Here is a 106177-nt window from a genome sequence, read left to right on the forward strand (position 1 = left end):
AGAAAAACGCCCTGAAGGCGTTTTTGGCTAGGTGCTACGCCCTATTCCCGCGCTTTCAAGATCCCCCGCCGGGAAGCCGGCGCACCTTTGAATCTACCAGGCCTCCCCTTTGGTGTCAAGATGGGGTCCCAGCAAGGCGGCCATCCCCTCCACGGCGCCCTGCCTCAGGGCCAGGTGGGCCAGGGGGGTGAGGGGGGTGGGCTCGGGGTTGACCTCCACCAGGTAGGCCCCGGAGGCGTAGGCGATGCGCCCCAGGGAGGCTGCGGGCTCCACCTCGGCGCTGGTGCCCACCACCAGGGCGAGGTCAGCCTCGAGGAAAGCCCTCTCCGCCCGTTCCCAGGCCCCTTCGGGCAGAAACTCCCCGAACCAGACCACGTCGGGCCGGGCCCTATGCCCACAAAGGGGACAGAAGGGTGGAGGGGTGAAAGGGTCGGGGAGCGAGAACCGATGCCCGCAGGCCTCGCACCGGGCCCGGAGGAGGTTCCCGTGGAGCTCCACCAGGTTCCGGCTTCCCGCCCGGGCGTGGAGGCCGTCCACGTTCTGGGTGACCAGGAGGAAGGCCCCTCCCCTCCCCAAAACCTCCTTCTCCAGGCGCGCCAGGGCCCGGTGGGCGGGGTTGGGCCGGGCCTCCCGCACCTTGGCGATGCGCCAGGCGTACCACTCCCAAACCCTTTGCGGGTCCCTGGCGTAGGCCTCGGGGGTGGCGTAGTCCAGGGGGTTGAAGTCCCGCCAAAGCCCCTCCACGTCCCGGAAGGTGGGGATGCCCGAGGGCTTGGAGATGCCCGCCCCCGTCAGGACCGCTACCCTTTGGGCAGCCTTCAGCCTTTCTCTCGCCTCCTCTAGGCGCTCCATACGGCCATGGTAATCCCGGGGGTATCCTGGAAGCCATGAGGCTCTTCACCCCCGAAGCCATGCGGGAGGCGGACCGCAAGGCGGCGGAGATGGGCTACCCCAGCCTCCTCCTCATGGAGTGGGCGGGGATGAAGGCGGCAAGGGTCTACCGGGAGCTTTTCGGCCACCGCCCCGCCGTGGTCCTGGCGGGCAAGGGGAATAACGGCGGAGACGGCCTGGTCCTGGCCCGGCACCTCCTCCTGGAAGGGGTGGCGGTGCGGGTCTACGCCGCGGAGGGGCAGGAGGGGGACGCCCTCCTGGCCCGAGGGGCCCTGGAGGCCCACGGCCTGGACCTGCGCCCCCTGGAGGAAGCCGCCTGGGGACCGGGGGAGGTGCTGGTGGACGCCCTCTTCGGCACCGGGCTAAGGGGGCCCCTGGAGGGCCTTTACGCCGGGCTCGTGGACCGGGTGAACGCCTCCGGCCTTCCGGTCCTCTCCCTGGACCTCCCCTCGGGCCTTCCCTTCTCCCCCCACGTGCGGGCCACGGCCACCGTGGCCTTCGCCGCCCTCAAAACCCCCCACCTCCTGGTGCGGGAGGCCTGCGGCCGGCTTTTCCTGGCGGAGATCGGCCTGCCCCGGCACCTCCTGGAGCGGGAGGACCTGCCCGAGGTGGCCACCCCAGAGGCCCTCCTCCCCCTCCTACCCAGGCGCCCCCTCACCGCCCACAAGGGGAGCGTGGGCCGGGTAGGGGTCCTGGGGGGGTTTAGGGGGGAGGGCCTCCGCTACGCCGGGGCCCCGGTCTTGGCCGCCCTGGGGGCCTACCGCATGGGGGCGGGCCTGGTGCACCTGGCGGTGCCGGAAGGCACCCCCTTGGAGCCCCTGGAGGCCGTCTTCCATCCCGTACCCGGACCCACCCTCCCCGCCATGCGGGTGGAGGCCCTGGCGGTGGGAATGGGCGGGGGGCCCTGGGGGCGGGAGTGGGCCCTGAAGGCCCTGGAAGCCCAGCTTCCCACGGTGCTGGATGCGGACGCCCTGCACCCCGAGGTCCTCGAGGCCTACCGCCGGGCCGGGGTGAGGGCCGTCCTCACCCCCCACGCGGGGGAGGCGGGAAGGCTTTTGGGGAAGAGCCCCGAGGAGATCGCCCAGGACCCCCTGGCCTCAGCCCGGGCCCTGGCGGAGGCCACGGGGCAGGCGGTGGTCCTCAAGGGAAACCCCACGGTGGTGGCGGAAGGAGGCCGCCTCTCCGTGAACCCCACAGGGAACCCCGCCCTGGCCACGGGGGGGACGGGGGATGTGCTCGCAGGGGCCATCGCCGCCCTCCTCGCCGCGGGGCTTGCCCCCTTTGAGGCCGCGAGGCTTGGGGTCTACCTCCACGGCCTGGCGGGGGACCTCCTGGCGGAGGAAAAGGGGGTTGGCCTCCTGGCCCGGGAGGTGGCGGAGGCCTTGCCCCGCGCAAGGGAAGCCCTGGCGCGGAACCAAGCCCCCCTGTCCCTTACCCGGATGTAGTCCCAGGGCGGGGCGCAGCCCGAGCGAAACAGCTACGAAGACCCTTGGTATGCTGGGGGCGGTGTAGGCCGTATGGAAGGCAAAGCCCGCCTCTATGTCCCCGCCACCCTGGCCAACCTGGGCTCGGGGTTTGACGCCCTGGGGGTGGCCTTGGACCTCTACCTGGAGGTGGAGGCCGAGCCCGCAGGGGAGGACGCCTTCCACTACGAGGGGGAGGGCCGGGTGGAGGGGACGGACAACCTGGTCCACCAGGGCTACCGGGCGGGGATGCGGGCCTTGGGCCTATGCCCTGAGCCCCTCCGCATCCGGACCTTCAACCCCATCCCCCTGGCCCGGGGCATGGGGAGCTCCTCGGCGGCCTTGGTGGCGGGGGTGGCCCTGGCGGACCGCTTTTCCAGGGGAAGGCTGGGGCGCGACGGGGTCTTCCGGGTGGCCGCGGGCCTCGAGGGCCACCCCGACAACGTGGCCCCCGCGGTCTACGGGGGGTTCGTGGCCGCCCTGGCCGACCCCCCCCTGGCCATTCCCCTGCCGAGGCCAGAGGGGGTGCGCTTCGTCCTGGCGGTGCCCCCCTACGAGGTGCCCACGCCCCTGGCCCGGGCGGCCTTGCCCGAGAGGGTTTCCTTAAAGGATGCCGTCTTCAACCTGGCCCGGAGCGCCCTCTGGCCCGCGGCCCTCTTTTCGGGGAGGCTTTCCGCCCTGAGGGAGGCCTGCCGGGACCGCCTGCACCAGCCCTACCGGGCCGGGCTGATGCCGGGGGCGTCAGAGGCCATCGACCGGGCCCTGGAAGCGGGCGCCCTGGCCGCCTTCGTGGGGGGAGCCGGGCCCGCGGTGGCCGCCTTGGTGGAAGAAGCCCATACCCTAGCCGTGGTCCAAGCCCTTGAAGCCTACCGGGGGGAGGGGCGTACCCTGGTCTTAGGCTTGGGGGAGGGATACTTCTGGAAGGAGACCTGAACACCATCCCGCTGACGCAGGTCTTAGAGCTGATCCACACCCATCGGCGCTCGGGGGGTCTAGAGCTTAGGGCAGGACGCCTTCCCCTCTCCCTGCGCCTTTCCGCAGGGGAAGTGGTGGGGGCAGCCATCCTAGACTGGGAGGGCCTCGAGGCCCTCCTGGCCTTTCCCCTCCATCCCCGGGAGGGCTCCTTTCGCTTCCAACCCGCCCCCCCCTCCCCGGAGCGGCCCTTCCTCCCCTTCCCCGCCCTCATGGGGGAATGGGCCCGGGTCAACGATGAGTGGGACCGCTTCCGCACCCTGGTGGACTCCCCTAGCCGGGTCCTGGAAGCCATCCGCCCCAAGGAACCCTACGGGGTCTTCCAAGGGGGAAAGAGCGTCCGGGCCGCGGCCAAGGCCTGGGGCGTACCCCTCCTCATCGCTATGGAAAGGGCCTACATGGGGGTCCGGGAAGGGGACCTCTACCCCTTGCGCCGCTACGCCTGGTACGCCCTCCGTATCCGGCACCAGGGACGGCGAAGCCGGACCCTGGAGGAGTTCGGCCACCTCCTTTCCCTTCTGGACGGGAGCCGCAACCTAGGGGAGGTCATCGCCGAGGGGGTGCCGGTGGGCCTGGTACGCCGCTACCTGGTCCAGGCCTTGGCCGCAGGGGAGGTTATGCCCCCGGGGCGGGGCTGGCTCCTGCGGGATCTAACCTGGGAGATGGAGCGGGAAGGGGAACCAACCCCACCCTGAGCGCCCTTGCCCGAGGGCGGCCCCGGCGGGGGGGCGCAAGACCTTCTTGCGTCGAGCCCTTCCCCGTCTCTCCGGATAGAGGCCACCCCCTCCCCCCAACAGGGGACGGCCTGAGCCCCCTCTAGCGACCCCGCCGGGGAAGGGGCGGGCTACCTTTTTTTGCGCAGGCGGTACTTGCCGTAAGTGCCCCGCCAGACCTTGCCCCGCCGGGTACGCCGGTCCCCCTTGCCCACACTCCCCTCCCTAAGCACCCACGCCGCTCTCCGCGGCGGCCCTGGAAGCCTGGAGGAAGCCTTGCACCTTGCGCATCAGCCGGGACTTCTTGCGGGCGGCAGCGTTCTTGTGGAGGGTGGACCCCTTGGCCGCTTTGTCGATGAGGCTTTCGGCCTTGCGCATGAGCTTCAGGGCCTCCTCGGCCTTGCCCTCCTGGGCCAGGAGCACCGCCTTCTTGCTCAGGGTCTTGATGGCCGACTTCTTGGCCTTGTTGCGCAGCCGGCGCTTCAGGGACTGCCGGTGCCGCTTCAGGGCGGAAAGGTTCCTCTTGGGCTTCTTTTGCGCCATCGCTCTCCCCTTGTGCCCCCTAGGGGCAGACCAGGCCTAAGTGTAGCACACCCCCCTCTAGGGGGCAAACCGGGTGGTGACCCAGTCGTAGCGCACCCGCCCCTTGGCCCCCTCCAGCCGGAAGCGCAGGGTGTACTCCCCGGGGGTCACGGCAAAGCGCAGCTCCTCCTGGAAAGCGCCGGAGAAGACGCGCTCCCCCTGGGAACGCCCCTCCCGCAGGAGGGCCACGGAGAGGCGTCCCGCCTCGAGGTTCCCCAAGACCATCACCTTCACCGCGTCGTAAAGGCCGGTAACCCGCAAGGGGTACTGGGCCTCTCCGCTGTAGTTCCAGTAGAAGACCGGGAGAAAGGGGGGGTAGCCCACCGCCAGGCCGTACCGCTCCGCGTACCAGTAGAGGCCGAGGGCCAGGAGGGCCAGGAGGAGAAGGCTCCGCATTGCCTCCAGTATACTTGGGCTCATGGCGGACGTCGGTACCAGGCTTTCCCCGGAAGCGGCCCTGGCCCTTCTCCGGCGGGGGGCCGAGGAGATCCTCCCCGAGGAGGAGCTCCTCGCCAAGCTGAGGGAGGGCCGCCCCCTCACGGTCAAGCTCGGGGCCGACCCCACGCGGCCGGATCTGCACCTGGGGCACGCGGTGGTCCTGAGGAAGATGCGCCAGTTCCAGGAGCTCGGGCACCGGGTAGTCCTCATCATCGGGGACTTCACCGGGATGATCGGGGATCCCTCCGGGCGGAGCAAGGCCCGCCCCCCCCTCACCCTGGAGGAGACCCGGGAGAACGCCAGGAGCTACGTGGAGCAGGCGGGGAAGATCCTGAGGCAGGAACCCCACCTCTTCCAGCTCCGCTACAACTCCGAGTGGCTGGAAGGGCTCGCCTTCAAGGAGGTGGTGCGCCTCACCTCCCTCATGACCGTGGCCCAGATGCTGGAACGGGAGGACTTCAAGCGGCGCTACGAGGAGGGGGTGCCCATCTCCCTGCACGAGTTCCTCTACCCCTTCGCCCAGGCCTACGATTCCGTGGCCATCCGGGCAGACGTGGAGATGGGGGGCCTGGACCAGCGCTTCAACCTCCTGGTGGGCCGGGAGGTGCAGCGGGCTTACGGCCAGGCCCCCCAGGTCTGCTTCCTCATGCCCCTCCTCCTGGGCCTGGACGGGCGGGAGAAGATGAGCAAGAGCCTGGACAACTACATCGGCCTTACCGAGCCCCCCGAGACCATGTTCAAGAAGCTGATGCGGGTGCCGGACGCCCTCCTCCCCAGTTACCTCCGCCTCCTCACCGACCTCGAGGAGGAAGAGGTGGCGGCCCTCCTCCGGGCGGGCCCCGTGCCCGCCCACCGGGTGCTGGCCCGCCTCCTCACCGCCGCCTACGCCCTTCCCACCATCCCCGCCCGTATCGACCGGGCCTTCTACGAGGGCCTGGGCTACGCCTGGGAGGCCTTGGGCCGGGACAAGGAAGCGGGACCGGAGGCCGTGCGCCAGGCGGAGGCCCGTTACGACCGGGTGGCCCGGGGGGGCATCCCCGAGAACCTCCCCGAGGTGGTCATCCCTCCCTCGGAGCTCAAGGAGGGGCGGATCGGGGTGGCCCGGCTCTTCACCCTGGCCGGCCTCACCCCCACCCACGCCGAGGCCAAGCGGCTCATCGGCAACCGGGGCCTGCGCATCGACGGGGAGCCCGTTGCAGACCCCCATCTGGAGGTAGCCCTCTCCCGGCCGCTGGTCTTGCAGCGGGGGCGGGACCGCTTCGTGCGGGTGCGCCTGGGGGAGGGCTAGGGGAGGAGCAGTGCTGGACCTTTTGGTGGTGGTGCCCCATCCCGACGACGAGAGCCTCGGGGCCGGGGGGGCCCTGCTTCTGGCCAAGGCCGCGGGCCTGCGGACGGGCATCCTCACCCTCACCCGGGGGGAGGCGGGCAGGACCCTGGGGCTTTGCCCCTCCGAGCGCCTGGGGGAGGTGCGCGAGGGGGAGCTCAGGCGGGCGGCGGAGATCCTGGGGGTGGACTTCCTGGAGGTCCTCTCCTTCCCCAACGCCCTGCCCCAGGAGGCGGAAGAGGGCCCGCGGGGGCCGACCACGGGCCGGGGCCTCCCCGACCACCCGGAGGCGGAGAGGGCCATCCGGAAGCGGCTCCTCACCCTCAGGCCCCGCTTCCTCCTCACCTTTCCCCCGGACGGGATCAACGGCCACCCCGACCACGTGGCGGCAAGCCGCTACGCCGCAAGGGCGGCGGAGGGCTTAGCCCAGGTGGTGTACTTCGTGCAGCCCGAGGGCCCCTGGCCCGTGACCCACCGTCTGCGCCTCCCCGAGTGGGCCCTGGCCCAGAAGCTCAAGGCCCTCGCCCAGCACCGGACCCAGGCCCTTTCGGTGCTGGCCTTTATGGAGAGGCACCCGGAGCGCCTCTGGACGGAAACCTTCCACCTCCCGGGCAGCCGGGGCCTGGAGGAGGGGCCGTGGTGGTAAGGCCTTTGGACCACACCGCCGACGTGGGCTTCGCCCTAGAGGCGGAAAGCCTGGAGGACCTCTTCCAAGCGGCCCTCCAGGGCCTCCTTTTGGCGATGTTCCAGTCGCCCCCTAAAGGGGGCAGCAGGCACAGGCGGATCGCCCTGGAGGCCGAGGACCTGGAAACCCTCCTGGTGCGCTACCTGAACGAGCTCATCTACCTGGTCCAGACCAAGGGCTTCGTACCGGGCCGGGCCCGGGTGAGGGTGGAGCCCAAGGAAGGGGGGTACCGCCTCGAGGCCGCCCTCCTCGGCGAACCCTTCCAGGAGGGCTTTGGGTTTCAGGGAGAGGTGAAAAGCGCCACCTTCCACGGCCTGCAGGTGGCGGAGGAGGGCGGGCGCTGGCGGGCGCGGGTGATCCTAGACGTGTAGGGCAGCGAGGCTTTGCCGCACCCGGTCCATGAGACCTCCTTCCACCAGGCGCTTGGCCCGGAGGAGGGCGTTCTTCACCGCCAGGGCATCCGCAGCGCCGTGGCCGACGAAGACCGCTCCCTCCACCCCCAGGAGGGGCATGGCCCCGTACTGGGCGGGGTCCACCCGCTCCTTCACCCGGCGCAAGGCCCCCCTGACCAGAAGGGCCCCGAGCCTGGCCAAGGGGCTGGAAGCCAGGGCCTCCTTGATCCAGCCGAGGAGCACCTTGGCCTCCCCTTCCGCCAGCTTCAGGACCACATTACCGGTGAAGCCGTCGGTGACCACCACCTCCACCGTGCCCAAGAAGACGTCCCGCCCCTCCACGTTGCCGTAGAAGCGTCCACCGAAAGCAGCCCGCAGAAGGGGGTACGTCTCCAACACCAGGGCGTTTCCCTTTCCCTCCTCCTCCCCGATGGAAAGGAGGCCCACCTTAGCCTCGGGAAGGCCCAGAGCCTCGGCGTAGGCCAGGCCCATGGCGGCGAACTGCACCAGGAAGCCCGGGCGGCAGTCGGCGTTGGCCCCCCCGTCCAGGAGGAGGGTGCGGCCCCGCTGGCTCGGAAACTCCACCAGGAGGGCCGGGCGCTCCACCCCCTTCACCCGCCCCAGGGCGAAGAGGGCCGCGGCCATGGTGGCCCCGGTGTGGCCCATGGAGACCACCGCCCCCACCTCGCCCCGCTTCAGGAGGTCGATGGCCACCATGATGGAGCTTTCCCGGCGCCGCCTCACCTCGGTGGCGTGCTCCGCCATGCGGATCCAGTCGGGGGCGTGGTGGATGGGGAGGGAGGCGCGGTGGCGGGCGAGCTCCTCCCGCAGGCGGGCCTCCTCCCCCACCAGGAGGACCTCCACCCCTTCATGGGCCGCCAGGAGGGCCCCCTGGACCGGAACCTGGGGGGCCCGGTCCCCCCCCATGGCGTCCAGGGCGATCCTCATGCGCTTGGGGGCAGATGCTTCTCTATTTTGGCCTGGAAGTTGCGCTTGGGCTGGGCCCCCACCAGCACCTCCACCGGCTGGCCGTTTTTAAAGAGGATCACGGTGGGGATGCTCATGACCCGAAAGCGCATGGCCGTCTTGGGGTTCTCGTCCACGTCCAGCTTGGCCACCAAGAGCTTCCCCTCGTACTCCCTGGCCAGCTCCTCGAGGATGGGGGCGATCATGCGGCAAGGGGCGCACCACTCCGCCCAGAAGTCCACCAGGACCAAGGGATGCCCGCCCAGGGCGTCGTCAAAACTGGCGTCGGTAACCTCTATGGGCTTCGCCATACCCCACCACTTTAAGGCAAAACCCCAGGGGCATACACCCCCGGGGGGAACCCTTTGGGGTTACCGCTTTTTCTTGCCGCCCTTCTTGCCCCCCTTGCCGCCGAAACCCCCGGTGCCCCGGAGGAAACTTTTGAGCTTGTTCTCAAACTCTGGGGACTGCTTGGGCAGGCGCCGGGGCCTAGGGGGTGGGGCCCCCTCGGGGGCGGGGGTCAGGTCCTTGATGGAGAGGTCCAGCCGCCCCTTGGCGTCCCGGCCCTTCACCATCACCTGGACGATGTCCCCCTCGTTGAGGAAGTCCCGGACGTTCCGCACGAACTCGTGGGCGATCTGGGAGATGTGCACCAGGCCCTGCTCGCCGCCCGGGAGCTCCACAAAGGCGCCAAAGTCCGTCACCCGCACCACGCGGCCCTCTACGATGCTTCCCGCTTGTATTTCCACAGTTCCTTCTCCTCGCGCGGTCCTGCCCGCGATGTTCCCACTATAGCACAAGGGGGTGCACCCCCCGCCGGTCCAGGGAAGCCAAAAGCTCGGCGAAGGTCTGGCCCAAAAGGGGGTGGCGCCCCTCGGGGACCAGGTCGCAAAGGGGCACCAGGATGAAGGCCCTTTCGTGGAGCCTGGGGTGGGGCACCTCGAGGCCTTCCTCCCTCAGGACCAGGTCCCCATAGAGCAGAAGGTCCAGGTCTATGGTCCTCGGCCCCCAGCGCTCCCGGCGCTTCCGCCCCAAGGCCCGCTCTATGCGGAGAAGGGCCTGGAGCAGGTCTTGGGGAGAAAGCCCCGTCTCCACCTCCGCCACCAGGTTCAGGTAGGGGGGCTGGGGCGGGCCCACGGGCTCGGTTTCGTAGACCGGAGAGAGGCGCACAAGACGGGTTTGCGGCAGGCGGGAGAGGAAGGAAAGGGCTTGAAGCAAGTACCCGCTCCGGTTCCCCAGGTTGGCACCCAGGGCCACGTAGGCCAGCATTCCTAAAGTCTATCGGTTGACACCTGCCCACGCCCCCCCTACCCTGAGGGGGAGATGGCCGCCTGGGGCAAAACCTGAAAGGGCCTGGGAAGCCTGGCTTCCCGGGCCCGCCCGGGGGCTTTTCTTTTGGAGGTTACACATGGTCAAGGAAGACTGGCGTGCCCTTTTGGAAGCGGAAAAGACCTTGGACTCCGGGGTCTTCACCAAGCACGACCTCCTCCTGGTCCGGGGCCAGGGGGCAAGGGTCTGGGACGCGGAGGGCCACGAGTACCTCGACTGCGTGGGGGGCTACGGGGTAGCCAACCTGGGGCACGGCAACCCCGAGGTGGTGGAGGCGGTCAAGCGGCAGGCGGAAACCCTCCTCGCCATGCCCCAGACCCTCCCCACCCCCACCCGGGGGGAGTTTTACCGCACCCTGGTTTCGGTGCTCCCACCGGAGCTGAACCGGGTCTTCCCCACCAACTCCGGCACCGAGGCCAACGAGGCGGCCATCAAGTTCGCCTGGGCCCACACGGGAAGGCGCAAGCTGGTGGCCGCCATGCGGGGCTTCTCTGGGCGCACCCTGGGCAGCCTCTCCCTCACCTGGGAGCCCAAGTACCGGGAGCCCTTCCTGCCCCTTTTGGGCCCGGTGGAGTTCATCCCCTACAACGACGTGGAGGCCCTGAGAAGGGCGGTGGATGAAGAAACGGCGGCAGTGCTCCTGGAGCCCGTCCAGGGGGAAGGGGGAGTGCGGCCCGCCACCCCCGAGTTCCTCCAGGCCGCCCGGGAGGTGACCCGGGAAAAGGGCGCCCTCCTCATCCTGGACGAGATCCAGACCGGCATGGGCCGCACGGGCAGGCGTTTCGCCCTGGAGCACTACGGGGTGGTGCCCGACATCCTCACCCTGGCCAAGGCTCTGGGGGGCGGGGTGCCCTTGGGCACGGCGGTGATGCGGGAGGAGGTGGCGAGGAGCATGCCCAAGGGGGGCCACGGCACCACCTTCGGGGGGAACCCCCTGGCCATGGCCGCGGGGGTGGCCGCCCTGCGCTACCTGGAGCGCACCCGGCTTTGGGAGCGGGCGGCGGAGCTCGGGCCCTGGTTCATGGAGAGGCTGCGGGAGATTTCCTCCCCCAGGATCCGCGAGGTGCGGGGGCTGGGGCTCATGGTGGGCCTCGAGCTCAAGGAGAAGGCCGCCCCCTACATCCAGCGCCTGGAGCGGGAGCACCGGGTGCTGGTCCTGCAGGCGGGCCCCACGGTGATCCGCTTCCTGCCCCCCTTGGTCATCGAAAAGGCCGACCTGGAGCGGGTGGTGGAGGCGGTGCGGGCGGTGCTAACCCAATGACATGAGCGCGAACGCCTTGGACCCCGTGGAGTTCCTCAAAGGGGCCCTGGAGATCCCCTCCCCTTCCGGGCAGGAGCGCCCCGTGGCGGAGTACCTGGCGGAGGGGATGGAAAGGCTTGGCCTCAAGGGCTTCGTGGACGAGGCGGACAACGCCCGGGGCCAGGTGGGCCATGGCCCCGTACAGGTGGTCCTCCTGGGGCACATCGACACCGTGCCCGGGGTGGTGCCCGTCAGGCTGGAGGGCGACAAGCTCTTCGGCCGGGGCGCGGTGGACGCCAAGGGGCCCTTCGTGGCCATGATCTTCGCCGCCGCCGGGCTTTCCCAGGAGGCCAGGAGGCGCCTCACCGTCCACCTGGTGGGGGCCACGGAGGAGGAGGCCCCGAGCTCCAAAGGGGCCCGCTTCGTGGCCCCCAGGCTCCGGCCGGATTACGTGGTCATCGGCGAGCCCTCGGGCTGGGAGGGGATCACCCTGGGCTACAAGGGGAGGCTCTTGGTGCGGGTGCGGCGGGAAAAGGATCATTTCCACTCCGCCCACCACGAGCCCAACGCGGCGGAGGAGCTCATCAGCTACTTTGTGGCCATCAAGGCCTGGACCGAGGCCATGAACGTGGGGCAGAGGCCCTTCGACCAGGTGCAGTACACCCTGCGGGACTTCCGGGTCCACCCGGCGGAGCTCAAGCAGGTGGCGGAGCTGTTCTTCGACCTGCGCCTCCCCCCCAGGCTCCCCCCGGAGGAGGCCATCCGCCACCTCAGCGCCTACGCCCCCCCCACCCTGGAGCTGGAGTTCTTCGGCCGGGAGGTGCCCTACCTGGGCCCCAAGGACACCCCCCTCACCCGGGCCCTGCGCCAAGGGATCCGCAAGGCTGGGGGCAAGCCCGTCTTCAAGCTGAAGACCGGGACCAGCGACATGAACGTCCTGGCCCCCCACTGGCAGGTGCCCATGGTGGCCTATGGCCCCGGGGACTCCACCTTGGACCACACCCCTTACGAGCATGTGGACGTGCGGGAGTTCCTGAGGGGGATAGGGGTCTTGCGGGAGGCCCTCGAGGCCCTGGCCAAAGCCCCTGCTCCCGCGACCACCCTGGGCTAGACTAGGGGTGTGGTCCCTTATGGGCTGGGCTTCCTGGTCCTCCTGCTATTCCTAGGGCTATCCCCCCTCACCGCCCCTTGGAGCCAGGGCTTCCTCGCACCCGCGGTGGCCTTGGGCGGGGGAGGGTTTCTCCTCTGGCGGGGGGAGCGGGCCTGGGGCCTGGGGCTCCTCCTCCTGGGCCTGGGGGAGCTGGCCCGGACCCTGGGGGAACTCCGGGGATGGCCCCGGGGGCTTTACCTGGACGGCCCTTACCTGGCGGGCTACGCGGCCCTGACCCTGGCCCTCCTGCGGCTACCGGGAAAGCGCCCCGGGCTCAGCCTCCTGCTCCTGCCCCTGGGGCTTTTGGGCCTGACCGCCGCCCTGAGGCCCGAGCTGGGCATGGACCGGGTGTATGGGGTCTGGGACGTCCTGCTCCTGGCGCTCCTCCTGCCCCGGCTAGAACCCCTCTTCCAGGAGCGCTTCCTCGGGGGAAGGGCCCTTTGGGGGGTAGGCCTCCTCCTCCTTCTGGTAGCGGACATGAGCCGCAGCCTTTTGCGGGCAGCAGAGGACCATCTCACGGGACACCCCGCCCATCTCCTCTGGAGCCTGGGCTACTTCCTCCTCGCCCTGGGGGTGGTGGAGGAGAAGGGAGAAAAAACCGCCTTCCCGGGGCAAGCCCTGGCCCTGGGAAGCCTCTTCCTCATGCCTGCCCTCCTCCTCCAAGGGCCTACCCCTTGGGGGGTGCAGGCCCTGGCCCTGTACGGGGGGCTCGCAGGGGCCTTGGGCCTCCTCTATGCCCAGCACCTGGGGTGGCGGCGCACGGAGGAAAAGGGGCGGCGCTGGACCCTTTTCCTGGAGGAGCTCGCCCGTCTCTCCCCCAGCGTCACCCAGACCTTAAGCCCGGAGGCCGTACTCCTTGGAGCCTTGGAGGCCGCCCGCCAACTCCTGCCCCAGGCGGTGGGGCTGGAGGTCCGGGGGAGGCGGGGGCTAGTAGGGGAGCGCACCCCTCATAGCCTCGTCCTCCCCCTAAACGGGGACAGCGCCTACCTCTACCTGCGCACACCCCCGGAAGAGCCCGTACCCCCGAGCTTCCTCTCCCTTTTGGGCGAAAGGGTAAGGCAGGTGCTGAAGCAGGTGGAGTGGGGCACCCTGGCCCTCACCGACCCCCTCACGGGGCTTTTGAACCGGCGAGGCCTGGAAGCGGAGCTCCCCAAGCTCCTGGCCCTGGCCCGCCGCTACGGGGCCCCGGTGAGCGTGGTCATGCTGGATATCGACCGCTTCAAGCGGGTGAACGACACCTACGGCCACCCCGTGGGGGACGAGGTGCTCAAGGTTCTGGGCCGCATCCTCGGCGCCAGCGTCCGCCGCGAGGACCTGGCGGTACGCTACGGGGGGGAAGAGTTCCTGCTCCTCCTTTACGGGGCCGACCGCGAGGCGGCCAAAGAGGTGGTGGAGCGCATCCGCTACCGCTTCCGCAGCCACCGGGTGGACCCCATCCCTTACCCCCTCACCCTCTCCGCCGGAATCGCCGGGGGCGAGGTGCCGGAAGGGGAACCCCAGCTGGAGGACTGGATCCTCAAGGCCGACTACGCCCTCCTCCGGGCCAAGGAGGCAGGCCGCGACCGGGTGACCCTGGCCTAACACCCCCTTGCGGCTTGCGCCGCAAGGGGGACCCCAAGGAGCCGACCGATGCCCGCTTTGCCCTTACTTCTTGGGCATCATCTTGGCCATGAGGGCCTCTATGGCCTTCATGTCCTCGTTAAGGTGACCGAAGGCCTTGCCCAGGGCCTTGAGGAGGAGGAAGAGCACCCCTAGGGCCCTTTGCACCTCGGGGTCGGCAAGCTGCTTCAGGATCCCGGTGAGGCCCACCCGGGGCGGGTCCCGCATGGCCTCGGGGGTGAAAGTTTCGGCAAGGCCCCGCTGCAGGGCCCCCGCCATCATGCCGATGGCTGCGGGCTCGATGCGGGAGAGGATGTCCAGGACGTTGGCCCCGTGGGAAAAGAGCCTGAGCACCTGGGGCTCCATGAGCATCCCCAGACCCTCGCCGAAGTTCTCGGAGAGGTAACCCAGGAAGGCCAAGGCCCCGGATTTTTCCAGCTTCTCCAGGGTTTCCGCCAGCCGCTCCAGGGCCTCCGCCTGGTCCAGGAAGCGGGCCAGGAGGGAGACTAGCTGCAGGTTCTTGGGGTCCAGGAGGAGGCCCAGGTTTTCGGAAAGGGTCTCCCCCGCCCCCATCTGGGCCAGGAGGCCTAGCCCGCTTTTCTCCAGGACCTCCTCTATGTGGGCCAGCCTTTCTTCCACGGTGAGCGTCTTCTCCATGGGCCCTCCTACTCGATCAAGGTGGCGAACCAGAAGCCCTCGAAGAGCATCTTGGTCACCCGCACCCACTTGCCCACGGCCATCACGCCGCAGGAGGGCATCCCCGTGCCCGCCAGGAGCTTCTCAAAGGAGCACTGGGGCAGGAGGGCGTTGTCCCCAAAGTCCATGATGCACATGGCCACGGGGTTGAAGGGCTCCCCGATGTAGGCCCCCTTGAGGTCGGAGGCGATGACCCCGGCCACGTACTCCCCCTGGAAGTGGGCCACCACCCCAGCCGGGGGGAGCATCAGGGAGGGGTTCACCGTGTCGCCGATGACGAAGACGTTGGGGAACCTGGGGGAACGGAAGGTGGACTTGTGCACCTCGGGGAAACCCTGGGGGCCCGCCAGGGGGGATTCCCGCACCACCCGGTTGGGGGCGAAGGGCGGGGTGAGGATGAGGAGGTCGTAAGCAAGCTCCCGCCCGTCCTTGGCCTTCACCTTACCCCCCTCGAAGGCCACGGGCTCGAACTCCCCGTGGAAGGCGATGCCCTTGGACTTCAGGATCTCCATCACCTTGCCGGAGATCACCGGGCCCATGCCCGCCAGGGGCAGGGGGTTTAGGTGGAAAACATCCACGCTGCTCTTTTCCCGCACCCCCTTGACCTTCAGGGCGAACTCCACCTGGCCCGCCACCTCGTAGGGGGCCGGGGGGCAGGGGTAGTAGGGAGAGGAAACCCCCACCACCACCTTCCCGCCCCGGAACCCCTTGAGGGCTTCCCGGAGCTTCAAGGCCCCCTCGAGGCTCCAGGGGGCGTAGCCATCCCCCGCCGGAGCGGGCTGGGCCTCAGCCCCCAGGGAGACGATCAGGTAGTCGTAGGCGAGCTCCCCGGCACTGGTCCTCACCTTGTTGTGGGCTGGGTCCAGGGCCTCCACCCTGGCCTGCAGGAAAGTAATGCCTCTTTTTTCCAGGTTAGCCAGGGGTCTGCGCACCTGCTCCGGCTCCCGCATGCCGAAGGCCACCCAAGGATAGGCGGGCATGAACTCGTGGTAGGCGTTCTTGTCCACCAGGGTGACCTCCGCCTCACGGCCCAGAAGCTTCTTCACCTTGTTGGCCGCCACCAAGCCGCCTGAGCCGCCTCCTAGAACCAGAACCCTCGTCGTCATCCGCAACCTCCCCGAGTACCTATACCGTGTACCCCTAAACCCAGTCTGGCCGGGCGCCTCCGGTGAGGGTAGGTGCAAATGCCCCGACCCAGGAGCCCAATGGGCTTCCCGAGCTTTTGCCCCGGTACAAGCCCGGCAGAATGCCCGGTGTCCCCACAGGACACCCCTTTCACCGAAGCCCCCATCCGCAGCTGGGGGGAGCCCTGCGGTAGGCCTTCATCGGGCCCCCGCCCTGGCTTACGCCAGGGCGGGGAGGTATCAGCCCTCCCCCAGGCGGAGGCGGTAGAGGAGGCCCAGGCCCAGGAACCCCAAAAGCTGCCCTACCCCCAAGCTCCCCTCCAGGGCAGGCAGGAGGTACCAGGCCAAGTGGAGGAGGTGGAAGACCAGGATCCAAGCCGCCACCGGCCAGAGGTAGCGGCTCTCCCGCTTGGGGAGGTTGGTGAGGAGGTACAGGAAAGGCAGGAAAAAGCCCCCCACCACCCAGAGGGCCGCTACCTCGTCCCAGGGGCCGGAGAGGCGCTTCAGGTAGAATTCCACTTTGTGCACCAGGTCCGCCCCCCAGACGATGACCAGGGTGGTGGCCTCCAGGTAGATCCAGATGATGGAAAGGGCCAGGAGGAGGTTGGTGTGGTTCTGGGCCTGGCCCAGGAGGGCCGCCGTGCCCTTGCGGGCGGCCAGGGCCACGGCCAGGGCCAGGGCCAGGATCACCGCGGAAAGGAGCAGAATGGCCCCGTAGGAGGCGGAGTAGAAGTGGGCCTCGAGGGCCTTAAAAAGGTCAAAGACCAGGAAGGTGCCGGCGATGAAGGCCAGGGGGAGCCCCCAGGCGCCCACCTCCGCCCGGTGCTCCCCGGGGCGGAGGCGGGCGAGGAGGAAGGCGAAGAGGGCGAAGTAAAGGAGGTAGCGCAGGAGCAAGAAGGGGGCGTTCAGGTACCCCGCGCGGTGGGCCAGAATGGGGTCCAGGCCGGCCCCGGGGCGGGCCCAGGGGAAGAGGTCGGGCAGGAAGAGGAAGAAGGGCAGACCTAAAAGCCCCACCGCGGGAAGGAGCTGGGCCAGGGGGTAGAGGTAGGGCTCCAAGGGCACCCCCCAGCGGCTTTGGAGGGCGTTGTGCAGGAGGAGAAGCAGAAGGGCCCCCAGGGAGAGGAGCAGAAATAAGGCAAAGGGAAAGTAGGCGGCCTCTGCGCCGAAGAGGAAGGCCAGGGCGTAGAGCAGAAGGCCCAGAACCCAGGGCCAGGCGCGGGCGGCTTCAATGGACCTCTGCACGGAACACCTCCTCCGGGCAAACCTCGTCCAAGAGGCAGCGGCGGATGTAGTGGGCGATGAGCCAGCGTTCCCTTTGGGGAATGCGGCCTTGGTAAGAGAACATGCGACCAAAGCCGTTGGTGGCGGCGAAGTAGAAGTAGCCTTCGGGCATCTCCGCTACCTCCGGGAAGGGACGGGGCCGGGGCATCCCCAGGGGGACCACCCGGCCATCCCCCTCGCCCCGCGCCCCGTGGCAGACGGCGCAGAAGCTCTCGTAGAGCACCCGGCCCCGGAGAAGCTCCTCTTCGGGGAAGACGTAGGGGCTTGCGGCGAAGCCCCCTTCGGGGGCGAGCCCCGTGCGCACCGCGGGGTCCAGGTTCTCCCCAAAGGCTACCCGGTCCTCGGGGAAGGCTAGGGAAACGGGGGTTTCCCGGAAAGCCTTCACCTTGGGTTGGTCCCACATCCAGCCGCACCCGGCCAGAAGGGGGAGGAGGAGCAAGAACCTAACCACCCCCCACCTCCTCCACCTGGGCGCCGAGGCTTTCCAGAAGGCTGCGGGTGGCCGTGGGGTGGAACCGGGGGTCGGTGACGTAGACGAAGATCCCATACCGGTCCACCAGCACCCCGGGATATCCCCGGGCGAGCACCGCGGGGTGCGCCGCCCGCGGGAGGCCGGTCATGTAGAGCAAAAGCAGGAAAATCCCCAGGGCGATGGTGAGGATGGTGATCTCAAAGGTCACGGGGATGAAGGCAGGCCAGCCCAAAAGAGGCTTACCCCCGGCGTTTATGGGGTAGTCCAAAGAGGTGTAGATCTGGAGAAAGAGACCCAGGCCTAGGCCCAAAACCCCGAAGGCGAAGGCTGCCCAGGGGATGGCCTCGTCCCGCCTCTGCCCCAGGGCCTCCTCCAGGCCCTCCAAGGGGCCTGGGGCCAGGGCCTCGAACTGGCGGTAGCCCTCTTCCCTTAGGACCCGCAAGGCGGAAAGCAGCCTCTCGGGAGCGTCAAAATAGGCCATGATCCCGTACAGCATGCCGCCCTCCTAGTGCTTCCGCAGCTTGTGGAACAGGTGGACCATCTCCGCCACGGCGATGGGCGGGAAGAGGCGGATGAACAGGGCCAAGCCCAGGAGGAAGAAGCCCAGGGTGCCGAGGAAGAGGGTCCAGTCCACCCAGGTGGGGAAGTAGAGGTTGAAGCTCCCGGGGACGAAGTCGTGGGAGAGGCTGATCACCACGATGACGAAGCGCTCCAGCCACATGCCCACGTTGGCCAGAATGGAGAAGATAAAGAGCCAGGCGATGTTCCGGCGGAAGCGGGGAAACCACAGGGTCTGGAGAAGCCCCACGTTGATGAGCATCATGGCCCAGTAGTAAGGGGCGTAGGGTCCCGTCATGCGCCAAAGCTGCTGGGCCCACTCGTGGGGCTCGGCGGAGTACCACATGACGAAGATCTCCAGGAGGTAGATGTAAGCCACCCCCAGGCCCGAGGCCAGGGTGATCTTGGCCATCCAGTCCAGGTGCCGTTCCGTGATCACCCCCTCCAGGCGGTACCACTTCCGCAGAGGGATGACCAGGGTGAGGGCCATGGCGAAACCCGAGTAGATGGCCCCGGCGGCGAAGAAGGGAGGGAAGATGGTCACGTGCCAGCCCGGCACCAAGGCGTAGGCGAAGTCCATGCTCACCACCGAGTGCACGGAGATGACCACCGGGGTGGCGAGGCCCGCCAGGAGCACATACACTGCCCGGTAGCGCTGCCAGTGGAGGGCGCTTCCCGTCCAGCCCAAGGAGAGCCAACCGTAGAACTTCCGGCGCCAGCCCCGGCTCCTTTCCCGCAGGAGCGCCAGGTCGGGGATCAAACCCAGGTAGAGGAAGAGGGTAGATATGGTGATGTAGGTCATAATGGCCAGCACGTCCCAGGAGAGGGGGCTCTTGTACTGGGGCCAGAGGGCCATATGGGTGGGGTAGGGCATGACCCAGTAGAAGTGCTGGGGTCGGCCCATGTGGATCAGGGGGAAGGTAGCCGCAGCCAGGATGGCGAAGAAGGTCATGGCCTCGGTGACCCGGTTCAGGGAGTCCCGCCAGTTCTGGCGCATGAGGACCAGGATGGCGCTGATCAGGGTCCCCGCGTGGCCGATGCCGATCCACCAGACGAAGTGGACGACGTCCAGCCCCCAGGCCACGGGCTGGTTGATGCCCCAGGTGCCGAGGCCCCGGACGAAGGTGACGAAGATGGCGTAGAGCCAGGCCAAGGTGAGGGCCGCCCCCACAGCCGCCACCAACCTCCAGGGCCGAGGCGGGGGCTTTTCCACAGGCTCCAGGAGCTTCTCCACCAAGGACTTTTCCGTCCAGTCCCCCTGGATGAGGTCGCGGTCGGGATGGGGCTCCTTATGCGCCATGGTCGTCCTCCTTCTTAGGCTCCTTAAGCCGGGGGTTGGGGTTCTTCAAGTGGGCCAGGTAGGTGGTGCGGGGCCAGGTGTTGGCCTCGGGCAGGAGGGTGTAGTGCCGCCCCTCCTGCCGGTGGGCCTGGATAGGGTCCTCGGGGTCCAGGAGGTCCCCGAAGTGGATGGCCTTGCCGGGGCAGACCTCCTGGCAGGCGGTCACCACCTCCCCGGTGCGGATCTTGCGCCCCTCCTGGGCGGCCTGGGCCCGGGTGAGCTCGATGCGCTGCACACAGTAGGTGCACTTCTCCATCACCCCCCGGCTCCTGACCGTCACCTCGGGGTTCATGAGGAGGGAGAGGGGGCTTTCCTTAGCCCTTCTGGGGTCCCCCTTGCCCACGAAGGCCTCCGCATAGGGAAAGAAGTTAAAGCGCCTCGCCTTGTAGGGGCAGTTGGCGGAGCAGTACTTGGTGCCCACGCAGCGGTTGTAGACCATGAGGTTCAACCCCTCGTCGGAGTGCCCCGTGGCTGCCACCGGGCATACCGCTTCGCAAGGGGCCTTCTCGCAGTGCTGGCACATCACCGGCTGGTGGAGCACCCCCTCCTCGGCGAAATAGCGGTCCACGCGGATCCAGTGCATCTCCCGGCCCTTCCTGACCTCCTCCTTGCCCACGGCGGGGATGTTGTTCTCCACCTGGCAGGCGAGGATGCAAAGGCCGCACCCCAGGCAGCGGCTCAGGTCCACGGTCATGGCCCAGGCGTGCTCCCCCACCGGCCAGGGAGGATAGAAGGAAAGGCGCTTTTCCTCCTTGGGCTCCTTTTCCGCCGCCTCGGCCTCGGTGAGGACCCGGACGGTCTCCACCGCTCCCAGGTAGCCGTGGTACTGGGTGGAGACCAAGGGGTAGTCCCGGCCCGTGGGGATGAGCTCCGCGGGGAAGGCTACCCCCTCGGGGTGGAAGAGGTGGGAGAGGGGGGCCACCAGGCTGCCCCGGGGAAGGCCGTGAAGGGGCCAGAGGGGGAGAAGGGCCTCCTTTCCCCCCGCCCGCACCCGGAGGAGGGGCCGCCTGGGGTCGGCCCGCCGCTCCCGGGCCCGGACCTCCCCCAGGTAGCCCAGGGCCTCCGCCTCCTCCTCCCCCAGGAGGAGGGCCCCGTCCCAGACCAAGCGGCTCAGGGGCCGGGGGAGCTCCTGTAGGTAGGGGTTTTCCCGGTAGCGGCCGTCGAAGAGGCTGGCGTCAGGGCGCAGGGTGAGCTCCAGGGGGGCCTCCTCCCGCAAGGGGGGGAGGCGGCCCTCCAGGCCAGGGAGGAGGGCCACCGGCGCTTCCCTGGCCTCCTCCAGGGGCCTGCCCTCGGCCAGGGCCTGCCGCTCCTCGGGGGAAAGAGCGGGGGGCTCCTCCCCCAAAAGCCCCGCGAGCACCTCCTCCAGGCCCTTACCTCCCCAGAGGGGCTTGAGGAGGGCCTGAGCGGGCCAAAGCCTTCCTCGGGCGTCCCGGTGTTGGCCGCCCGCCTCCAGGGGATGGGCCAGGGGCAAGCTCCAAGGAACCTCCCTGGGGTAGAGGGAGAGGAGGGCGGCGAAGGCCTTGCCCTGGAAGGAGGGCAGGGGGCCCTCCGCCGCCCAGACCAGCCGCTCCGCCCCCTCCGCCTCCAGGAAGGCCCGGGGAGTGGCGACCTGGGCCTCGAGGGGCTCGACGTAGCGCACCGGGGCGCCCAGGGCCAGGTTCACCGCCAGGGCCAGGGCCTGGGCCCCGGGGGAAAGGTGGAGGCCGGGGAGAACCAGACCGCCCCGGCGGAGGTCGTCCGCCAGGGCGGGGAGGAAGCCCCCGTAGTCAGAGGCCGGGGTCCCCGGGACCACCCCCAGGACCTGCGCCAGGGCCAGGAGAAAGGCCTCCAGTCCGCTCGGCTTCAGGGCCAGGCGATGGTCGGCCATAGCCCCAAGGAGGGTAGGGGCGCTCTCCACCGCGTAAATGCGGTTCATGGGGGGCAGGCGCTTGCTGCTCAAAGCAGCCCACCAAAGGTAGCCCGCCGGGTGCTCGTGGAGGTCCACATCCAGGAGGAGGACGGCCTCCGCCCGCTCCGGGGCGTACACGGGCCAGGCCCTCCGGCCGAAGGCCAGTTCAGCACCACGGTAAACGTTTTCCAGGCTCCAGGCCTCGAAGTGGGCCACCCGCAGGTTGGGGTAGCGTTCCTGAGCTCTCTCTAGGAGCCCCTCCAGGCGAGGTGAGGTGATGCGGGGTAGGACCAGGAGGGTCTCCCCCTCGGCCAAGGCCTGGTGCCAGGCGGCGTAAAACCCCCCCCAGTCCGGCTCCCTACCCCTGCGGGCCGGGTCGTAGAGGGTATAGAGGCCCGCCAAGGGATAAGGGGCCATGGCCCCCTCCAGAGGGGAGAGGAAAAGGGGGCGTTCCTGATAGGTCCTCACCCGCACCACCTCGGCCAAGCCCGCGTGGGGAATGGCGGTGACGAACTCCGCCCGACCCCCCTTCACCGCCCGCTCCGGCTGGCGCACGTAAGGCACCCCCTGGCGCCGCACCAGCGGGGTGCAGGCGGCGAGGGCCCAAAGGCCCATGGCCAAAATCCCCCTGCGGCTTACGGGGCCGAAGGGGAACTCCTCTCGGAAAAGCTCCTTTTCCAGGGCATCCTCAGGACCGCGTCGCATCTCCATCCTCCCCTCTAGCGGTGGCAGGTGTTGCAGCCGATCAGGGCCTCGGGCGCGCGCACCTGGTAGGCCTCCACCAGCCTTTGCCCCAGCTCGGGATCGGGGACGTAGGCCATGTTGAAGACCTGCTCCCGGGGCCTGAGGTAGGGTTCCGGGTTGCGGTGGCAGTCCAGGCAAAACTTCATGGTGAAGGCCTGGGGCTGGAAGGTGATGGACATCTGGTCCACCCGGCCGTGGCACTCCGCACACCCCACCCCCTTGGCCACGTGGGCCCCGTGGTGGAAATAGACGAAATCCGGCAGGTTGATGACCCGGTTCCAGCGCAAGGGCTCCCCCGTTTCCCAGCTCTCCCGCACCGGCGCCAGGTTGGGGCTGTCCGGGCGGATGAAGGCGTGGCAACTCATGCAGGTCTCCGTAGGGGGAAGGCCCGCGTAGGGGGCGTGCTCCGCGGCGGCGTGGCAGTAGCGACAGGAGATGCCCAAGCCCCCCGCGTGAAAGGCGTGGTTGAAGGGCACGGGCTGCGGGGGCGGGGGCAGGGTGCGCTGTTCAAAAGCCCCCACCGCCACCCCGGAGAAGACCACCAAAAGGAGAGCAAGTACCCCCAAGACGGCTCCCCAAAACAGGGATCGCACCCAACGGTTCCGCCTCCTCATGCCACCTCCTTGTCCCCGGGGGCCGAGGCTTGCGGACAGGGAACCGGTGGGTCGGCGGAGGTCTTAGGGGGGCTTCCCAAGCTAACCGGCCATGCCCGCGCCTACCCCTTAGCCAGGGCGTTTCATGGGTACACTACCGGAAGAGCCAAGGGACAAATGTCCCAAAGCGGGCGGCCTTGACAGGGAAGGGGGTTCTGCTAAACTAAGCTCTGCGCGCGGGGCGCGCCTGCCGGGATGGTGGAACTGGTAGACACGCCATCTTGAGGGGGTGGTGCCCGCAAGGGCGTGCGGGTTCAAGTCCCGCTCCCGGCACCAAAGGAGGCCCGTCTGGGCCTTCTTCCCTTTATGCGGCTGCTCTTAGCGCGCACCCTAGGGGATCTGGAAGACACCCGGGCCCTGGCCCGGGAGGTCCTGTCCCTTTTGCCCCTGGGGGCGAGGGTGGCCCTCCAGGGCCCCTTGGGGGCAGGCAAGACCACCTTCGTCCGCTTCCTGGCGGAGGCCCTGGGCTTCCGGGGGCGGGTGACGAGCCCCAGCTACACCCTGATCCACACCTACCCTACCCCGGAAGGTCCCCTGGTGCACGCCGACCTCTACCGCCTGCAGGACCCCAAAGCTCTCCTGCCCCAGCTCTTCGCCGCCCAGGAAGAGGCCCGGCTCCTCCTGGTGGAATGGGGGGACCCGGAGACCCTGGAGGCCAGCTTCCTCCTGCGCCTCATCCCCCAAGGGGAGGCGCGGCGGGCGGAGCTATGGCAGGTCGGCCCCGGCCAGGAGGAGGGCGTCTAGGAGAGCCTCCCGTCCGGCCCGGCCCGCGAAGAGGGCCACCACTTTGCCCTCGGCGTCCACCACGAAGGTCCAGGGGTGGCCTAGGACCCGGAAGCGGGCGGCCACCTGCTGGGGCCGGTCCCGGTCGGAAGCCAGGAGGGGCAGGAAGCGGGGGTAGGCGCGCATGTAGTCTAGGACCACCTCCCGCGTGTCCCGGGGCTCGGCGCTGATCACGTAAAAGGGGATCCCCGTTTCCTCGGCAATGCGGTGCAGCCCAGGAAACTCCTCCCGGCACACAGGGCACCAGCTGGCCCAGAAAACGATGACCGCGGGCTTGCGCATGGAGGCCGCGGTCACGGTGCGGCCCTGGGGGTCCAGGAGGGCGAAGTCGGGGATGGCCTGCCCGGGTTGGAGGGCAAAGGCCAGGCCCAACAGGAGGACCAGGGGCAGGAGGCTCCATTTGCCCATGGCTCCATTTTCTACCCTGCCGGGGAGGGGTATGTAAACCCCCTCACCTTGGCCGCTTAAGCCGCTTCAGATCGTGGTCGGGCCAGAGGCCGTCAGCCGCCAGGTGGAGCCACTGGGAGAGGTAGTAGCCCAGGAGGGCGAAGCCCCAGACCTCGGGGGGCCACGGGGGGAGGCGAAGGGAGAAGGGCATCCCCAGGTGGGCCGCCACCCCTTGGGCCAGGAAGAGGAGCCCCCCGAGGAGGACCGCCAGGTAGCCCAGCCGGGTGAGGGGACCCAGCACCCAGGTGTGGGAGAGCCCCCGGTGGCGGAAAAGCCAGCCGTAGGGCCGCCAGAGGAGGCCCAAAAGACCCCAGCGGCGCTGGGCCCGTACCCCCCTCTCCGAAAGGTCCAGGTCAGGGGAAAGGAGAAACGTCCCCCCCAGGTAGGCCAGGGCGAAGGCCAGGGCCCGGGGCTCCTCCGGCGAGCCCCCATAGGCCAGGTAGGCCGCCGCCGCCCCTCCCAAGGCCGTCAGGTTGATGGCCTCGTGTACCCGCCCCGAGGGCATACTCCCATGGTATGCCCTAAAGGGCCGGCAGGGGAAAGCGCTCTCCAGCCGAGAGAACGTCCACCTTGAGCCCCTTCACCCCCCGGCCGGTCAACTCGGCGCCGCCGGCGTCCACCAGGGTGACCTCCCCGGCCCACACCTCCCCCAGGCCCCGGAGGAGGCGGAGGGCGGTGTTCTCCAAAAGACCCAGGCCCACCAGGTCGGGGTTGTCCGCCACCAGGCGGGAGAGGGCCCAAAAGCGCCCCCGCTCCTCCACCCGGGGCAAAAGGGCCAGCCCCCGGAGGAGGGCGAGGCCCAAGGCGGCCCGCACCTCCCCCTCCAGGGAGTAGAAGGCGGCCTCCCCCAAAAGGCCCGCCGCCTCCCCCAAAGCCACCACCCCACCCCCCTGGCGGTGGACTTCCAGGAGGGCTTGGAGCACCAGGCTGCCCCGGATGAGGTCCAAAAACTCTCGCAGGCCCTCGGCAGCCAGAAGGACCAGGGGGCTTCCCACCACGGCCTGGGCCACCCCCGGGTCAAAGGCCTCCTCCCGCCGCCTGAGGTAGAGCACCCGGCCCCGCCTTAGGCCCAGGCTGCGGTAGGCCAGCCGCCAGGCTTCCGCCAGGTCCCTGAGGGGGTAGGGCACCAGAAAGAGGGCCTCTCCCCGCGCCTCCTCCAGGAGCCTGGCCTCCACCGGGCGCAAGGCCCCCCGCAGGGGGTCGGCGGTGAGCAAGGCGAAAAAGCCCTGGCGCATACCCTACCTCCTATGCCCTTAGGGTAGCGCGCTCCTCATGAAAGGAAAAGGGCGGTGTGGTAAAGTTAAAGGCGTGGCCGCGATGGTATCCCCCCCGGGGGCGCTCGCCAAGGACAAGAAAAGGGCCATCCTCGAGGCCACCCTGGCGATCCTTCGGGAGGAGGGGCTTTCCGGGCTCAAGATGGAGGAGGTGGCCCGGCGGGCAGAGGTGGGCAAGGGCACCATCTACCTGTACTTCCGCGACAAGAAGGACCTTCTGAAGTGCCTGGTGGAGGAAAGGACTTGGGCCTTCTACCGGGAGGTGGAGGGGATCGTGCGCCTGCGGGCGCCTTTTTTTACGCGCTTGGAAGCCCTCCTGCAAAAACGCCTGGCCTGGATCGCGGAATGGCGGGGCCTCTGGGCGGCCGTGGCCCGGGAAGCCGCGGACGACCCCCTGCCCTGGCTCCAGGGGCTGCACCAGCACTACCTGGACCTGTTGGAGGAACTCATCCAAAGCGGCCAGGCCGAAGGGGCCGTGCGTCCCGGGCTTCACCCCCGGGCCACGGCCCACGTGATCGCGGCTTTGGGCTGTACCCCCCAGCTGGAGGTGGAAGCCTACTTGGAGCACCTGATGGAGGTGCTCCGGAAAGGAGTCGCGCCGTGAAAGAGTTCCGTCCCGGCGACAAGGTGGTCTTGCCCCCCTACGGGGTCGGCGTGGTGGCGGGCATCGCCCAGCGCAGCGTGAGCGGCATTAGCCGGGCCTACTACCAGGTAGACTTCCCCGGCTCCCGCTCCAAGGCCTACGTCCCCGTGGAAGCTCCCCAGAGCGTGGGCATGCGCAAAGCCCTGGCCCCGGAGGAGGTGCCCGTCATCCTGGACCTCCTGAAGAATGGGCGCATGCCCCTCCCCAAGCAGTGGGCCGCCCGGCACCGCAAGACCAGCGAGATCCTGGCGGACGGAAACCCCTACCGTATCGCCCAGATGGCGGGACAGCTCAGGGCCTGGGAACTGGAGCGGGGCCTGCCCGACCTGGACCGGCAGGCCCTGAGGCGGGCCCTCTACCTCCTGGCCGAGGAGGTCTCCCAGACCCTGGAGATCACGGCGCAGGAGGCCAGGCGCCTCTTCGAGGAAGCCTGGGGGGAGGAACTGAACTGAGGGCTCTAGGAAGCCTTCCCCACCGCCAGGGATGCAAGGCCAGGGCAGGCCTTCCGGGGGAGCCGGGCCTGCCTGCCGGGAACCTCCCCCCGAGGCGGCCGGGATGGGGCGGCGTCGCTGGGGCCTCTGGCCTAAGTGCCCCACCGTGGCCTAGGCCACGGCGGGAGCCCCCACAAGGCCACGGGTACGCCTCTTCCCTCCTCCCCCGATCAGGGCAGCCTTCGTGCACGCCCACTTAGCCCGGGTCTAGACGGGAGGGGATCACAGGAGAAGGCTCCAGGTCCTTTTCTCCATCTCCAGGATACGGCCGAGGTAGTCCCGCAAAAGCCCCGGGTCCAGCCCCGAGGCCAGGCCCTGGGCCATCACCTCCAGGTCGAAGAGCACCGCCTGGAACTCCGGGGCCGACCAGTGCTCGGAAAGCTCTTGCCAGGGGCCTCCCTCGGCCACGTGGGCGCTCCAGGCCTCCAGGAAGAGCCGGTTCATGAAGTAGAAGAGGACCAGGCGGTAAGGGTAGGGCAATAGGGCCATCTCCTCCAGCAGGGCGATGTACTCCCGCCGCACCGGGTGGACCTCCCCCTGGGGGTCCGCCCCTTGCGCCAGGAGCCAGTCCAGCTCCTCCACCGTGGCCACGAGGGCGTGGAGCAAGGGGGCGCGGTGGGCCTGGGGAGCCTCCCGCAGCAGCTCCACCTGGTAGCGATAGAGGGCCTCCACAAAGGGGAGGTCCTGCCGGAGCCAAAAGGCGAACCGCTCCGGGTTCCAGCGCACGGGAAGGGCTAAGATTTCCTCCAGGGCTTCGGGCCAGTGGCCTAAGACCTCCTCAATGAAGGGCATGACCTCCCCCCAAGGTACCGTACCGGACGTATCCCTTTGGCCTGAGCGCCTCTGCGGCCCGCCGCGCATGGGCCTCGTCCTCGGCGAGGCCGAAAAAGGCGCTGCCCGAACCGGACATAAGCACCCCCCTTAGCCCCAAGGACCGCAGCTCCTCCTTGACCCTCCTGAGCTCGGGGTGGAGGCGGAAGGCAGGGCCCTCGAGGCTATTCCAGTAAGGAGGTTCCTCCCCCCGCCCTAGGGCCCGTAAGATGGCCTCCACCGGGAGCTCAGGACCGTAGTCGTGGGGCCTGGCCTCCCCGTAGACCTTGGGGGTGGGAAGGCGGGGTCCCTGGGCGAAGACCACGGCCCAGAGGGGGGAGAGGAGGAGGGGCCTGAGCCTCTCCCCCACCCCCCGGGCCTCGGCCACCCCCCCCAGGAGGAAAAAGGGCACATCCGCCCCCAGGGAAAGGGCCAGGGCAGGGAAGTCCACCGCCGCCGGGTAGAGCTCCTTGAGGGCCAGGAGCACCTGGGCGGCGTCCGAGCTCCCCCCGCCCAGGCCCGCCCCCTCGGGCAGGGCTTTCTCCAGGACGATCCGCACCCCCCCGGGCCAGCCCGCCGCCTCCAAATAGGCCCGGGCCGCCCGGTAAGCCAGGTTCTTCTGCCCGTAAGGGCCCCTGAACTCTATGCCCTCGGGAATGGGCTCCAAAAGGAGGCGGTCTCCGAAGGAGAGGGCGGCGAAAAGGGTGTGGAGCTCGTGGTAGCCGTCGGGCCGCCGCCCCAGGAGGGAGAGGCCGAGGTTGACCTTAGCCTGGGCTAGGCGTTCCATACCCGCGCCAAGGCCTCCGCCAGGAGGAGGTCCTCGGGATAGGTGATCTTGAAGGCCGTCCGCTCCCCCGCCACCAGGGCCACCGGGTAGCCCAGGGCCCGCACCAGCTGGGCGTCGTCGGTGGCGGTAAGCCCCCGCCGCTTGGCGTAGGCGTGGGCTTCTCGGAGGAGGGCGGTGAAGAAGCCCTGGGGGGTCTGGACCAAGCGCAGGGCCTCCCGGGGGACCACCTCCCCGTAGGCCTCCCCCTCGGGGCGCACCAGGGTGTCGGGGAGGGGCAGGACCGGGGCCGCCGCCCCCGTGGCCTGGGCAGCCCGGAGGACCCGCTCCACCAGCAGGGTGCTGGCAAAGGGCCGGGCCACGTCGTGCACCAGGACCAAGGGCAGGCTCGCTGCCTCCAGGAGGCGGGCCACCGACTCCTGCCGGGTCTTTCCCCCCTCCAGGAAGACCGCCCGCAAGCCCCTGGGGGCCTCGGCCCCCGGGGGCAGGGCCACCAGCACCTCGGCCGCCCCGGGGAAGGCGCGGAGGGCCCACTCCAAGAGGGTCCTCCCCCCCACCCGCAGGAAGGCCTTGGGGCCAAGGCCGAGGCGCTCGCCGTTCCCCGCGGCGGGGATGAGGAGGGAAACCTCCACGCCCCCATGGTAGCATGGGCCGCGTGAGCGTCTGGGAAGCCCTTCTCCTGGGAGTGGTCGAGGGCCTCACCGAGTTCGTGCCCGTCTCCTCCACCGGCCACCTCACCCTCCTCTTCCACCTCCTGGACCTCCCCGTCCAGGAGGAGGACTTCCTCAAAACCTTCCTCATCGCCATCCAGCTGGGGGCCATCCTGGCCATCCTCCTGCTTTACGGCCGGCGCTTCGCCGTGGACCGGGCCCTGTGGCTCAGGATCGGGTTGGCCTTCCTGCCCACGGGGGCCATGGGGTTTCTCCTCTACGGGTTCATCCGGGGGGAGATCCTGGGGAACGACGGCATCGTGGTCTTCTTCCTCTTCTCCGTAGGCCTCCTCCTTCTCCTAGCCGACCGCCTGGCGCAAAGGGCCCGCTACGGAGATGTGCTGGAACTCCCCCTTCACCGGGTCCTCCTCATCGGAGTCTTCCAGGGCCTGGCCGCCCTCTTCCCCGGCACCAGCCGCAGCGGGGCCACCATCCTGGGGGGGCTCCTCCTGGGGCTGAGGCGCCGGGCGGCGGCGGAGTTCAGCTTCCTGCTGGCCCTCCCCACCATGGCCGTGGCCGTGGGGTACGACCTCTATCGAAGCGCCCCGGCCATTCCCGAGGGGGGGTGGTTCCTCCTCGGCATCGGCTTCCTCTCGGCCATGGTCACCGCCTTCCTCACCGTGCGCTGGATGCTGGGCTTCGTGGAGCGCTTTGGCTTCCGGCCCTTCGCCTACTACCGCATGGCTCTGGCCGCGGTCTACGCTTACTTCTTCCTAGGCTAGGGCCAGGGCGCGGTCCAAGGCTTTCAGGAAGAAGCCGTAGGCCTCCTTCCTGGCCCCTTCCCCCATGAGGCCGAGCCGCAGGACCTGCCCCCGGGTGGGGCCGATCCCCCCGGCCACCGCCACCCCCTCGGCGTAGAGGGCCTTCACCAAGCGGTCCGCCTCCACCCCCTCGGGAGGACGCACCACCAGCACCGTGGGCAGGGGGCTGGCCTTGGGGTAGGGGCGGAAGCCCCGCACCAAAAGCTCCTCCAGAAGCCAGGCGTAGACCTCCCGGGCCCGCCTCTCCCGGGCCTCCACCCCCTCCTCCAGGGCCAGGTCCAGGGCCTCGAGGAGGGCGTAGTGGAGGAGCACGGGGGTGGTGTGGTGGTAACCGCCCCGCTCCCAGTGCTCCGCCACCCGCTCCAGGTCGGGGTACCAGCCCCGCCTGGCGGTGAAGGCCCTCCGCGCCTCGCGGCTTACGGCGATGGGAGCCAGGCCCGGGGGGGCGGAGAGGCACTTCTGGCTCCCGGTGAAGGCGTAGTCGGCGCCCATCTCCCGCATGGAGAAGGGAAGCATGCCCAAGGTGGTGACCGCGTCCAGGAAAAAAAGCGCCCCGGCCTCCTTGGCCAGGGCCCCGATCTCCCGGGCCGGGTTCAGCACCCCGGTGGAGGTCTCCCCGTGGACCAGGGCCACCAGGCGGTAGCGCCGGGCCTTCAGGGCCTGGGCCACGGCCCCCGGGTCCACGGGCTCCCCCGGGGGAAACTCCAGAACCGTGGGCTCCAGACCATGTAGCAAGGCCATCTCCGCTATCCGGTCCCCGAAGGCCCCGTTGGTGAGGATCAGGACCGGGCCCCGGTCCAAGGCGGCCAGCCCCGCCTCCATGCCTAGGCTCCCCGAGCCCGCCAAGGCCGCCACCAGGGCCCCCTCCCCGGGGTCGAAGAGGGCCAGGAGGCGCTCCTGGATGGCCCGGTTCACCCCCAGCACCTCGGGGTCCAGATGGCCCCGCATGGGACGCAGGAGGGCTTTCTGCACACGCTCGGGGATGGGGGTGGGTCCGGGGGTCAGAAGCAGCATCCTCGCCTCCTCTTACACAAAGGAGGCCCCCGCGGCCAAGCCGGGGGGGCCCTTCCCGCAGGAAGGGGCCCCCTACCGGATAGCTCGCAGGAGCCTCATTGGGGGACACTTTAGCCCAAGACCTTTCCCTTGTAAAGTGCTAGTGGATGAAGGACTACTACGCCATCCTGGGGGTAAGCCGGGAGGCCACCCAGGAGGAGATCAAAAGGGCCTACCGCCGGCTCGCCCTCCAGTACCATCCCGACCGCAACCCCGGGGACAAGGAGGCCGAGGAGCGTTTCAAGGAGATCAACGAGGCCTACGCGGTCCTCTCTGACCCGGAGCGGCGAGCCCAGTACGACCGGGGGCTTTTGGGAAGCCCGCCGTTCCACGCCGAGGACCTCTTCGACCTCTTCGCCCAGGTCTTTGGCTTCCAGAGCGAACGGGCCGTCCCCCGGGGAGAGGACCTGGAGGTCCAGGTGGAGGTGGAACTCCTGGACCTCCTCCACGGCAAGGAGGCGGAGGTGGACTACGCCCGCCTGGTGCCCTGCGAGGCCTGCGGGGGCCAGGGCGGCAGGCGGGTGGCCTGCCCCACCTGCGGGGGCCGGGGGGTGGCGGAGAGCTACCGCCAGGGCCTCTTTGGCGCCTTCGTGAGCCGCTCCGCCTGCCCCCACTGCAAGGGGCAGGGCCGCCTCCTGGCGGAGGCCTGCGCCGCCTGCGGGGGCCGGGGCCGGGTGGTCCGGCAGGAGCAGGTGCGGGTGAGGATCCCCCCGGGCATGGACGAACGCCACCTCCTGCGGGTACCGGGCTACGGCAACCTGGGCCTGGGCGGCCCCGGCGACCTTTACGTGCGCCTAAGGGTACGCCCCCACCCCCACCTGGAGCGGGAAGGAGCGGATCTGGTTTACCGCCTGCGGATCGGCCTAGCCCAGGCAGCCCTGGGAGCCCGGGTGCAGGTGCCAGGCCTGGAAGGCCCCGTCTCCCTGGACCTCCCCCCGGGCACCGGGCACGGGGAGGTGTTCGAGCTCCCCGGGGGGGGGCTCCCCCAGCCCGGGGGCCGGGGGGCCCTGAGGGTGGTGGTGGAGCTCGCGGTGCCAAAGCGGCTCTCCCAAAGAGCGAGGGAGCTCCTCCGGGCCTACGCGGAGGAGGTGGGGGAGGAGGTGGCCCCGGAGGGGTTTTGGGAGAAGCTCAAGGGGTTCTTCCGCAAGTAGCCATCCTGTGGTATAGTGAAGTATTCCGGGTCGCTTCAGGGTGGCCCTGGCGGGCCTAAAGCAGCCCCTAAAGCCCCGGATGCGGACCCCAGGGTCCGGAAGCGAAGGAGCGGTATGCAGAAGGGTCGGGTCAAGTGGTTCAACGCGGAGAAGGGCTACGGCTTCATCGAGCGCGAGGGGGACACGGACGTGTTCGTCCACTTCAGCGCCATCAACGCCAAGGGGTTCCGCACCCTGAACGAGGGGGACATCGTCACCTTCGAGGTGGAGCCGGGCAAAAACGGCAAGGGCCCACAGGCGGTGAACGTCACCGTGGTGGAGCCAGCCCGTAGGTAAAAAGGCGCCCTGGCCCGCCCCGGGAGTAGGCTCCCGGGGCGGGATGCTTCATCACCCGCTTCTCAGGGGAGAGAGGGTAGCATGGGGGCGATGCGGACCCTAAGCCTCGCCTTCCGCCCGGTGGTTCCCGAAGACGCCCCCCTCCTGCACCGCCTCTTCCTGCAAAGCCCCGGGTACTTTGCCCTCATCGGTATGGAGCCTCCCACCCTCGAGGACGTGGTCCGGGACCTGGCTACCCTGGAGAAGGACGAACGCCGCCGGGCCTTTTTGCTCCTCCGGGAGGGAGAGGCCGTGGGCTATATGGACTACAAGCTCCACTACCCCGAGCCCCAGGACGCCACCCTAAGCCTCCTCCTCATCCGCGAGGATCACCAGGGCCAGGGCCTGGGGCAGCGGGCCTTGGCCCACCTCATGGCCCACCTGGCGGGGGCCGAGCGGCTCTATGTGGTGGTGTACGGGGACAATCCCCGGGCCAAGGCCTTCTTCCAGGCCCAGGGATTTCGCCACGTCAAGGACGGCGGACCCGCCTTGAGCTGGTACGTGCGCGAGCTCTGAAGCCTACCTAGGAGGGCGGCCCATCCCCAAGGTCCGCGACAAACCCTACTCCAGACCCGACAGCTTGCGGTTTTTCTCTATGTAGGACTTCCACTGCTCGGGAACGTCCTCCTCCGGGAAAATGGCGTTCACCGGGCAGGCGGGTACACAGGCCCCGCAGTCGATGCACTCCTCGGGGTGGATGTAGAACTGGTCCCCCCCGTCGTAGATGCACTCCACCGGGCAGACCTCCACGCAGGACTGGTCCTTCACGCCGATGCAGGGCTCACAGATCACGTGCGGCATCCTTCACCTCCCGAGCCACCGCTCCCCCCCATTTTAGGCCAGGGGCGGCCGTGTCAAGGGGCTAAGCGCCGATGCCGGGGGTTGCCCCACCGGAGAGGGGACGCGCCCATGACCTTTGGGGCTGCCAACGGGGCGCCTAAACCCCCAGGTAGCGGAAAAAGGCCTCCCGGGGGATGGCCCCCACCACCTCCTCCCCCCGCACCACCAGGACGAGGGGCTGGCGCAGGAAGAGGGGGTAGAGCTCGCTCGCCGCCACCTCCGCCTCCACGCTGGGCACCTCCTCCAGGGGCAGGATGTGGTCGGAAAGGCCCAAAAGCCCCACCGGACGCCCTTCCTGCACCAGAAGGGCCACCCCCCGGCCCTCGTAGGCCTCGAGGGCCTCTACCCGGGGCAGGGTCTTGGCCAGGCGGCGGGCCGGGGTGGGCCACAGGAGGCCGGCGGTGAGGAGGGTGGTGCAGGGGACCCGCACCGCCTTCTTGGCCAGGTAGAGGACGAAGGTGAAAAAGAAGAGGAAGCCGAGACCTTCCAGGAGCCCGGGGAAGTTGAACCCGGCCCACCCGAGCCGCCCCCCACCCCCCAGGAGGACGTGGAGCAGGTAAGAGAAGAGAAGGCCCAAGGCTAGGGCGGCCAGGTAGGCGAAAAGCCCGGCCAGGCGGAGTTCCTTCACCGTGCGCATGGGCTTAGCTTACCAGTTCCTCTTCCCGGTCCACGTCCACCCCCACCTCGGGGTAGGGGGTGATGAGGGCCCTGGCCTCCACCCCCAGGATCCTCTGCGCCCGCGCCTCCAGCTCGGGGAGGGAAAGCCGCCCCAGAAGGAGCTTGAGGAGGACGTCCAGGCCGATGAGCCGGGCCAGGGCCAGGGGGTTTTTCCGAAGAGCCACCACCTTTTGCGCCAGGGGCAGGGCCTGGTAGAAAAGCCCCTTGTCCAGAAGCACCAGGTTCCCCCCGGTGAAAACGCCCTCCCGCAGGCGGGCGTAGGTGCGCCGGGTGTGGGGGAAGCGGGCCTCCACCCTTTCCTTGGGCACGATGGGGTAGACGAGGGCGGCCTCCGGGGCCTTTTCCAGCACAAAGCGCACCGCCTCCGGGGTGAGGTGGGGGAGGTCGGCGGTGGCCACCAGGACCCGGCCTTCCACGTGGGCCAAGGCGGCCTCCAGGTTCCCCAGCAGGCTTCCCGTGTCGGGGAGGGTGAGGCGGGGCGGGGGGGAAAGCCCGGGGTTTTCTCCCACGTAGATGGGAGAAAGCCCAGCCTCCACCAGGGCAGAGAGCACCCACTCCGCCAGGGGCCTTCCCCGGTAGGGGACCAGGGCCTTGCTCCGCACGCCGTACTTCCGCGCCCAAGCCTCCTCGCCGCCTCCCAGTACGATGGCCTCCACCCCCCCATGCTACCTTGAGGGCATGGGAAAGTGGCTTGCCCCTTTGGGCCTCCTCCTCACCTGGACCCTGACCCTCTGGGCCTATTCCCAGCTCCCCGAGAGGATCCCCGCCCACTGGAACGCCCAAGGAGAGGTAACCCGGTACGGGAGCCGCCTCGAGGTCTTCCTCCTCCCCCTCCTGCTCACCCTGCTCTACCCCCTCCTGGCCCTGGCCCCCCGGCTGGACCCCAAGCTCCGGGGCCAGGCCCCCCGGGTCTGGCCCTGGCTTCAGGCCGGGGTGGTCTGGACCTTCGCCCTCCTGCAGGGAGCCTTCCTCTTCGCCGCCTGGAGCCACGCCCAGGGAAGGCCCTTCCCCGTGGAGCAGGCCATCCTGGGGGCGGTGGGCCTGGTCTTTCTCGTCCTGGGCCTTCTCCTCCCCCGCCTGCCCCCCAACTACCTGGCCGGGGTGCGCACCCCCTGGACCCTGGAGAGCCCGAGGGTGTGGCAGGAGGTCCACCGCCGGGCGGGCCGGGCCTTTGTCCTCCTGGGCCTTCTGGCCTGGCTGGCGGCCCTTCTGGGGGGAGGCTGGCTTTGGGTCTGGTTGGCCGCCCTGCTGGCCGGGGGGCTTTACCTGGTGGTCTTCTCCTACCTGGCCTGGCGGAAGGCCCCGGGAGGATGAGGCCACCCCCAGGAAAGGCCCCCAGCGAACCAAGCCGCCCCGGCCCGGGCCGGGGCGGCGCCCTTTCACCCTAGAGGGGTCTTAGGGTAAGCCGCAGGACCTGGTTGCCCGCCAGGCGCACCCCCTGCACCAGGGTGCGGTAGCCAGGGGCCACCAGGGTGAGCTCGTGCTCGCCCAAGGGGGCCTCCAGGCGCAGGTAGCCTCCCCGGGCCAAGCCCACCTCCTCCCCGTTCAGGAAGACCCGGGCCTCGGCGTTCAGGTAGAGCTCCAGGACCGCCCGCGCCGGAACCAGCTCCACAAAGAGCCTGAGGCTCTCCCCGGGGCGCACCTCCACCTGGGCCCGGTACTCCGCAAACCCGGGGGCCAGGACCCGCACCTCCCGCAGGCCGGCCTCGAGGCTCACCCGCAAGGGAGCCCGGCCCACGAGGCGCCCGTCCACGTAGACCTCCGCCCCTGCGGGCCGGGCCTCCAGGAAGAGCTCCCCGGTGCGGAGGGGCCTGAGGCTGGCGGAAAGGCGGGTCTCCCGGCCCCCCTCCACCCGCACCGCGGCCCCGTAGGGCTCATGCCCGGGAGCCCGGAGCTCCACCCGGTAGGTCCCCTCCTCCAGGCTGAGGCGCAAGGGGGTGCGGCCCCGCAAGGCGCCGTCCAGGTAGACCTCGGCCCCCGAGGGGATGCTCTCCAGGAGGAGGGTGCCGGTGCGCAAGGGAACGAGGCGCACGTCCAGCCTGGTGGTCTCTCCCCTCCGCACCTGCACCTGCGCCCGGTAGGGCTCGTGGCCGGGAAGCCGGAGCTCCACCCCGTAGCGGCCCTCGGGCAGGCTCAGGGAGAGGGGGGTACGGCCCCGCAAGGCCCCATCCAGGTACACCTCGGCCCCGGCAGGGTTAGAGGCGAGGGAAAGCGTCCCTTGTCTGGGCTCGGGCACCAGCTGGGCGAAGACCTGCACCCGCTCCCCGGGCCTGGGGTTCACCGCCACCCGGTAAGGCTGATGGCCGGCGAGACGGAGCTCCACCTCCTGCCTTCCGGGATTCACCGGGAGGGTCAGGGGGGTGCGTCCCTGCAGGCGGCCATTGAGGTAGACCTCGGCCCCGCTGGGCCTCGAGTCCACCACCAACGTGGCCGTGGCGGGGGTGGGCGGTGGGGCAGAAGCCCGGCCCACGAAGTAGCGGGCCACGTCCGTGACCCAGTCCCTGGGGGGCAGGGGCTCCACCACGATGGCGAGGGCCCGGGCCAAACCTTCCGCCCCCTGGACCCGCACCTGGCCCCGCTCTATGTCCAGAAGCTCGCCCAAGGAGAGGGGTCTGCGGCTCGCCACCGCCAGGATGCGGTCCTCCCCCTCGGGCCCGGTCACGGTGTAGGTGTAGCCGGCCCTTTCCGGGGGAAAGCGCCGCGTCTCTCCGGCCCTAAGGAAGTTGCCCCGCTCAAAGGCATTGGGCAGGATGGGGTCGACGCGGCCGTCGGCGCTGAGGTTAAAGAGGTAGACGTAGACGTCCTGGTTCACGTTCACATAGACGAAGATGGGCTCCCCGATCTGGTAAACCGCGCCCCCCCGCCTGGCCGGGTCCTTGTCCACCCAGACCCGCACCACGAGGTCCGTGGGCACCGGGTTGACGAGGATCCCCTGGGGGCTCACCTGCTGGGCCAAAGCGGCCCCCAAGCCCAGGATGGACAGAAGCAGTTTCCACACAACCCTCACCTCCGCCCTCAGGCTAAAGGCTTTCTGTGAAAGCCCTGAGGGAAGAGGCCCAAGGCCCCTTAAGACTCGGCGTAGGCCCCAAGGGTGCGGAAGCGGCGGTAGCGGTCCCGGTAGAGCGCTTCCGGGGAAAGCCCTTTAAGCTCCTCCAGGGTCCTCAGGAGGGCTTCCTTGATGTTCCGGATGGCCTTAAGGGGGTCCTTGTGGGCCCCGCCCTCGGGCTCGGGGACGATGGCGTCCACCACCCCCTGGGCCAGGAGGTCCCTTGCGGTGAGCTTCAGGGCCTCCGCGGCCTTGGGAGCCTCCTTGGCGTCCCGCCAGAGGATGGCGGCGCAGGACTCGGGGCTGATCACCGAGTACCAGGCGTTTTCCAGGATGAGGACGCGGTTGGCCACCCCGATGGCCAAGGCCCCCCCGCTTCCCCCCTCCCCCAGGATGAGGGCGATGGCGGGTACCCTTAGGCGGCTCATCCGCTGGAGGCTTTGGGCGATGACCCAGGCCTGGCCCCGCTCCTCCGCGGAAACCCCGGGGTAGGCCCCGGGGGTGTCGATGAAGCTGAGGAAGGGATAGCCGAAGCGGTCCGCCAGGTCCATGAGGCGCATGGCCTTGCGGTAGCCCTCGGGATGGGGCATGCCGAAGTTGCGCCTTAGGTTCTCCTTGGTGTCCCGGCCCTTCTGGTGGCCCACCACCACCACCTTCTGGCCCTCCAAGTAGGCAAGCCCCCCCACGATGGCCGGGTCGTCGGCGAAGGCCCGGTCCCCGTGGAGCTCCAAAAAGTCCTGAAAAGCCTTCTCCAGGACGTCCAGGGTGGTGGGGCGGCCGGGGGCCCGGGCCAGCTGGACTCGCTGCCAGGGGGTGAGGTTCCCGTAGATCTCCCGCTTGAGACGGGCCAGGCGCTCCTCCAGGAGGCGGATTTCCGCCTCCAGGTCCACCCCCGTGGTGCGGGCGGTCTCCTTGAGCTCGGCGATGCGCTTTTCCAGCTCCAGGATGGGCCTTTCAAACTCCAGGGGCATAGGGGACTCCAGGGTGCAGGTGGCGGAGGGCCTGGACCAGCTCGGCCTTGAGCCTGCGGCGGTCCGTGACCCGGTCGACCATCCCGTGCTTCAGCAGAAACTCTGAGCGCTGGAAGCCCTCGGGAAGCTCCTGGCGGATGGTCTGCCGGATGACCCTAGGCCCGGCGAAGCCGATGAGGGCCCCGGGCTCGGCGAGGATCACGTCGGCTAAGGCGGCGAAGCTGGCCGTGACCCCTCCGGTGGTGGGGTCGGTGAGGACGGATACGTAGGGGAGGCGCTTTTCCCAGAGATGGTCCAGGCTCATCACCGTCTTGGCCATCTGCATGAGGGAAAGGGCTGCCTCCTGCATCCTGGCCCCCCCCGAGGCGGCCACGATCACCAGGGCCCGCCCCTCCTCCGCCGCCCTTTCCGCCCCCCGGGCGATCTCCTCCCCCACCACGCTCCCCATGGACCCCCCGGCGAAGGCGTAGTCCATGACCATGAGGACCGCGGGCACTCCCCCAATGGCGCAGATGCCCCCCAGGATGGCGTCCCGGCGGCCCGTTTCCTCCTGGTAGGCCCTGAGCCTTTCCGCGTAGGGCTTGGTGTCCACGAAGCCTAAAGGGTCCTGGGGCCTAAGCCCAGTGATCTCCCGGAAAGTGCCGGCATCGGCCAGCATCTCCACCCGCTCGGAGGCCGGCATCCGGTGGTGGTGGCCGCACTTGGGGCAGACGTAGAGGTTTTCCCGGAACTCCTTTTTGTAAAGCCCCGTACCGCAGGCCTCGCACTTGGTCCAAAGCTCGGGGACGTCGCGGTTCTCCCCGCTGGGCCGCTTTCTGCGGAAAAGCCTATCCAGGGCCACCCTAGACCTCCTTGGGCGCTTCCAACGCCCGGGTCTCCCCCGCCAAGCTCTGGCCGATGAAGACCGCCCCTGCCTCCACGTCCAGGGCCTGGGCCCGCACGGTGCCGGTGAAGCGGGCGGTCTTGGAGAGGGAAACCTTTCCCGCCACCAGGTCAGCCTTGACCTCCCCGTGGATCTGGACGCTTTGGGCCTCCACGCGCTCTCCCTCCACCCGGCCGGTGCGCCCCACCTCCAGTTCCCCTTCCACGTAGACCGAGCCCTTCACCAGGCCGTCGATGCGCACCTGGCCCTTGGCCTTGAGGTCCCCCAGGACCTCGGTATCCGGCCCCAGGTAGGTGAGGGCTCCCCCCTGCTTGCGGCCAAACATCCGCCCCATTCTACCGGGAGGCCCAGGAAGGAGAAAGGTAAGGCCGGGGGTCCACGGCCACGCCCCGACGGTAGACGCTGTAGTGCAGGTGGGGCCCTGTGGAGCGGCCCGTGGAGCCCACGTAGCCCAGGACCTGCCCCCGTTCCACCCGCTCCCCCGGGCGCACCGCCAGACGGGAGAGGTGGCCGTAGAGGGTCTGGTACCCCTCGGCGTGGTCCAGGAGGACGGCAAGGCCATAGGGTCCCATCCACCCCGCTTGGGCCACCACCCCCCTTCCCGTGGCGTAGACGGGGGTGCCGTGGGGGGCGGCGAAGTCCAGGCCATCGTGGAACTCGTAGCCCGGGCCGAAAGGGTTGCGGCGCACCCCGAAGCCCGAGGTGATCCCCCCGTGGGCCCTCAGGGGCAGGCCCCGGGGGCGGCTGGCCTCCAGCTCCAGGGTCCGCTCCAGGGCGGGGACCACCTCGGCGAGCTGCCTCTCCAGGTCCAGCAGCCCGGCCCGGACCTCGGCCCAGGCCTCGAGGGACCCCGGCCCGGCCCCACCCCCCTGGCCCCCGGGGGCGTGCCGCACGGGCCGGGCGCTAACCGGGGAGAGCCCGGCGCGGCGGCGGAGCTCCTCGATGGCCCGCTGGATCTCGGCCAGCTCCTCCCGGGTGCGCTCCGCCTCCTTCAGGAGGACCCGGTTCTTGGCCCGCTCCGCCTCCAAGGCCAGGGAAAGCTCACGGGCCTCCTGGGAGAGGGCCTGAAGCCTCCCCTCCAGGACCCGCACCTCCCGCCCCCGGTGCCAGAGGTAAACGTTGATGCCCGTCCACAAAAAAAGCAGCCCCAGGAGAAGGAGAAGGGTCCACCCGGGGAGCACCAGGGCCCGGCTTCCCCCGCCGCTTCGGGCCAGGAGGAGGGTGTAGCGCGTGGGCCGCCTTTTCATCCCCCGGGAGTATACCAGGCCCCGGGCCTAAGGTTCCACCCCCAGGACCAGGGGCTGGGGCCGGACCTCCTCCCCCAGGCGGAAGGCCGCCCTCAGATGGGCCAGGGCCTCCTCTAAGCCCCGCCCCCGGTGGTGGACCAGGGCCAGGGCCTCCCCCCGCGCCACCCGGTCCCCGGGCTTCTTCAGGAGGTAGACCCCCACCCCGTGGTCAACGGCCTCCCCCTTCTTCCGCCTGCCGCCCCCCAGGGCCAAAACCGCCAGGCCCACCCGGTAGGCGTCCACCCCCGCCACCACCCCCTCCCCTTCCGCCGGGAGGGGAAGCTCCTCCGCCAGGGGCAAGAGGGAGGGGTCCTCCACCACCCGCCCGTCCCCCCCTTGGGCCTCGAGGAAGGCCCGGAACCGCTCCAGGGCCTGCCCGCTCCTCAGGGCCTTCCGGGCCAGACCCGGGTCCAGCCCCTCAAGCCCTAGGGCCTCCTCGGCGAGGCGCAGGGCCACCTCCAGGAGGTCCTCTGGACCCTCCCCCTTCAGGGTGAGGATGGCCTCCCGCACCTCCAGGGCGTTCCCCACCGCCCGCCCCAGGGGGGCCTCCATGCGGGTGAGCACCGCCCGCACCCGCCTCCCCGCCCCTTCCCCGATGGCCACCATGGTGCGGGCCAGGAGGCGGGCCTCCTCCAGGGTCTTCATGAAGGCCCCCCGGCCCACCTTCACATCCAAGACGATGCTCCTGGCCCCAGCGGCCAGCTTCTTGCTCATGATGGAGCTGGCGATCAGGGGGATGCTCTCCACGGTGGCGGTTACGTCGCGGAGGGCGTAGAGCCTCCCGTCCAGGGGGGCGAGCTCGGGGCTTTGGGCGGCGATGACCAGGCCCACCCGCCGGGCCCGCTCCAGAAACTCCGCCTCCGTCATCTCCCCCCGCCAGCCCGGCACCGACTCCAGCTTGTCGATGGTGCCCCCCGTGTGGGCCAGGCCCCGGCCCGACATCTTGGCGAAGGTGCACCCGCTGGCCGCCAGGATAGGCCCCACCACCAGGCTCACCTTGTCCCCCACCCCCCCGGAGGAGTGTTTGTCCACGGGGTGGGGCAGCCCCGAGAGGTCCAGGACCTTGCCCGAGCGGGCCATGACCTGGGTGAGCCAAAGGGTCTCCTCCGGGTCCAGGCCCCGGAGGAAGGCCGCCATGAGCCAGGCGGCCACCTGGTAGTCCGGCACCTCTCCCCGCAGGTAGCCCAGGAGGAAGGCTTCCAAATCCTCCCGGCGGTGCTTGCCGCCTTCCCGCTTTTCCCGGATGAAGAGAACGGGGTTCATGGGCCCATGCTACGCTAAGGCCATGGCCCGGCGGTACCGCTTTGGCATCGAGGAGTTCGAGCGCCTCTTCCGGGGGATCGCGGGGGTGGAACTCCTGGAGGGGGAGGTGTACCAGATGAGCCCTATTGGTCCTAGGCATGCCGAGGTGGTGGCCCGTTTGGTGACCCGGTTCGCCCAGGCCCTGGGGGATCAAGCCCGCGTCTGGCCGCAAAATCCCGTGCGCCTGCCCCCGGGCTCCGAGCCGCAGCCCGATATCGCCCTTCTCAAGCCCAAGGACTACTGGGAGGCTCTCCCCAGTGCCGAGGACGTCCTGCTCCTGGTGGAGGTTGCCGAGTCCAGCCTGGACTACGACCGGAACACAAAGCTTCCCCTCTATGCCCGCTCGGCAATCCCCGAGGTGTGGGTTCTGGACCTCTCAGAAAACCGCCTCCACGTCTTCCGCGCCCCCAAGGAGGGCGTGTACACGGAGCACCGGGTGCTCCTCCCCGGGGAGGAAGCCGAGCCCCTCCTCTTCCCCGGGGTACGGGTGGCCTGGCCCTAACCCATAGCAGCCTTTACGCCTTGCCCACGGAGCCGAAGAGCTCCATCCGGCTCTTGACCACCTCCTTCACCGCCTCCCGGGCCGGACCCAGGTACTTCCGGGGGTCGAACTCCTTGGGGCTCTTCTGGAGGCCCTCCCGGAGGAGGGCGGTGAAGGCCAGGCGCAGGTCGGTGTCGGTGTTGATCTTGGCGATGCCCAGGGCGATGGCCTTCCTTATGTCCTCGGGGTGGATGCCCGCCGCCTCCCCGATCTCCCCCCCGGCGGCGCGGAAGCGCTCGATGAGCTCGGGGGGCACGGAACTCGCCCCATGCAGGACCAAAGGGGCCTCCACCAGGCCCGCGATCCGCTCCAGGCGGGGGAGGTCGATGAAGGGCCGCCCCTTCCCCTTGTAGGCCCCGTGGCTGGTGCCGATGGCCACCGCCAGGTAGTGGGCCCCGGTGCGCTCCATGAAGAGGCGGGCCTCCTCGGGGTTGGTGAGGAGGGCGTCCTTCTCGTCCACGGCCACGTGCTCCTCGATGCCCGCAAGCCGCCCGAGCTCCGCCTCCACCGTGACCCCCACCGCCTGGGCCGCCTCCACCACCCGCCGGGTCTCCTGAACGTTGGTCTCGAAGTCCTCGTGGGACTTGTCGATCATGACGCTGGTAAAGCCCTCCCGGAGGGCCTTTAGGACGCTCTCGTAACTGGAGCCGTGGTCCAGGTGGACGGCCACGGGCACCCGCGCCTCCTGGGCTAGGGCCACCACCATGCGGGTCAGGGCCCGGCCCCCGTACTTCATGGCCCCCTCGGAAAGGGCCAGGATCACCGGGCTCTTGAGCTCCTCCGCGGCCTCGAGGACGGCCTGGGTGAACTCCATGTTGTTGGTGTTGAACGCCCCTACCCCGTAGCCTTCCGCCCGCGCCTTCCTCAGGATCTCCAAACCGGTCACCAGCATACGCGCCTCCTTTCTTGTGGATTATACCCGCCCTTGGAAACGTGGAAAAACCGTGGCCGACTTCCGCCCCACGCCGCCACCCGGGGCCCCCGTCGTGGCGTGGGCCACGGCAGGGGACTTAGTAAGCCTGCCCCGTGGCCTTGGTGAGGAGGAGGCGGAACTCGTGGGAGCTGGTGGCAGCAGAAAGGGCGTCCTCCAGGGAGATGAGCCCCCCGGTGTAGAGCTCCACCAGGTGCTGGTCGAAGGTGCGCATGCCGTGGAGGCCGCCCTCCATCATGGCCTCCTTGATCTGGGGGGTCTTGTCCTCGTCCTTTATGAGCTCGCGCACGTAGGGGGTGGCGATGAGGACCTCCAGGGCCAGGACCCGCCCCGCCCCGTCCGCCCGGGGCAGGAGGCGCTGGGAGAGGATGCCCAGGAGGGACTCCGCCAGGAGGATGCGCACCTGCTGGTGCTCGTGCAGGGGAAAGAACTCGATGACGCGGTTGATGGTGCGCCAGGCGTCCAGGGTGTGCAGGGTGGACAGCACCAGGTGCCCGGTCTGGGCGGCCATGAGGGCGGCCTCCACCGTTTCCTTGTCCCGCATCTCCCCGATGAGGATCACGTCCGGGTCCTGGCGCATGGCGTACTTGACCCCGGAGTAGAAGCTATCCGTGTCCAGGCCCACCTCCCGCTGCACCACCAGGCTCCGCTTGTGCCGGTGCAGGAACTCGATGGGGTCCTCGATGGTGATGATGTTTTTGGCGTAGTGCAGGTTGATGTGGTCGATGAGGGCTGCCAAGGTGGTGCTCTTGCCCGACCCGGTGGGCCCTGTGACCAGGATGAGGCCCCGCTCCTTGGCGGCCAGGGCCTCCAGCACCTCCCGGGGAAGCCCCAAGGCCTCGAAGCTGGGGATGACCTCGGCCACCACCCGCATGACCAGGCCGAAGCTCCCCCGCTGCCTCAGGAGGTTGCAGCGGAAGCGGGCGATCCCGGGGATGGTGTAGGCGAAGTCCATCTCCTTGCGGAACTCCAGCTCCTCCAGCTGCTCCGGGGTGAGAAGGGCCTTGGCGATGGCCTCGGTGTCCTTAGGGGTGAGGGGGCGGTTGCCGAAGGGCTTCAGCTTTCCGTCCACCCGGATGACGGGCGGGGCCCCCGCCTGCAGGTGGATGTCCGAGGCCCGGGCCTGGACCATGGCCTTAAACATCTCCAAAAGGCTCTGCTTGCCCTCTGACGCGGACGCCTCGCTCACGGATGGACCTCCAGGTTGTCGATGAGCCGCACCCCGGGGAAGCGCCCGGCCACCAGGCCCCGGGCTCCCGGCACCCAGTCGGAGAGGGGCAGGAGGGTTTCCGGGTGGACCAGGGCCAGGTAGTCCTTCTGGAACTCGGGCACCTCCCAAAGCACCCCCTCCCCGGCCCGCAGGGCCTCGGCCACGCTCCCGCCCCCTAGGGCCGCCTCCCGCATGGCGGAAAGGGCCCGGTAGAGGACGTTGGCCTTGGCCCGGGTCTCCGGGGAGAGATAAACGTTGCGGCTGGAAAGGGCCAGGCCGTCCGCTTCGCGCACCGTGGGCACCCCCAGCACCTCCACCGGAAAGCCCAGGTCCCGCGCCATCTTGCGAATCACCAGAAGCTGCTGGTAGTCCTTCTCCCCGAAGTAGGCCCGGGTCGGAGCCACCAGGAGGAAGAGCCTGGCCACCACCGTGGCCACCCCCTGGAAGTGGCCGGGGCGCACCGCCCCCTCCCAGAGGGCGGCAAGGGGCCCCTCCACGCTAACCCGGGTGGAAAACCCTGCCGGGTACATCTCCTCCACGCTGGGGGCGAAGAGGAGGTCCACCCCCGCCTCCTCCAGAAGGGCCCGGTCCCGGTCCAGGTCCCGGGGGTAACGGTGGTAGTCCTCCCCGGGACCGAACTGCAAGGGGTTCACAAAGATGGAGACCGCCACGAAGGGGTTTTCCTGCCGGGCCCGCGCCACCAGGGCCAGGTGCCCCCGGTGGAGGTAGCCCATGGTGGGTACGAAGCCCACCCCCTTCTGGGGCAGGGCGGCCCGAAGGTCGGCCACAGTGCGGACCACGTCCACGGGGCCCAGTATACTTTCCCCGTGGGCAAGAAGCGGCGCGAGGAGAAACAGAAGAAAAAGGCCCTGAGGGAATGGGAGGAGCGGCGGCCCAAGACCTTCCGGGAGGCCCTGCGCTACTTCCCGGGGATCTTCCTGCGCACAACCTTGGTGGTAATGGCCGCCGTGGCCCTTATCCTCTTCCTGGGGGCCTTGGGGCTGGAGCTGGCCCAGAGCTTCTGGTTCCAGCTGGGCGTCTACCTGGTCTTCTACCTCCTTTTCCAGCGGTTCATCATGGGGCCCCTGGCCCCGCCCAGGCTAAAATAGCTCCCCTTGGCTGAAGCAGCGGAGACCCCCCTGGTCCCTGGGAAAGGGGCGGCAAGACCCTACCCGCGGCCAGCCGGTGCAGCCCGGGCGCGGCTGCCCTCCCCAGGGGCCCCGCCAGACCCCGGCAGGGCTCACGTGGCCTTGGTCTACACCCGTTCGGCGTCGGCCCAGAAGCCCTCGAGGTCGTAGTACTCCCGGGCCTCCGGGGTCATGAGGTGGACCACCACCTCCCCGTAGTCCAGGACCACCCAGCGGGGGCTTTGGCCCTCCGTGGGCCGGGGGCGAAGGCCTTCCTCCTCAAGCTTTTCCTGAACGTGCCGCTCCAGGGCCTGGAGGTGGGGGGTGCTGGTGGCGCTGGCCACCACGAAGTAGTCCAGGCTCTCGGAAACAGCCCTCAGGTCCAGGGCCACCACCTTTTCCGCCTTCTTTTCCCAGAGGAGATCCTTGATGCGTCCCAAAAGCTCTACCGCCTCCCGGGTCTTCACCATCTGCCCTCATTGTAACAGGTCCCTTCCCAGCTCCACCACCACCCCCGCCACCGGACGGTGGGGGGCCAGGAGGGGGAGGTGAAAGAGGTCGGCGTAGTAAGCGCCCGCCCGGGGGTCTTGCGCGTAGACCGCGCTCCGCACCACCTCCGCCTCCTCCAGGAGGGGCTCCACCCCCTCCTGGAGGAGAAAGGCCCGGGCCCAGAGGAGAAGCTCCCCCTCCCCCCGGAGACGGACGGGGACCTCCGGGGGGGAGAGGGGTGGGCTCAGGCCCAGGAAGGCGGCGAGAAAACGCCCCCGAGCCGCCTCGTCCGGGGAGAGGAGGCTGCCGGGCCCCTCCCGGGTGGGCAGGGTGGCGAGGGAAAGGCGCACCCCGCGCACGGCGGGAAGGTAGCCCAAGGCCTCCTCCAGGGAGAGGTCGGTGTCCAGCTCCTGCCAGGCGGCCCGCAGGGCCGAGGCCAGGGCCGGCCAGGTCCGGGGGTCCTGAGCCCTTTGGGCCACCTGGGCCAGCACCCCTTTGATGCGGTCCAGCCGGGCGTAGTCCCCGAGGAGGTCGTGGCGGAAGCGCATGTACTTGACGGCCTCCTCCCCGCTCAGGTGCAGGCGCCCCGCGGGAAAGTTGATGTAGAGGCCGGCCGCCCGGTCCGTGTACCGCATGGGGCGGTCCAGGTAGACCTCCACCCCCCCCACGGCGTCCACCACCCGGGCGGCGCTTTCCAGGGTGATGACGGCGTGCCGCTCCACCACGAGCCCCGTGGCCTCCTCCACCGCCCGCTTCAGGAGCTCCGCCCCCCCCCGGGCGTAGGCGGCGTTGATCCTCCCCCCCACCAAGGGGCTGTAGAGGTCCCGGGGGATGGCCAGGACCCTGGCTTCCTGTCCCCGGAGGCGGACGTAGAGGATGGTGTCCGTGCGGCTTCCCGGGCCACAAGGGGTGCGGGGGGCGCAGTAGTCGATGTCCCGGCCCGCCACCACCAGGGCCATCTCCGGCAAACCCCCTTCCCGCTGAAACCGCGGGCGGACCTCCTCCTCGCCCCGGGGAAGGGAGAGCACCCCTCCGAGGGCGAAGAGGCTTGCGGAAAGGAGGAGGAGGGAAGGGCGCAGGCGCATTACAGGCTATGGTACACGGCCAGGGTCCGGGGGTGGAGGGGGACGCCTTTACCCTGGAGGTAGGCCACCTTGTTGCGCACCGCCTGGGCGTAGGCCTCCCGGAGCCTCCCGGCCAGGGCCAGCCCGCGGATCTCCGCGTTCACCCCCCGGCCGGGCTCGGAGACGTCGGCCACATAGAGGGCCATCCCGATGGGATTGCTGGGGCTCACCCCGTAAACGTGGCCCTCCACCGCCTCCAGGACCTCGGGATCCTCCACCCCCCAGGCCTGGGCCAGGGCCCGGGCCGCCCGGCCGTGGAGGGAGAGGGGGTGGGCCGCCTCCACCTCGTTTTCCGGGGGGGCGAGCCGGAGGAGCTCCTCCTCCTCGAGGTCGCGGGCGGCGTCGTGCAGGAGGCCCGCCAGGTAGGCCCGGTCCCCCTCCAGGCCGTTCCTCTCCGCGATCTCCCGGGCCAAGGCCGCCACCCGCAGGATGTGCTCCAGGCGCTCGGGGCGGACCAGGGCCCGCACCTTCTCCAGGAGTTCAGCGGTAGAGACCATGCTTTTCAAGGTAAACCTCCACGGGACGCGGCACCCAGTGCCGCACGCTCCTCCCCTCCTTAAGCCTCCGCCGGATCTCCGTGCTGGAGATCCCCACCTCGGGCACGAAGAGGGGCACCACGGGGACGGGAACCCCGTCCAGGGGGTATCCGGGCCGGGCCACGGCCACCAAGGTGGCGAGCTCGGGGAGCCTCTCCCCCTCCTTCCAGGTGAGGACGTCCCGGTAGGCGTCGGCCCCGGTGACGAAGAAGAGCTCGTCCTCCGGGAAAAGCCTCCGGGCCTCCTCGAGGGTGTCCACGGTGTAGCTGGGCCCCGGGCGGTCCAGCTCCAGGCGGGAGGCGAAAAAGCGCCCCTCCTCCGCCGTGGCCAGGAGGACCATCTCGTACCGGGCCTCAGGGGGGGCCACCGGGGCCTTGTGGGGGGGACGGGCGGCCACCACGAAGAGCACCCGGTCCAGGCCCAAGGCGCTTGCGGCCTCGCTGGCGGCCAGGAGGTGCCCCAGGTGGATGGGGTCGAAGCTACCGCCAAAGAGACCGATGCGCATCACACCTCCGGGACGTACTCGAACTCCCGCTCCCCGATGCGCACGAGGTCGCCTGCCCGCACCCCCTTGGCCCTGAGGGCCGCCTCCACCCCGTGGCGCCGGAAGACCTCCTGTAGGTAGCCCGCAGCCTCCTGAAGGTCCCCCTTGAGGCGCCTGAGGTAGCGCTCCACCTCAGGGGCCCGCACCTCGTAGGCCCCTTCCGCCAGCGGCACCACCTCCACCCCGGCCCGGACCTCGGCCTTGGGGACGGGTTTGGGCAGCTCGGGGGCCGGGGTGGCCCGCACCAGGGTTAAGAGGGCCTCCTTCAGGACGGGGAGGCCTTCTCCGGTGAGGGCGCTCACGGGGAGGACGGGGAGGCCTTCCTGGGCCAGGGCCGCCACCTCGGCCTCCACCTCCTCCGGGGCGAGCAGGTCCACCTTGTTGAGGGCGATGAGGCTCGGGCGCTGGAGGAGGGCGGGGTCGTAGGCCCCCACCTCCTCCCGCAGGGTGCGGAGGGCTTTGAGGGGCTCCTCAGAGGCGTCCAGCACGTAGAGAAGGACCCGGGTGCGGGCGATGTGGCGCAGGAACTCCAGGCCCAGGCCCTTCCCCTGGCTGGCCCCCTCGATGATCCCGGGGATGTCCGCCAGGGTAAAGCGCTCCTCCCCCACCTCCACCACCCCCAGGTTGGGGCTCAGGGTGGTGAAGGGGTAGGGGGCGATCCTGGGGTGGGCCCGGGTGGTGGCGGCGAGGAGGCTGCTCTTCCCGGCGTTGGGGTAGCCCACGAGCCCCACGTCGGCGATGAGCATGAGCTCCAGCCGCAGGCGGCGTCTCTCCCCCTCCTCCCCCGCCTCGGCGAAGCGGGGGGCCCGGCGGGTGGGGGTGGCGAAGTGGGCGTTGCCCCGCCCCCCCTCCCCGCCCCGGGCCACCAGGAGGAGCTGGCCCTCCTCCGTGAGGTCTCCCAGGAGCTCCCCCGTGTCGGCGTCGAAAACCCGGGTGCCCCGGGGGACCTCCACGTAGAGGTCCCGCCCGCTACGGCCGTGCTGGCCGCTTCCCCGGCCGTGCTCCCCGTCCTCCGCCTTGTAGGTGCGCTTGGAAAGCCCCGAGAGGGAGTCTACATCCCCCCTGGCCCGCAGGTAGACGCTCCCCCCCCGCCCCCCGTCCCCCCCGTCCGGCCCCCCCTTGGGCACGAACTTCTCCCGGCGGAAGGAGACGGCGCCGTCGCCGCCCCTGCCAGCGGCGACGGTTATCTGGAGAACGTCTTGGAACACCGGAGCCTACGCCAGGGGACGCACGCTCACGAAACGGCCCAGCCGCCCCTTGTCCTGGAACTCCACCACCCCGTCCACCAGGGCGTAGAGGGTGAAGTCCCGGCCCATGCCCACGTTCTTCCCGGGCTTGAAGCGGGTGCCCCGCTGGCGGACCAGGATGTGCCCGGCCCGCACCACCTGGCCGCCGAAGCGCTTCACCCCGAGGCGCTTGGCCTGGGAGTCGCGGCCGTTCTTGGTGGAACCTAGACCCTTTTTATGCGCCATGGCTCACCCCCGGATCTCCCGGATGAGGATCTCGGTGTAGGGCTGGCGGTGCCCCCTCTTCCTGCGGTACTGCACCTTGGCCTTGAAACGGGAGACGGTGATCTTTTTGCCCTTGCCGTGGGCCAGGACCTCGGCCACCACCTTGGCCTCCGCCACCACCGGGGTGCCCACCGCCACCTCCTCCCCCCCGAGGAGGAGGACGGGGAACTCCACCTGGCTGCCCGGCTCCGCGGAAAGTTTCTCCACCCTGAGCCTCAGCCCGGGCTCCACCCGGTACTGTTTGCCGCCCGTCTGGATGATCGCGAACATGGCTTTCCCCTTCCCAAGGGCCCCGAAGGGCCTACCGGTCTTCCACTATACCCAAGGCCTGGGGTTCCTGCAAGCCAAAGCCCCCCTTGCGGGGGGCTTTCCTGGTGGAGCCGAGGGGATTCGAACCCCTGACCTCCTCAATGCCATTGAGGCGCGCTCCCAGCTGCGCCACGGCCCCAGGCAACGCCCATGGTACCGGGGGGTAGGCCTTTTGTCAACGGGGCCAGAGGCCGATGAGGAGGGCCAGGCCGGCGAAGACTACCCCCAGGAGCACCGTGAGCCGGTAAAGCCCCCCGGTGAAGCCCCGGGCGGAGAAGAGGTCGGCGGCCCCTCCCATGAGGTCGGCGGAGGAGGCCTGCTTGGGCTCCTGGATGAGGACCAGATAGACGAGGAAGCCGGAGACCCCCAGGAAGAGGAGGATGACCAGGGTGTAGAGGAAGTCCATACCTCTTCCCACTCTAGCGCCTCCTCCGCCCGGTGTCCATCCTGGGGCAAGATGGGGGCATGGACCTGGCCGAGATCCACGCCGCCTACCGGCGCATCCGCCCGTACATCCACCCTACGCCCCTCCTCACCTCGAGGCTCCTGGACAACCTCTTGGGGAAGCGCCTCCTCCTCAAGGCCGAGCACCTGCAAAAGACCGGGAGCTTCAAGGCCCGGGGAGCGCTGGCCAAGGCCCTCACCCTGGAAAACCCTAAGGGACTCCTAGCGGTCTCTAGCGGCAACCACGCCCAAGGAGTGGCCTACGCCGCCCAGGTCCTGGGGGTGAAAGCCCTCATCGTCATGCCCGAGGACGCGAGCCCCCTCAAGAAGCAGGCCGCCCGGGCTTACGGGGCGGAGGTGGTGGACCAGGGGGTCAGGGTGGAAAACCGGGAGGAGGTGGCAAAAGCCCTCCAGGAGGAAACCGGCTACGCCTTCCTCCACCCCTTTGACGACCCCCTGGTGGTGGCCGGGCAGGGCACCGCGGGGTTGGAGCTCATGGCCCAGGCCGCGGGGCTCGGGGTCTTCCCCGAAGCGGTCCTGGTCCCCGTGGGGGGAGGGGGGCTCCTCGCCGGGGTGGCCACCGCGGTGAAGGCCCTCTCCCCCACCACCCTCGTCTTGGGGGTGGAGCCCGAGGGCGCGGACGACGCCAAAAGGAGCCTGGAACGGGGGGAGATCGTGCGCCTGCCCGAGGCCCCCAGGACCCGGGCGGACGGGGTCAGGACCCTGGCCTTGGGACGGCACACCTTCCCCATCCTCCAGAGGCGGGTGGACGCCATCCTCGCGGTGAGCGAGGAGGCCATCCTCGAGGCCGAGCGCCTCCTCTTCACCCGCACCAAGCAGGTGGTGGAGCCCACCGGGGCCCTGCCCCTGGCGGCGGTGCTGGAGCACGGGGATAGGCTTCCCGGGACGCTGGCCCTCCTCCTTTCGGGGGGTAACCGCGGGTTTTGCCCCTCGCCGGGCGATTTTTAACCTTGAAAATCAGGCATCGTGATGCTAGATTTTCAAGCATGATTACCCGTCGCCTCCAACCTCTCCTGGAGGAGCGTTTACGCCAAGTGCCGGTAGTGGTGCTCACCGGGGCCAGGCAAGTGGGCAAAACCACCCTGGCCCTCGAGGTGGGGAAAAAGCTTGACGCTCACTACCTGGATCTGGAATCGGATAGGGATAGAGCCAAGCTTTCGGCGGCTGAGCTTTACCTGGAAGGCTATCTGGACCGCCTGGTCATCCTGGACGAGGTGCATCGGATGCCCGAGCTCTTCCCTCTGCTCCGAAGCTTGGTGGACCGGGCAAGGCGGGCGGGAAGGAAATCGGGCCTCTACCTTCTTTTGGGGTCCGTATCCCCCGAGGTATCCCGGCAGGCAGGGGAAAGTTTGGCGGGACGCGCCAGTTACCTGGAGCTTACCCCCCTAGACCCCCTGGAGGTGACAGAAGGGCTGGAGCGCCTTTGGCTCCGAGGAGGATTCCCCGAAAGCTTCCTGGCTCCCAACGACGGAGAGAGCCTTCGCTGGCGCCAAGACTTTCTCCGCACCTATTTGGAAAGGGAAATCCCCGCCTTAGGGGGAAGGCTGCCCGCGGAAACCCTGCGCCGTCTTCTCACCATGCTGGCCCATCTCCAGGGGGAAACCCTCAACCTCTCCCGCCTGGCGGGGAGCCTTGGGCTGGACGGCAGAACCGTAAGCCGCTATTTGGACTATCTGGTAGACCTTTACCTCCTAAGGCGGCTTCCCCCTTACGGGGCCAACGTGGGCAAGCGCCTGGTGAAAAGCCCCAAGCTCTACCTGCGGGATAGCGGCCTAGTCCACGCCCTCCTCGGTATCGGCAACTGGGAAACCCTTCTGGGGCATCCCGTGGTGGGCGCCAGCTGGGAGGGGTTTGTGGTGGAAAACCTGCTCCGAGTGGCCCCCGAGGGCGCGCTAGGGTTCTTCTACCGCACCCATGCAGGAGCGGAGATCGACCTTTTGTTGGTCTTTCCCTCAGGGAACCTTTGGGCTGTGGAGGTAAAACGCAGCCTAGAACCCAAACCCTCCCGGGGCTTCCATCAAGCCCTGGCGGATCTTAAGCCCCAAGCGGCTTTCGTGGTCTATCCGGGGGAGGAAACCTACCCCGTTACCCCTGAGGTCCAGGCCATCCCCCTGCCCCAGCTGATGCAAAGGCTTTGGCACCTGGGCCCCCAGGGCGGGACTTCTTTCCCTGGGAAGGAGGGGTAAGCTTACCCCGTGATCGTCAAGGAAGCGCTTCTACCCATCGAGGAAGTGGCGGCCAAGCTGGGATTGGGCAAGGATCGGCTCTACCCCTACGGCCCCCACATGGCCAAGGTGTTGGGGGAGCCCCCGAAGGCCAAGGGGCGGCTCATCCTGGTCACCGCCATCACCCCCACCCCGGCGGGAGAGGGCAAGACCACCACCGCCATCGGCCTGGTGGACGCCCTGTGGCGGCTGGGGAAGAAGGCGGCCTTGGCCCTACGGGAGCCCTCTCTGGGCCCGGTTTTCGGGGTGAAGGGCGGGGCCACGGGGGGCGGCCGGGCCCGGGTGGAGCCCCGGCACGAGATCAACCTCCACTTCACCGGGGACTTCCACGCGGTGACCAGCGCGGTGAACCTCCTGAACGCCCTTTTGGACAACCACATCCACCAGGGGAACGCCCTCGGGATTGACCCCCGGCGCATCGAGCTCAAGAGGGCCATCGACATGAACGACCGGGCCCTGCGGCACATCGTCCTGGGCCTAGGGGGGAAGGCCCACGGGGTGCCGCGGGAGGGAAGCTTTGAGCTCACCGTGGCCAGCGAGGTCATGGCCCTCATGGCCCTCTCCCGGGACTTCAAGGACCTGAAGCGCCGCCTGGGCAAGATGCGCGTGGGCTTCACCTACGAGGGCCGGCCCGTCTACGCCGAGGACCTGGGGGCGGTGGGGGCCATGGCCGCCCTCCTCAGGCAGGCCTTCCTCCCCAACCTGGTGCAGACCGCGGAGGGGAACCCGGCCTTCGTCCACATGGGGCCCTTCGGCAACATCGCCCACGGCACCAACTCCCTGGGGGCAAGCCTCTTTGCCTTAGGCCTCGCGGACTACGTGGTGCAGGAGGCGGGCTTCGCCACGGATCTGGGCCTGGAGAAGTTCATGAACGTGGTGGCCCGCACGGGGGGGCTAAAGCCGGAAGCGGTGGTCCTGGTGGCCACCCTGCGGGCCCTCCGCTACCACGGGGGGCAGGACGCCTACGAGATGCCGGACGTGGAGGCGGTGCGGCGGGGCCTGGCCAACCTGGAAAAGCACGTGGAGAACGTGGAGCTTTTCGGCTATAAGCCCGTGATCGCCCTAAACCGCTTCCCCACGGACGCCCTCGAGGAGATCGCTTTGGTGCGCGCCTTTGCCGAGGAGCGGGGCCTGCCCTTTGCCGTGAGCGAGGTCTACGCCAGGGGCGGGGAAGGGGGGTTGGAGCTGGCGGAACAGGTGCTGCGCGCCCTGGAGCTTCCCCACGCCTACCGCCCCCTTTACCCCCTGGAGATGCCCCTCGAGGCCAAGGTGGAAACCATCGCCACCCGCATCTACGGGGCGGAGGGGGTGGAGTGGAGCGAGGAGGCCAAAAGGGCCCTCAAGGCCGCCAAGAAGGAGGGGTGCGAGGCCCTCCCCGTGGTCATGGCCAAGGCCGCCACCTCCCTCTCCGACAACCCCAGGCTCCGGGGAAGGCCCCTAGGCTTCAGGGTGCGGGTCACGGACCTCCGCTGCCGCTTGGGGGCAGGGTTCGTGGTGGTCTACATGGGCGGGATCGAAACCCTCCCCGGCCTCCCCAGGGTGCCCCAGGCCCTGGGGATCGACGTGGACGAGGAGGGAAACATCCGGGGGATGGACTACTGAGGCCACCCCACCTTGGCTTGCGCCAAGGTGGGGGCCCCGGCCAACCCAGGGCTTCAGGGCCGCCGCCGTGGCTTGCGCCGCGGAGGGCGTCTAGATCCCGTGCCCGTCCGCCCTCTGCTTCTCCACCGGGAGCCCGGTAACCCCGTGGAAGGCCTCCACCTCCTCCAGGAAGCGGCGGAAGAGGTAGAGGGCGTCGTGGGGCCCGGGGGCAGCCTCCGGGTGGTACTGCACGGAGAAGACGGGGTAGCGGGCGTGGGCCATGCCCTCGAGGGTCCCGTCGTTGAGGTTGATGTGGGTGGGCTTGAACTCCCTCAGGGAGTCGATGTCCACCGCATAGCCGTGGTTTTGGCTGGTGATCTCCACCTTCCCCGTGAGGAGGTTCTTCACCGGGTGGTTGGCCCCCCGGTGGCCGAACTTCATCTTGTAGGTGCGCCCCCCCGCGGCCAGGGCCAGAAGCTGGTGCCCCAGGCAGATGCCGAAGGTGGGAAGTAGCCCCATGAGCTTCCAGATGGTCTCGTGGGCGTAGCGGGGCATGGAGGGGTCCCCGGGGCCGTTGCTGATGAGAAGGCCATGGGGCTCCAGGGCCATGATCTGGCTCGCGGGGGTCTTACCCGGCACCACCAGGATCTCAAACCCCTGGGCGGCCAGGTTCTCCACGATGGCGTGCTTGATGCCGAAGTCCATGACCACGATGCGCCGCCCCGAACGCAGGGTGGGCCAGGCGTAGGGCAGGGGGGTGGAGACCTCCGGGGTCATGTCCCGCCCGTCGATGTCCGTCCAGGCCTTGGCCTCCTGGCGTAGGGCCAAAAGCTCCTCGGGGGTGAAGGCGTGGTCCGGGCTCCCATAGAGGGAGGCGTGGGCGATGGCCCCCTTCAGCACCCCCCCCTCGCGGATCTTGCGCACCAGGGCCCGGGTGTCGATCCCCTCGATCCCCACCACCCCGTAGAACTCCATGAACTCCCCTAGGGTCTGCTGGGCCCTGGGGTTGGAGGCCACCCGGCTGAATTCTTTGGCCACGAAGCCCTTCACCCAGGGGCGGTTGGACTGCATGTCGTAGACGTTCACCCCGTAGTTGCCCTGGTGGGGGTAGGTCATGACCACGATCTGCCCGTGGTAGCTGGGGTCGGTCATGATCTCCTGGTAGCCGGTCTGGGCGGTGTTGAAGACCACCTCCCCCACCGTCTTCCCCCGGGCCCCGAAGGCGTAGCCCCGGTAGACGGTGCCGTCCTCCAGGACCAAAACCGCGCGCTCCTTCGCCATCCCACCCATCTTAGCTTCCAAAGGCCCCTGGGGAAAGCCCCTTGATGACGGCGATCTCCCGGCAGTTCTCGTAGAAGGGGCAGGCGTTGCACTCGCTCCACACCTTGGGGGGGAGGGCCTCCCGGGTGGTCACCTGGTAACCCAAGGAGCGGAAAAAGCCCACCTGCAGGGTCCAGGCGAAGACCCGGGGCAGGCCCAGGTCCCGGGCCTCCCGCTCCGCCCCCAAAACCAGCCAGCGCCCCAGGCCCTCCCCCTGCCTCCCGGGGTGCACCGCCAGGCCCCGGATCTCCGCCAGGTCCCGCCAGAGGACGTGCAGGGCCACGGTGCCCACGATGTGCCCGTCCTCGTCCTCGAGGACCTGGAAGTCGCGGATGTTCTCGTAGAGGTGGCTGTGGCTCCTGACCAGCATGAGCCCCTTCTCCGCCCAGTATCGGATGAGCCAGTAGATGGCGTCCACGTCGGAAAGCCTGGCCTTCCTGAGCTCCACCGCCGCCTGGGGGCGCACCTCCGGCAGGGCCACCGGGGAAAGCTCCAGTCCCTTCACCTCAGTCAAGGCCCACCTCCTTCTTGGCCTCCAGAAGCCTTTCCCGCACCGCCTCGGGGGCCGTGCCCCCAAAGGAATGGCGGCGGTGGATGGCGGTTTCCAGCCGGAGGAGGGGCAGGGCGTCCTCGGCGAAGAGGGGGTGGTGGGCCTTGAGCTCCTCCAGGGCCAGGTCCTTCAAGGCCCTTCCCTCCTCCGCCAGCCTCCGCACCAGGCGGCCCACCACGTGGTGGGCTTCCCGGAAGGGAAGCCCCTTCGCCGCCAGGTAGTCGGCGAGCTCCGTGGCCAGGGCATAGCCCTCCTCCGCCGCCCGCCCCATCCTCTCCCGCCGCCACCTGAGCCCGGGAAGAAGGGCGGCGAGGAGCTTAAGGCTATCCCGGTAGGTGGCGAGGGCATCCAAAAGGGGTTCCTTGTCCTCCTGCAGGTCCTTGTTGTAGGCGAGGGGCAGGCCCTTCACCACCGCTGAGAGCGCCACCAAGGCCCCCAGGACCCGCCCCGCCTTGGCCCGGATGAGCTCCAGGATGTCCGGGTTCTTCTTCTGGGGCATGATGGAGCTTCCGGTGGCGAAGGCGTCCGGCACCTCCACGAAGCCGAACTCCTCGGTGCTGTAGAGGATAAGCTCCTCCGCCATCCGGGAGAGGTGGAGCATGCCGATGTTGAGGGCGGAGAGGACCTCGAGGGCGAAGTCCCGGCTGGCCACCGCGTCCAGGGAGTTGCGCATGGGCCTGGTGAAGCCAAGCTCCCTGGCAGTGTGGTGGCGGTCTATGGGAAAGCCCGTTCCCGCCAGGGCCGCCGCCCCCAGGGGGCTTTCGTTGAGGCGCTCCCTGGCGTCCTCGAGCCTCCCCGCGTCCCGGGAAAGCATCTCGTAGTAGGCCAAAAACCAATGGGAAAGCAGGATGGGCTGGGCCCGCTGCAGGTGGGTGTAGCCGGGGAGGACATGGAGGGGCTCCAGGTGCCGCTCGGCCTCTCCCACCAGCACCCGGCGCAACGCCAGGAGGAGGGCCAGAAGCTCGTCGATAGCCCCCCGGAGGAAAAGCCTCAGGTCCGTGGCCACCTGGTCGTTGCGGCTACGGGCGGTGTGGAGCTTGCCCCCAGGAGGGCCGATGAGCTCCGTGAGGCGGGCCTCCAGGTTCATGTGCACGTCCTCAAGCGCCTCCCGCCAGGGGAAGGTGCCCGCCTGGATCTCCTCCTCAATCCGGTCCAGGCCCTCGAGGATGGCCCTTAGCTCCTCCTCTGTGAGGAGGCCCACCTCGTGGAGCATCCGGGCGTGGACCCGGTTCTGCCAGAGGTCCTCCCGCCAGAGGGCCTGGTCAAAGGAAAGGGAGGCGTTGAAGCGGGCCGCAAGCGCATCCGGCCCCTCGGCGAAGCGGCCCCCCCAGGTCCTATGGGCCATAGGGCTCCCCCTCCTTTGGGGTCCCCGAGAGGGCTTTGCCCTCTTGGGGCCTTTCCGCCATGGCCCGCACCCTAAGGCGCAGAGCGTGGATCCGGATGAAGCCCTCGGCGTCCTTCTGGTCGTAGCCCCCCAGCTCGTCAAAGGAGACCAGGTCCTTCTGGTAGAGGCTCTTGAAGGCTTTGCGCCCCACCACGTAGACGTTCCCCTTGTAGAGCTTGAGCCTTGCCACCCCGGTGACCGCCTGGGCCACGTGGTCAAAGTAGGCCTGGAGGGCCTCCCGCTCGGGGGCGTACCAGAAGCCGTAGTAGACGAGCTCCGCGTACTTGGGGGCGAGCTGGTCCCGCTGGTGGAGCACCTCCCGGTCCAGGGTGAGGCTTTCCACCGCCCGCCGGGCGTGGTAAAGGAGGGTCCCTCCCGGGGTCTCGTAGACCCCGCGGGACTTCATGCCCACAAAGCGGTTTTCCACCAGGTCCACCCGGCCCACCCCGTGCCGGCCCCCGATCCCGTTGAGCCTCTGCAGAAGGGCCGCCGGGGAAAGCCTCTCCCCGTTCACCGCCACCGGATCCCCCCCTTCAAACGCCACCTCCACGTACTCCGGGGCGTCGGGGGCCTCCTCGGGGTCCAGGGTCATGCGGAACATCCCCTTGGGGGGCTCGGCCCAGGGGTCTTCCAGCACCCCCCCTTCGTAGGAAATATGCAGGAGGTTGGCGTCCATGGAGTAGGGCTTCTCCTGGGTCACGGGCACGGGGATGCCGTGGGCCTCCGCGTAGGCGATCATCTCCTGCCGGCCCTTGAAGTGCCACTCCCGCCAGGGGGCGATGACCCGGATGTCCGGCTTCAGGGCGTAGGCGGTGAGCTCAAAGCGCACCTGGTCGTTGCCCTTGCCCGTGGCCCCGTGGGCGACGGCCTCGGCTCCCTCCTCCTCGGCGATCCGCACCAGGTACTTGGCGATGAGGGGCCGGGCGATGGCGGTGCCCAGGAGGTAGTACCCCTCGTACACCGCTCCCGCGCGGAACATGGGGAAGACAAAGTCCCGCACGAACTCTTCCTTCAGGTCCAGGGCGATGGCCTTGGAAGCCCCGGTCCTGAGGGCCTTTTCCCGGGCCTCCTCCACCTCCTCCCCCTGGCCGATGTCCGCGGTGAAGGCGATGACCTCGGCCCCGTAGGTTTCCTTGAGCCACTTGAGGATGATGCTGGTGTCCAGCCCGCCGGAGTATGCCAGGACGATCTTCATGCCAACCCCTAGTCTAGCCCCTCGAGGGGCATGCATAAGTTTACACGAAGGGCCCGCCAGCCTGCCGTAAGCTGGCCGGGTCTTCGCCAATTCCCAGGCCGCAGGAGCATAAAAGCCCGGTTGACAGGGAGCCGGGGCATCCCCTTAGACTGACCCTTAGGTCAGCCAGGAGAAAGGGGGTGGGAACAAGGCCCGGAAAACCCTGTTGTGAAACTTCCTTCTGGAGATAAGGACCCCAGGCACGCGGAATTTGGTTCCAAGGTTTCTTGCCCCAGGCAAGTGGAGGATTGCATGCGCATTTGGAAGGCTATTGGCCTACTTGGCCTCCTGGCCCTTTTGGCCTCCTGCGCCAACCTGCAACAAGGCCAGAAGCAAAGGGAACCGGTACAGACCCTCACCACCCAAGCAGGCGCTCTGGGCGGGGAGATGGTGGACGAGACCCCTGCCCTCTGGTTCGTAGAGCTTTCCGGGCCCCCGGTCATCGAAGGGGGCAATCCGGCGGCCATCGCCCAGGAGCGGGCCAACTTCCGGGCCCTGGCCCGGGCCAATGGGATACCCTTCCGGGAGAGGCTGGAGTTCGCTGAGCTTTGGAACGGCCTCTCCGTGGAGGCCACCCCTGCCCAAGCAGCCAAGCTCCGGGCCCTTCCCGGGGTGCGGGCCGTCTGGCCGGTGGTGGCAGTACCCATTCCCCAAGCGATGGAAGGAGGGACGGCCCCTGAGCTATTCACTGCCCTCACCCAGACCCAGGCGGACCTGGTGCAGAGCGAACTCGGCCTCACCGGCAGGGGGGTGCGGGTGGCGATTATCGACACGGGCATTGACCTGGACCACCCTGACCTGGCAGGGCGCATCGTGGCCGGGTGGGACTTCGTGGGGGATGACTTCAATGCGGGCAGCCCCGACCCCGAGCGGCGGATCCCTAGGCCTGACCCCATCCCCAACGATTGCAACGGCCACGGGACCCACGTGGCGGGCATCGTGGGGGCCAACGGCCGGGTGAAGGGGGTGGCCCCGGAGGTTCTCTTTGGGGCTTACAAGGTCTTCGGCTGCGAGGGCTCCACCACGGCGGACATCATCCTGGCCGCCTTGGAGATGGCCTGGAAGGACCGCATGGACGTGGTGAACATGAGCCTGGGAGCGGCCTTCCTCTGGCCCCAGTACCCCACGGCCGTGGCCTCGGACCGGCTGGTGACCCGCGGGGTGGTGGTAGTAGCCTCTGCGGGGAACAGTGGGGCAGCTGGTACCTTCTCCATGAGCGCTCCCGGGGTAGGGAGCAAGGTCATCGGGGTGGGCTCTTTTGACAACATCGCCGTCACTTTGAGCACTTTCACCCTCTCCCCCGACGGCCAACCCATCGGCTACTCCCCGGCCGCGGCCGCCCCACCCCCTCCCACCTCAGGGAGCCTCCCCATCCAGGCCACCGGAACCCCTACTGCTACCGCCGATGCGTGCAGCCCCCTGCCCGCGGGGAGCCTCGAGGGGCACGCGGCCCTCATCCGCCGGGGTGGGTGTACTTTTTACACCAAGGCCAAGAACGCTGAGGCTGCGGGCGCGGCGGCAGTTATCCTTTACAACAACGTTCCGGGCCGCTTCTCCGCCACCGTGGCCGGCACACCCCCGGTGAACATCCCCGTGGTGACCATCTCCGACGCCGATGGGGTTCTCATCTACAACCGCTTGCAGCAACTGGGGGCAGTCACCCTCACCTGGACCGACCAGGTGGGTTCCTTCCCCAACCCCACGGGGAACCTGGTGAGCAGCTTTAGCTCCTTTGGCCTCTCCCCGGACCTGGCCTTGAAGCCCGACCTGGGGGCCCCGGGCGGCCTCATCTACTCCACCTACCCGCGGCACCTGGGCGGGTACGCCACCCTAAGCGGTACCTCCATGGCCGCTCCCCATGTGGCCGGGACCGTGGCCCTTTACCTACAGGCCAACCCCCGGGCCCGGCCCGAAGAGGTACAGGCCGCCCTGATGAACAGCGCCAAGCCCCAGCGCCTCTCCGTAGCCCCCGCCACTGGCCTCCTCGAGGTCACCCACCGCCAAGGCGCGGGGATGGTCCAGATCCTGGATGCCCTCCAAAGCCCCTTGCGGGTAAGCCCTCCCAAGCTGAGCCTGGGGGAAGTGGAAAGGGGTTCAGCCTACGCGGCCATCACCCTTACCCATAAGGGCCCTGGCTTCGCCACCTACACCCTGAGCCACCAACCGGCCCCTGCTACCCGGGGCACCTTCACCGTAACGTACTTCAACGCGCCTTCCACCGTGGAGTTCGCCCCGGCCACCCTGACCCTGGCCCCCGGCCAATCGGCCACGGTGGGGGTCACCATCACCCCCAACCCTGGGTTGGCGGACGGGAGCGTCTTCGGAGGGTACCTCGTGATCACCGACGAGGAGGGCCGGGTGGTGGCCCGCGTGCCCTACGGGGGCTACAAAGGGGACTACCAAGCCATTAGGGTCTTGGAGCCCACGCCCTTCGGCTTCCCCTGGTTGGCCCGGCTGGAGGGCGGCACCTACGTTCGCCTCACCGACCCCGCCACCTTCAGCCTGCAGGAGGGGGACATCCCCTACTTCCTGGTCCACCTGGCCCACCAGGCCCAGAAGCTGGAGATGGAGATCCTGGAGGCCAGGACCCGCAGGCCCGTACACCCCGTCTTCAACAAGTTCGTGGACCTGGAGTACCTGCCCCGGAACTCCTCCTCCACCGGTTTCTTCGCCTTCGCCTGGGACGGGCGGCGTATTCACAGCAATATGGACCGGGGCCAGGGTCCTAATACCTTCCTCCGCGAAGTGCCTAACGGGGACTACATCGTGCGCATCCGGGTGCTGAAGGCCTTGGGGGATCCCAACAATCCCCGGCACTGGGAAACCTGGGAGTCCCCCGTAATCACCCTGGCTAGGCCCTAGACGGACCATTGGGAAAGGGCCCGCCCCAGGGGCGGGCCCTTTTGTGCTTGGGAAAGGCCTAAAGGTGGATGGGCCGCTCCCAGGCCCCCAGGGCCGCCTCCTTGAGGATCTCGGAGAGGGAGGGGTGGGCGTGGGGGGCCCGGCCTACGTCCTCGGCGCTGGCCTTGAAGAAGAGGGCCAGGGCGGCCTCGGCCAGGACGTCCCCCACCCGGGCCCCGATCCCGTGGACCCCCAGGATGCGGTCCGTCTGGGCGTGGGCCAGGACCTTAACGAAGCCCTCGGTCTCCCCCATGGCCCGGGCGCGGCCCGAAGCGGAGTAGGGGAACTTCCCCACTTTATAGGGGATGCCCTGCGCTTTTAGCTCCTCCTCGGTGTACCCCACCCCGGCCACCTCGGGGTGGGTGTAGACCACGCTGGGGATGGCCAAATAGTCCACGTGGCCATAGCCCCGCACCATGTGCTCCACCGCGGCGATGCCCTCCTCGCTAGCCTTGTGGGCCAGCATGGGGCCCCGCACCACGTCCCCGATGGCGTAGATGTGGGGCACCTGGGTGCGGAGGTGCTCGTCCACGGGGATGCGGCCCCGCTCGTCGGTGGCCAGCCCAGCGTTTTCCAGGGAAAGCCCCTCGGTGTAGGGCCTGCGACCCACGGCCAGGAGAACCCGGTCCGCCTCGAGGACCTCGCCCCCCTCCAGCTCCACCCGGGCCCCCTTCCCCTCGGGGCGCACCGCCTGTACCCTCACCCGGGTGCGGATCTCCAGCCCCTCCTTGCGGAAGACCCGCTCCGCCGCCCGGGAAAGCTCGGCGTCCATGGTGGGGAGGATGCGGTCCAGGTACTCCAGGACGACCACCTCCGCCCCCAGGCGGTGCCAGACCACCCCGAGCTCGAGGCCGATCACCCCGCCCCCCACCACGATGAGCCTTTCCGGCACCTCGGGGAAGCTCAGGGCCTCGGTGGAGGTCACCACCCGCTCCAAGTCCACCTCCGCCCAGGGGGGAAGGAGGGGGGCGCTTCCCGTGGCGATGAGGATGTAGCGGGCGGAAAGCTCCTCCCCGGTTTCCTCCACCCGCACCTTCCGCTCGGAGAGGAAGCGGGCCGTTCCCTGGTGGCGGGCGATGCCGTTTTTCCGGAAGAGGAACTCGATCCCTTGGGTGTTGGCCCCGACCACCCGGTCCTTGTGGGCCATGAGGGCGGGGAGGTCCAGGGTTAGGCCCTCCACCTTGGCCCCAATGAGGCCCTTCTGGACTTCGTAGATGCGCTCCGTGGTCTCCAGAAGGGCCTTGGAGGGGATGCACCCCACCCGCAGGCAGGTACCCCCTAAGGCCTTTTCCTTCTCCACCACCCCCACCCGCATCCCCAGCTGGGCGGCGCGGATGGCGGCCACGTACCCCCCGGGGCCCGCCCCGATCACCAAAAGGTCGTAGGCCTCCACGTTAGACCTCCAAGAGGAGACGCACCGGGTTTTCCACCAGCTCCTTCACCCGGCGCAGGAAGGTGACCGCCTCCCGGCCGTCCACGATGCGGTGGTCGTAGGAAAGGGCCAGGTACATCATGGGCCTTATCACCACCTGCCCCTCCCGGGCCACGGGCCTTTCCTGGATGGCGTGCATGCCCAGGATGCCCACCTGGGGCGGGTTGAGGAGGGGGGTGGAGTTCAAGGAGCCGTAGACCCCGCCGTTGGTGATGGTGAAGGTGCCCCCCATGAGCTCCTCGGGCTTGAGCTTTCGGCTGCGGGCCCTTTCGGCGAAGTCCGCGATCTGGCGCTCGATCTCGGCGAAGGAAAGCCGGTCGGCGTCCCGCAGGACCGGGACCACGAGGCCCTCCCCACCCCCCACGGCCACCCCGATGTCGTAGTAGCGGTGGTAGAGGATGGCGTTATCGCGGATCTCGGCGTTCAGCTCGGGGATCTCCTTCAGGGCCTGGACCACCGCCTTCACGAAGAAGCTCATGAAGCCAAGCCGTACCCCGTGCTTCTTCTGGAAGGCCTCGCCCAGCTCCTTCCTGAGGGCGATGACCGCGGACATGTCCGCCTCGTTGAAGGTGGTGAGCATGGCCGTGGTCTGCCGGGCCAAAAGGAGCCTTTCGGCGATGCGGCGGCGCAAAGGGGTCATGGGCACCGCCTCGCTCACCCGCCAGGGGCGGTCGGCGGGGGGCTGGGCCGCCGGGGCGGGTGCGGGGGCAGGGGCGGGAGGGGGGGCCGCCTGGGCCTCCAGGTGGCGGAGCACGTCCTCCTTGAGGATGCGCCCCCCCAGGCCCGTGCCCTGGACCGCCTCAGGGGCCACCCCCGCCTCCCGCAGGAGGCGCTCCGCAGCGGGCATGGCCATGGGCTCGGGGGCCTTGGCCGCCTCCGCCGGGGCCTGGGGGGCCGGGGCGGCCGCCTGCGCCCCCGCTTCCAGGAGGGCGATGGCCTCCCCCACCCGGGCCGTCTCCCCGGTGCGCTTCAGGATCTTGGCAAGGGTTCCCGCAAAGGGGGCGGGGAGCTCGAGGGTGGCCTTGTCGGTGATGAGCTCCACCAGGGGCTCGTCCTGGGCAAAGCCCTCCCCTTCCCGCTTCAGCCAAGCGCCCACTTCCACTTCCACGATGGACTCGCCCACGGAGGGCACTTTCAGCTCTTGCACCGCTTACCTCCTCACCGGAAGGCCTCTTCCAAAAGCCTTTCCTGTTCCAGCTTGTGCACCTTGGAGGAGCCCACCGCGGGGCTCGGGGACTCGGGGCGGGCCACCACGCCGAAGGGGTGGCCGTAGATCTCCCCGCAGGTCAGCGAAGCTACGTTGAAGCGGGCGGAGAGGTACCACCAGGCCCCCTGGTTCACCGGCTCCTCCTGGACGTAGACCACCGGGGTCTTCTTGGGGTAGAAGCCCAGGGCCTCCTTAAGCTCGGCCTCGGGGAAGGGGTAGAGGAGTTCCAGCCTTAGGATGGCCACGTCCTCCGCCCCCAGCTCCCGGCGCTTCTGCAGGAGGTCGTAGTAGACCTTGCCCGAGGTGAGGAGGACCTTCCTGGCCCCCTTGACCCTTTCCGGGATCACCTTCTGGAAGCCCCCTTGGGCGAGCTCCTCCAAGGAGGAAACCACCTCGGGGTGGCGGAGGAGGCTTTTGGGGGTCATGACCACCAGGGGCTTGCGCAGGGGGCGCTTCACCTGGCGGCGCAGGAGGTGGAAGAGCTGGGCGGGGGTGGTGGGGTAGGCCACCTGGAGGTTATCCTGGGCCCCCAGTTGCAGGAAGCGCTCCAGGCGGGCGGAGGAGTGCTCGGGGCCCTGGCCCTCGAGGCCGTGGGGCAGGAGGAGGACCAGGCCGGAAAGCCGGTTCCACTTGGCCTCGGCGCTGGCCAGGAACTGGTCGATGTAGACCTGGGCCACGTTGACGAAGTCCCCGAACTGGGCCTCCCAGAGGACGAGGCCCTCGGGGTAGTCCAGGCTGTACCCGTACTCGAAGCCCAGCACCCCGGCCTCGGAGAGGGGGGAGTTATGGATCTCCACCTCCGCCTGCCCCTCGGCCAGGTGCTGCAGGGGGATGTAGGGCCTGCCCGTCTGGTAATCGTAGAGGGCGGCGTGGCGCTGGGTGAAGGTGCCCCTGAGGGCGTCCTGCCCCGTGAGGCGCACCCGGTGCCCCTCCGCCGCCAGGGAGGCGAAGGCCAGGGCCTCCGCCGCCGCCCAGTCCAGGGGGCGCCTTTCCTCGGCCATCTCCAGGCGGGCTTCCAGGAAGCGCTTGAGCTTGGGGTGCACCCCGAAGCCCTCGGGGACGCTGGCCAGGCGCTGCAAGAGGCCCTTCAAGACCTCCTTGGGCACCGCGGTGTCCGCCTCGGGAACCAGGTGGTCCGGCCCCCCCACGTACCCCCGCCAGAGGCCGGAAAGGCCGTGGGGCACCACGGGCCCGGGCTCGGCCTTCACCTGGGCAAAGGCGCTCTCCAGGCGCTCCAGGTAGGCCTCCTGCCAGGCCTTGAGCTCCTCCTCCCCCACCACGCCCTCCCTTAGAAGCCTCTCGGCGTAGACCTTCCAGGGCTCGGGGCGCCTGGCGATGAGGGCGTACATGGGGGCCTGGGTGAAGGTAGGCTCGTCCGTCTCGTTGTGCCCCCGGCGGCGGTAGCCCACCAGGTCGATGACCGCGTCCTTGCCGTAGCGGCTCCTGTACTCCAGGGCCAGGCGCAGGACGAAGAGGAGCTCGTCCACCGCCTCGGCGTTCGCGTGGAAGACGGGGGCCCCCAGCATCTTGGCGATGTCCGTGGGGTAGCGGCAGGAGGTGTACTCCTCGGGGTTGGTGGTGAAGCCCAGCTGGTTGTTGGCCACCACGTGGAGGGTGCCCCCCACCCGGTAACCGGGGAGCCGGGAGAGGTTCAGGGTCTCCTGGACGATCCCCTCCCCGATGAAGGCCGCATCCCCGTGGACCAGGAGGGCCAGGCCCCTCTTCCGCTCCCGGTCGCCGAAGCGGTCCTGCTTGGCCCGAAGCCTCCCCAGGGCCACGGGGTTCACGAACTCCAGGTGGCTGGGGTTGAAGTTGAGAGAGACGTGCACCGGCCCATAGGGGGTGGCGAGGTCGTTGGAGAAGCCCAGGTGGTACTTCACGTCCCCGGCGTAGCCCTCGGGGAAGATCTCCTCGAACTCCAGGAAGATGCGCTCGAAGGGCTTGCCCACCACGTTGGCCAGGACGTTGAGCCGCCCCCGGTGGGCCATGCCGATCACCACCTCCCGCACCCCCAGCCGGGCGGCCTCCTCCACCGCGGAAAGGAGAAGGGGGATGAGGCTTTCCAGGCCCTCCACGCTGAAGGTCTTGGCCCCCAGGTACTTCCGCTGCAGGAAGCCTTCAAAGAGGCTCGCCTGCATGAGCCGCTCCAGCATGCGGCGGCGCACCTCCTTGGGGGGGCGTTCCCAAGGGGCCTCGATGCGGGAAAGGAGCCAGGCCCGCTCCTCGGGCTCCACGTGGGCCACCTCGAAGCCCACCGGCCCCAGGTAGGTCCGCTCCAGGACTTCCAGAAGCGCCCCCAGGGTGGGGGCCCCGAAGAGGGGGGGCAGGGGCCTTTCCCGGTCCTTGGGGCTAAGGCCGTGGGCCTCGAGGGTGAGCGCTTTGGGCCTGGGCCGCTCCCGCCCCAGGGGGTCGATGCGGGCCGCCAGGTGCCCGAGCTCCCGGTAGGCCTGGACCAGGCGCTCCACCTTGAGGAGGAAGCCCAGGTCCAGGGCCTCCGCGGGGGCCACCGGAGGGGGCTCTCGTCGGCCGTCCTCCAGCGCCAGGGCGGAGAAGTAGCGCCGCCACTCCTCGGGCAGGGCGAAGGGATCCTCCAGGTAGGCCCGGTAGAGGGCCTCCAGGTAGCCTTGGCTCTCCAGGGTGAGCTCCATTCCCGCCTCCTCAACCTCAGGAAAGGGGCGCATGCCCCTCCATCTACGCTACACCAAAAGCGGTGTAGGTGCTCCGGGCCCTTACAATGGGGCCATGGTGCTGAAGGAAAGACGGGAAGGCATCCTCCACCTCACCCTGAACCGGCCGGAACGGCTCAACGCCCTCACGGGAGCGCTCCTGGACGAGCTCCACGCCGCCCTAAAGGAGGCGAACGGGGACCCGGAGGTGCGGGCCCTCCTCCTCACCGGGGCGGGGCGGGCCTTTTGTGCGGGGCAGGACCTCGCGGAGTTTGGGGAGCAAAAGCCCGACTACGAGGCCCACCTGCGCCGCTACAACCGGGTGGTGGAGGCCATGGCCGGCCTGGAGAAGCCCCTGGTGGTGGCGGTGAACGGGGCAGCGGCGGGGGCGGGGATGAGCCTGGCCCTTTGGGGGGATTACCGGCTGGCGGCGGAGGAGGCCAGCTTCGCCACCGCCTTCACCCGCATCGGCCTGGTGCCGGACTCGGGGATGAGCTTCCTCCTCCCGCGCCTCGTGGGCCTGGCCAAGGCCCAGGAGCTCCTCCTCCTCTCCCCCAGGCTCTCCGCCAAGGAGGCCCTCTCCCTGGGCCTGGTGCACCGGGTGGTGCCGGGGGAAAGGCTTCTGGAGGAGGCCCTGGCGGTGGCCCGGGAGCTGGCCCAGGGGCCCACCCGGGCCTACGCCCTCACCCGGAAGCTCCTCCTGGAGACCTACCGGCTTTCCCTCACGGAGGCCCTTGCCCTCGAGGCCATCCTCCAGGGGGAGGCGGGCCGCACCCTGGACCACGAGGAGGGGGTAAGGGCCTTCCGGGAAAAACGCCCCCCCCGGTTCCAGGGCCGATGATCCGCTACCTCAGGGGCACCGTGGTGCGCAAGGGGGAGGACCGCTTCCTCCTCCTGGTGGGGGGGGTGGGCTTCCTCCTCCAGGCCCCCCAGCCCTTCCTGCAAGGGCTTCGCGAGGGGCAGGAGGCCGAGGCCTACACCCACCTTCAGCTCCGGGAGGAGGGGCCCCTCCTCTACGGCTTCCCCGACGAGGAGAGCCTCCTCCTCTTTGAGCTCCTCCTCTCCGTGAGCGGGGTGGGGCCCAAGGCGGCCCTCGCCCTCCTCTCCGCCCTGGGGCCCAGGCTCCTGGCCCGGGCCCTGGCGGAAGGGGACCTGAGGCTCCTCACCGCGGCGAGCGGCGTGGGAAAGCGGCTTGCCGAGCGCATCGCCCTGGAGCTCAAGGGCAAGGTGCCCCCCCACCTCCTCACCGGGCAAAAGGTGGAAAGCCAGGCGGCGGAGGAGGCCATCCTGGCCCTGGCCGCCCTGGGCTTCAAGGAGGGCCAGGCCCGGGGGGTGGTGCTGGACCTGCTGGCCAAAAACCCGGGGGCCAAGGCCCAGGAGCTCATCAAGGAGGCCCTGAAGCGGCTCCGGTAGGGCTACTCGTAGCGCAGGGCCTCCACCGGGTCCAGCCGCGCCGCCCGCCAGGCGGGGTAGAGGCCGAAGAAGACCCCCACGAGGACCGCGAAGAGGAAGGCCACGGCCACGCTCAAGGGGGAGAAGACGGGGACCACCCCGATGGCCTGGCCCACCAGGCGGGCCATGAGGAGGCCCAGGCCCACCCCCAGGACCGCACCCCCCACGGAGAGGACCACGGACTCCGCCAGGAACTGGGCCAGGACGTCCCTGGGCCTGGCCCCCAGGGCCTTGCGCACCCCGATCTCCCGGGTCCGCTCGGTGACGGAGACCAGCATGATGTTCATGATGCCGATCCCCCCCACCAGGAGGCTGATGGCCGCCACCCCCCCGAGGAAAAGGGTGAGGAGGAGGGTGGTCTGGTTGACGCTCTCCAGGACCTCCTGCTGGCTGACCACGTAGAAATCGTAAGCCTCGGGGTCGGCCAGGCCCCGCCGCTCGGCCAGCAGGGCCTCGAGGCGGGCCTGGAGGTCCCTGAGGCCCTGGCGGTCCGCCCCCTGGAGGTAGATGGCGTTCACCCGGGGCTCCCCCGGCTCCGGCCGGGCCAGGCGCTGGAAGTAGGTGGAGAGGGGGACCAGGACCTGGCGGTTGGGGTTCCCCGGGCCCTGGACCTCGGGGAGGACCCCGATCACGGTGAAGGGCACCCCCTGGATGCGCAGGCGCTGGCCCAGGGGGTCCTCCTCGGCGAAGAGCTCCTGGGCCAGGGTAGCCCCCAGGACCGCCACCCGCCCCCGCCCCTCCAGGTCCTCCCAGGTGAAGAAGGCCCCCCGCTCGGGGCTGGCGTTGCGCACCCGGGCGAAGTCGGGCCAGGTGCCCACCACCGTAACCCGCTGGTTCAGGGCCCCCTGGCGGACCTGGAAGCTGGCCTGCACCGTGGGGGCCACCCCCACCACCTCCTCGGGGAAGGCCTCCAGGATGGCCCAGGCGTCGGCCAGGGGGAGGTTGGCCGGGCCTCCCCCCCGCACCAGGCCCCCGGTGGAGCCCCGGGGGCCCTGGGCCGGGCCCACGGTGAGGAGGTTGGTGCCCAGCCCCTCCAGGAGGCCCACCACCTGCCGGGTGGTCCCCTGGCCCACCATGGTGAGGGCCACCACCGCCGCCACCCCGATAACCACCCCCAAGGCGGTGAGGGCGGAGCGCAGGGGGTTGGCGGCGATGGCCCGGAGGGCGATGCGCACCACCTCGGGGAAGGCAAGCCCCACCCTGGAGGGCCCCATCCCTACCCCCTCCCCTCGTCGGCCACGATGGCCCCGTCCCGCACCCGCACGATGCGGCGGGTCCTCTCCGCCACCCCGGCCTCGTGGGTGACCACGATCACCGTGGTCCCCTCCCGGTTGAGCTCCCCGAAGAGGTCCAGGATCTCCTCCCCCGTCCTGGTGTCCAGGGCCCCGGTGGGCTCGTCGGCGAGGAGGAGGGGCGGCCTCAGGGCCCGGGCCCGGGCGATGGCCACCCGCTGGCGCTGCCCCCCGGAGAGCTGGTTGGGGAGGCTTCCCGCCCTCTCCAGGAGGCCCACCCGCTCCAGGAGGGCCAGGGCCCGCCGCCTGCGCTCCCTCGGGGGCACCCCGGCGTAGGCCAAGGGGACCTCCACGTTCTCCACCGCGGTGAGCCGGGGCAGGAGGAAGAAGGCCTGGAAGACGAAGCCGATGAAGCGGTTGCGCAGGTAGGCCCGCTCCTCCTCGGAAAGCCCGGCGGTGGGCCGCCCCAGGAGGAGGTACTCCCCCTCCGTGGGCCGGTCCAGGAGGCCCAGGATCTGCAGCAGGGTGCTCTTGCCGCTGCCCGAAGGCCCCATGACCGCGAGCATCTCCCCCTCCGCCACCCGCAGGTCCACCCCCTTGAGGGCGGGGAAGGCCGCCTCGCCGTTGCGGTAGACCTTCTTCACCCCCTTGAGCTCCAGGAGCACGGCTACCTCCCCACCCCCGGGAGGGGGAGGCGGACCCCCCCGCCGGACCCGGCGGGACGGGAGCCGGCGGGGCGCTGGGGGAGGAGGACCTGGTCCCCCTCGGCAAGCCCCTCCAGCACCGCCACCTGGGTGGGGCCCTCCAGGCCCAGGCGGACCGGGACCCGCTCGGTGGAACCGTCGGGCCGCAGGACGGTGACGAAGGCCTGGCCGCGGGCCCGCTCCACCGCCCGCCGGGGCAGGACGAGGACATCCCGGGCCTCCTCCACCACGATCTCCCCGTCCCCCGTCATCCCCGGGCGCAGGCGGGGGTCGGGGGGCAGGCGGACGCTCACCCGGAAGACGGGGATGTTGCTCACCAGCTCCCCCCGGGGGCTCACCGCCGCCACCTCCCCCAGAAAGGCCTGGCCGGGAAAGGCTTCGAAGGTGGCCCGGACCCGCTGGCCGGGGCGCACCCGGGCCACCTCGGTCTCGTCCACCTCCAGGACCAGCCGGAAGGCCTCCCCCTCCCCCAGGGCCAGGAGAGGGGTGCCGGGGCCCACCTGGGCCCCGGGGCTGGCCGCCACCCGCAAGACGGTGCCCGGGAAGGGGGCCCGCAGGGTGGCGGCCTCCAGGGCCGCCCGGGCTTCCTCCAGGGCCAGGCGGGCCTGGGCCAAGGCCGCCTCCTGGCCCCGGAGCTCCTCCCGCAACTGGGCCTCCCGCTGGGCCAGGGCCTCCCGCTGGGCCCGGAGGTCCTCCTCGGCCCGGAGAAGGGCCCGCTCCGCCCGGCGGTGGGCCTCCTCCGCCTCCAGGAGGGCCTGGCGGCTCAGCCCCCCTGCCGCGTAGACGGTGCGGGCCCCCTCCAGGTGCCTCCGGGCGGCCTCCAGGGCCTCCTCCGCTTCCGCCCGGGCGAGCTCCGCCCCGCGGAGGGCGGCCCTCAGGGAGGCCAGGCCCCCCTCCCCCTGAACCCGGGCCAGGGCCAAGGAGGCCTCCGCCCGGGCCCAGGCGGCCTCGGCCTCCGCCACCCGACGCCGGAAGGGCTCGGGATCCAGCCGCGCCAGGGGCTCCCCCGCCGCCACCCCCTGCCCCTCCGCGGCGATCCAGGCCAGGGTGCCGGAGACCGCAGGGTACACCTCCTGCACCCGCCAGGCCTCGAGGGTCCCCGAGGCCAGGACGGTGGCCCGCACCTCCCCCCGGACCGCCCGCACCACCTGGGGGGGCTCCTCCCGAGGGGGCTCCGGCCGGGGGCGGAAGGCCCAAAAGGCCCCCGCGAGGAGGAGCGCCCCCAGCAGGACCCACCCGCGCCTCACCGCCCCACCTCCAGGAAGCCCGTGAGGTCCCGCCCTGCGGCCACCCCCAGGGCGGCCAGGGCCCGCCAGTAGGCGTTGTGGGCCTCCAGGAGGGCCTGCCGGGCCTGGAGGAGGGCCACCTCCTCCCGCTCCAGCTCCAGCCGGCTCACCGTGCCCGCGGCGAAGGCGGACCGGGCCACCGCCAGGGCCCGCTCCTGGTTGGCCAGGCCCTCCCGGGCGGTCTGCACCCCGTTCCAGGCCGCCTGGGCCTGGGCGTGGGCGGCCTCCAGGCCGGAGAGGGCCTGGGCCCGGAGGTTGGCCCAGCTCCCCCGGGCGGCCTCCAGCCCCGCCCGGGCCCGCTCCAGGGCCAGGCGGGGGGTGTAGTCGTTGTCCGCCAGGCGCACCTGGAGCTCGGCCAGCGCCACCGCCTGCCGGGCCTCCACCAGGGCGGGAAGCCGCTCCTCCAGGCCCAGGGCCAGCTCCTCCAGGGAAAGGCCCGGGGGGCCGGGCTCCGGCAGGGGGGCCAGGCGGACCCCGGGAGGGAGGCCTGCCCCCAGGGCCGCCTCCAGGGTCCGCTTGAGGGCCAGGCGCTGGGCGGCAAGCCCCTCCAGGGCCAGGGCCACCGCCCGCAGCTCGGCCTCCGCCCGGACCAGGTCCAGCTCGGTGGCGTTGCCCACCTCCTTCCTGGCCCGCACCACCGCCAGGTTCCGCTCCGCCAGGGCCCTTTGCGCCCGCAACACCCCCTCCCGCTCCTGGGCCTCCAAGAGGGCGGCGTAGGCAGCGAGCACCTCCTGCAGGAGGGAAAGGCGCCGCTGGGCCACGGCCACCTCCGCCAGGGCCAGGGCCTGCCGGGCCTGGGTAAGGGGGAGGACCAGGGTGCCGGGGTCGGCCTCCAGGGCCCTGAGCTCCGCCGCGGCGCTTTCCCGGGAGATCAGGGCGTTCCGGTAGCCGGGGTTCTGCCCCAGGGCCACCTCCCAGGCCCCCGGGAAGTCCAGGGCGGGCTGGGCCAGGGCGGGAAGGCCCAGGAGCAGAGGGATTGCCAGACGCTTCATAGCTCACCTCCCAAAAGGGGCTCCCCCATGGCCTCCAGGAGGGCGTAGTAGGCCTGGAGGAAAAGGGCCCGGGCCCCCTCCAGGGTGCGCCGGGCCTGGAGCAGGCCCACCTCCGCCTGGAGAACCTCCAGGGCGGTGCCCGTGCCCGCCTCCAGGCGCCTTTTGGCCACCTCCAGGGAATGCTCCGCCGCCGCCAGGCCCCTTTCCGCCACCCCCACCTGGGCCTGGGCCAGGAGGAGGGCCTGGTGCCGCGCCCGCAGGTCCAGGGCCGCGGCCTGCAAGGCGGCCTCCAGGGCCAGCCGGGCCCCATCCCGGACCCTCTCCCGGGCAGCCACCTCCCGGTCCTGCGCAGGGCTCAGGAGGGGGAGGCTGGCCTGGGCCTGGAAGGCCACCCCCTCCCGGGGGGCCCCCAGGGGCTGGTACTGGACGGCGTAGCCCAGGGTGCCCGCGGCCAGGTTGAGGCTGAGGGCCAGGCTGGCCCCGCCCCCGGTCCCGCTCAGGCTGAGGCTCACCTGGGGCTGGACCCGGTCCCGCCGGGCCTGGTGGAGGAGGGCCTCCGCCTCCTCCAGGGCCAGGCGGGCCCTGCCCACGTCGGGCCGCCCCGCCCCCGCGGCCAGGGCCTCCTCCAGGCTGGGAAGGCCCCGGGGCAGGGGCAGGGGAAGGACGGCCACCTGCCGCCCCAGGGTGGCCTCGAGGCGGGCCTGGGCCAGGCTCAGGGCCAGCTCCGCTTGGAGGGCCTCCGCCTGGGCCTGGGCCCAGGCGGCCTCCGCCTCCAGCAGGGCCAGGAAGGTGGCCTGCCCCTCCGCGTGCTGGGCCCGGAGGGCCCGGAGCTGGGCCTCGCGGAGGGCCAGGCGCCTTTGGGCGAGCTCCCGGTCCAGGCCCGCCAGGTGGACCTCCAGGTACTGGGCGAGGGCGGTCTGGAAGAGGGCGTTCCCCTGGGCTTTTAGGTCCAGAAGGGCCCTCTGGTAGGCCCTTTCCGCCGCCCTGAGGCCGTCTTGGGCCGGGCCCCAGGGGAGGAGGACCACGCCTCCCCCGAGCCCCAGGGCCAGGCTCTCCTGCCCCGCAGGGGTGCGGGCGTAGCTCCCCTGGGGGGCCAGGGTGGGGAGGAGGGCGGCCCGGGCCCCTTCCAGGGCCAAGCGGGCCTGGGCCTCCTGCAGGAGGAGGCCCTGGTAGGAGGGGCTTTCCCGCACCAGGGACTTGAGGTCCACCCCCTGGGCCCAGCCCGGGGCCAGGAGGAGGAGAAGCCAGAGGGCGCGCATCCTGCCCCTAGGCTAGGCCAGGGCCGTTAGGGGTGTGTTAGAGCGGGGGGCTGAGGGGTCCTGGAGGCAGGGGGGGAGCCGAGGCCAGGGGAAGGGAGCGCGGGGTTTTGCGGAGGGTCAGAGGTCGTCCAAGGCCTCCCGGGGAGGCCGCCTCGCCCCCAGGTAGCCCCCTTCCCGCAGGACCAGGGGGAAGAGGGCCTCCCAGGAGCCCTCCACCGCCAGGAGGCTCTCCCCGCGGAAGGCCCGCACCCCCGCGGGCAAGGCGGCCTCCAGCCCGTGGGGGAAGAGGGCCAAAAACCCCTCCCCGGGCTCCCCCTCCCCCCGGTCCAGGTGGAAGGCCTGGGGCGCCAGGTAGCCCATGAGCCGGGTGCGGTGGGCCTCCCGCCGGAAGGCCTGGAGGGCCCTGAGGTCCTCCGCCCCCTGCCAGAGGAGGAGGTCGGCCTCCGCGGAAAGCCCCACCAGGCTGTAGGCCGCCAGGAAGCCCTCCCGGGCCCCCCAGCGCCCCAAGAGGAGGGCGAACTCCTCCTTCAGGTGCTCCTGGGCCTCGGCCTCCAGGCGCCGGAACTCCGGCAGGAGGCGCAGGAAGCTGAAGGCCCAAAGCCTCACGCCACCCCCAGGAGGCGGGAGAGGTCCTCCTCCGCCAGGTACTTGCCCACGTAGAAGGGCCCGAACTCGCCAAAGCGGGCGGAGACCTCGTCGAAGCGCATCTCGTAGACGATCCTCTTGAACTGGAGGGGGTCCTCGCTGAAGAGGTCCACCCCCCACTCCCAGTCGTCCAGGCCCTGGGCCCCGCTGATCACCTGCAGGACCTTCCCCTGGTACTTCCTCCCCGTCTCCCCGTGGGCCTTCATGAGCTCCGCCCGCTCCCGGGCGGGGAGGAGGTACCAGTTGTCCCCCCCCAGGCGGCGCTTGTTCATGGGGTAGAAGCACACGTACCCCCCCTTGGGCACCCGGGGGGTGAGGCGGGGCTTCACGTAGGGGGCCTCGGGGTCCAAAGGCCCGGTCTGGCTCCCCAGCTCCACCACGGAGTAGAAGCCGTAGGCGGGCCGGAGGTAGCGGGCGAAAAGGCTCTTGTTGAGCCTCGCCTCCGCCTCCAGGAGGGCGTCCAGCCCCTCCCGGAGGTTCAGGAAGAGGAGGTCGGCCTTGGGGGTGATCACCTGAAAGACCCCGAAGGAGCCCCGCCCCTCGGCCTCCACCCGGGCCCATTCGGCGAGGATCTCCCGCAGCTCTCCCCAGGCGGCCTCCCGCTCCCCCTTGGGGGCGGCAAGCCAGGCGGGGAAGTCCAGGTGGCGGAAGTCGTGGAGGAGGTGCCAGCCCTCGAGGGTAAAGGTGGGCTCGGGAACGCGGCCTGCCATGCCCCCACTATACCCCGGAAGCCCCCCCTTCCCCGGGGAGGCCCAGGCGGCGCCGCCGCTCCTCCAGGCGCAGGGCCTCCGCCAGCGCCAGGGCCAGCTCCACGTCCTGGAGGAAACGCTGGAGCTTCCGCCGCCAGGCCTCCCGGTCCAAGGGCCGGAAGAGGGCCCAGGGGCTTAGGGGAAAGCGGTCCACCCCGGAAAGGGCCGCGTAGAGCCGCCTCTCCCGCAGGCGGAGGCGGGGGGCCACCCCCACCCGCTCCCGGTAGCGCAGGAGCCCCTCCATCACCGCCGGGGTGAGGAAGACCCGCCCCCCCACCTGGTCGCTGGCGAAGGCGGCAAAGCGGCGCCCAAACTCCGGGCTTTCCAGGCGCAGGGCCTCCAGCCCGGCGGAAGGGGCCCAGGCTGCCCCCCGGGGCAGAACCAGGACCTCCGCCGGGGCGGGAAAGGGGAGGTCCAAACGCAGGAAGACCCCCTGGAAGAGGGTGCGGTAGCGGACCTGGGTCCCCTCGCGGGTGCGCACCACCTCCCGGCGCAGGAGGTGGACGTCGGCGGAGTCCAACCCAAAGGCCCCCACCTGGCCGTGGAGGCGGTCTTCCGAGGCGTAGCGGTCGGGCACGGGGAGGAGGCCCGCCTCCAGAACCTCCCCCAGGGGCAGCCCGCGCCCCTCGTAGCGCAGGCCGAGCCCCTCCGCCAGGAGGCGGGCGGCCTCCCCCTTGAGGCGGGCGGCGTACCCCCAGGGCTCCCCCAGGGCCAGGAGCAGGAGGAGGAGGGCGGGAAAGAGGGGCCAGAGGGACTCCCCCCCGAGGGCCAGGAGGAGGAGGCCGAAGAGGGCCGCCCCCCCCAGGAGGAGGAGGAAGCGGCGCAAGCCCCGCTGCCTCTCCGCCTCCAGGGCCGACGCCCGGGGAGCGAGGGCCTGGAGGGCCGCTTCCAGGACCTTACCCTCTTCCCCGCGGACCTCCACCCGCCCTCACCCCCGGAAGAGGCGGCCCAGATCGGGGGGCAGGCGCTCCTCCTCGGGCAGGGTGAAGACCGGCTTGCGGCCCAAGCCCATGAGGCGGGCGTAGAGGAGGGTGGGCACCTGCTCCACCGCGTTGTTGTACTCCGTCACCGCCTGGTTGTAGAAGCGCCTCGCGGCGGCGATGGCGTCCTCGGCCTCGGCGAGGGCCGCCTGGAGCTGGAGGAAGTTCTGGCTGGCCTTGAGGTCGGGGTAGGCCTCGGCCCTAAGGCGCACCTCCCGGAGGAGGCGGGAGACCTCCTCCTCCAGGCGGAACTCCTCCTCCGGGGTCGCCGCCCCGGCGGCGGCCTCCCGGAGGCGGGTGAGGCGCTCCAGGAGCTCCCTTTCGTGGGCCATGTAGGCCTGGACCGCCGCCACCAGGCCCGGGATGAGGTCGCGGCGCTTCTTGAGCTGGGCCTCCACCGCCCCGAAAGCGTTCTCCACCTGGTTCTTGCGGGCGATGAGGGCGTTGTAGGGGAGGACGAGGAGGGCGAGGAGGCCGAGGGCCAGGACAACCCAGAGAAAGTCCATGGGGCCATTTTATACCCGCCCCCAGGGGGGCGCCCAAAGGGCTTCCCGCCCCGACGGGTCCCCTTTTCCCCCTCGAGGGGGTACGGGGTATACTCGGCAGCATGCTGGCCGCCATCCTGCAGACCGCGCTGGCCTTCTTGCTGGCAGGGCTTCTCGGCTACCACGGCAGCCGCCTCCTGGGCAGCCTCAAGGCCCTGGCCCCCGAGGGGGTGGACGGCCGTTTCTTCCGCCTCCTGGGCCTCCTCTGGTGGGGGGTGGTCCTCCTCGGGGCCCTGAGCTTCACCGCCCACGCCCTTGGGCTTCCCTACGAGCCCCTCGCCACCTGGGGCGGGGCCCTGGTGGCCTGGCTCGGGGCCAAGGGGGTGGCGGGGCTTTTCGTCCTGGGCCTCACCTGGCTGGGCTTCCGCCTGGTGCCCCTGGTCCTCAAGCGGCTCCCCGAGCCCCAGGGGGAGCTCTCCCGGGAGCTGGTCCGGGCCCGGACCCTGCGGAGCTTCGCCGAGTCCCTCCTGCGGGCGGTGGTCCTGGTGGTGGGGGGGCTTTTCTTCCTCTCCAACCTGGGCCTGAACGTCACCGCCCTCCTGGCGGGGGCGGGGGTGGCGGGCCTGGCCATCAGCTTCGCCGCCCAGAACCTGATCCGGGACTTCATCAACGGCTTCTTCATCCTCCTGGAGGACCAGTACGGGGTGGGGGACATCGTGCAGATCGGGGGCGTGGGGGGGGTGGTGGAGCGCTTCAACCTGCGCCTCACCGTGCTCCGGGACCTGGAGGGCCGGGTCCACTTCATCCCCAACTCCGAGGTGCGCCAGGTGACGGTGATGACCCAGGAGTGGGCCCGGGCGGTGGTGGACGTGGGGGTGGCCTACAAGGAGGACCTGGAGCGGGTCCTCCCCGTCTTCCAGGACGAGGTGGAGCGCTTCTACAGCGACCCCGAGTGGCAGGACAAGTTCACCGAGCCCCCCCAGGTCCTAGGGGTGCAGGAGCTGGCGGGCAGCGCCGTGGTCATCCGCGTCCTCTTCAACACCAAGCCCGCCCAGCAGTGGGCCGTGGCCCGGGAGTTCAGGAGGCGCATCAAAAACCGCCTGGACCGCGAGGGGATCGAGATCCCCTACCCCCACCAGAAGCTCTACTTCGGGGAGCCCCTAAGGCTGGAAAAGGGGGTGTAGGCTAGGGGGGATGCCGCAGGTCTACGGGGAGATCCTGGAGGCCCTCCGCCCCCACCTGGGGGCTCGGGCGGAAGCGGTGCTGGAGGAGGGACTCAAGCGCCTGGGCAAGCGGCCCGCGGAGCTCACCCCCGAGGACGGGGCCCTCCTCCTCAAGGGCCTGGCCTTCCGGGAGCTCCAGGCCCGCCTCGCCCCCGAGGAGGCCCGGCGGGTGGTGGAGGGGGTGCTCTCCCGCCTCGGGAGCGGGGGGGGCGGCCTGGAGGCCCTGGAGGAGGGGCTCAAGCGGTTCGGGCTCTACGTGGACTGGCCGGAGGTGGGCCGGCTGCGGGCCCTGGTGAACCGGCTGCGCCAGGGCCCCGATCCCCGGCTCCTGGCGGAGGGCCGGGAGCTTCTGGAGGCCCTGGAGGAGAGGCTGGAGGAGGCCCTCCTGCGCCAGACCCAGGACCTGGCCCACCTGGAGGAGGCCCTAGAGAGGGTGCGCCACCTGGGGGGGCCCAAGGTCAGGCGGCTGGAAAGCCTCCTGGACACCGTGCGCCGGGCCCACGCCGAGGGGATCCTGGCCCAGGCGGAGGTGGAGCGGGCCCGGGGGCTGGCCCTGGAGCTGCGGAAGCTCCTGGAGTCCAGTGCGGTCCAGGCCCCCACCCTGCCAGAGATCCTCTTTGAAACCGGGGAGGCTCTCCCCGAGGCCGGGCCGCGGGAGGCCCCGAACGACGTTTTCCTCACCGTGGAGGAGGCCTCGGAGCTGGAGGGGGAGCTGGTGGTGGACCTCGAGGCCCTCCCCGAGGAGGCCACCAAGCGCATCCAGGCCCTGGAGGTGGCGGAGGAAAGGCGGAGGCTGGAGGAGCTCCTGGCCCGGCACGCCCCCCTCCTGGAGCGGACCACGGTGAGCCCCCTCCTGGCCGAGGTGGAAGCCCTCCTGGAGGCAGGCACCCCGGCGGGGGACAGGCTTAGGGCCCTGGAGGAAGCCCTGAAGGAGGCGGAGGGGAACCTGCGGGCGGAAAGGCGGGCGCGGCTCATCCAGCTGGGGGAGGCCCTGAGGACCCTCCCCCTCCCCGAGGAGGCCAAGGCTCCCCTGGAGGGGGTCCTGCGCCTGGCGGAGGAAACCCTGGCCGAGGGGGGCTACCCCGACCTCTCCTCCCTGGAGGAGGAGCTCCGGCGGCTGGAGGCGGAGGCCAGGCGCAGGGCCCAGGAGGCAAAGCGCCTCCTGGAGGAGAAGGAGGCCCTCCTGCGGGAGCTTGCGGAGCGGGGGGAGGCCTTCTCCCCCCTTCTGGGGGAGCTCAGGGCCCTGGCGGAAGAAGCCCTCCCGGAGGGGCTTCCCCGGATCCGGGCCCGCTACGCCGAGCTCCTAAAGGCCCAGGGGGAGGAGGCCGCCCTCAAGGCCAAGCTGGCGGAGGCGGAAGGGGAGCTGGAGGCCCTCCTCCCGGAGGCCGAGGCCCTGGGCCTGGGGGAGGCGGTGGCCGAGGCCCGGGGCCTCCTGGGGGAGGGACGGCTTCCCGACCTGGGGGCCCTGAGGGCCCGCCTGGAGGAGGCCAAGGCGGAGGCCCGCCAGGGAGCCCTCCGGCAGCTCGCGGAGCTCCAGGTGCTGGCGGAACGCTTCCGGGGCTTCGGCGGGGAGGGGGTGCTGCGGGCCATCGAGGAGGAGAAGGGCAAGCCCCTCCCCGACCCCGCCCCCATCGCCCGGACCCTGCAGGCCCTGAGGCGGCGGCTGGAGGCTAAGCGGGAGGAGCTCTTCACGCGCCTCACCGCCTTTTTCCAGACCGAGGCCCGCCTGGAGGGCCTGGGAAGCGAGACCGCCCGGCGCCTCAAGCCCCTCCTGCCGGTGCTGCAGGCAGGGCGGGAGCGGCTTTCCCGGCTGGGGCCCAAGGGGCTTCTGCGGCTGGAGAAGGCCCTGGCGGAGGCCGAGGCCCTCCTGAAGGAGCTGGAGCGGGAACAGGAGGCGGCCAGGGCCGTGCTGCGGGAGATCCGGGGGGCAGACCTGGAGGCCCTCCTGGGGGTCTTCGACCAGGAGACGGCACCGGAGGACCTGGCCCCCCTGCGCCTGCCCGGGGTAGAGGTGCTGGGCTACCTGGAAGACCCCCTTCCCCTGCCCAAAGCCTCCCTCCTCGCCCTCCGGCAAGCCCTGGACCACCTGGACAGGGCCCTGGGCCAAAGCCGGGGCCCGGCCGTGGTCCTCCTGGGCCAGAAGGCCCTGGTCCTGGCCCCCAAGGGGCGGAGGGCCCTGGTGGCCCTCCTGGACAAGGCCAGCCTCTCGGCCTTCCTCCTGGAGCTTACCCCGTAGGGGTGCTACACTTAGGGGTAGTGGTAACCGCCTCGGCCCTTTGGGAAAGCCTCGCCCCCCACCTGGACTACCTCTCCCCCGAGGAGCGGGAGCGGGTGCGGGAGGCCTACCGCTTCGCCGAGGAGGCCCACCGGGGCCAGCTGCGCAAGAGCGGGGAGCCCTACATCACCCACCCCGTGGCGGTGGCGGAGATCCTGGCCTCCTTGCACCTGGATCCGGACACCGTGGCCGCGGGCCTCCTCCACGACACCCTGGAGGACTGCGGGGTAAGCGGGGAGGAGCTGGAACGGCGCTTCGGCCCCGCGGTGCGCCGGATCGTGGAGGGGGAGACCAAGGTCAGCAAGCTCTACAAGCTGGCCAACCTGGAGGGGGAAGAGAGGCGGGCCGAGGACCTCCGCCAGATGTTCATCGCCATGGCGGAGGACGTGCGCATCATCATCGTGAAGCTGGCCGACCGCCTGCACAACCTGCGCACCCTGGAGCACATGCCCCCCGAGAAGCAGCGGCGCACCGCCCAGGAGACCCTGGAGATCTACGCCCCCCTGGCCCACCGCCTGGGGATGGGGCAGCTCAAGTGGGAGCTGGAGGACCTCTCCTTCCGCTACCTCCACCCCGAGGCCTACCGCGCCCTCCTCTCCCGCATCCGGGAAACCCAAGAAGCCCGGGAGCGCCTGGTGCAAAAGGCCATGGCCGCCCTGGAGGAGGCCCTGCGCAAGGATGAGCTTCTCCAGGCCCAGCTGCAAGGCTTCGAGGTCACGGGCCGCCCCAAGCACCTCTACTCCATCTGGAAGAAGATGGAGCGGGAGGGGAAGGCCCTGGAGCAGATCTACGACCTCCTGGCGGTGCGGGTCATCCTGGACCCCAAGCCCGCCCCCACGGAGGAGGGAAGGGCGGTGAGGGAGAAACAGGTCTGCTACCACGTCCTGGGCCTGGTCCACGCCCTCTGGCAGCCCATCCCCGGACGGGTCAAGGACTACATCGCCGTGCCCAAGCCCAACGGCTACCAAAGCCTCCACACCACGGTGATCGCCCTGGAGGGCCTCCCCCTGGAGGTGCAGATCCGCACCCGGGAGATGCACCGCATCGCCGAGTACGGCATCGCCGCCCACTGGCTCTACAAGGAGGGGCTCACCGACCCCGAGGAGGTGCGGCGCCGGGTCTCCTGGCTCAAGAACATCCAGGAGTGGCAGCAGGAGTTTTCTAGCTCCCGGGAGTTCGTGGAGGCGGTGACCCGGGACCTCCTGGGGGGTAGGGTCTTCGTCTTCACCCCCAAGGGGCGGATCATCAACCTGCCCAAGGGGGCCACCCCCGTGGACTTCGCCTACCACATCCACACCGAGGTGGGGCACCACATGGTGGGGGCCAAGGTCAACGGGCGCATCGTCCCCCTCTCCTACGAGCTGCAAAACGGGGAGCTCGTGGAGATCCTCACCAGCAAAAACGCCCACCCCTCCAAGGGCTGGCTGGAGTTCGCCAAAAGCCGCACCGCCAAGAGCAAGATCCGCCAGTACTTCCGCGCCCAGGAGCGGCAGGAGACCCTGGAGAGGGGCCAAGGGCTCCTGGAGCGCTACCTGAAGCGCCGGGGCCTCCCCCGGCCCGCGGACAGCCAGCTGGAGGAGGCGGCCCGCCGCCTGGGCATCGCCCCCTCCCCCGAGGAGCTCTACCTGGCCCTGGCCCTGAACCGCCTCACCCCCCGCCAGGTGGTGGAAAAGCTCTACCCCACAAGCCTCCAACGGCGGGAAAAGCCCGCCCCTCCCCCCAAAAACCAGTGGGGCATCCGCCTGGAGCAGGACCTCCAGGCCCCCATCCGCCTGGCCTCCTGCTGCGAACCCATGAAGGGGGACAGCATCCTGGGCTTTGTCACCCGGGGAAGGGGGGTCACGGTCCACCGGGCGGACTGCCCCAACCTGCGCCGCCTCCTCCAGGGCCCGGAGGCGGACCGGATCCTGGGGGCCTACTGGGAGGGGGTGGGGGGGAAGGTGGCCACCCTCGAGGTCCTGGCCCAGGACCGGGCCGGGCTCCTAAGGGACGTGATGCAGGTGGTGGCCGAGGCGGGCAAAAGCGCCCTGGGCTCGGAAACCCGCGTCCTGGGCCCCCTGGCCCGCATCCGCCTGCGGCTTTCCGTGGGGGACGGGGAGCGGGAGAGCCTGGTCCAGGCCCTCAAGGGGGTGAAGAGCGTGGAGGAGGTGCGCTGGGTCTAGAGGAGGCGCACCCAGACCTCCCGCTCCCGGGGCCCGTCGAACTCCGCCAGGAAGACCTGCTGCCAGCGGCCAAGCCAAAGCCTCCCCCCCTCCGCGGGGAGGAGGAGGTGGACCCCGGTGAGGAGGCTCTTGAGGTGGGCGTGGGTGTTGCCCTCGGCGTGCCGGTCTTTGGGGTGATGGCGGGGGGCGAGCTCCTCCAGGCGGCGGAGGAGGTCTTGGGCCACATGGGGATCCGCCCCCTCCTGCACCAGGAGGCTGCAGGTGGTGTGGGGGACGAAGAGGTACACCAGGCCGGTGTGCCCCTCCAAAACCGCCTCCACCTGACCGGTGATGTTCACCAGCCCCTCGGGGGGGGTTCTGACGGCGAGGCGCCTCATGGCCCCAGGATAGCCGGGAGGCCTTAGCCCAGGCGGGAGATGCGCAGAAAGAAGCTCCGCTCCACGGGAAAGGTACGGTCCAGGCTCCCGAACTCCGCCTCGGCGAAGGCCAGGAGGTGGGGCATCGCCCTGCGGTGGACCTCCTCGGGCACCTCCTGGGTGAAGGAGTAAAGCCGCTCCTCCAGGGCCTCCAGGGCTTCCCTCAAGGAGCGCTCCTCCCGCCAGGCCACCACCAGGCGGGTCCGGGGCCGGAGGCCGAGGCGCCTCAGCGCCTCCGCCACCTCGGCGAGCCGCTTCTGGTGCCGGCCCCGCTCCACCCTTACCCCTTCCGCCGCCACCAGGGCCTGCCAGCGCTCCTGGAGGCGGGAGTCCACCTCCGAGGCCATCCGGTCCCAGCCCTCCAGGAGCACCCCTCCCGGCTTCAGGACCCGGAAGGCCTCCGCCAGGGCCCTCTGCCAGTCGGGGAGGAGGTGCCAGAGGTGGACGGCGATCACCCCGTGGACGCTCTCCCCGGGCAGGGGGATCTCCCGGGCGTCCGCCAGGAGGAGGTGCACCTTGCGCATGACCCCCGCGGCCTTCTGCCGGAAAACCTCCAGCATGGCCGGGTCCCGGTCCAAGGCGATGTAGCGGTAGCCCCGGGCGATGAGGGGCAGGGCGATCCGCCCCGTGCCCGCCCCGAGCTCCAGGAGGACGGGCTCCTCCCCCCGGGCCTGTAGGGCGTTCCCGATGGCGGTGGCGATACGGCCCGCCACCTCCGGCGGGTAGGCCCGCAGGCGGTCGTAGGCGTGGGCCACCCGGGTTCCGGCCTTGGGCATCCCCTCTCCCCATTCTAACGGGGTATGCTTGGGGGCATGAAGGGTCTGATCCTGGCCGCCGGGCGGGGGACCCGGCTCCGCCCCCTCACCCACACCCGGCCCAAGCCGGTGATCCGGGTGGCGGGGCGGCCCATCCTCCACTATGCGGTGGAGAACCTGCGGGAAGCGGGGGTAGAGGAGATCGGGGTGGTGGTCTCCCCGGAGACGGAGAAGGACATCCGGGAAGCCCTTGCCGGCTACCCGGTGCGCTACATCCTCCAGGAAGAGCCCCAGGGCCTGGCCCACGCGGTGGCGGTGGCCCAGGGCTTCCTGGGCCCAAGCCCCTTCGTCCTCTACCTGGGGGACAACCTCTTCCAGAGGGGCATCGGCCGCTTCCTCGGGGCCTTCCGCGAGGGGGTGAGCGCGGTGATCGCCCTGGTGCGGGTGGAAGACCCCCGGCAGTTCGGGGTGGCCCTCCTGGAGGGGGAACGGGTGGTGCGCCTCCTGGAGAAGCCCCAGGATCCCCCCTCGGACCTGGCGGTGGCCGGGGTCTACGTCTTCACCCCCGAGGTCTTCCCCGTGATCGGGGACCTCAAGCCCTCGGCCCGGGGGGAGTACGAGATCACCGACGCCATCCAGGGGCTCATCGACCGGGGGAAGCGGGTGGTGGGGGTGGAGGTGGAGGGCTGGTGGAAGGACACCGGCCGCCCCAAGGACCTCTTAGACGCCAACCGCCTCCTCCTGGAGGAGCTCTCCCCCCGGGTGGAGGGGGAGGTGGAGGGGAGCGAGCTCACGGGCCGGGTGGTGGTGGAGCGGGGGGCCCGGGTGGTGGGGAGCACGGTGATCGGCCCGGCCTTCATCGGGGAGGGGGCGGTGGTGGAGGGGGCCTATGTGGGCCCCTTCACCTCCATAGGGCCGGGGGCGCGGGTGGTGCGCTCGGAGGTGGAGTACTCCATCCTCGAGGACCAGGCGGTCCTAGAAGATGTGGCCCCGCGCCTCCAGGAGAGCATCCTAGGGGTGAGGGCCGAGGTGAAAAGCCGCAACGGCCTTCCCCGGGCCCACCGCCTCATCCTGGGGGACCTCTCCCAGGTGGAGCTGGCCTGAGGCCACCCCGGCCGGGCGCGGGCTCCGGTCGCAAACGGATGGAAAACCCCGCAGCATGGCCCGCCTTTTAGACCTCCTCACGGAAGGCTTCCAGAGCGGCGAGGCCCTGGCCCGGAGGCTGGGGGTGAGCCGCCAGGCGGTGTCCAAGGAGGCCAGAAGGCTCCAGGCCGAGGGCTTCCCGGTGGAGGTGGGCCCGCAGGGCTACCGCATCCTCCCCGGCACCCCCCTCCCCCACCTCTTCCAGCCCAGAGGCCGCCTGGGAAGGCCCTACCGCTACCTGGGCCGGGTGGAGAGCACCCAGGACGTGCTCAAGGCCTGGGCGGAGGCGGGGGCCCCCGAGGGGGCCCTGGTCCTGGCCGAGGTCCAGGAAAAGGGGCGGGGAAGGCGGGGAAGGCCCTGGGCGAGCCGCCCCGGAGGAAGCCTCACCTTCTCCCTGCTCCTCAGGCCCCTCCTCCCCCTTCCCGCCCTGGGACCCCTCCCCCTCCTCGCCGGCCTGGCCCTCTTCGAGGCCGCGGGGGTGGGGGGGCTCAAGTGGCCCAACGACCTCCTGGCCCCGGACGGCCGCAAGATGGCGGGGATCCTCCTCGAGGCCAAGGCCGAGGGGGAGGAGGTGGCCTACGTCCTCCTGGGGGTGGGGGTGAACGTGGCCTGGGCCCCGCAAGGGGCAGCCGCCCTCGGGGAGTTCTCCCCCCGCTCCCGCCGGGAGGTGCTGGAGGGGTTTTTGGAGCGGCTGGAAACCCTCCTGCCCCTCCTGGAACGGCCCGAAGCCCTCCTCCCCCGCTACCGCCAGGCCTCCTGCACCCTGGGGCGCTGGGTGCGGGTGCATACCCCCAAGGGGCCGGTGGAGGGGGTGGCGGAGGCGGTCCTCCCCGACGGGAGCCTCCAGGTGGGGGGGGTGCGGGTGGGGGCGGGGGAGGTGGAGCTGTGGGCTGCCCCGCCCTAGGGGGCCCCAAGCCTGAGTGTCTCAGGCTTAGATTTTCCTAAGCATCTGTGCTAGGATAGGGGCAGGTATGTTCGCCCGCATCTTCACCAAGGAGGAGGCCGACGCCCTCCTGCCCGAGCTGCGGCGGGTCCTGGCCCAGATGCGGCAGGCCCAGAGGGAGCTCCGGGAGGTCCAGGCCCAGCTTCCCGAGGCCCGGGGGCTCGCCAGGCGGGCCTTGGAGGAGGAGGCCCGCTTTCTCCTGGGCTCCCTGGAGGCCGATGCCCGCTACCTGGCCTCCTTAGGGGTCTTCCTCCAGGACCCGGAGCGGGGCCTGGTGGACTTCCCCGCCCGCATCGGGGGGGAGGTGGTCTTCCTCTGCTGGCAGGAGGGGGAGCCGGAGGTGGCCCACTACCACCCCCTCTCCGGGGGGTTCGCCCAGCGGCGGCCCCTAAAGGCGGCGGGGGAGGGAAAGGGGGCTAGCGGCCTCCCTCCCCGGGAGGGGCGCCCCGGCGAAAGGCGTCCAGGCGCCTGAGGTCCTCCTGGACGAGGTCGTCCCGGCCCGCCAGGGACTCCAGGTGGTGCCGGAGTTCGTGGAGGAGGGTTTCCCACACCTCCCCCTCCCAGTCGAAGCCCGGGCCCGCCACCTCCAGGAAGGAGCCGTAGTAGAGGGCGATGTGCCGCCCCAGGCCCTCGAAGCCCCCAAAACTGGTGGGGGGCCCCGGGTCCAGGTACTCCCCCAGGCGCCACACCCCGGGGACCCCCGGCTCGGGCTTGGCCTGGGGCAGGACATGCACCCCCTGAAGCCCCCGCTTGAAGGCCTCGGGGACCTCCCCCCAAAGCCGCTCCACCAGGTTCAAAAAGGCCTCGTAGGTCATGGCCGGTGGTAGGGGTGGCCCGCCCTCAGGGTGAGGAGGCGGTAGAGCTGCTCCAGGAGGACCAGGAGGGCCAGCTCGTGCTGCAGGGTGAGGGGGGAGAGGGCGAGGAGGAGGTCCGCCCGCTCCCGGACGGCCTGGGGGTGCCCCTCCGCTCCCCCCACCAGGAAGGCCACCCGCTCCCCCTCCCAGCCCCGGAAGACCCGGTAGAGCTCCGCCGTGGTGAAAAGACTCCCCCCCTCGTCCAGGACCACCTTGCGGTACCCCTCCGCCTTGGGAAGCAGCCCCCCCGGCTCGCGGACGAAGAGGATCTCCAGGGGAGCGTACCGCCCGATGCGCCCCGCGTACTCCTCCACCCCGAGCCGGGCGTAGGGGAGCCGGGGCCGGCCCACCGCCACCACCCGCAGGCGCATCCCCTCCCCTAGGCCAGCCCGCCCACCCGGCGGAGCTTGTAGCGCTCGTAGAGGAGGACGGGAGGGTCGGAAAGGCGCACCGCCACGGGCAGGGCCCGGTCCCCCAGGAGGGCCCGGAGGCGCACCTCCCCTTCCCCCAGGGCCTCCCAGGCCAGGAGGACGCTCTGGGGGGCCTCCCGGTCCTCCACCCGGAGCTCCACCCCCCCGGCCTGGGGCCGGAGGGTCACCCGCAGGGTGTCCCCGTAGGTGGCGTACAGGCCGAAGATCCGCTCCCCCAGGGCCTCCAGCCGGTAGAAGGGGAGGGCCTCCAGGGGCTCCCCCAGGAGGAGGGCCAAGGCGGCCTGGGCGATCTGGGCCAGGGGGTAGCCGGAGCCGTTGGCCAGCACCGCCACCCCAAGCCCCTCCTCGGGGAGGAAGGCCAGGTGGGCGGTGTAGACCAAAACGCTCCCCCCGTGCCCCACCAGGGTGCGGCCGAAGAAGGGCTGGACCATGAGGCCCAGGGCGTACTGGGCCGGGCCCAGGGGGCCGGGCCAAAGAGGCTCCCCGGGGACGGGAACCCGGGGGCGGAGGAGCTCCCGGTAGGCCTCCTCCCCCACCAGGGGAGCCCCTCGGCGGAGCCACATCCGCAGGTAAAGGGCCAGGTCCAAGGCGGTGCTCACCAGGGCCCCGTCGCTCCCCACCGCCATGGGAGCGGCCCGGCCCGGGCGGGGCCGTCCCTCCGGGGGGACCAGGTAGGGGGTGGCCAGCTCAGGGGCCTCCTCCCCCAAAAACCCCGTGGCCTCCATGCCCAGGGGCTTCAGGACCCGCTCCCGCAGGTACTCCCCGTAGGACAGGCCGGAAAGCTCCTGGATGATCCCCCCGAGGAGGACATACCCCTCGTTGAGGTAGAACCAGCGCTCCCCAGGGCGGGCCTCGGCCCAGCCCTCGGCCCCGTTCAGCCAGGCCACGAAGTCCGCCACCGCGGCCAGGGCCAGGGGCCTTCCCCCGGTGCCCTGGTCGTAGCGGATCTCCGCCTCGGCGTAGGCCAGGGCGGGGATCCCCGAGGTGTGGGCCAGGAGGTGCTCCACCCGGACGGGCTCCCCGAAGGGGCGCACCCTGAGGGGCAGGAAGCGCTCCACGGGGTCCTCCAGGGAGAGCTTTCCCTCCTCCACCAGCTGCATCAGGGCCAAGGCGGTGAAGGACTTGGTGACGCTGCCGATGCCGTAGCGGGTGGTGGGGGTGGCGGGGAGCTTTCGCTCCAGGTCGCGGAAGCCGAAGCCCCGGGCGTAGGCCACCTCCTCCCCCCGGACCACGGCCAGGCTCAGGCCGGGGAGCCGGCTCCGCCGGAGCCTCTCCCGGACGAAGGCCTCCAGGGTCTCCCAAGGTGCCACGGCCACCTCCTTCCGGGCCATCCTACCACGGCCCGGGGGCCTGGCCCGCCAGGGCCTTCCGCACCCGGGGGAGCACCTCCGCCCCCAGGAGCTCGAGGGCCCGGAGGACCTTGCGGTGGGGCAGGGCGCCCACGGTGGGCTGCAGGAGGAGCTTTTCCGGGCGGAAGAGCTCCTACCAGCACAGGGCCTTCTCCACCGCCCGCAGGGGGTCGCCGATGCAGTCCGCCCCCGCCAGGCCCCGGGGTCGGGCGAAGCACCTGGGTTCCAGGGGCCGCCGGCCCCGCCCCCGGCCGAGGCGGCGCATCGCCTCCAGGAAGGCGGGGGCGGCGAGGCACAGGGCCTCCCCGTCCTCCTCTGCCAGGAAGCCGTGGGCTGCCGGGGCCAGGCGGGGGGTGTGGCCCCGGGCCGCCTCCCGGTAGGGCTCGGCGATGGGCAGGAACCGCCGGGATCCCCCCGATGACGGCCAGGACCAGGGGCAGACCCAGCTCCCCCGCCCGTACCGCCGACCCCGGGGCGCCCCCGGCAGCCACCCAGAGGGGGTCCAGGGCGGTACCCGGACGGGGTCCTCGGAACCCAGCGCCACCGCGGCGCTGGCCAGGCGGATCCTCCGGGTGCGGGCGGCTAAGGCGGCGAGGACCACCGCCGGGGCCGAGACCGCGTACCCCTCCCGGTGGGGCTCCCCCACGGCAAAGACCGCGAGCCCCACCCCCACAGCTCCCCCAGCACCCCCTGCCAGGCCAGGGCCTTCTCCCCGGGGAAGAGCCAGTAGCCCAGCAGCCTTCTCTCCCCCTCATACCCTTTCCTGTAGTACCCCTCTTCCATGCCCCAGGTAGCCCGCCACCTGACCTTGAGGGAACTGGAGCGGAGGTACAAAAAGGCCAAGGACCTGGTGGAAAAGACCTGCTTGCAAGCGGTCTATCACGCAGCCAGGGGCCTCTCCGCCAAGGAGATCGCCCGCATTACCCTGCAGACCCCCGCTGGGTGCACGCCGCCCTGCGCCGGTAGGGCCTCCTGGGCCCCGAGGCCCTGCGGGATGGGCGGCACAGCAACCCCGGAGCCCGGCCCAAGCTCTGGCGGCGGGTGGCGGAGCATCTGGGGAAGCGGCTTTCCCTGGTCACGAGCGGAGCTCGTATCTTGACCCCCATCTACCGCCTACTCCACGAGGCGGGGTTTGCCCTGCGGGTACCGCGGCCGGTGCACCGGAAGGCGGAGAGGAAGGCACAGGAGGCGTTTAAAAGGGGCTCCGGCGGGAGGTGGAGGCGGCCCGGGCCGAGGGGCGCAGGGTGAGGGTGTTTGCCTACGATGAGCACCGGTTGGGGCTGAAGCCGGTGTACCGGCGGGTGTGGGCCCGGCGGGGGGAGAGGCCTAAGGCGGTGGTGGCGCACCGGTACCGGTGGTCTTACCTGTGCCCCTTGCAAGATAGCCCTGCGGGCTGACGTGGAGCCGGAGACGGGGGAAGCTTTGAGCCTTTTGGGGGACGGGGTGGCCCCTGTCCCCGAGGGTGGAGCGGGTGTGGCCTTTGGTGAACGAGGCGGTGGCGAACCGGTACTTTGTGGACCTGGAGGCCCTGATGGAGGCGGTGGAGAGGCGGTGGTTGGTGCTGCAGGGGGACTGGGAGCTCCTCAGGAGGCACACCCTCTTCCACTGGTGGCCCCGGGAGAAGGGTTCAGCGTAAAAGGGTATGAGAGGGATGGTCCCTACCTGCTCCTGAGGGGGCTGGTGCGGCTTCTCAACCACCTGGCCACCCGGGAGTTCCTGGAGGGGGAAGGAGGGGGAGGAAGTTATGGGTAAAGCCCTGCTACATACCCTTGACTTTCATAGGCTCAATGGTATATCATCCCCGGCAATCCCCGGAGAGGGGGAAAGGAGGCAGGATGGCAGGGCTGAGCGCTGAAGTGGAAGCCGAAATCCGGCATCTGGAGGCCATGATCGCCCGCCTCGAGGCGGGGGAGGAGGACCCCGAGGACTTCCGGGTCTTCCGGCTGAAAAACGGGATTTACGGCATCCGGGGCAGACCCGAACACCACATGATCCGGATCAAGCTTCCTGTGGGGCGGGTCAGCACCGAGGCCCTGAGGGTTCTGGCCGACGTGGCCGAGCGTTACACGGAAAACCGGTTGGCCCACGTGACCACCCGTCAGGCGGTCCAGCTCCACCACGTGCACCGCCAGGACGTACCCAAGGTCCTCCGTGCGGTCAACACCGTGGGCCTCACCACCCGGGAAGCTTGCGGTCACTCCATCCGGGCCATCACCTGCTGCCCCTTCGCCGGTGTCTCCCCGGAGGAACCCTTTGACGTAACCCCTTACGCAGAGGTCGCCTACCGCTACTTCCTCCGCCACCCGGTGGGCCAGAACCTGCCCCGCAAGTTCAAGATCGCCTTCGAAGGGTGCGCCACGGACCACGCCCGCACTTCCATCCACGACATCGGCGTGGTGGCGGCCAAGGAAGGGGAGCGGAGGGGCTTCCGCCTCTATGTGGGCGGTGGGCTCGGAGCTGCCCCCATGAGCGCGGAGCTCTTAGAGCCCTTCACCCCCGAGGAGGAGCTCCTCCCCACCATGCTGGCCATCCTCCGGCTCTTCGACCGCTACGGCAACCGTAAGGTGCTCACCCAGGCCCGGCTCAAATTCCTGGTGAAGCGGTGGGGCATCGCCGCCTTCCGGGAAGCGGTGCGAGAGGAAAGGCGGCTGGTTAAGCTCACCGCCAGCGGCGAGGACCTCAAGGCCTGGCAACCCCCCCAGGATCCCCCATCCCCCGCCCTTCCTTCCCTACCGCGGAAGCCCTTCTCCTTCGCCCCGGGGTTTGACGAGTGGCGCCGCACCAACCTTTTCCGCCAAAAGCAGGCGGGCTTTTATACGGTCCTTATGCGCCTACCCCTGGGGGACATCACCCCGGAGGGCCTAAGGGCCCTGGCCGAGATCGCCGAAACCTACGCGGCCGAGGTGCGAAGCGCTATCAGCCAGAACCTCCTCTTGCGCTTCGTGCCTGAGGAAGCCTTGGGGGGGTTATACGAGTCCCTTTTGCAGGCAGGCTTGGCCCACCCCCAGGCCCACACCCTCTTGGACATTACCCGATGCCCTGGAGCCGACACCTGTAACCTGGCCATCACCCACTCCCGAGGGTTAGCCCAGGCCCTGGAGGCGCACCTTTCCACCTTGCCCTTGGCCCGCGACCCTGCGGTGCGCCCCCTGAGCCTGAAGATCTCCGGCTGCCCCAACGCCTGCGGCCAGCACCACATCGCGGACATCGGCTTCTACGGGGCAAGCCGCAAAGTGGAGGAACGGGAGGTGCCCCACTACACCCTGCTCCTGGGCGGGGGGACACGGGAAGGGGAGGCGCGCTTCGGCCAGGTGGTGGCCCGCATCCCTGCCCGGCGCACTCCCGAGGCGGTGGAGAGGATCCTGAGGCGCTACCAGGAGGAGCGGCAGCAGGGGGAAAGCTTCCAGGCCTTTTTGGACCGGGTGGGAGTGGCCTCTTTCAAGCCTCTCCTTGAAGATCTCCAAAGCATCCCCTCCTACGAGGAAGCCCCGGAGTATTACCAGGACCTAGGGGCGGAAGGAGAGGCCTTCCGGGTGCGGCTGGGCCGTGGGGAGTGCGCGGTGTAAGGGAGGTTAGGCATGCGCATCGCCTATGCCGGGCTTAGGAGGAAGGAAGAGTTCAAAGCCCTAGCGGAAAAGCTGGGCCTCACCCCCCTTCTCTTCCCCGTACAGGCCACGGAGAGGGTGCCCGTCCCCGAGTACCAGGACCACCTCCGGCAGCTGAAAGGGGGGGTGGACCTCTTCGTGGCCACCACAGGGGTTGGGGTAAGAGAACTGATGGAAGGAGGGCGGATTCTAGGACTGGACTTAAAGGGAAGCCTGGAAAAAGCCCTACGCCTGGCCCGGGGGGCCAAGGCCGCTCGGGCGCTCAGGGACCTAGGGCTTCCCCCTCATGGGGTAGGGGACGGAACCACGCCAAGCCTCCTCCCCCTCCTGCCCCAAGGGCCAGGGGTAGCGGCCCTGCAGCTTTACGGCAAGCCCTTACCTGCTCTGGAGCAGGTCTTGGAGAAAAGGGGCTACCGGGTCCTCTCCCTCATGCCCTACCGCCACCTGCCCGATATCCAGGGAATCCGCCTCTTGGAAAAGGCTATCCTCTCCCACCAGGTGGATGCGGTGGCCTTTGTGGCCGCCATCCAGGTGGAGTTCCTCTTGGAGGAGGCGGAGGACCCGGGGGCGCTAAGGCAGACTTTAAACGGTGAGGTGAGGGCCTTGGCCGTGGGCCGGGTTACCGCCGACGCCCTGAGGGAATGGGGGGTAAGACCCTTTTACGTGGATGAAAAGGAACGCTTGGGAAGCACGCTTCAGGGGTTTTTGCGCTCAATACGAGGGGCGGCATGACCTACTTTCCCCTGATGCTGGACCTAAGGGATAGACCCGTTCTCCTCATCGCTGGGGGGCCGGAAACGGGGGCGAAGCTCACAAGCCTCCTCGAGGCCCAGGCCAAGGTAACGGTCCTAGCCGAAGCAAGGGACGCGGACCGCTGGAACCTGGCTGGCCTCGCCGAGGAGGGCAGGATCCGCTGGATTCCCCGGGGTTACCGGGAAGGGGATCTAGAGGGCTTTTACCTGGTGGTGAGCCACCCCAGGGACAAGGCCATCCACCCTCAGGTCAAGGTGGAGGCGGAGAGACGAAGGGTGTTTTTGGTAGCCGTGGACGACCCGGAAAACGCCACCGCCATCCTTCCCGCTGTGGTGCGCCGAGGAGAACTGGTGCTGGCCCTTTCCACCTCCGGCGCCGCCCCCGCCTTGGCGGTACGGCTTAAGGAGCGCCTGCAGAAGCTCTTGGGCCCGGAATACAAGGAGCTCGTGGCCTACCTGCGCACCCTAAGGCCCACGCTCGCGGCAATCCCCGACTTTGAAGAGCGCAGGCGGCTTTGGTATCGCATCGTGGACCTGGCCCTCCACCAGCTGGACCTAGACCCCATAGGAGGCCTCCGTAGGGCCCAGGCGGAGGCGGAGGAAGCCCTGAGGGAGGTTTGCGTATGGACAAGGTAGAAGGAGCAAAAACCATCATACGGGAGGCGCTGGTCACCTGCACCCGTCCCTGCTTCACCTGCAGCTTTCAGGCAGAGGACGTGGTGGTTCTCCACCTTCTCCTAAGGGAAAGGCCGGATATCCCTGTCCTCTTCCTGGACACCGGCTACCACTTCCCCGAGGTCTACGCTTACCGGGATGCGCTTAAGGAGCGGTTGGGTTTCTACGTCATAAACTTAACCCCAAGCCTTTCCAAGGAAGAGCAAGAACGCCTTTACGGGAAGCTCTACGAGACTGACCCCACCCGCTGCTGCCAGATCCGCAAGGTAGAGCCCCTCTTCCAGGCCCTGGAGGGCTACGACGCCTGGTTTACCGGTCTCCGGCGGGAGCAATCCCCTACCCGGGCCCACCTAAAGCCCGTGGAGGAGGCTATCCTGCAAAGCGGCCACCGGCTGCAAAAGGTGAGCCCCCTTTACGACTGGACCCTGAAGGAGGTCTTCGCCTACCTGGCCGTGGCCGATCTGCCCCACCTACCCCTTTACGACCAGGGTTACCTCTCCATCGGCTGCGCTCCCTGTACGGCCAAGCCGTTGGATCCCCAGGATGCCCGCTCCGGCCGCTGGGCGGGCAAGGGCAAGCTGGAGTGCGGCATCCACCTGCACGCTAAGGAGGGGTAGATGGCCTTTCTCCTGGGCTTCCTCATCGCCTTGGCCATCGGGGTCACAGGGGTGGGCCAGGGCACCCTCACCGCTCCCCTCCTCATCCTCCTCCTGGGCCTGCCCCCCGAAGTGGCCGTGGGCACCGCCCTCCTCTTCGGAGCCCTCATCAAGGTGCCCGCCTCGGGGGTCTACCTCCTCCGGGGAGGGGTGGACCGGCGGGCCCTCGGGCTGCTCCTCCTGGGGGGCGGGCCTGGAGCCCTGCTGGGGGCCTTGGCCCTGGCCGCCTTCCGGGAGGCGCGGGACCTGGTCCTTCTCCTGGTGGGGCTCACCGTGGCCCTCTCCGCGGGCCTGGGGCTTCTGGGAAGCCTTCGCGGGCGGAAGGTGCGGGAGCGCCTACACCTTCTCCCGCCCGCGGCCTTGGGGATCGGCCTTATCACGGGCTTCTCCTCCGGGGGGACCGGGTCCTTGGGCAACCTCCTCCTCCTTCACACCACCCGGCTTCCCCCCCGACAGGTGGTGGGCACGATCCTCCTCTTCGGCCAGCTCCTGGCCCTCCTGGGCGGCGGGATACACCTGGGCTTCGGCCACGTGCACTCAGAACTCCTCCTTCCCCTAGTTCTGGGCGGCCTACTGGGGGCCTCTCTGGGCGCTTTCCTCTCCGCCTGGCTCCCCCCAAAACCCCTCAGGGTGGCCCTCCTCCTCTGGCTTCTGCTGGTGGGGAGCCAGCTGGCCTACCGCGGAGGGAGCGTATGGCTAAGGTCTATCTGGTAGGCGCCGGCCCCGGGGACCCCGAGCTCCTCACCCTTAAGGCCCATCGGCTCCTGAGGGGAGCCCCCGTGGTCCTCCACGATCGGCTGGTGGATGAAAGGATCCTCTCCCTGATAAGGGGGAAGTGGGTGGACGTGGGCAAGGAAGAAGGGGAAAGCGGGGTGCAGGAGGCCATCCACCGCCTGCTGCTCCGCTATGCCCAGGCCTACCCCTTCGTGGTCCGGCTTAAGGGCGGGGACCCCTTGGTCTTTGGAAGAGGGGGCGAGGAGGCCCTCTTCCTGGCCGCCCACGGGATAGGGGTCGAGGTAGTCCCGGGGGTGAGCAGCGTCTTGGCCACGGGGCTTCCCCTCACCCACCGAGGCCTGAGTTCGGGTTTCGCCGTGGTCCCCGGTGTCCTGGCAGGCGGGGCCTACCCGGACCTCCGCCCCTTTGCCCAGGTGCCCACCCTGGTGGTCCTCATGGGGGTGAAAAGGCGGGCTTGGATCGCTCAGGAGCTCATGCGGCTTGGGAGGAGCCCCGAAGAACCCAGCGTGTTTGTGGAAAGGGCCACCTCCCCCAAGGAGCGCCGGTTAAAGGCTGACCTGCGGGAGGTAGCGGAGGGGAAGGTGAAGGTGGCCTCCCCCGCGGTTTGGGTCATTGGGAAGGTGGCGGAGGTTTTTGCCGAGGTGGGGAGCGCACGGGCTTTAGCCATCGAGGAGGTGTCGCCATGAGGGAAACCCTACCCCAGATCCCCATCGGTGAGGACGAGAGGCTAGACCTGGAGAACCTGGCCACGGGAGCCTTCCACCCCCTGCAGGGCTTTTTGACTCAGGAGGAAACCTTATCCGTAGCCTATGAGATGCGGCTTCCTTCAGGGGAAGTCTGGACCATTCCCATCCTCCTCCAGCTCCGGGAGAAGCCCCGGGTGGGCAAGGAGGACCGGGTGGTCTTGGTGCACGGAGGAAACGCGGTGGCCGTCCTCCAGGTGGAAGACGCCTACGAGCTGGACCTAAGGGGCCTAGCCCGCAGGGTCTTTGGCACGGAAAGCGATGCACACCCCGGGGTCAGGAGGCTCTACGCCAAGGGGGCCTATGCCGTAGGGGGCAGGGTAGAGGTCCTGAGGTGGAGGCCTCGAGGGGCCCTGGAAAAGACCCCGGAGGAGGTGCGGACCTTTTCCCGGAAAATGGGGTGGCGGCGGGTAGTGGCCTTCCAGACCCGCAACGCCCCTCACCGGGCCCACGAGTACCTGATCCGGCTAGGCCTGGAGCTAGCCGATGGGGTCCTGGTCCACCCCATCCTGGGGGCCAAAAAGGAGGACGACTTCCCCACGGAAATTATCGTGAAGGCTTACCAGGCCCTCGTTGAGGGATTCCTGCCCCGGGACCGGGTAGCCCTCTTCGGCCTCGCTACCCCTATGCGCTACGCCGGGCCCAAGGAGGCGGTCTTCCACGCCCTGGTGCGCAAGAACTTCGGGGCCACCCACTTCTTGGTGGGCCGCGACCATGCGGGCGTGGGGGAGTTCTACGACCCTTACGCCGCCCACCGCATCTTTGACCAGCTTCCCCCCCTGGGGATCGAGATCGTGAAGGTAGGGGCTGTCTTCCACTGCCCCCTCTGCGGCGGAATGGCTTCGGAAAAGACCTGCCCCGACCACCACCGGGGAAGGCGGACCTCCATCAGCATGACCAAGGTGCGGTCCCTGCTGAGAGAAGGCAAGGCCCCGCCCCCCGAGCTGGTGCGGCCAGAACTCCTTCCCCTCCTCCAGGAAGGGGTGTAGGCGCTCCTAAAGGGCCTAACCGCCCCGGGGACCTCGAGGGCCACCCGCCCAGGCAAGAAGTCTCCTGGCCCCTTTCGGCCTTGCGGGCAGGTAGAGGTGGACGAAGCTGGCCAGGACCCGGCCGTCCGCGTACCCCTCCACCTCCTCTCCCCCCACCCGCCGCCAGGCGGGGCGCGGGGAGGGGGGAAGCCGGGCGTAGTGGAACTCGTGGCCCCGGTAGACCTCCCCCTTCCGGGCCACGGGGCTATCCCCGAGGGCCGCCACCTCCCGGTAGCCCAGAACGGGCCTCTCCGCCATCCGCGCCTCCCCGGGAACCCGGCCCACCATGGGGTAAAACCTCTCCCCCACCCAAAGCCCCTGGGCCAGGTACATGTAGCCCCCGCACTCCGCCACCATGGGCCCGGGAAAGCGGCGGATGGCCTCCCTCAGGGCCCGGTTTTCCGCCAGCCTCTCCGCGTGGAGCTCCGGGTACCCGCCCCCCAGGAGGAGGGCCTGGGCCTGGGGCAGGGTCTCGTCCTCCAGGGGGCTGAAGGGCAGGAGCTCCGCCCCCAGGGCCTCCAGAAGCTCCAGGGCCTCCGGGTAGTAGAAGCGGAAGGCCGCATCCCAGGCGTAGGCCACCCGGACCCGGGGCGGGCGCCTTTCCGGCAGGAAGGGGGGAACCCCGGGGAGGGGCGGGGCAGCCTGGGCCAGGCGGAGGAGGGCCTCCAGGTCCACCCGCAAGGCGCGCCGGAGGGCCAAGAGGGGCGGGCGCACCTCCCCCGCCAGGACCAGGCCCAGGTGCCTCTCCGGCATCCCCAGGGCCGGGTCCTGGGGGAGCCAGCCCAGAAGGGGCAGGCCCAGGGGGGCCAGGGCCTCCCGCAGGAGGGCCGCGTGCCCCTCGGAGCCCACCCGGTTGGCGAAAACCCCCACCACCTGGACCCTCGGGTCGTATTCCCTGAACCCCTTGGCCAAGGGGGCGATGGAGCCCGCCATGGCGGAGGCGTCCACCACCAGGACCACGGGGGCCTTTAGGAGCCTGGCCACCTGGGCGGTGGAGCCCACCCGGCCCTGGGGGTCCTTCCCGTCGAAGAGGCCCATGACCCCCTCGAGGAGGGCCAGGTCCGCTCCCCGGGCTCCGTGCCCGAAGAGGGCGAGGAGGCCCGTCTCCTCCAGGAAGAAGCCGTCCAGGTTGTAGGGCCTCCTCCCCGCCGCAGCCTCCAGGTGGGTGGGGTCCAGGTAGTCCGGCCCCACTTTGAAGGGCTGCACCTTAAGGCCCCGCTCCCTCAGGGCCAGGAGGAGGGCCAGGGCCACCGTGGTCTTCCCCGCCCCCGAGTGGGGGGCGGCGAGGAGGAGCCTAGGGAGCTTCATCCCCTCCCAGGCTACGCCACCAGTCCCGGTAGGGGGTGGCCTCCACCCGCCGGCCCGTCCAGTCCGGGCCCTCGCCCCACCAGGGCGTCCCCCGCTCCCCCAGGGCCCGCTTGGCCCGGTCCACCGCCTCCCGGGCCGCCCGCAGGGCCTCCCCGTCCCCCCGGCGCCGGGCCTCCCGCACCGCCCGGCGGGCCCGCATGAGCTCCCGCACCCAAAAGGCCCGCTCCTCCGGGGAGAGCCTGGGGTCCGTGCACCGCCAAAGCCTCCCCTGGGCCACGAAGTAGCGCCCGTCGGGGGTCACGGGGTAGCGCATGGCCCCAGGATACCTGGAGGGCCCACTCCGCGCTGTAACCCCCCTCTCCCCGCCATGGGCAAGGGGGGCCTCAGTGCTCGATCCCCCGCTGGGCGGGCACCCCCTGGTCGAAGGCGTGCTTCACCTTGCGCATCTCGGTGACGGTGTCCGCCAGGGCCAAAAGCGCCTCCGGAGCCCCCCGGCCCGTGACCACCACGTGCACGTGCCGGGGGCGGCTTCCCAAGGCTTCCAAAAACTCCTCCAAGGGGATCCAGCCGTAGCGCAGGGGGTAGGTGGCCTCGTCCAGGACCACCAGATCCCAATCCCCGGAGAGGAGGGCCGCCTTGGCCCGTTCCCACCCCTCCCGGGCCAGGAGGGCGGAGGCCTCGAGGTCGCGGCTTTTCCAGGTGAAGCCATCCCCCAGGCCCTCGATGGGGATGCCCAAGGCCTCAAAGGCCCGGTGCTCCCCGAAGCGGGCCCCCTGGTGCTTGAGGAACTGGAAGACGCGCACCCTAAGCCCCCGCCCGTGGGCCCTCAGGGCCAGGCCGAAGGCGGCGGTGCTCTTCCCCTTCCCGTCCCCCGTGTAGACCAAAAGGAGGCCCCGCCTTTCCCCTTCCGGCTTGGCGTAGGGCTTCACCCGCCTGGGGCTTTCCATAGGGCATAGCCTAGCAGGCCGGCAAGCTCCGAAAGGGCGATCATGGCCCCCAGCACGTCCCCATTCAGCCCCCCAAGCCTCCGCGCCGCCAGGTGGGCCACCCCCCAGGCCGCGAGGAGGACCAGGAGGGCGGGCAAGGGGTAGAGGGCGGGAAAGGGCCAGGCGAAAAGGAGACCCCAGGCCCAGGGCCCCCCGCGGACAAGCCCCGCCATGCCCGGGCCCAGGAGGGGGTAGCGGTGGAGGAAGAGGAGGATGGCGAAGCGGGCGAACCCGGGCAGGAGGAGGAGGAAGAGAGGCTCCCGGGCCAGGGCCAGGGCCTGCCAGAGGAGGAGGAGGTAGAGCCCCCCTACCCCGAAGGCGAAGGCCCCCAGGTGGGGGTCCTTGAGGAGGCGGAGCCGCTCCTCCCTGGGCCTTGCCCCGAGAAGGGCATCGGCGACGTCCAGAAGGCCATCCAGGTGCAGGAAGCCCGTGAGGCCGAGGAGGAGGGCCAGGGCCAGGGCGGCGAAGAGCCCCTCGGGGAGGGGGAGGATGGCCAGGAGGGCGAGGGGAAGCCCCAGGGCGTAGCCCGCCAGGGGGAAGAAGGGGGTGGTTTGGCGGAACTCCTCGGGGCGGGCCTCCTTGGGAGCCAAGGGGAAGACGGTGAGGAGGGCCAGGGCCAGGCGCAGGGTCCGCCACATGGACTAGAGGCGGTCGGAAACCCCTGCCTCCTCGAAGGTGGCCATGTGCAGGATGCGGGCCGCGGCCCGGAGGAGGGGCATGGCCAGCACCGCCCCCGTCCCCTCCCCCAGGGCCAGGTCCAGGTCCAGAAGGGGCCGGAGGTCCAGGGCCTCCAGGATGGGGCGGTGCCCGGGCTCCCGGGAGAGGTGGCCGGCGAAGAGGTTTTCCTTTAGGCCAGGCTCCAGCCGCCAGGCCAAAAGGGCCCCGGCGGAGACGGGAAACCCGTCCAGGACCAGGGGAAGCCCCGCCCGGTACCCCTCCAGGTACACCCCGGCGATGGCCAAAAGCTCCAAGCCCCCCACCTCCGCGGCCACCTCCAAAGGCGCCATCCCCGGGCGCAGGCGGGCGAGGGCCTTCGCCACCGCCTCCCGCTTGCGCTTTAGGCCCTCCTCCCCCACCCCCGTGCCCCGGCCCACCACCCTCTCCGGGGGGAGGCCCAGGAGGGCGGCGGTGAGGGCGGCCGCGGCGGTGGTGTTCCCGATGCCCATGTCCCCGGCGGCCAAGAGGGTGGCCCCTTCCGCGATGGCCCGCCGGGCGGCTTCCCGGCCCGCCTGGAGGGCCCTTTCCGCCTCCTCAAGGGTCATGGCCGCCTCCCGGGCCAGGTTGCCCGTTCCCTCCCGTACTTTGGCCCCGAGGAGCCGGGGGTGGTGGGGCAGCTCCCCCTTCACCCCCACGTCCAGGACGTACACCCGGCAATCGGCCACCTCGGCGAAGCGGTTGATGGCCGCCCCGCCCCGGAGGAAGTTGAGCACCATCTGATAGGTGACCTCCTGGGGGTAGGCGGAGACCCCCTCCGCCGCCACCCCGTGGTCGGCGGCGGCCACCACCACCGCCCCGGGGCCCAGCTCCGGCTGGACCCTTCCCTGGAGGGCGGCAAGCCTCAGGGCCACCTCCTCCAGGTGGCCCAGGGAACGGGGGGGTTTGGTGAGCCTCCCCATCCGCTCCCGGGCCGCCCGCAAAGCCTCCTGGCGCTCCATATGGGAAGGAGTATACGCTCTTGGCATGGAGCTCTGGCTGGTGCGCCACGGGGAGACCCTCTGGAACCGGGAGGGGAGGCTTCTGGGCTGGACGGACCTCCCCCTCACCCCCCTGGGGGAGGCCCAGGCCCGGGCCCTCAAGGGCAACCTCCCCCCTCTACCCGCCTACAGTTCCGATCTGAAGCGGGCCCTGCAAACCGCGCTTCTGGCGGGCTTCCAGCCCGTACCCACCCAAGCCCTGAGGGAAATCCACTTCGGGGTTTTGGAGGGTGCCCTTTGGGAAGGGCTTGAACCCCAGCACAAGGAAGCCCTCCTCCGCTTCCAAGGCTTCCATCCCCCAGAAGGGGAGAGCCTCGAGGGTTTCCAGGGAAGGGTCTTGCGCTTCCTGGAAGGCCTCACAGGCCCGGCCCTCCTCTTCACCCACGGCGGCGTCATCCGGGCCGCCCTAAGGGCCCTGGGGGAGGACGGCCTCGTGGCCCCGGGAAGCGGGGTGGTGGTGGACTGGCCGAGGCGGGTTCTGGACCGGGTGGCCCCAAGCCCGTGAGCCTCCTCCTGGCCCTCCTCCTGGACGGCCTCCTGGGGGAGCCCCCGGCCCGGTTCCACCCCGTGGTCCTCATGGGGCGGTACCTCTCCTGGGCCTGGCCCCGGGTGCGGGGGTTCGGGTCCGGGGCCCTCTACTGGGCCCTGGGGGCCTTCCTCTTCGCCTTGCCCGCCCTCCTCCTGGACCTCCTCCTCAGGCCCCTGGCCTGGGGCTGGGTGGCTTTGGGCCTCCTCCTCAAGCCCCTCTTCAGCCTGCGGATGCTCCTGGAGGAGGTGGCCGCGGTGGAGAGGGCCCTGGGGGAGGACCTCGAGGCCGCCCGGAGGCGGCTTTCCCGCATCGTGAGCCGCCCCACGGAGGGCCTCTCCCCCGAGGAGGTGCGGGAGGCGGCCCTGGAAAGCCTTGCGGAAAACCTCTCGGATAGCCTCCTCGCCCCCCTCCTCTACTACGCCCTCTTCGGCCTGGCGGGGGCCGCCCTCTACCGCTACGCCAACACCGCGGACGCCATGTGGGGCTACCCGGAGCACGGGGCCCGGGGGGCCTTCGCCGCCCGGGCGGACGACCTCCTGAACCTCCTCCCCGCCAGGCTTACGGGCCTCCTCCTCTGCCCCGTGGGGCTTTGGCCCCGCCTCCTGCGGGAGGCCCGCAAGACCCCCTCCCCCAACGCCGGCTACCCCATGGCCGCCCTGGCCCTGAGGCTCGGGGTGCGCCTGCGCAAGCGGGGAGCCTACGCCCTGAACCCCCGCTTTCCCTCCCCCACGGGGGAGGCGCTGCGGCGGGGCCTGTGGGCCGCGGGAGGGGTGGGGTACGGCCTCGGCCTGCTCCTGGGCGTCCTCACGGCCCTGGCGGGGCGGGGGTAGGGCTCCATAGCCCAGGCCAAGGTTTTTCCCCCGCGGGGGCTTAGGATGGAGGATGTGATCGACGACGTGCTCAAGCCCATCCACGGGGGGCCGGATGGGGGCCCCGAACCCCTTTACGACTTCTCCACCAACGCCAACGCCCTGGGGCCCAACCCGGTGATCCTGGAATACCTGCGCCGGGCCGACCCCAGCCGCTACCCCGACCCCCTGTACCGCGGGCTCCGCCGGGCCCTGGCCGAGGCCCACGGGGTGCCGGAGGCCCAGGTGGCCGTGGGCACGGGGACCAGCGAGCTCATCCACCGCCTGGCCCGCTGGGGCTACCTGCGGGGCCCCCTCCTCCTCCTTCCCCCCACCTTCAGCGAGTACGCCCGGGCGGCCAGGGCCCTGGACCTGCCCCTCTGGGAGGCCCGAAGCCCCGAGGAGTTCCTGAGGCTCCTGCCCCGGAGTTCCCTGGCCTTTCTCTGCGTGCCCAACAACCCCACGGGGGAGGTCTACCCCTTCTTGCAGGAGGCGGCGGAACGGGCCGGGGGGGCCTTGGTCCTGGACCTGGCCTACTACGAGCTCCTGGAGGCCCCCCTTCCCCTGCCCCCGAGGGCCTGGCGGCTCTATAGCCCCAACAAGGCCCACGGCCTCACCGGGGTGCGGGCGGGCTACCTTCTCGCCCCCCTGGACCTGGATCGCTTCCAGAACCTGGCCCCCTCCTGGCCGGTCTCCGTCTACGGGGAGGCCCTCCTCCTGGGCCACCTGGACCCCGGGGCCCGGGCCTGGTTGGAGAGGGCGCGGGGGGAGCTCCACCGCCTCCGCCGGGAGCTGGCCCGGGGGCTGCGGGGGCTGGGCCTCGAGGTGCGGGAAAGCCCGGCCAACTTCCTCCTGGTGCGGGTGGGCAGGGCCACGGAGGTGGCCCGGGCCCTGCGGGCGCGGGGCATCCGGGTGCGGGACGCCACCAGCTTCGGCCTGCCCGAGTGGCTAAGGCTTTCCGCCCAGCGGGAAGAGGCCCAGGAGGCCCTCCTGGAGGCCCTGGCGGAGCTGGTCCCGGGGAGGGCCACCCGCTAGGGGGCGTAGAGGGCCAGGGCGCTCACCACGGGCCTGGGGGGGCCCTGGTAGGGGTTGCGGAGCTGGCCCCGAACCCAGAGCTGGGCCGAGCCTCCCCCGTCCATGCGGAGGGCGTTCCAGGCCCCCAGGGAGAGGAGGGCCCGGGCCAGCACCCCCGGGGTGGTGGGCTCGGAGACGAGGAGCCAGAGCCTCCCTTCCCGGGTCCAGGCCACCGCCGCCTGGGGGGCCACCGCCTGGAGGGGCCTGGGATCGCGGAAGTTCTCCCGTGCCGGGTCGAAGGCGTACTGGCCCTCCCGCACCAGGAGGGGCCCCCCCTCCAGGGCGTAGGCGAAGGGGGGGTCCAGGCGGCCGTAGAGGCCCAGGGGGTCCCCAGGCCGCAGGGGGAAGGGGGGGGCCCCCCGGGGGAAGGTGAGGGCCCAGGCCCCCGGGGGGAGGTCCTGGGGGGCGGGGAGGATGGCCTCCACCCGGTCCCCCCGCACCAGGGCCACCTCCTCCCCCTCCCGCCCCACGGGGCCCGGGACGGTGTGGGCGGTGTGGCGGGCCCTGGAGGCGTTCACCCCCACCCGCACCCGCTCCCCGCTCGGTCCCCGCACCACGGCCTCAAACTGGGGAAAGCCCAGGAAGAAGCGGAAGCCCTCCCACAGGAGGGCCACCCGGCCGAAGGGGTAGGCGACGGTGACCCCGTCCTGCACCCAAAGCCCGATGGGGGTGCCGCTCGCCGGGTCGAAGTACCCCCCGTTGAGGACCGCCAGGGCCCCCGGGGCCAGGTCCCGGGGAAGGGCCCTGGCCCCGGGCCTGCCCACGGGGAGGAGGCGGCCCCCTGCGGCCTCCACCAGGTAGAGCCTCAGGGGCTCGGGGGCGAAGGCCCAGACCTCCCGGTAGCGCACCCCGGGGGCCAGGGCCTCCTCCACCTCCGGGGCCAGGGGGTAGAGGTCCAGGACCAGCCTGGGGGGGTCCTGGAGGGGGAAGAGGCGGTAGCGGAGGAGCCGGCCCGGGGCCTCCAGCCGAAGTTCCGTCCCCTCGGGGAGGAAACGGGTCTGGACCTGCACCCCCTGGGGCCAGGAGGCCTGAAGGGCCCCGGGGGCCAGGTAGGGGAGGAGGAGGGAGAGGCGCTCCCTCCCCCCTCCCTCCTGGGCGGGGCCCCCGTGGAGGGCAGGGAGGTCCAGGACCAGGCGGAAGGCCCGGCCCTGGACCCCGAAACGTGTCCCCGCCTCAGGAACCTGGAAATATCCCAGGCGTTTCAGGGCCTCCAGGGGCACCCGCTCCCGGTCCGGGAGGGGAAGGGAGGGGTCTGGGGGCTCGGCCCAGCCCACCCCGGGCACATAGACCAGCCGCACCCCGGCCCCCTCGTACACCCAGGCCCCCCCTTCCTCGCGGAAGCTGAGGCCAAAGGCCCCAGCGGGCAAGAGGCTCTGGCCGAGGCCAAGGGAGAAGAGGACCCAAAGGCCGAGGAGGGAAGCGAGGCGCCTCATCTCCCCATGAAAGCAGAAGGGGGTGAGAGCACCCTGATACGGCCCTAAGCCCCCTAGCCCTTCACCACGATGAGGGGTCTCAGGCGGGCCACCTTCCTCCCGATCCCCGCCCCCTGCACCGCCTCCACCACCACGGAGACGTCCTTGTAGGCCTCGGGCATCTCCTCGTCCACCGTGGCCCGGGTGGCGGCCCGCACCAGGATGCCCCTTTCCGCAAGCTCCTTCACCAGGTTGCGCTCCCGGGCCACCCGCTTGGCCTGGTGACGGCTCATCTTGCGCCCGGCCCCATGGCAGCTACTGCCAAAGGAAAGGGCCATGGCCCCTTCCGTCCCCGCCAGCACGTAGGAGTAGCGGCCCATGTCCCCAGGTACCAGGACGGGCTGGCCCACCCTGCGGTACTCCGCGGGGACCTCCGGGTGGCCGGGGCCGAAGGCCCGGGTGGCCCCCTTGCGGTGGACCAGGACCCTCTTCCCCCCGTGCTCCTCGAACTTGGCGTTGTTGTGGGCCAGGTCGTAGAGCACCCTTAGGCCGTGGTCCTTGGGGGCGTAACCCACGGCCTCAAAGGCCTCCCGCACGAAGTGGGCGATGAGCTGGCGGTTGGCGAAGGCGAAGTTGGCGGCGGCGGCCATGGCCTGGAGGTAGTCCTCCCCCTCGGGGCTCCTTATGGGGGCCGCGGCCAGCTGCTTGTCCACAAGCTCAATCCCGTAGCGGGGGGCGGCCTTCAGGAAGCGCTCCACGTAGTCCTGGCAGACCTGGTGGCCCAGGCCCCGGCTTCCCGTGTGGATGAGGACGGTGATCTGGTTTGGGAAAAGCCCAAAGGCTTCCGCCACCTCGCCGTCGTAGATCTCGTCCACGTACTGCACCTCGAGGAAGTGGTTCCCGCTTCCCAGGGTGCCGATCTGGGGAGCCCCCCGCTCAAAGGCCCTGTCCGAAACCTTGTCGGGGTTGGCCCAGGGGAGGCGGCCCTCGGACTCGATGAAGCGCAGGTCCTCCGGGTAGCCGAAGCCCCGCCTCGTGAGCCAGCCCGCCCCTTCCTTGAGGATCTCCTTGAGCTCCTTTTTGCTGAAGCGCACGTCCTTGCGCTCACTCCCCACCCCCGAGGGGACCAGGCGAAAGAGGGCGTCGGCGAGTTCCTTCTGCCTGGGAAGGAGGTCCTCCAGGGTGAGGTGGGAGGCGAGGAGGCGTACCCCACAGTTAACGTCAAAACCCACCCCTCCCGGGCTCACCACCCCCCCCGCCTCGGGGTCGAAGGCCGCCACCCCGCCGATGGGGAAGCCGTAGCCCCAGTGGATGTCGGGCATGGCCAGGGCGGGCTCCACGATCCCCGGCAGGGTGGCCACGTTCATGAGCTGCTGCAAGGAGGCGTAGCCTTCCCCCTCGAGGTCCTGCAAAATCGCCTCCGAGGCGAAAAACACCGCATCCACCCGCATCTTCCCCTGGCGGGGGATGCGGTAGGTGTAGGGGGCGATTCGTTCGAAGCGCATGGCGCCCTCCCAAAACAAAACCGCCGGGCTTTTGGGCCCGGGCTTACCCTTAGGCTACCGCGGTATGCGCTATGCGTCAAGGCTATGCGGCGATCCCCCCCTTCCGCCGGGCCACACCGCGTACAGGGAGGCCGCACCCGCCCCCTCACCGGGGCCCCCACCCTGCCCGCGGCAGGGTAGGGTGGTATAAAATCCCCCCGTGCCCGGGCTGGTCTTCGCCCTGGAAACCCACCCCGGCCGCAAACGTCCCAAGAACGAGGACGCGGTGGGCTACGCCCTCACCCCCTGGGGCGGGGCCTTCGTGGTGGCGGACGGGATGGGGGGGCACCGCACGGGGGAGGTGGCGGCCCGGCTGGCAGTGGACACCGTCCTCGCCCACCTGCAGGGGACCGACCCCTCCCCCAAGGTCCTCCTGGAAGCCCTGGAGCGGGCCAACGAGGCCATCTACCTGGAGGCCCAGCGTCCCGAGAACCGGGGCATGGGCACCACCGCCACCTGCCTCCTTTTGGATTTGCCCTATGCCCTGATCGCCCACGTGGGAGACTCCCGGGCCTACCTCCTGCGCCGGGGGGAGCTTGCCCTCCTCACCGAGGACCACTCCTGGGTGGCGGAGAGGGTACGCCAGGGCCTCCTCTCCCCCGAGGAGGCCAAGACCCACCGCTGGCGCAACGTGATCACCAACGCCCTGGGCTCCTTCCCCCAGGCCCGGGTGGACCTCCTGGGCCTCAAGGCGGAGCCCGGGGACGCCTTCTTGCTCTGCACCGACGGGCTTTCCGGGGTGCTGGAGGACCGCACCCTCCTGGAGGTGCTGAAGAACTTCCCCCCGGAGGAGGCCGCCCGCCGCCTGGTGGCCCTGGCCAACGAGTGGGGGGGGCCCGACAACGTGAGCGCCCTGGTGGTGCGCCTGCCCGAGGAGCTGCCCAAAGGGGCCCGGCCCTACGCCCTCCCCCTGGAGGCGGCGGGGGGGCAGCCGGTGCGCCTGAAACTGGGGGAGGAGCCTGAGGAGCTGCCCACCCAGGTGCTGGAGCCCGAGGCGCGGCGTCCCCGGGTGGCCTGGCGGGACGCCCTCCTCATCCTCCTCTGGGTGGTGGTGGTGGCCTATATCCTCCTGGGCTACTTCCGGCCCTAGACCTGCTAGACTCCTAGGGGTATGGAGCGCACCTTCGTGATGGTGAAACCCGACGGGGTCAGGCGCGGCCTGGTGGGGGAGATCCTCGC

117 protein-coding genes and 2 tRNA genes (1 of these 119 cut by a window edge) are annotated in these 106177 nt (G+C 70.3%); 46 read left to right on the forward strand and 73 right to left on the reverse strand.

Features of this window, described 5'->3' with window-relative positions:
* Positions 1–93: 93 nt before the first annotated feature.
* On the reverse strand, positions 94–852 hold the full coding sequence (locus ETP66_RS04760; protein WP_130841133.1) for an SIR2 family NAD-dependent protein deacylase: 759 nt from the start codon (positions 850–852) through the stop codon (positions 94–96).
* Positions 853–887: 35 nt separating this feature from the next.
* Here ETP66_RS04760 and ETP66_RS04765 point away from each other — a divergent pair, with 35 nt between their 5' ends.
* The 3 genes from ETP66_RS04765 to ETP66_RS04775 all read left to right on the forward strand — a co-directional run bounded on the left by ETP66_RS04765 (position 888) and on the right by ETP66_RS04775 (position 4021).
* On the forward strand, positions 888–2336 hold the full coding sequence (locus tag ETP66_RS04765) for an NAD(P)H-hydrate dehydratase (protein WP_130841135.1): 1449 nt from the start codon (positions 888–890) through the stop codon (positions 2334–2336).
* Between the two features lie 72 nt (positions 2337–2408).
* Positions 2409–3287, forward strand: a complete 879-nt coding sequence (gene thrB, locus ETP66_RS04770) for a homoserine kinase (RefSeq protein ID WP_130841137.1) — start codon at positions 2409–2411, stop codon at positions 3285–3287.
* Positions 3272–4021, forward strand: coding sequence for a DUF4388 domain-containing protein (locus tag ETP66_RS04775; RefSeq protein ID WP_130841139.1), 750 nt, complete (start codon positions 3272–3274; stop codon positions 4019–4021). Before thrB ends, ETP66_RS04775 begins: the two co-directional genes overlap by 16 nt.
* A gap of 149 nt (positions 4022–4170) precedes the next feature.
* Here the strand turns inward: ETP66_RS04775 and ETP66_RS04780 are convergent, their stop codons facing one another.
* The 3 genes from ETP66_RS04780 to ETP66_RS04790 are packed head-to-tail and all read right to left on the reverse strand — an operon-like array spanning position 4171 to position 5017.
* Positions 4171–4254, reverse strand: coding sequence for a 30S ribosomal protein THX (locus ETP66_RS04780; protein ID WP_130841462.1), 84 nt, complete (start codon positions 4252–4254; stop codon positions 4171–4173).
* Between the two features lie 10 nt (positions 4255–4264).
* Entirely contained in the window at positions 4265–4582 is a 318-nt protein-coding gene (rpsT, locus tag ETP66_RS04785) for a 30S ribosomal protein S20 (protein WP_130841141.1), read from the reverse strand.
* 57 nt (positions 4583–4639) lie between these two features.
* Positions 4640–5017, reverse strand: a complete 378-nt coding sequence (locus tag ETP66_RS04790) for a hypothetical protein (protein WP_130841143.1) — start codon at positions 5015–5017, stop codon at positions 4640–4642.
* Between the two features lie 22 nt (positions 5018–5039).
* On the opposite strand from ETP66_RS04790, the gene tyrS reads away from it, so the two are divergent.
* The 3 genes from tyrS to ETP66_RS04805 are packed head-to-tail and all read left to right on the forward strand — an operon-like array spanning position 5040 to position 7439.
* On the forward strand, positions 5040–6347 hold the full coding sequence (gene tyrS, locus ETP66_RS04795; protein WP_130841145.1) for a tyrosine--tRNA ligase: 1308 nt from the start codon (positions 5040–5042) through the stop codon (positions 6345–6347).
* Between the two features lie 13 nt (positions 6348–6360).
* Positions 6361–7029, forward strand: a complete 669-nt coding sequence (locus tag ETP66_RS04800) for a PIG-L deacetylase family protein (protein WP_130841464.1) — start codon at positions 6361–6363, stop codon at positions 7027–7029.
* Positions 7020–7439: an archease gene (locus ETP66_RS04805; protein ID WP_130841147.1), complete on the forward strand. Its 420-nt coding sequence runs from the start codon at positions 7020–7022 to the stop codon at positions 7437–7439. The genes ETP66_RS04800 and ETP66_RS04805 overlap by 10 nt, the downstream gene beginning before the upstream one ends.
* Here ETP66_RS04805 and plsX read toward each other — a convergent pair.
* From plsX to folK, 4 genes are read right to left on the reverse strand one after another with little or no spacing between them, the layout of a single operon-like run.
* Positions 7428–8408, reverse strand: a complete 981-nt coding sequence (gene plsX, locus ETP66_RS04810) for a phosphate acyltransferase PlsX (protein WP_130841149.1) — start codon at positions 8406–8408, stop codon at positions 7428–7430. The two genes, ETP66_RS04805 and plsX, sit on opposite strands and share 12 nt — an antisense overlap.
* Positions 8405–8737: a thioredoxin gene (trxA, locus tag ETP66_RS04815; protein WP_130841151.1), complete on the reverse strand. Its 333-nt coding sequence runs from the start codon at positions 8735–8737 to the stop codon at positions 8405–8407. Before trxA ends, plsX begins: the two co-directional genes overlap by 4 nt.
* Positions 8738–8797: 60 nt before the next feature.
* Positions 8798–9175, reverse strand: a complete 378-nt coding sequence (locus tag ETP66_RS04820) for an RNA-binding protein S1 (protein WP_130841153.1) — start codon at positions 9173–9175, stop codon at positions 8798–8800.
* Positions 9176–9215: 40 nt separating this feature from the next.
* Positions 9216–9695, reverse strand: a complete 480-nt coding sequence (gene folK, locus ETP66_RS04825; protein ID WP_130841155.1) for a 2-amino-4-hydroxy-6-hydroxymethyldihydropteridine diphosphokinase — start codon at positions 9693–9695, stop codon at positions 9216–9218.
* A gap of 139 nt (positions 9696–9834) precedes the next feature.
* Here folK and lysJ point away from each other — a divergent pair, with 139 nt between their 5' ends.
* From lysJ to ETP66_RS04840, 3 genes are read left to right on the forward strand one after another with little or no spacing between them, the layout of a single operon-like run.
* On the forward strand, positions 9835–11016 hold the full coding sequence (gene lysJ / locus ETP66_RS04830; RefSeq protein WP_130841157.1) for a [LysW]-aminoadipate semialdehyde transaminase LysJ: 1182 nt from the start codon (positions 9835–9837) through the stop codon (positions 11014–11016).
* Position 11017: 1 nt separating this feature from the next.
* Entirely contained in the window at positions 11018–12106 is a 1089-nt protein-coding gene (locus tag ETP66_RS04835) for a [LysW]-lysine hydrolase (RefSeq protein WP_130841159.1), read from the forward strand.
* Positions 12107–12115: 9 nt separating this feature from the next.
* Positions 12116–13726, forward strand: a complete 1611-nt coding sequence (locus ETP66_RS04840; RefSeq protein ID WP_130841161.1) for a GGDEF domain-containing protein — start codon at positions 12116–12118, stop codon at positions 13724–13726.
* A gap of 63 nt (positions 13727–13789) precedes the next feature.
* On the opposite strand, the gene ETP66_RS11995 is transcribed toward ETP66_RS04840, so the two are convergent.
* The 8 genes from ETP66_RS11995 to ETP66_RS04880 all read right to left on the reverse strand — a co-directional run bounded on the left by ETP66_RS11995 (position 13790) and on the right by ETP66_RS04880 (position 22460).
* Complete coding sequence (locus tag ETP66_RS11995) at positions 13790–14401, reverse strand: helical membrane plugin domain-containing protein (RefSeq protein ID WP_201738471.1); 612 nt, start codon at positions 14399–14401, stop codon at positions 13790–13792.
* 8 nt (positions 14402–14409) lie between these two features.
* Positions 14410–15546 carry an NAD(P)/FAD-dependent oxidoreductase gene (locus ETP66_RS04850; RefSeq protein WP_130841163.1) on the reverse strand — a complete coding sequence of 379 codons (1137 nt, stop codon included), beginning with the start codon at positions 15544–15546 and terminating at the stop codon, positions 14410–14412.
* 258 nt (positions 15547–15804) lie between these two features.
* Complete coding sequence (locus tag ETP66_RS04855; RefSeq protein ID WP_130841165.1) at positions 15805–16806, reverse strand: hypothetical protein; 1002 nt, start codon at positions 16804–16806, stop codon at positions 15805–15807.
* A complete protein-coding gene (locus ETP66_RS04860; protein WP_130841467.1) occupies positions 16790–17248 on the reverse strand; it encodes a c-type cytochrome in 459 nt (152 codons plus the stop codon). The genes ETP66_RS04855 and ETP66_RS04860 overlap by 17 nt, the downstream gene beginning before the upstream one ends.
* A 40-nt stretch (positions 17249–17288) precedes the next feature.
* Entirely contained in the window at positions 17289–17813 is a 525-nt protein-coding gene (locus tag ETP66_RS04865; protein ID WP_130841166.1) for a DUF3341 domain-containing protein, read from the reverse strand.
* 9 nt (positions 17814–17822) lie between these two features.
* Positions 17823–19175, reverse strand: a complete 1353-nt coding sequence (gene nrfD, locus ETP66_RS04870; protein ID WP_130841168.1) for an NrfD/PsrC family molybdoenzyme membrane anchor subunit — start codon at positions 19173–19175, stop codon at positions 17823–17825.
* Positions 19165–21807, reverse strand: a complete 2643-nt coding sequence (locus ETP66_RS04875; RefSeq protein ID WP_130841170.1) for a 4Fe-4S dicluster domain-containing protein — start codon at positions 21805–21807, stop codon at positions 19165–19167. Before ETP66_RS04875 ends, nrfD begins: the two co-directional genes overlap by 11 nt.
* A gap of 14 nt (positions 21808–21821) precedes the next feature.
* Positions 21822–22460, reverse strand: coding sequence for a cytochrome c3 family protein (locus ETP66_RS04880; protein WP_130841172.1), 639 nt, complete (start codon positions 22458–22460; stop codon positions 21822–21824).
* Positions 22461–22688: 228 nt separating this feature from the next.
* On the opposite strand from ETP66_RS04880, the gene ETP66_RS04885 reads away from it, so the two are divergent.
* Together ETP66_RS04885 and tsaE are read left to right on the forward strand one after the other, a co-directional pair.
* Positions 22689–22775: transfer RNA gene (locus ETP66_RS04885), tRNA-Leu, on the forward strand.
* 30 nt (positions 22776–22805) lie between these two features.
* Positions 22806–23243: a tRNA (adenosine(37)-N6)-threonylcarbamoyltransferase complex ATPase subunit type 1 TsaE gene (gene tsaE / locus ETP66_RS04890; protein ID WP_130841174.1), complete on the forward strand. Its 438-nt coding sequence runs from the start codon at positions 22806–22808 to the stop codon at positions 23241–23243.
* On the opposite strand, the gene ETP66_RS04895 is transcribed toward tsaE, so the two are convergent.
* The 3 genes from ETP66_RS04895 to ETP66_RS04905 are packed head-to-tail and all read right to left on the reverse strand — an operon-like array spanning position 23205 to position 24964.
* The gene (locus tag ETP66_RS04895; protein WP_130841176.1) at positions 23205–23690 is read right to left on the reverse strand and encodes a TlpA family protein disulfide reductase; all 486 of its coding nucleotides are present in this window, start codon (positions 23688–23690) and stop codon (positions 23205–23207) included. The genes tsaE and ETP66_RS04895 overlap by 39 nt on opposite strands.
* A gap of 43 nt (positions 23691–23733) precedes the next feature.
* Positions 23734–24234, reverse strand: coding sequence for a metal-binding protein (locus ETP66_RS04900; RefSeq protein WP_130841178.1), 501 nt, complete (start codon positions 24232–24234; stop codon positions 23734–23736).
* Between the two features lie 16 nt (positions 24235–24250).
* On the reverse strand, positions 24251–24964 hold the full coding sequence (locus ETP66_RS04905) for a type 1 glutamine amidotransferase family protein (protein WP_130841180.1): 714 nt from the start codon (positions 24962–24964) through the stop codon (positions 24251–24253).
* 82 nt (positions 24965–25046) lie between these two features.
* Between ETP66_RS04905 and ETP66_RS04910 the strand changes: the two genes are divergently transcribed.
* Together ETP66_RS04910 and ETP66_RS04915 are read left to right on the forward strand one after the other, a co-directional pair.
* Positions 25047–25607, forward strand: coding sequence for a TetR/AcrR family transcriptional regulator (locus ETP66_RS04910; RefSeq protein ID WP_130841469.1), 561 nt, complete (start codon positions 25047–25049; stop codon positions 25605–25607).
* Positions 25604–26098: a CarD family transcriptional regulator gene (locus tag ETP66_RS04915; protein WP_130841182.1), complete on the forward strand. Its 495-nt coding sequence runs from the start codon at positions 25604–25606 to the stop codon at positions 26096–26098. The genes ETP66_RS04910 and ETP66_RS04915 overlap by 4 nt, the downstream gene beginning before the upstream one ends.
* A 261-nt stretch (positions 26099–26359) precedes the next feature.
* Here the strand turns inward: ETP66_RS04915 and ETP66_RS04920 are convergent, their stop codons facing one another.
* The 3 genes from ETP66_RS04920 to ispD are packed head-to-tail and all read right to left on the reverse strand — an operon-like array spanning position 26360 to position 28363.
* Positions 26360–26929 carry a TenA family protein gene (locus ETP66_RS04920; protein ID WP_130841184.1) on the reverse strand — a complete coding sequence of 190 codons (570 nt, stop codon included), beginning with the start codon at positions 26927–26929 and terminating at the stop codon, positions 26360–26362.
* The gene (ispE, locus tag ETP66_RS04925) at positions 26916–27734 is read right to left on the reverse strand and encodes a 4-(cytidine 5'-diphospho)-2-C-methyl-D-erythritol kinase (protein ID WP_130841185.1); all 819 of its coding nucleotides are present in this window, start codon (positions 27732–27734) and stop codon (positions 26916–26918) included. Before ispE ends, ETP66_RS04920 begins: the two co-directional genes overlap by 14 nt.
* On the reverse strand, positions 27722–28363 hold the full coding sequence (ispD, locus tag ETP66_RS04930) for a 2-C-methyl-D-erythritol 4-phosphate cytidylyltransferase (RefSeq protein WP_130841187.1): 642 nt from the start codon (positions 28361–28363) through the stop codon (positions 27722–27724). The genes ispE and ispD overlap by 13 nt, the downstream gene beginning before the upstream one ends.
* Positions 28364–28377: 14 nt before the next feature.
* Here ispD and ETP66_RS04935 point away from each other — a divergent pair, with 14 nt between their 5' ends.
* Positions 28378–29163, forward strand: a complete 786-nt coding sequence (locus ETP66_RS04935; protein ID WP_130841189.1) for an undecaprenyl-diphosphate phosphatase — start codon at positions 28378–28380, stop codon at positions 29161–29163.
* Here the strand turns inward: ETP66_RS04935 and ETP66_RS04940 are convergent.
* The gene (locus ETP66_RS04940; protein ID WP_130841190.1) at positions 29155–30216 is read right to left on the reverse strand and encodes an aminotransferase class V-fold PLP-dependent enzyme; all 1062 of its coding nucleotides are present in this window, start codon (positions 30214–30216) and stop codon (positions 29155–29157) included. The genes ETP66_RS04935 and ETP66_RS04940 overlap by 9 nt on opposite strands.
* 146 nt (positions 30217–30362) lie before the next feature.
* On the opposite strand from ETP66_RS04940, the gene ETP66_RS04945 reads away from it, so the two are divergent.
* The 3 genes from ETP66_RS04945 to ETP66_RS04955 all read left to right on the forward strand — a co-directional run bounded on the left by ETP66_RS04945 (position 30363) and on the right by ETP66_RS04955 (position 32297).
* Positions 30363–31406 (forward strand): DnaJ C-terminal domain-containing protein, encoded by a 1044-nt coding sequence (locus ETP66_RS04945; protein WP_130841192.1) that lies wholly within the window; start codon positions 30363–30365, stop codon positions 31404–31406.
* Between the two features lie 114 nt (positions 31407–31520).
* Positions 31521–31742, forward strand: a complete 222-nt coding sequence (locus ETP66_RS04950; protein WP_022798962.1) for a cold-shock protein — start codon at positions 31521–31523, stop codon at positions 31740–31742.
* An 81-nt stretch (positions 31743–31823) separates the two neighbouring features.
* Entirely contained in the window at positions 31824–32297 is a 474-nt protein-coding gene (locus ETP66_RS04955) for a GNAT family N-acetyltransferase (protein WP_130841194.1), read from the forward strand.
* A gap of 45 nt (positions 32298–32342) precedes the next feature.
* Here the strand turns inward: ETP66_RS04955 and ETP66_RS04960 are convergent, their stop codons facing one another.
* From ETP66_RS04960 to ETP66_RS04970, 3 genes are all read right to left on the reverse strand, one after another.
* The gene (locus tag ETP66_RS04960; RefSeq protein WP_130841196.1) at positions 32343–32582 is read right to left on the reverse strand and encodes a ferredoxin; all 240 of its coding nucleotides are present in this window, start codon (positions 32580–32582) and stop codon (positions 32343–32345) included.
* A 136-nt stretch (positions 32583–32718) separates the two neighbouring features.
* Complete coding sequence (locus tag ETP66_RS04965) at positions 32719–33258, reverse strand: hypothetical protein (protein WP_130841198.1); 540 nt, start codon at positions 33256–33258, stop codon at positions 32719–32721.
* A 4-nt stretch (positions 33259–33262) separates the two neighbouring features.
* Positions 33263–33955 carry an NTP transferase domain-containing protein gene (locus ETP66_RS04970; protein ID WP_130841200.1) on the reverse strand — a complete coding sequence of 231 codons (693 nt, stop codon included), beginning with the start codon at positions 33953–33955 and terminating at the stop codon, positions 33263–33265.
* 22 nt (positions 33956–33977) lie between these two features.
* On the opposite strand from ETP66_RS04970, the gene ETP66_RS04975 reads away from it, so the two are divergent.
* Positions 33978–34613: a DUF1648 domain-containing protein gene (locus ETP66_RS04975; protein WP_130841201.1), complete on the forward strand. Its 636-nt coding sequence runs from the start codon at positions 33978–33980 to the stop codon at positions 34611–34613.
* Between the two features lie 70 nt (positions 34614–34683).
* On the opposite strand, the gene ETP66_RS04980 is transcribed toward ETP66_RS04975, so the two are convergent.
* From ETP66_RS04980 to ETP66_RS05005, 6 genes are all read right to left on the reverse strand, one after another.
* A complete protein-coding gene (locus ETP66_RS04980; protein ID WP_130841203.1) occupies positions 34684–36297 on the reverse strand; it encodes a PEGA domain-containing protein in 1614 nt (537 codons plus the stop codon).
* 68 nt (positions 36298–36365) lie between these two features.
* Positions 36366–37316, reverse strand: coding sequence for an acetyl-CoA carboxylase carboxyltransferase subunit alpha (locus ETP66_RS04985; protein ID WP_130841205.1), 951 nt, complete (start codon positions 37314–37316; stop codon positions 36366–36368).
* Positions 37300–38157, reverse strand: a complete 858-nt coding sequence (accD, locus tag ETP66_RS04990) for an acetyl-CoA carboxylase, carboxyltransferase subunit beta (RefSeq protein WP_130841207.1) — start codon at positions 38155–38157, stop codon at positions 37300–37302. Before accD ends, ETP66_RS04985 begins: the two co-directional genes overlap by 17 nt.
* Before the next feature lies 1 nt (position 38158).
* Positions 38159–38524 (reverse strand): bactofilin family protein, encoded by a 366-nt coding sequence (locus ETP66_RS04995; RefSeq protein ID WP_201738473.1) that lies wholly within the window; start codon positions 38522–38524, stop codon positions 38159–38161.
* 10 nt (positions 38525–38534) lie between these two features.
* Positions 38535–39446: a M23 family metallopeptidase gene (locus ETP66_RS05000; protein WP_130841211.1), complete on the reverse strand. Its 912-nt coding sequence runs from the start codon at positions 39444–39446 to the stop codon at positions 38535–38537.
* 27 nt (positions 39447–39473) lie between these two features.
* A complete protein-coding gene (locus ETP66_RS05005; RefSeq protein WP_130841212.1) occupies positions 39474–40748 on the reverse strand; it encodes a thymidine phosphorylase in 1275 nt (424 codons plus the stop codon).
* Between the two features lie 22 nt (positions 40749–40770).
* Between ETP66_RS05005 and ETP66_RS05010 the strand changes: the two genes are divergently transcribed.
* Complete coding sequence (locus tag ETP66_RS05010; protein ID WP_201738474.1) at positions 40771–41289, forward strand: Uma2 family endonuclease; 519 nt, start codon at positions 40771–40773, stop codon at positions 41287–41289.
* Between the two features lie 13 nt (positions 41290–41302).
* Here the strand turns inward: ETP66_RS05010 and fba are convergent, their stop codons facing one another.
* From fba to panC, 3 genes are all read right to left on the reverse strand, one after another.
* A complete protein-coding gene (gene fba / locus ETP66_RS05015) occupies positions 41303–42220 on the reverse strand; it encodes a class II fructose-1,6-bisphosphate aldolase (protein WP_130841216.1) in 918 nt (305 codons plus the stop codon).
* A gap of 118 nt (positions 42221–42338) precedes the next feature.
* Entirely contained in the window at positions 42339–43448 is a 1110-nt protein-coding gene (locus ETP66_RS05020; protein WP_130841218.1) for a type IV pilus twitching motility protein PilT, read from the reverse strand.
* Positions 43445–44275 (reverse strand): pantoate--beta-alanine ligase, encoded by an 831-nt coding sequence (panC, locus tag ETP66_RS05025; protein WP_130841220.1) that lies wholly within the window; start codon positions 44273–44275, stop codon positions 43445–43447. The genes ETP66_RS05020 and panC overlap by 4 nt, the downstream gene beginning before the upstream one ends.
* Before the next feature lie 21 nt (positions 44276–44296).
* Here panC and ETP66_RS05030 point away from each other — a divergent pair, with 21 nt between their 5' ends.
* Positions 44297–44578 (forward strand): hypothetical protein, encoded by a 282-nt coding sequence (locus ETP66_RS05030; RefSeq protein ID WP_130841222.1) that lies wholly within the window; start codon positions 44297–44299, stop codon positions 44576–44578.
* 146 nt (positions 44579–44724) lie between these two features.
* Here ETP66_RS05030 and rsfS read toward each other — a convergent pair whose 3' ends face one another.
* From rsfS to secG, 9 genes are all read right to left on the reverse strand, one after another.
* Complete coding sequence (rsfS, locus tag ETP66_RS05035; protein ID WP_130841224.1) at positions 44725–45066, reverse strand: ribosome silencing factor; 342 nt, start codon at positions 45064–45066, stop codon at positions 44725–44727.
* Positions 45067–45072: 6 nt separating this feature from the next.
* Positions 45073–46170: an LCP family protein gene (locus ETP66_RS05040; protein ID WP_130841226.1), complete on the reverse strand. Its 1098-nt coding sequence runs from the start codon at positions 46168–46170 to the stop codon at positions 45073–45075.
* Positions 46170–46715, reverse strand: a complete 546-nt coding sequence (gene yqeK, locus ETP66_RS05045; protein ID WP_130841228.1) for a bis(5'-nucleosyl)-tetraphosphatase (symmetrical) YqeK — start codon at positions 46713–46715, stop codon at positions 46170–46172. Before yqeK ends, ETP66_RS05040 begins: the two co-directional genes overlap by 1 nt.
* Positions 46690–47250: a nicotinate-nucleotide adenylyltransferase gene (gene nadD / locus ETP66_RS05050; protein ID WP_130841230.1), complete on the reverse strand. Its 561-nt coding sequence runs from the start codon at positions 47248–47250 to the stop codon at positions 46690–46692. Before nadD ends, yqeK begins: the two co-directional genes overlap by 26 nt.
* Positions 47250–48497, reverse strand: a complete 1248-nt coding sequence (gene obgE, locus ETP66_RS05055; RefSeq protein WP_130841232.1) for a GTPase ObgE — start codon at positions 48495–48497, stop codon at positions 47250–47252. The genes nadD and obgE overlap by 1 nt, the downstream gene beginning before the upstream one ends.
* Positions 48498–48503: 6 nt before the next feature.
* Entirely contained in the window at positions 48504–48761 is a 258-nt protein-coding gene (gene rpmA, locus ETP66_RS05060) for a 50S ribosomal protein L27 (protein WP_130841234.1), read from the reverse strand.
* 3 nt (positions 48762–48764) lie between these two features.
* Positions 48765–49070 (reverse strand): 50S ribosomal protein L21, encoded by a 306-nt coding sequence (gene rplU, locus ETP66_RS05065; RefSeq protein ID WP_130841236.1) that lies wholly within the window; start codon positions 49068–49070, stop codon positions 48765–48767.
* A gap of 102 nt (positions 49071–49172) precedes the next feature.
* A tRNA-Ala gene (locus ETP66_RS05070) sits at positions 49173–49248 on the reverse strand.
* Positions 49249–49284: 36 nt separating this feature from the next.
* The gene (gene secG / locus ETP66_RS05075; RefSeq protein WP_130841238.1) at positions 49285–49515 is read right to left on the reverse strand and encodes a preprotein translocase subunit SecG; all 231 of its coding nucleotides are present in this window, start codon (positions 49513–49515) and stop codon (positions 49285–49287) included.
* Positions 49516–49574: 59 nt separating this feature from the next.
* On the opposite strand from secG, the gene ETP66_RS05080 reads away from it, so the two are divergent.
* The 3 genes from ETP66_RS05080 (at position 49575) to ETP66_RS05090 (ending at position 53401) form a co-directional block, all read left to right on the forward strand.
* On the forward strand, positions 49575–50522 hold the full coding sequence (locus ETP66_RS05080; RefSeq protein WP_130841240.1) for a threonine/serine dehydratase family protein: 948 nt from the start codon (positions 49575–49577) through the stop codon (positions 50520–50522).
* 86 nt (positions 50523–50608) lie between these two features.
* Entirely contained in the window at positions 50609–51760 is a 1152-nt protein-coding gene (locus ETP66_RS05085) for an ATP-binding protein (RefSeq protein WP_236630098.1), read from the forward strand.
* A gap of 9 nt (positions 51761–51769) precedes the next feature.
* Positions 51770–53401, forward strand: a complete 1632-nt coding sequence (locus tag ETP66_RS05090) for a formate--tetrahydrofolate ligase (protein ID WP_130841242.1) — start codon at positions 51770–51772, stop codon at positions 53399–53401.
* A 90-nt stretch (positions 53402–53491) separates the two neighbouring features.
* Here ETP66_RS05090 and carA read toward each other — a convergent pair whose 3' ends face one another.
* Genes carA through ETP66_RS05110 form a run of 4 tightly spaced genes read right to left on the reverse strand, consistent with a single transcriptional unit; the run spans position 53492 to position 57829 of the window.
* A complete protein-coding gene (gene carA, locus ETP66_RS05095) occupies positions 53492–54670 on the reverse strand; it encodes a glutamine-hydrolyzing carbamoyl-phosphate synthase small subunit (RefSeq protein WP_130841244.1) in 1179 nt (392 codons plus the stop codon).
* Position 54671: 1 nt separating this feature from the next.
* Positions 54672–55205, reverse strand: a complete 534-nt coding sequence (locus ETP66_RS05100) for an N-acetyltransferase (protein WP_130841471.1) — start codon at positions 55203–55205, stop codon at positions 54672–54674.
* Position 55206: 1 nt separating this feature from the next.
* Complete coding sequence (gene argH, locus ETP66_RS05105) at positions 55207–56595, reverse strand: argininosuccinate lyase (protein WP_130841246.1); 1389 nt, start codon at positions 56593–56595, stop codon at positions 55207–55209.
* Positions 56585–57829 (reverse strand): argininosuccinate synthase, encoded by a 1245-nt coding sequence (locus ETP66_RS05110; RefSeq protein ID WP_130841247.1) that lies wholly within the window; start codon positions 57827–57829, stop codon positions 56585–56587. Before ETP66_RS05110 ends, argH begins: the two co-directional genes overlap by 11 nt.
* A gap of 291 nt (positions 57830–58120) precedes the next feature.
* Between ETP66_RS05110 and ETP66_RS12495 the strand changes: the two genes are divergently transcribed.
* On the forward strand, positions 58121–60730 hold the full coding sequence (locus tag ETP66_RS12495) for a S8 family serine peptidase (protein ID WP_330848612.1): 2610 nt from the start codon (positions 58121–58123) through the stop codon (positions 60728–60730).
* A gap of 58 nt (positions 60731–60788) precedes the next feature.
* Here the strand turns inward: ETP66_RS12495 and lpdA are convergent, their stop codons facing one another.
* From lpdA to ETP66_RS05130, 3 genes are read right to left on the reverse strand one after another with little or no spacing between them, the layout of a single operon-like run.
* Positions 60789–62162 (reverse strand): dihydrolipoyl dehydrogenase, encoded by a 1374-nt coding sequence (gene lpdA / locus ETP66_RS05120; protein ID WP_130841249.1) that lies wholly within the window; start codon positions 62160–62162, stop codon positions 60789–60791.
* A 1-nt stretch (position 62163) separates the two neighbouring features.
* The gene (gene odhB, locus ETP66_RS05125; RefSeq protein WP_130841251.1) at positions 62164–63348 is read right to left on the reverse strand and encodes a 2-oxoglutarate dehydrogenase complex dihydrolipoyllysine-residue succinyltransferase; all 1185 of its coding nucleotides are present in this window, start codon (positions 63346–63348) and stop codon (positions 62164–62166) included.
* A gap of 11 nt (positions 63349–63359) precedes the next feature.
* Complete coding sequence (locus ETP66_RS05130; RefSeq protein WP_130841473.1) at positions 63360–66056, reverse strand: 2-oxoglutarate dehydrogenase E1 component; 2697 nt, start codon at positions 66054–66056, stop codon at positions 63360–63362.
* 94 nt (positions 66057–66150) lie between these two features.
* Here ETP66_RS05130 and ETP66_RS05135 point away from each other — a divergent pair, with 94 nt between their 5' ends.
* Both ETP66_RS05135 and ruvA read left to right on the forward strand, forming a co-directional pair.
* The gene (locus tag ETP66_RS05135; RefSeq protein WP_130841253.1) at positions 66151–66915 is read left to right on the forward strand and encodes an enoyl-CoA hydratase/isomerase family protein; all 765 of its coding nucleotides are present in this window, start codon (positions 66151–66153) and stop codon (positions 66913–66915) included.
* Complete coding sequence (ruvA, locus tag ETP66_RS05140) at positions 66912–67487, forward strand: Holliday junction branch migration protein RuvA (RefSeq protein ID WP_130841255.1); 576 nt, start codon at positions 66912–66914, stop codon at positions 67485–67487. The genes ETP66_RS05135 and ruvA overlap by 4 nt, the downstream gene beginning before the upstream one ends.
* A gap of 2 nt (positions 67488–67489) precedes the next feature.
* Here ruvA and ETP66_RS05145 read toward each other — a convergent pair whose 3' ends face one another.
* From ETP66_RS05145 to ETP66_RS05185, 9 genes are all read right to left on the reverse strand, one after another.
* Entirely contained in the window at positions 67490–68740 is a 1251-nt protein-coding gene (locus ETP66_RS05145; RefSeq protein ID WP_130841257.1) for an ABC transporter permease, read from the reverse strand.
* Positions 68741–68742: 2 nt separating this feature from the next.
* Positions 68743–69423 (reverse strand): ABC transporter ATP-binding protein, encoded by a 681-nt coding sequence (locus tag ETP66_RS05150; RefSeq protein WP_130841259.1) that lies wholly within the window; start codon positions 69421–69423, stop codon positions 68743–68745.
* A 2-nt stretch (positions 69424–69425) separates the two neighbouring features.
* The gene (locus ETP66_RS05155; protein WP_130841261.1) at positions 69426–70709 is read right to left on the reverse strand and encodes an efflux RND transporter periplasmic adaptor subunit; all 1284 of its coding nucleotides are present in this window, start codon (positions 70707–70709) and stop codon (positions 69426–69428) included.
* Positions 70706–71740: a TolC family protein gene (locus ETP66_RS05160; protein ID WP_130841263.1), complete on the reverse strand. Its 1035-nt coding sequence runs from the start codon at positions 71738–71740 to the stop codon at positions 70706–70708. The genes ETP66_RS05155 and ETP66_RS05160 overlap by 4 nt, the downstream gene beginning before the upstream one ends.
* Positions 71737–72999 (reverse strand): TolC family protein, encoded by a 1263-nt coding sequence (locus ETP66_RS05165; RefSeq protein WP_130841264.1) that lies wholly within the window; start codon positions 72997–72999, stop codon positions 71737–71739. Before ETP66_RS05165 ends, ETP66_RS05160 begins: the two co-directional genes overlap by 4 nt.
* A gap of 117 nt (positions 73000–73116) precedes the next feature.
* Positions 73117–73605: a chlorite dismutase family protein gene (locus ETP66_RS05170; protein WP_130841266.1), complete on the reverse strand. Its 489-nt coding sequence runs from the start codon at positions 73603–73605 to the stop codon at positions 73117–73119.
* Entirely contained in the window at positions 73602–74354 is a 753-nt protein-coding gene (gene hemQ, locus ETP66_RS05175; RefSeq protein WP_130841268.1) for a hydrogen peroxide-dependent heme synthase, read from the reverse strand. Before hemQ ends, ETP66_RS05170 begins: the two co-directional genes overlap by 4 nt.
* 7 nt (positions 74355–74361) lie before the next feature.
* Positions 74362–75315, reverse strand: a complete 954-nt coding sequence (locus ETP66_RS05180) for a DUF3137 domain-containing protein (protein ID WP_130841270.1) — start codon at positions 75313–75315, stop codon at positions 74362–74364.
* A gap of 6 nt (positions 75316–75321) precedes the next feature.
* Positions 75322–75879, reverse strand: coding sequence for a LemA family protein (locus tag ETP66_RS05185; protein ID WP_130841272.1), 558 nt, complete (start codon positions 75877–75879; stop codon positions 75322–75324).
* 101 nt (positions 75880–75980) lie between these two features.
* On the opposite strand from ETP66_RS05185, the gene ETP66_RS05190 reads away from it, so the two are divergent.
* The 3 genes from ETP66_RS05190 to ETP66_RS05200 are packed head-to-tail and all read left to right on the forward strand — an operon-like array spanning position 75981 to position 81518.
* Positions 75981–77042, forward strand: a complete 1062-nt coding sequence (locus tag ETP66_RS05190) for a mechanosensitive ion channel family protein (RefSeq protein ID WP_130841273.1) — start codon at positions 75981–75983, stop codon at positions 77040–77042.
* A gap of 10 nt (positions 77043–77052) precedes the next feature.
* Complete coding sequence (locus ETP66_RS11915) at positions 77053–79317, forward strand: hypothetical protein (RefSeq protein ID WP_161569066.1); 2265 nt, start codon at positions 77053–77055, stop codon at positions 79315–79317.
* A 20-nt stretch (positions 79318–79337) separates the two neighbouring features.
* Complete coding sequence (locus ETP66_RS05200) at positions 79338–81518, forward strand: RelA/SpoT family protein (protein WP_130841274.1); 2181 nt, start codon at positions 79338–79340, stop codon at positions 81516–81518.
* On the opposite strand, the gene ETP66_RS05205 is transcribed toward ETP66_RS05200, so the two are convergent.
* Together ETP66_RS05205 and ETP66_RS05210 are read right to left on the reverse strand one after the other, a co-directional pair.
* The gene (locus ETP66_RS05205; protein WP_130841275.1) at positions 81515–81895 is read right to left on the reverse strand and encodes a secondary thiamine-phosphate synthase enzyme YjbQ; all 381 of its coding nucleotides are present in this window, start codon (positions 81893–81895) and stop codon (positions 81515–81517) included. The genes ETP66_RS05200 and ETP66_RS05205 overlap by 4 nt on opposite strands.
* A gap of 23 nt (positions 81896–81918) precedes the next feature.
* Positions 81919–82710, reverse strand: coding sequence for a class I SAM-dependent methyltransferase (locus ETP66_RS05210; RefSeq protein WP_130841276.1), 792 nt, complete (start codon positions 82708–82710; stop codon positions 81919–81921).
* A gap of 36 nt (positions 82711–82746) precedes the next feature.
* Between ETP66_RS05210 and ETP66_RS05215 the strand changes: the two genes are divergently transcribed.
* The 3 genes from ETP66_RS05215 to ETP66_RS05225 all read left to right on the forward strand — a co-directional run bounded on the left by ETP66_RS05215 (position 82747) and on the right by ETP66_RS05225 (position 85247).
* Positions 82747–83793 carry a glucose-1-phosphate thymidylyltransferase gene (locus ETP66_RS05215; protein ID WP_130841277.1) on the forward strand — a complete coding sequence of 349 codons (1047 nt, stop codon included), beginning with the start codon at positions 82747–82749 and terminating at the stop codon, positions 83791–83793.
* A 55-nt stretch (positions 83794–83848) separates the two neighbouring features.
* Positions 83849–84736 (forward strand): biotin--[acetyl-CoA-carboxylase] ligase, encoded by an 888-nt coding sequence (locus ETP66_RS05220; protein WP_130841278.1) that lies wholly within the window; start codon positions 83849–83851, stop codon positions 84734–84736.
* 67 nt (positions 84737–84803) lie between these two features.
* Complete coding sequence (locus ETP66_RS05225; protein ID WP_130841280.1) at positions 84804–85247, forward strand: DUF2203 domain-containing protein; 444 nt, start codon at positions 84804–84806, stop codon at positions 85245–85247.
* Here ETP66_RS05225 and ETP66_RS05230 read toward each other — a convergent pair.
* The 4 genes from ETP66_RS05230 to ETP66_RS05245 all read right to left on the reverse strand — a co-directional run bounded on the left by ETP66_RS05230 (position 85192) and on the right by ETP66_RS05245 (position 88076).
* On the reverse strand, positions 85192–85590 hold the full coding sequence (locus ETP66_RS05230; RefSeq protein WP_130841282.1) for a metallopeptidase family protein: 399 nt from the start codon (positions 85588–85590) through the stop codon (positions 85192–85194). The two genes, ETP66_RS05225 and ETP66_RS05230, sit on opposite strands and share 56 nt — an antisense overlap.
* Positions 85587–86000 carry a 23S rRNA (pseudouridine(1915)-N(3))-methyltransferase RlmH gene (locus ETP66_RS05235; RefSeq protein WP_130841284.1) on the reverse strand — a complete coding sequence of 138 codons (414 nt, stop codon included), beginning with the start codon at positions 85998–86000 and terminating at the stop codon, positions 85587–85589. Before ETP66_RS05235 ends, ETP66_RS05230 begins: the two co-directional genes overlap by 4 nt.
* Positions 86001–86008: 8 nt before the next feature.
* Positions 86009–87370 carry a serine hydrolase domain-containing protein gene (locus ETP66_RS05240; protein ID WP_161569067.1) on the reverse strand — a complete coding sequence of 454 codons (1362 nt, stop codon included), beginning with the start codon at positions 87368–87370 and terminating at the stop codon, positions 86009–86011.
* A gap of 172 nt (positions 87371–87542) precedes the next feature.
* A complete protein-coding gene (locus tag ETP66_RS05245; RefSeq protein ID WP_236630099.1) occupies positions 87543–88076 on the reverse strand; it encodes an LLM class flavin-dependent oxidoreductase in 534 nt (177 codons plus the stop codon).
* A 374-nt stretch (positions 88077–88450) separates the two neighbouring features.
* Between ETP66_RS05245 and ETP66_RS12535 the strand changes: the two genes are divergently transcribed.
* The 9 genes from ETP66_RS12535 to sat all read left to right on the forward strand — a co-directional run bounded on the left by ETP66_RS12535 (position 88451) and on the right by sat (position 95564).
* On the forward strand, positions 88451–88657 hold the full coding sequence (locus tag ETP66_RS12535) for a winged helix-turn-helix domain-containing protein (RefSeq protein WP_430731875.1): 207 nt from the start codon (positions 88451–88453) through the stop codon (positions 88655–88657).
* A gap of 223 nt (positions 88658–88880) precedes the next feature.
* Complete coding sequence (locus ETP66_RS11925; protein ID WP_161569069.1) at positions 88881–89045, forward strand: hypothetical protein; 165 nt, start codon at positions 88881–88883, stop codon at positions 89043–89045.
* A gap of 199 nt (positions 89046–89244) precedes the next feature.
* Positions 89245–90975, forward strand: coding sequence for a nitrite/sulfite reductase (locus tag ETP66_RS05260; RefSeq protein WP_130841288.1), 1731 nt, complete (start codon positions 89245–89247; stop codon positions 90973–90975).
* Positions 90976–90987: 12 nt separating this feature from the next.
* Positions 90988–91746 (forward strand): uroporphyrinogen-III synthase, encoded by a 759-nt coding sequence (locus ETP66_RS05265; protein ID WP_130841290.1) that lies wholly within the window; start codon positions 90988–90990, stop codon positions 91744–91746.
* Positions 91743–92402 carry a precorrin-2 dehydrogenase/sirohydrochlorin ferrochelatase family protein gene (locus ETP66_RS05270; RefSeq protein WP_130841292.1) on the forward strand — a complete coding sequence of 220 codons (660 nt, stop codon included), beginning with the start codon at positions 91743–91745 and terminating at the stop codon, positions 92400–92402. Before ETP66_RS05265 ends, ETP66_RS05270 begins: the two co-directional genes overlap by 4 nt.
* Positions 92390–93058, forward strand: coding sequence for a phosphoadenylyl-sulfate reductase (locus tag ETP66_RS05275; protein WP_130841294.1), 669 nt, complete (start codon positions 92390–92392; stop codon positions 93056–93058). Before ETP66_RS05270 ends, ETP66_RS05275 begins: the two co-directional genes overlap by 13 nt.
* A complete protein-coding gene (locus ETP66_RS05280) occupies positions 93059–93811 on the forward strand; it encodes a TSUP family transporter (protein WP_130841296.1) in 753 nt (250 codons plus the stop codon).
* Entirely contained in the window at positions 93790–94518 is a 729-nt protein-coding gene (gene cobA / locus ETP66_RS05285) for a uroporphyrinogen-III C-methyltransferase (protein WP_130841298.1), read from the forward strand. The genes ETP66_RS05280 and cobA overlap by 22 nt, the downstream gene beginning before the upstream one ends.
* Positions 94515–95564: a sulfate adenylyltransferase gene (gene sat / locus ETP66_RS05290; RefSeq protein ID WP_130841300.1), complete on the forward strand. Its 1050-nt coding sequence runs from the start codon at positions 94515–94517 to the stop codon at positions 95562–95564. The genes cobA and sat overlap by 4 nt, the downstream gene beginning before the upstream one ends.
* Before the next feature lie 15 nt (positions 95565–95579).
* Here the strand turns inward: sat and ETP66_RS05295 are convergent, their stop codons facing one another.
* The 5 genes from ETP66_RS05295 to cobT all read right to left on the reverse strand — a co-directional run bounded on the left by ETP66_RS05295 (position 95580) and on the right by cobT (position 99552).
* The gene (locus tag ETP66_RS05295) at positions 95580–96911 is read right to left on the reverse strand and encodes a cobyrinic acid a,c-diamide synthase CobB (protein WP_130841301.1); all 1332 of its coding nucleotides are present in this window, start codon (positions 96909–96911) and stop codon (positions 95580–95582) included.
* The gene (locus ETP66_RS05300; RefSeq protein WP_130841303.1) at positions 96898–97224 is read right to left on the reverse strand and encodes a hypothetical protein; all 327 of its coding nucleotides are present in this window, start codon (positions 97222–97224) and stop codon (positions 96898–96900) included. The genes ETP66_RS05295 and ETP66_RS05300 overlap by 14 nt, the downstream gene beginning before the upstream one ends.
* A 70-nt stretch (positions 97225–97294) precedes the next feature.
* On the reverse strand, positions 97295–97858 hold the full coding sequence (gene cobO / locus ETP66_RS05305) for a cob(I)yrinic acid a,c-diamide adenosyltransferase (protein ID WP_130841305.1): 564 nt from the start codon (positions 97856–97858) through the stop codon (positions 97295–97297).
* Complete coding sequence (locus tag ETP66_RS05310; protein ID WP_130841307.1) at positions 97837–98535, reverse strand: adenosylcobinamide-GDP ribazoletransferase; 699 nt, start codon at positions 98533–98535, stop codon at positions 97837–97839. Before ETP66_RS05310 ends, cobO begins: the two co-directional genes overlap by 22 nt.
* A gap of 3 nt (positions 98536–98538) precedes the next feature.
* Positions 98539–99552: a nicotinate-nucleotide--dimethylbenzimidazole phosphoribosyltransferase gene (cobT, locus tag ETP66_RS05315; protein WP_130841309.1), complete on the reverse strand. Its 1014-nt coding sequence runs from the start codon at positions 99550–99552 to the stop codon at positions 98539–98541.
* Between the two features lie 25 nt (positions 99553–99577).
* Between cobT and ETP66_RS05320 the strand changes: the two genes are divergently transcribed.
* The 3 genes from ETP66_RS05320 to ETP66_RS05330 are packed head-to-tail and all read left to right on the forward strand — an operon-like array spanning position 99578 to position 102003.
* Positions 99578–100096 (forward strand): histidine phosphatase family protein, encoded by a 519-nt coding sequence (locus ETP66_RS05320; RefSeq protein WP_130841310.1) that lies wholly within the window; start codon positions 99578–99580, stop codon positions 100094–100096.
* The gene (gene cbiB / locus ETP66_RS05325; RefSeq protein ID WP_130841312.1) at positions 100093–100950 is read left to right on the forward strand and encodes an adenosylcobinamide-phosphate synthase CbiB; all 858 of its coding nucleotides are present in this window, start codon (positions 100093–100095) and stop codon (positions 100948–100950) included. The genes ETP66_RS05320 and cbiB overlap by 4 nt, the downstream gene beginning before the upstream one ends.
* 45 nt (positions 100951–100995) lie before the next feature.
* The gene (locus ETP66_RS05330) at positions 100996–102003 is read left to right on the forward strand and encodes a pyridoxal phosphate-dependent aminotransferase (protein WP_130841314.1); all 1008 of its coding nucleotides are present in this window, start codon (positions 100996–100998) and stop codon (positions 102001–102003) included.
* Here ETP66_RS05330 and ETP66_RS05335 read toward each other — a convergent pair.
* Positions 102000–103475 carry a phosphodiester glycosidase family protein gene (locus tag ETP66_RS05335; protein ID WP_130841315.1) on the reverse strand — a complete coding sequence of 492 codons (1476 nt, stop codon included), beginning with the start codon at positions 103473–103475 and terminating at the stop codon, positions 102000–102002. The two genes, ETP66_RS05330 and ETP66_RS05335, sit on opposite strands and share 4 nt — an antisense overlap.
* A gap of 53 nt (positions 103476–103528) precedes the next feature.
* Positions 103529–104959, reverse strand: a complete 1431-nt coding sequence (rtcB, locus tag ETP66_RS05340) for an RNA ligase RtcB (protein WP_130841317.1) — start codon at positions 104957–104959, stop codon at positions 103529–103531.
* 199 nt (positions 104960–105158) lie between these two features.
* On the opposite strand from rtcB, the gene ETP66_RS05345 reads away from it, so the two are divergent.
* The gene (locus ETP66_RS05345; RefSeq protein WP_130841319.1) at positions 105159–106088 is read left to right on the forward strand and encodes a PP2C family protein-serine/threonine phosphatase; all 930 of its coding nucleotides are present in this window, start codon (positions 105159–105161) and stop codon (positions 106086–106088) included.
* A 21-nt stretch (positions 106089–106109) separates the two neighbouring features.
* Positions 106110–106177 carry the 5' end (the start) of a nucleoside-diphosphate kinase gene (gene ndk, locus ETP66_RS05350; RefSeq protein ID WP_130841321.1) on the forward strand. The gene runs 346 nt beyond the window's last position, so 68 of the gene's 414 nt are visible here — the first part of the coding sequence; its start codon is at positions 106110–106112; its stop codon lies beyond the right edge, outside the window.

Source organism: Thermus thermamylovorans, assembly GCF_004307015.1.
Lineage (GTDB): Bacteria > Deinococcota > Deinococci > Deinococcales > Thermaceae > Thermus > Thermus thermamylovorans.

Coding starts and splice junctions, on each gene's coding strand:
- ETP66_RS04760 (WP_130841133.1), bottom strand. CDS start 852: ATGGAGCGCCTAGAGGAGGCGAGAGAAAGGCTGAAGGCTGCCCAAAGG.
- ETP66_RS04765 (WP_130841135.1), top strand. CDS start 888: ATGAGGCTCTTCACCCCCGAAGCCATGCGGGAGGCGGACCGCAAGGCG.
- thrB (WP_130841137.1), top strand. CDS start 2,409: ATGGAAGGCAAAGCCCGCCTCTATGTCCCCGCCACCCTGGCCAACCTG.
- rpsT (WP_130841141.1), bottom strand. CDS start 4,582: ATGGCGCAAAAGAAGCCCAAGAGGAACCTTTCCGCCCTGAAGCGGCAC.
- ETP66_RS04790 (WP_130841143.1), bottom strand. CDS start 5,017: ATGCGGAGCCTTCTCCTCCTGGCCCTCCTGGCCCTCGGCCTCTACTGG.
- tyrS (WP_130841145.1), top strand. CDS start 5,040: ATGGCGGACGTCGGTACCAGGCTTTCCCCGGAAGCGGCCCTGGCCCTT.
- plsX (WP_130841149.1), bottom strand. CDS start 8,408: ATGAGGATCGCCCTGGACGCCATGGGGGGGGACCGGGCCCCCCAGGTT.
- trxA (WP_130841151.1), bottom strand. CDS start 8,737: ATGGCGAAGCCCATAGAGGTTACCGACGCCAGTTTTGACGACGCCCTG.
- folK (WP_130841155.1), bottom strand. CDS start 9,695: ATGCTGGCCTACGTGGCCCTGGGTGCCAACCTGGGGAACCGGAGCGGG.
- lysJ (WP_130841157.1), top strand. CDS start 9,835: ATGGTCAAGGAAGACTGGCGTGCCCTTTTGGAAGCGGAAAAGACCTTG.
- ETP66_RS04835 (WP_130841159.1), top strand. CDS start 11,018: ATGAGCGCGAACGCCTTGGACCCCGTGGAGTTCCTCAAAGGGGCCCTG.
- ETP66_RS11995 (WP_201738471.1), bottom strand. CDS start 14,401: ATGGAGAAGACGCTCACCGTGGAAGAAAGGCTGGCCCACATAGAGGAG.
- ETP66_RS04850 (WP_130841163.1), bottom strand. CDS start 15,546: ATGACGACGAGGGTTCTGGTTCTAGGAGGCGGCTCAGGCGGCTTGGTG.
- ETP66_RS04860 (WP_130841467.1), bottom strand. CDS start 17,248: ATGTGGGACCAACCCAAGGTGAAGGCTTTCCGGGAAACCCCCGTTTCC.
- ETP66_RS04865 (WP_130841166.1), bottom strand. CDS start 17,813: ATGCTGTACGGGATCATGGCCTATTTTGACGCTCCCGAGAGGCTGCTT.
- nrfD (WP_130841168.1), bottom strand. CDS start 19,175: ATGGCGCATAAGGAGCCCCATCCCGACCGCGACCTCATCCAGGGGGAC.
- ETP66_RS04875 (WP_130841170.1), bottom strand. CDS start 21,807: ATGCGACGCGGTCCTGAGGATGCCCTGGAAAAGGAGCTTTTCCGAGAG.
- ETP66_RS04880 (WP_130841172.1), bottom strand. CDS start 22,460: ATGAGGAGGCGGAACCGTTGGGTGCGATCCCTGTTTTGGGGAGCCGTC.
- tsaE (WP_130841174.1), top strand. CDS start 22,806: ATGCGGCTGCTCTTAGCGCGCACCCTAGGGGATCTGGAAGACACCCGG.
- ETP66_RS04895 (WP_130841176.1), bottom strand. CDS start 23,690: ATGGGCAAATGGAGCCTCCTGCCCCTGGTCCTCCTGTTGGGCCTGGCC.
- ETP66_RS04900 (WP_130841178.1), bottom strand. CDS start 24,234: ATGCCCTCGGGGCGGGTACACGAGGCCATCAACCTGACGGCCTTGGGA.
- ETP66_RS04905 (WP_130841180.1), bottom strand. CDS start 24,964: ATGCGCCAGGGCTTTTTCGCCTTGCTCACCGCCGACCCCCTGCGGGGG.
- ETP66_RS04910 (WP_130841469.1), top strand. CDS start 25,047: ATGGTATCCCCCCCGGGGGCGCTCGCCAAGGACAAGAAAAGGGCCATC.
- ETP66_RS04920 (WP_130841184.1), bottom strand. CDS start 26,929: ATGCCCTTCATTGAGGAGGTCTTAGGCCACTGGCCCGAAGCCCTGGAG.
- ispE (WP_130841185.1), bottom strand. CDS start 27,734: ATGGAACGCCTAGCCCAGGCTAAGGTCAACCTCGGCCTCTCCCTCCTG.
- ETP66_RS04935 (WP_130841189.1), top strand. CDS start 28,378: ATGGGCCGCGTGAGCGTCTGGGAAGCCCTTCTCCTGGGAGTGGTCGAG.
- ETP66_RS04940 (WP_130841190.1), bottom strand. CDS start 30,216: ATGCTGCTTCTGACCCCCGGACCCACCCCCATCCCCGAGCGTGTGCAG.
- ETP66_RS04945 (WP_130841192.1), top strand. CDS start 30,363: ATGAAGGACTACTACGCCATCCTGGGGGTAAGCCGGGAGGCCACCCAG.
- ETP66_RS04950 (WP_022798962.1), top strand. CDS start 31,521: ATGCAGAAGGGTCGGGTCAAGTGGTTCAACGCGGAGAAGGGCTACGGC.
- ETP66_RS04955 (WP_130841194.1), top strand. CDS start 31,824: ATGGGGGCGATGCGGACCCTAAGCCTCGCCTTCCGCCCGGTGGTTCCC.
- ETP66_RS04960 (WP_130841196.1), bottom strand. CDS start 32,582: ATGCCGCACGTGATCTGTGAGCCCTGCATCGGCGTGAAGGACCAGTCC.
- ETP66_RS04965 (WP_130841198.1), bottom strand. CDS start 33,258: ATGCGCACGGTGAAGGAACTCCGCCTGGCCGGGCTTTTCGCCTACCTG.
- ETP66_RS04975 (WP_130841201.1), top strand. CDS start 33,978: ATGGGAAAGTGGCTTGCCCCTTTGGGCCTCCTCCTCACCTGGACCCTG.
- ETP66_RS04985 (WP_130841205.1), bottom strand. CDS start 37,316: ATGCCCCTGGAGTTTGAAAGGCCCATCCTGGAGCTGGAAAAGCGCATC.
- ETP66_RS04995 (WP_201738473.1), bottom strand. CDS start 38,524: ATGTTTGGCCGCAAGCAGGGGGGAGCCCTCACCTACCTGGGGCCGGAT.
- ETP66_RS05000 (WP_130841211.1), bottom strand. CDS start 39,446: ATGAAAAGGCGGCCCACGCGCTACACCCTCCTCCTGGCCCGAAGCGGC.
- ETP66_RS05005 (WP_130841212.1), bottom strand. CDS start 40,748: ATGAACCCCGTTCTCTTCATCCGGGAAAAGCGGGAAGGCGGCAAGCAC.
- ETP66_RS05010 (WP_201738474.1), top strand. CDS start 40,771: ATGGCCCGGCGGTACCGCTTTGGCATCGAGGAGTTCGAGCGCCTCTTC.
- fba (WP_130841216.1), bottom strand. CDS start 42,220: ATGCTGGTGACCGGTTTGGAGATCCTGAGGAAGGCGCGGGCGGAAGGC.
- rsfS (WP_130841224.1), bottom strand. CDS start 45,066: ATGGTGAAGACCCGGGAGGCGGTAGAGCTTTTGGGACGCATCAAGGAT.
- ETP66_RS05040 (WP_130841226.1), bottom strand. CDS start 46,170: ATGCGCCTGCGCCCTTCCCTCCTCCTCCTTTCCGCAAGCCTCTTCGCC.
- nadD (WP_130841230.1), bottom strand. CDS start 47,250: ATGCGCATCGGTCTCTTTGGCGGTAGCTTCGACCCCATCCACCTGGGG.
- rpmA (WP_130841234.1), bottom strand. CDS start 48,761: ATGGCGCATAAAAAGGGTCTAGGTTCCACCAAGAACGGCCGCGACTCC.
- rplU (WP_130841236.1), bottom strand. CDS start 49,070: ATGTTCGCGATCATCCAGACGGGCGGCAAACAGTACCGGGTGGAGCCC.
- secG (WP_130841238.1), bottom strand. CDS start 49,515: ATGGACTTCCTCTACACCCTGGTCATCCTCCTCTTCCTGGGGGTCTCC.
- ETP66_RS05080 (WP_130841240.1), top strand. CDS start 49,575: ATGGACCTGGCCGAGATCCACGCCGCCTACCGGCGCATCCGCCCGTAC.
- carA (WP_130841244.1), bottom strand. CDS start 54,670: ATGGGTGGGATGGCGAAGGAGCGCGCGGTTTTGGTCCTGGAGGACGGC.
- argH (WP_130841246.1), bottom strand. CDS start 56,595: ATGGCCCATAGGACCTGGGGGGGCCGCTTCGCCGAGGGGCCGGATGCG.
- ETP66_RS05110 (WP_130841247.1), bottom strand. CDS start 57,829: ATGAAGATCGTCCTGGCATACTCCGGCGGGCTGGACACCAGCATCATC.
- ETP66_RS12495 (WP_330848612.1), top strand. CDS start 58,121: ATGCGCATTTGGAAGGCTATTGGCCTACTTGGCCTCCTGGCCCTTTTG.
- ETP66_RS05130 (WP_130841473.1), bottom strand. CDS start 66,056: ATGGAGCTCACCCTGGAGAGCCAAGGCTACCTGGAGGCCCTCTACCGG.
- ETP66_RS05135 (WP_130841253.1), top strand. CDS start 66,151: ATGGTGCTGAAGGAAAGACGGGAAGGCATCCTCCACCTCACCCTGAAC.
- ruvA (WP_130841255.1), top strand. CDS start 66,912: ATGATCCGCTACCTCAGGGGCACCGTGGTGCGCAAGGGGGAGGACCGC.
- ETP66_RS05145 (WP_130841257.1), bottom strand. CDS start 68,740: ATGGGGCCCTCCAGGGTGGGGCTTGCCTTCCCCGAGGTGGTGCGCATC.
- ETP66_RS05160 (WP_130841263.1), bottom strand. CDS start 71,740: ATGAAGCGTCTGGCAATCCCTCTGCTCCTGGGCCTTCCCGCCCTGGCC.
- ETP66_RS05165 (WP_130841264.1), bottom strand. CDS start 72,999: ATGCGCGCCCTCTGGCTTCTCCTCCTCCTGGCCCCGGGCTGGGCCCAG.
- hemQ (WP_130841268.1), bottom strand. CDS start 74,354: ATGGCAGGCCGCGTTCCCGAGCCCACCTTTACCCTCGAGGGCTGGCAC.
- ETP66_RS05185 (WP_130841272.1), bottom strand. CDS start 75,879: ATGGACTTTCTCTGGGTTGTCCTGGCCCTCGGCCTCCTCGCCCTCCTC.
- ETP66_RS05190 (WP_130841273.1), top strand. CDS start 75,981: ATGCTGGCCGCCATCCTGCAGACCGCGCTGGCCTTCTTGCTGGCAGGG.
- ETP66_RS11915 (WP_161569066.1), top strand. CDS start 77,053: ATGCCGCAGGTCTACGGGGAGATCCTGGAGGCCCTCCGCCCCCACCTG.
- ETP66_RS05205 (WP_130841275.1), bottom strand. CDS start 81,895: ATGAGGCGCCTCGCCGTCAGAACCCCCCCCGAGGGGCTGGTGAACATC.
- ETP66_RS05210 (WP_130841276.1), bottom strand. CDS start 82,710: ATGCCCAAGGCCGGAACCCGGGTGGCCCACGCCTACGACCGCCTGCGG.
- ETP66_RS05215 (WP_130841277.1), top strand. CDS start 82,747: ATGAAGGGTCTGATCCTGGCCGCCGGGCGGGGGACCCGGCTCCGCCCC.
- ETP66_RS05220 (WP_130841278.1), top strand. CDS start 83,849: ATGGCCCGCCTTTTAGACCTCCTCACGGAAGGCTTCCAGAGCGGCGAG.
- ETP66_RS05225 (WP_130841280.1), top strand. CDS start 84,804: ATGTTCGCCCGCATCTTCACCAAGGAGGAGGCCGACGCCCTCCTGCCC.
- ETP66_RS05230 (WP_130841282.1), bottom strand. CDS start 85,590: ATGACCTACGAGGCCTTTTTGAACCTGGTGGAGCGGCTTTGGGGGGAG.
- ETP66_RS05235 (WP_130841284.1), bottom strand. CDS start 86,000: ATGCGCCTGCGGGTGGTGGCGGTGGGCCGGCCCCGGCTCCCCTACGCC.
- ETP66_RS05260 (WP_130841288.1), top strand. CDS start 89,245: ATGGCAGGGCTGAGCGCTGAAGTGGAAGCCGAAATCCGGCATCTGGAG.
- ETP66_RS05265 (WP_130841290.1), top strand. CDS start 90,988: ATGCGCATCGCCTATGCCGGGCTTAGGAGGAAGGAAGAGTTCAAAGCC.
- ETP66_RS05270 (WP_130841292.1), top strand. CDS start 91,743: ATGACCTACTTTCCCCTGATGCTGGACCTAAGGGATAGACCCGTTCTC.
- ETP66_RS05275 (WP_130841294.1), top strand. CDS start 92,390: ATGGACAAGGTAGAAGGAGCAAAAACCATCATACGGGAGGCGCTGGTC.
- ETP66_RS05280 (WP_130841296.1), top strand. CDS start 93,059: ATGGCCTTTCTCCTGGGCTTCCTCATCGCCTTGGCCATCGGGGTCACA.
- cobA (WP_130841298.1), top strand. CDS start 93,790: ATGGCTAAGGTCTATCTGGTAGGCGCCGGCCCCGGGGACCCCGAGCTC.
- sat (WP_130841300.1), top strand. CDS start 94,515: ATGAGGGAAACCCTACCCCAGATCCCCATCGGTGAGGACGAGAGGCTA.
- ETP66_RS05295 (WP_130841301.1), bottom strand. CDS start 96,911: ATGAAGCTCCCTAGGCTCCTCCTCGCCGCCCCCCACTCGGGGGCGGGG.
- ETP66_RS05300 (WP_130841303.1), bottom strand. CDS start 97,224: ATGCGCTACCCCGTGACCCCCGACGGGCGCTACTTCGTGGCCCAGGGG.
- cobO (WP_130841305.1), bottom strand. CDS start 97,858: ATGGAAAGCCCCAGGCGGGTGAAGCCCTACGCCAAGCCGGAAGGGGAA.
- ETP66_RS05310 (WP_130841307.1), bottom strand. CDS start 98,535: ATGTGGCGGACCCTGCGCCTGGCCCTGGCCCTCCTCACCGTCTTCCCC.
- cobT (WP_130841309.1), bottom strand. CDS start 99,552: ATGGAGCGCCAGGAGGCTTTGCGGGCGGCCCGGGAGCGGATGGGGAGG.
- ETP66_RS05320 (WP_130841310.1), top strand. CDS start 99,578: ATGGAGCTCTGGCTGGTGCGCCACGGGGAGACCCTCTGGAACCGGGAG.
- ETP66_RS05330 (WP_130841314.1), top strand. CDS start 100,996: ATGGAGGATGTGATCGACGACGTGCTCAAGCCCATCCACGGGGGGCCG.
- ETP66_RS05335 (WP_130841315.1), bottom strand. CDS start 103,475: ATGAGGCGCCTCGCTTCCCTCCTCGGCCTTTGGGTCCTCTTCTCCCTT.
- rtcB (WP_130841317.1), bottom strand. CDS start 104,959: ATGCGCTTCGAACGAATCGCCCCCTACACCTACCGCATCCCCCGCCAG.